This window comes from Pectobacterium araliae, assembly GCF_037076465.1.
Taxonomy (GTDB): Bacteria; Pseudomonadota; Gammaproteobacteria; order Enterobacterales; family Enterobacteriaceae; genus Pectobacterium; species Pectobacterium araliae.
On sequence record NZ_AP028908.1, the window covers coordinates 2,650,601 to 2,765,943 of the forward strand.

Consider the following 115,343-nt stretch of genomic DNA (forward strand, 5'->3'; position numbering starts at 1 on the left):
GTATTACGCTAATGATGTTGCCACGTCCGCCGACACCATCGAGTATCTCACTTGCTAATGCTTTGTATTCCATTGTCTATCCTTAATACTTAATGGACTTAAATATCAATAAGTTAAAATCGCCAGAGCTGTTTGAGACAAAAAAAAACCTAAATCGGTTTTCCCAATAACCATTGAGAAAACGATTTAGGTTTTGCCTGCCTGCTGAGATTAGTCTGACAGTAACAATCCTATTGGTTTGTCAGCACAGCCAATATGCTGACAATAAAATTTCACTTCATCTGATAATTTACTTTCCACATACTTTATTCTTTCACTTTCATCGAAATCAAGGCATTTATCTTACTATTTTGTGATAAAAAGAAAATTAGCAGAATTTATTCTCCATCACCAGGTTCCATCTTATCTTGCCCTTCCGTTCGCACACGCTCAATATGAATAGTTAAGAACATCAACTCTTCTTTCGTTAACGTGTACTGGTACTTTTGAATAATATGTGATTGTATTTTTTCCGCGCAGTGATAAGACAATTGGTATCTTTCTTTCACCACATCATGCAGTGATTCATCATCACTACATACGGTACTTTTTCCGATTAACCGCTGCGCAAAAAATTTCAAATGTGTCACAAAACGGTGGTAGCTTAACGCCTGCTCGTTATAATCCAGATTCAACTGATATTTTACAATATTCAGTATTTCCTGCATGATTTTAGTAATTTGCAACACTTCAGGCATTTCGCTATCAAGTTGCGCATTCACCAAATGCAGAGCAATAAATCCGGCCTCATCCTCCGGTAACCGTACAGCAAGACGCTGTTCAATAATATCCAGCGCTTCCAGACCGACAGCAAATTCCTTTGGATACAGGCGTTTTATTTCCCATAACAGCACATTGCGGATATCCACACCTTGTTTGTGGCGCTCTATCGCAAAGTGGCAGTGATCGGTTAACGAGATATAGACACTATTTTGCAGTTTCCCGGGCAAACGCGCTTTTGCCAGCAGAATGATCTTGTCTGCTGTGGTGATCACATCCAGCGGAATTTCTGACAACAGCTCCTGTAGGCGCGATGTCAGCTCCCCTGATTTCATCACAAATACACGCTCAATCAGCGTTTCGTCCAGCAGATCGCCAGAGTGCTTTTTGAAGCCCAGCCCGCGTCCCATCACAACCGACTCATTATTGCTTTCGTCGATTACGGTGACGACATTATTGTTGAGTATTTTGGCAATCTTCATTTTTCAAACCCTGGAAACAAAAAAACCAGACACCCGTAGCAAGAACGAGCATCTGGTTTTGCCTGCTTACGCAGTAACAATCCGCAATGGCTGGTAAACTACCATTTGCATTCATCTTCTCAAGGAGCATGACACAAAAACGTGATACTGATCGACAGAAAAGCATGTTGCTTACACGCATTTTCTTTATTTATTGTCAACTGTTACAAGAATCAACAACTTGCTATCACTCACCGCAATCGCGTATTTATACGGTGGATTTCTTAGGCAGTTGCGCAACAAAGTTAGGTAAAAACACCAAATCGCTCAGTTTTTTGCGTAAACGCACTGAAATATTCAATTTCTGACCTTTTACCACCTTGTTTCTCGTCGCTTAATAACTATAATACGGAACGTCGTTTCAATTGAATGGTTTCAGCTAAACAACGTGCCACTATCAATAACATTATTATCAACGGCATCGCCAACGCTAACCCCCGCGAATCCCATGCGACGAGCGGTTGCGCACTTCATCACCCATTCGCTACGACCTTCTATACTTACCTCTTTTACAGCGTTCCTTCATACATTCTTTCCAGCGGCTTGCCTCACACGGCCACTGGTTCACTCATTTTTTTATCCATCACAACTTGTAGAAACTATCGTATGAAAAAGACAAAAATTGTTTGTACCATCGGGCCGAAAACAGAGTCAGAAGAAGTACTTGGCAACCTGCTGTCTGCCGGCATGAATGTTATGCGCCTGAACTTCTCTCACGGGGATTATGCAGAACATGGCCAGCGCATCAAGAACCTGCGTGCCGTTATGGAAAAAACCGGTCAGAAAGCCGCTATCCTGCTTGACACCAAGGGCCCAGAAATTCGTACCATGAAGCTGGAAAACGGTGCGGACGTCACGCTGACCGCCGGTCAAACATTCACGTTCACCACCGATCAAAGCATCGTGGGTAACAAGGATCGCGTCGCAGTCACGTACGCTGGATTCACTGAAGACCTCAGCGTCGGTAACACCGTTCTGGTTGATGACGGCCTGATCGGTATGCAGGTTACGGCGATCAGCGGCAACGATGTCGTCTGTAAAGTGCTGAACAATGGCGATCTAGGCGAGAATAAAGGCGTTAACTTGCCAGGCGTTTCCATCCAGTTGCCTGCTCTGGCTGAAAAAGACAAACGCGACCTGATTTTCGGTTGCGAACAAGGCGTCGATTTCGTTGCTGCTTCTTTTATCCGTAAACGTTCCGACGTTGAAGAAATTCGCGCTCACCTGAAAGCACACGGTGGCGAGCACATCCAGATCATCTCCAAGATCGAAAACCAGGAAGGTCTGAACAACTTCGACGACATTCTGGAAGCCTCTGACGGCATCATGGTTGCTCGTGGCGATCTGGGCGTTGAAATCCCGGTTGAAGAAGTGATCTTCGCGCAGAAGATGATGATTGAAAAATGTAACCTGGCACGCAAAGTGGTTATCACCGCGACGCAAATGCTGGATTCCATGATCAAGAACCCACGCCCTACCCGCGCTGAAGCTGGCGACGTCGCTAACGCCATCATCGACGGCACCGATGCCGTTATGCTGTCTGGCGAAAGTGCGAAAGGTAAATATCCGCTGGAGTCCGTTACTATCATGGCAACGATCTGTCAGCGTACCGATTCCGTAATGAAAAGCCGTCTGGACACCATCAAGACACCTGGAATCCTGCGTATCACTGAAGCGGTCTGTCGCGGTGCAGTAGAAACCGCAGAAAAACTGGATGCACCGCTGATTGTGGTCGCAACCAGCGGCGGTAAATCTGCTAAATCTATCCGTAAATACTTCCCGAATGCTCGCATTCTGGCGCTGACGACGAACGACGTCACCGCGCGCCAGCTGCTGCTGAGCAAAGGCATTGATACGCTGCTGGTGAAGGAAATTGCCTCTACCGATGATTTCTACCGCATTGGTAAAGAAGCCGCGCTGAATAGTGGTTATGCGCAAGCTGGCGATGTCGTCGTGATGGTATCTGGTGCGCTGGTTTCTAGCGGCACAACCAATACCGTTTCCGTACATCGTATCTGATCCTAACAAGTAGATCGGTAAAAAGCGCCTTAATGGCGCTTTTTTTATATTCTGAAACGATTTTCTACAGCACGATAACCTAATTAATTCCTTTGCGTAACACGCCATTTTAATAGCTTTACGCTTCGGAGTTCTCTGACAAAAATAGCGCTGTTTTCCTTACTTTTTTAATGAATCGATAAAACTCGCTGTTTCTTTGAGCGAACGATCAAAATTAAGCATGTTCTCATCAAAAATTTATTCTCATTAGAAAATAGTTTGTGTAATACTTGTAACGCTACATGGAGATTAACTCAATCTAGAGGGTATTAATAATGAATCGTACTAAACTGGTACTGGGCGCGGTAATCCTGGGTTCTACTCTGCTTGCTGGTTGTTCAAGCAATGCTAAAATTGATCAGCTGTCTTCTGACGTTCAGACTCTGAACGCTAAAGTTGACCAACTGAGCAACGACGTGAACGCAATCCGCTCTGACGTACAAGCTGCTAAAGATGACGCAGCTCGTGCTAACCAGCGTCTGGACAACCAAGTTCGTACTTACAAAAAGTAATCGAGCTGGTTCAGTAATGGAAATGGCGCACACTGTGCGCCATTTTTTTGCCTTCGTTTTATTTCTCAATCTTTCTCTTCATCCCTTTTTCTTTCACGCTAGCGAGTATATTTCTTCCCCTTCCCAGTCATTGGAATTGCACAGATGCGTCTGAAACGCACCTGGCTGATTTATTTCATCATTACCGAGACGTAGTGCTAATGGCGCTAATAGGCGCAGCCTGATGTGTTTCAGGCGCTTCTGGAGCAGACTCTACGGGTGATTGGTAGGTATTAATATCTTGTCCCACGCTAACCACTATCGGCATACCGGAACGGCGTGCAATCGCATCAGCCACTGCTTGATTGTCCGTCTCTGCATCCTTCACAAATTTCTGCGTCTTTGCCGTCAGCGGAATTTTCATCGTTTGTGGATCGTCCTTATCGGTCTTTGATAAAGGCTGATGCACTTCAACGTAGCGTTTGCCATCCGGTTCAACGGAGGTTTTAATCGCATCGTTAACAATCTGCACGCGCGTACCGACTGGCACGTTATCGAACAACGCCTTGATGTCATCTGGACGCAGGCGGATACAGCCAGAGCTTACCCGCATGCCAATACCGAAGTCCGCGTTCGTGCCGTGCAGCAGATAAACACCACCATGCGCTGACAGACGCAGTGCATGTAATCCCATCGGGTTATCCGGGCCGGCTGGAACGACCGCAGGCAGCTTAATGCCCTGTTCTTCGAGATAATGCTTACGGATGTTTGCCGTTGGCGTCCAGGTCGGATTCTCGCGCTTCTCGCTTACGCTGGTGGTCATCAGTGGTGTATTGCGCCCCAGTTGGCCAATACCAATGGGATAAACGATGACGGTGTTTGTCCCTTTCGGGTAGTAGTAGAGACGCAGTTCCGCCAGATTAACCACAATGCCTTCACGCGGGGTATCCGGCAGCAGCATTTGCGACGGGATCGTGAGGGTAGAACCCGCTGTCGGCAGGTAAGGATCGGCTCCTGGATTCGCTTCCAGCATACCCAATAGGCCAATCTTGAAGCCCGCCGCGATAGCTTCCAGCGGGCGGCCATCATTGGGAACCGTATAAGCGATATTTTCACCAATAAGACGGCTGTTTGGTGGCGGTAGCGGGTATTCTGTCGCTCTGGCGGCGGTGCTGGCCAGGTATGCGGCGAAGGCCATACCAAGTAAAGTTAACGCGCGTTTCATAGTAAATTCCCTACAATCAATAACATCTGGTTGTGTACCCAGAATGCAGTATCCGGCTATATCTCTTGATCTGGTGTTTAAATACAGCCATTGCTGCGTCTTTCCACCGAACATGGGTATATATTAGCATTGTTGTAACAAAAGAATATTTGATTTAAAAATCAAAGCATTGATATTCAATTCTTTACAAAGCAGAGTCAGCATAAAATTTAACGGGAAATAAATATACGGGACGAATTCTGAAATATCAGCGAGTTAATAAATAAACGGGGAAACAATAATGTATCGTTGGTAAAAATCAGTAAATGCAAAAAACAAAAAAGCGCTGAACGTTTTTTCCGTCACCGCGCTTTTTTATACTCAACGAAAGCAGAGAAAAAAATTAAAGCAGTGCAGCAGCATGCGCACGAATCGCCCGTAGCATCGCCTCAAGTCCCTGAGAGCGGGATGGTGTCAGGTGTTGGTTCAACGCCAGCGATTCAAAGAACGGCCGCACATCCAGCTCAACAATTTCCTGCGCTGTTAGCCCCTGATACAGGCTGAAAACGACCGCGATCAGGCCTTTCACAATAGCCGCATCACTGTCGCCGTGCAGGGTGATCACCCCCTGCTCATCAGGCTGTGTCACAATCCACACCTGGCTCTGGCACCCCGAAATCAGGTTATCGGGATTACGCCACTCATCGGGTAGCGGGTCAAGACGCTCCCCTAACTCGATGACATACAGGTATTTTTCTTCCCAGTCATTACAGCGCGCAAAGTTGCGCGCCAGCTTCTGCGGTTCTGGCAGACTCGCCATGGTTTCCTCCCCGAACAGTACGCGCGCGGCGCTTAACTGCCCAGTAATCGATGGATACGTTGCAATCCGGCAACCAGCCGGTCAATTTCTTCGCGTGTAGTATAAACGGCCAACGAAGCGCGGCACATACTGGGAACACCATAGTGTTCCATCAGCGGCATCGCACAATGGTGGCCGGTGCGAATCGCAATACCGTACCGATCGAGGAAACTTCCGACATCATAGGCGTGGTGCTGCCCAAGGTTAAACGCAATCACACCGTGACGCTCCGCAGGGCCATATAGCGTCAGGTCGGGCACCTGCGTTAGCGCTTCCAGCGCGTACTGCATCAGTGAGGATTCATAACGCTGAATCTCTTCACGCCCCAGCGCCGTCACATAGTCCAATGCGGCACCTAAGCCCATGATCCCCCCCGTGTTGGGCGATCCCGCTTCGAAACGCCAGGGTGAATCGGCATACGTGGTGCCTGTACGCAGGCTGACCTGACGAATCATCGCCCCGCCGCCTTCCCACGGCGGCATGGCCTGAAGCAGATCGCGTTTGCCGTACAACACGCCAATGCCTGAAGGGCCGTAGATCTTATGCCCTGAAAAGACAAAGAAATCGCAGTCCAAATCCTGTACATCGACAGGCTGATGCATAATCGACTGTGCACCATCGACTAATACGACTGCACCTGCCGCTTTTGCCTGCGCGATCATCGCTTTCACCGGGTTCAACGTACCCAGCACGTTAGATATCTGTGTCACCGCCAGCAGACGAGTGCGTTCATCCAACAGCGCGGGAAGCTGTGCGACATCCAGCGAACCATCTTCAGCCAGAGGCAATACGCGAATCTCAATGCCACGCGCTTCCGCCAGCATCTGCCAGGGAACGATATTGGCGTGGTGCTCCATCTCGGTGATGATCAGGTTATCGCCAGGCTGGATGAAGGTGCGGCCGTAGCTGTTAGCCACCAGATTGATGGCCTCCGTCGTGCCGCGTACAAAGACAATCTCTTCCACTGAGGCGGCATTGATAAAGGATGCCACCTGCTCACGCACCGCTTCCATCGCACTGGTCGCCTGCGCGCTCAGCGTATGAATGCCGCGATGCACCGCTGCGTATTCATGGCGATAGAATTCGGCTTCGCGCTCGATAACCGACTGTGGCTTTTGCGCACTGGCCGCGCTATCAAGATAGGCTAACGGCTGGCCGTTAACTTCGCTTGCCAGCACCGGGAAATCGGCGCGAACCCGTTCAATAGGATAACTCATCATACCGCCTTGCCGGCATTCGCCAGCGCGTTGGGTAAACGCTGCGCGATACGTTCAAGAACCACATCTCGCAGAGACTCATTTTCAATCGCTTCTGTGACTTCCGCCGCGAAGGCGAAGATGATCATCTGTTGCGCATCCTGTTGCGTAATACCACGCGAACGCAGATAGAACAGCTGTTCTTCGTCCATACGGCCGATGGTTGCACCGTGGCTGCATTTCACGTCATCGGCGTAGATTTCCAACTGCGGCTTGGTGTCAACCTCAGCCAGTCTGCCCAGCAACAGGTTGTTGTTGGTCATCTGTCCGTCAGTTTTCAGCGCATGTGGTGCAACTTTGATCATGCCGTTAAACACCGCTCTGGCGCGATCGTTGACGATGACTTTATGCAGTTGGCGACTTTCGCCGTAGCCCTGATTGTGTTCCAGATACGTTCGCGTATCGCACACTTCGCTGCCGATCGGCAGAATCAGGCTATTCATGGACAGATTGGTACCTTCGCCGTTCAACTGAGCGCTGGTATGGTGACGTGTCAGACCCGCCCCCAGCAGGAAGCTGTGGCTACGAACCCGAGCATCACGCGCCAGAACCAGATCGTTATGCGCGAAGTGGTAGCTCGCCGCCGCTTCAAACGCCAGCTTATAGTGGCTAATCTGGCTATTTTCCGCCGCATTCACCGTCAGGCGTGCGCCGGTAAAGTGGGCATGCTCATCCAGACTGACGTAGTGCTCGATAATTTCCGCGCTGGCACCACGCTCAACGTTCAGATGATGACGATGGTGAGCCGTGTTCAACGCGGCTTCCTGGCTGCTGCTGATGTGCAACAGGTAAAGCGGTTTTTCCGCCAGTTGTCCGGCAGCCAGACGAATCAGCGTACTGGTGCTAGCCAAACTTTCGGTCAGATGCAGGAACACTTCTGACTGGATAGCCGCAGGCAGCGCGCCACGCGCATGCGACGCCTGTACGTCGACCTGATAAGGCCCCCACGCGCTGTCGCTGAATTCAGCATTAAATACACCATCGACAAACACCAAACGCCAGCTATCCACCGCCAATGCCAGTGCATTCACCGCTGCACGGTCGAGAGACGGTGCCTGCGGGGCGACAAATTCATTACTCAGCAAGCCATCCAGCGGCGTGTATTTCCAGTGCTCATGCTTACGATGTGGTAAGCCAAGACGTACCACGTCCTGCCAGTGTTGGTTTGCCTCTTCAGAACGACGTGATGCATCGCGTTCAAACAGGCCATGCCATTGTTGCAGCGCGTGTTCTTGCTTCTGTGCGATGCCGGTTTTACCCACGGCGTTATCACTCGTCACATTATTGTTCGTCGGTAAGCCAGCCATAGCCTTGCTCCTCCAACTGTTTCACCAGCGAGAAATCACCGGATTTCACAATGCGACCTTGATACAGAACATGGACGTGATCCGGTTTGATGTAATCAAGAATACGCTGGTAGTGCGTGACGATGATGAACGAACGCTTGCCGTCGCGCAGAGAGTTCACGCCGTTAGAGACGATTTTCAGTGCGTCAATATCCAGCCCGGAGTCCGTCTCATCCAGAATGCACAAATCCGGTTCCAGCGCCGCCATTTGCAGAATGTCGTTACGCTTCTTCTCGCCGCCGGAGAAGCCCACGTTGACCGAACGGGTCAACAAATCTTCAGGCATATTCAGTAGCTTGATTTTCTCTTCGATAAAGTCGGCGAAGTCAAAACGATCCAGAGGTTCCTGCTCACGGTATTTGCGCACCGCGTTCACAGAGGTTTGCAGGAAGAACTGGTTGCTGACGCCGGGGATCTCTACCGGATATTGAAACGCCATGAAGACGCCTTCACCCGCGCGGTCTTCTGGCGATAACTCCAGCAGATCTTTCCCTTTGAAGCTGACAGAGCCATCGGTCACTTCATATTCTTCACGTCCAGCCAGCGTCGCGGAGAGCGTACTTTTTCCTGAGCCATTCGGGCCCATAATCGCGTGGACTTCACCCGGCTTAATGGTGAGATTAAGCCCTTTGATGATCTCTTTGCCTTCAACGCTAACTTTTAAATTTTCGATGCTTAACATGCTTATTCCTTCCAACGCCCAATGTGACGGGCGTTCAATGAATTCCGGGACCGATGATTCTCATTATTAGTCTGTGAAAATCCCGGTAACCGCCGAATTAACCCACGCTGTGTTCCAGGCTAATCGCCAGTAACTTTTGTGCTTCCACCGCGAATTCCAGCGGTAACTCAGAGAAAACGTCCTTACAGAAACCGTTCACGATCATTGAGATAGCGTCATCTTCGCTGATACCGCGTTGCAGACAGTAGAACAGTTGGTCATCGCCGATTTTCGACGTGGTCGCTTCATGCTCCAGTTGTGCCGTATTGTTGCGCACTTCTACATACGGGAACGTGTGCGCACCGCATTCGCTGCCGATCAGCATCGAGTCACACTGGGTAAAGTTACGGGCATTCGCCGCACTCGGCATGATCTTCACCAGACCACGGTAGGTGTTCTCACTGCGCCCAGCGGAAATCCCTTTGGAGATGATGGTCGAACGGGTGTTTTTACCGATGTGAATCATCTTGGTGCCGGTATCCGCCTGCTGACGACCGTTGGTCAACGCAACAGAGAAGAATTCGCCAACGGAGTAGTCACCGCGCAGAATAACGCTTGGGTATTTCCAGGTGATCGCTGAACCCGTTTCCGATTGCGTCCATGACATTTTTGAATGCTCACCCGCACACAGCGCACGCTTGGTCACAAAGTTCAGAATCCCGCCTTCGGCGTCATCCTTACCGGAGAACCAGTTTTGCACCGTGGAGTATTTCACTTCGGCATTCTTGTTGATGATCACTTCTACTACCGCAGCGTGCAGCTGGTAGGTGTCACGAACCGGCGCGGAGCAGCCTTCAATATAGCTAACGTAGCTGTCGTCATCGGCGATCAAGATCGTGCGCTCGAACTGACCGGTTTTTGCCGCATTGATACGGAAATACGTTGACAGCTCCATCGGGCAGCGCACGCCTTTCGGGATGTACACAAACGTGCCGTCAGAAGCAACCGCCGAATTCAGCGCCGCAAAGAAGTTGTCGTTCGCTGGTACAACCGTGCCGAGATACTGGCGCACCAGATCGGGATGTTCCTGAATCGCCTCACTGAATGAGCAGAAAATAATGCCTTTTTCAGCCAGCTCATGTCGATACGTGGTCGCCACGGATACCGAGTCGAAAATGGCATCGACTGCGACTTTCTGGCCTTCACGGACAGGAACGCCCAACTGATTGAAGGCATTCTCCACTTCGCTGGTCAGGTAATTATTCACGTCCGTAATCCCAGATTGCTGCTTGGCGCCGGGCTCTGAGCCGCAGCTGTCATCGCAGTTACCGCAGGAAGGCGCGGAATAATAGCTATAGTCCTGATAATCGAGTTTCTCGTAATGGGCTTTTAGCCAATGCGGTTCTTCCATCTCCAGCCACGCTTTGTAAGCGTTAAGACGGAATTCCAGCATCCACTCAGGTTCATTACGCTTCGCCGAGATCGCCCGGACGACATCTTCATTGATGCCGTGCGCTAGTTCATCGGTTTCCAATTGCGTGAAGAAACCTTCTTTATATTTATAGCGTCCATCACCCATCCAGATCTGGACATCATCAGGTACATCTACCGTGCTACGTGCCATAATTTTTCATCACTTAAATGCCAAAGCTTTCGCCACATCCACAAGCATGCTGCGCTCTGGGATTATTAAACTTGAATATCTGATTCAGCCCTTCACGGACGAAATCAAGTTCTGTGCCGTCAATGAAAGGCATCGCTTTCAGTGGGACATACAGTTTTGCGCCATCGCGTTCGAAGACCAAATCGTCGGTTTCGAACTCCTGTACCAGATCCAGCACGTAGCCAAACCCCGCACAGCCTGATTGTTTAACGCCGAGCCGCAGTCCTTGCACCGCTTCATCCTGTTTCATCAGATTCTTAATCTGCTTCACGGCGCTATCGGTCAGCGTCAGTCCTTGCCAGACATTTTCATCCAGTGAAAACGTCCCTACATTTTCCGCTTGCATATGGAATACCTCATTGCGTGTGGTACCAGTTTTAGGCTGGTTTCCCCTAATGTTAGTGATAATGAAACTAGCTTCAACCTCTTGTTTTGCAGGGCTATTCGTAACATTTGGTTTTTTAGCCTGCCAAGCGTGCTATTTCTCATGTTTTAAATGCCCCAAATGGCACAGCAAAAAATCGATTAATACATTGATAATTAATGAATTAATGCCATCTTACTTAGCCCTCGAGGTCAGATAAAAATCATCATCTCGTTATCATTATTATAACATTTATCGGTGATACCTATTTATAAAACAGGGAAGGTATATGAAGATTTATGTGATTTCCGATCGTACTTTTGGCGTTAAAGCACGTTTTGCCCATTGATCATGGCCTTTTTTATCAATATGATAATGATTATCATTTAATATTCAGGATCGATAACCATGCTTTCCGTGACTGCCTGGCTGCACCACCAGATTGACGAATATAAATTTCAGATTCGCGATGCCACTGTTGATTTCTATATGGCGGAAGCTCGTCTGAACCGTCCGGGAAGCAATATTGATCATTTGCGTCGCTTTCATAACGCCTGCATGGATATGGTTGAGCTCTGTCTAAGAAATGGCGATGACGACAGTTATCTGCACGCGCTGGTCAAATTGCACAATCGGTTGATTAAAGAGATCAATAATGAAGGGCGCTGCCACCTCTTTCGCGTGCAAAGTTACTACTTTGCCCGTAACACGCTAAAGTCGATTTGCCATCAGTTAAGCATGCAAGGCTCATGGGATAAAGCGACCGCTTTTCAAACGGACTTCGTTAAGCGCGTACCTTTTTTGCCCTAAAAAAACGCTCTTCACAGAACAACGGAACCAGTCAGCAGTCTGGTTCCGTGTTTCATGTTTACGGCGTAATCACCGATGTCGTCAAACGCGAAATGCAGCACAGGCGCTGTTGATTATCAAAAATCTCAATCTGCCACACCTGGCTCCGGCGACCAACGTGAAGTGCACGACACACCCCCCGGACTTCCCCTTCGCGCACGGCACGCAGGTGGTTGGCATTGATTTCCAACCCCACCACTTGCTGATCGCCTTCGGAACATAAATAGCCCGCGACAGACCCCAGCGATTCGGCCAGTACAACAGACGCACCACCGTGCAGTAAACCAAACGGCTGACGTGTACGTGAATCCACTGGCATCACCGCTTCCAGAGAGTCATCCGCAAGATGGGTATAGCGAATACCGACATGGCCAACCATGCACGCTTGACTCTGTTGATTAAGCTGCTCCAGCGTAACCTGTCGTTTCCACAGCATCAGAGGATCTCCAATAGAGCCTGTAACGGATGGCGCAACGCGCTGCCTTCCATGCGCTTCACCTGACTGCGGCATGAATAGCCGGTGGTCAGACAGCGTTTCTGCGGTAGTTTCTGCAATACTTGCTGCCAGGACAGCGCATAAATTCCCTGCGATTTGGCGAGGTTTTTGGTTTCATGGCCGTAGGTTCCCGCCATGCCGCAGCATCCGACGCTGACATTCTCCAGTTTGGCACCAAAGCGCGAGAAAATGTCGGACCACTGTTTCGTGCTGATCGGCAGTGCCGTGGTTTCCGTGCAGTGCCCCAGCAGATACCAGGATTCGCCGGTAGCAGGCTGCGGTGTGCTGTCTGCCAAAGCCGTCACCAGCCATTCATGTACCAACTGCACCTGAAAATCGCCACGTTTCTCACCCAGAATTTCACGGTATTCGTCGCGATAGCACAGCACCAGCGCCGGATCGACCCCCACCATCGGCATCCCCAATTTGGCAACGCGATTCAGGAAATCTGCCGTCTTCGAGGCCGTTTTGGCAAAACGTTGCAAGAAACCTTTAATATGCTGCGCCTTCCCGTTCGGTGAGAACGGGAGCAGCACCGGTTTCAGCTTCAGCTTTTCGATCAAGTGGACGAAATCTGCCACCACCTGCGCATCGTAATAGCTGGTGAACGGGTCTTGTACGATTAACACATACTGCTGACGCGCCTGCTCCGGTAGCTGTTCCAACTGTTCCAGCGTGGTGTTAACTCCGCTATGCCCAGCAAACTGCTGGCGCAGTGACGGCGATGACAGCAAGGGCAAATCGACCATACCAATCTGGCTGCGACTCAGGTTATTCAGCAACGGCATTTTCAGGAAGAAGTTAAACGTCTTCGGGCTGCGCGCCATCAGCGGCGCGTAGCTTTCAACACCGGCGACCAAATAGTCACGAACCGGACGCAGGTAACGTGTGTGATAAAGTTGCAGGAAGCGGGAGCGGAATCCCGGCACATCGATCTTGATAGGACACTGCGTTGAACAGGCTTTACACGCCAGACAACCCGACATCGCCTCTTTGACTTCGTGCGAGAAATCGTAATCCCCTTGCTTCGCCTGCCAGGTATTGCGGGTTTTCTGAATAAAGGCGCGCAGGCTCAGCTTCTGCTGGGGTAAGGCATTCTCCAGCGCCACCGGGTCGACACCTTGCTCGGCCAGCAGGCGTAACCATTCACGTACCAGCGTCGCACGGCCTTTCGGTGAATGAATACGATTTCCGCTGATTTTCATCGACGGACACATGGGGCTGCGCGCATCAAAGTTAAAGCACAGCCCATTGCCGTTACATTCCATCGCACCACGGAACGCGGTACGCACCGTCAACGGGATCGTGCGGTCAAATGTGCCGCGTTTAACCGCATCGACTTTCATCATCGGCGCATCAACATCCAACGGCGCGCAAATCTTTCCGGGATTAAGCCGGTTATCAGGGTCGAACACCGCTTTGATACGGCGCAGTTCGGTATACAGTTCCGGTCCAAAAAATTCAGGGCTGTATTCGGCGCGGAATCCTTTACCGTGTTCGCCCCACAGCAGACCACCATATTTGGCCGTCAGCGCGACAATCTGGTCGGAAAGCTGTTTCATCAGCATTTCCTGCTGCGGGTCGCACATATCCAGCGCCGGGCGAACATGCAGCACCCCTGCATCCACATGGCCAAACATACCGTACGTCAGATTGTGGCTGTCCAGTAGCGCGCGGAACTCTTCGATGTAATCTGCCAGATGTTGTGGCGGCACGCAGGTATCTTCCGCAAACGGGATAGGTTTGGCCTGCCCTTTACTGTTGCCCAGTAGCCCGACGGCTTTCTTACGCATCGCGTAAATACGTTCGATTCCGGCCAGGTCGCTACAGGTTTGATAGCCAATCACCCCCCCCTCTCCGGTCGCCAGCAGCGTGTCCAGCCGCTGACAGAGCGCGTCAACCTGCCCATTAATCAGCGTTTCATCATCACCCGCGAATTCAACGATATTCAGGCCGAGCATTTCCTGATTAGGCACATCGGTAATCAGTTCACTGACGGAATGCCAGACGATATCTTCACGGGCCAGGTTTAAGACTTTGGAATCTACCGTTTCGACGGATAGCGCCTTTGCTTCCACCATGAACGGCGCATTGCGCAACGCTGAGTTGAAGGAATCATATTTGATATTCACCAAACGGCGACTCTTCGGCAACGGCGTGATATCGAGCTTCGCTTCGGTGATAAATGCCAGCGTCCCTTCGGCCCCGGTCAGAATGCGCGTCAGGTCAAAGGTACGTAGATCGTCGCTGAATACATGACGCAGGTCATAGCCAGTCAGGAAGCGGTTCAGCTTAGGGAATTTGTCGATAATCAACGCACGCTGTTCACGGCAGCGGTGCAGCACCGTATGGTAAATACGGCCGACAGCAGAATCTTCTTCAGCCAGTTGCTCCGCCAGATCTATCGGCATCGCTTGGGTATCCAGCATTTCGCCGCCCAGCAGTACTGCACGCAACCCCAGCACATGGTCTGAGGTTTTACCGTACGCCAGAGAACCTTGCCCTGATGCATCGGTATTGATCATACCGCCCAGCGTCGCCCGGTTACTGGTCGACAGTTCAGGTGCGAAGAAATAACCATAAGGTTTCAAGTACTGGTTGAGTTGATCTTTAATGACACCAGCTTCAACACGTACCCAGCCCTGCTCAGGGTTGATTTCTAAAATGCGGTTCATATAACGCGACATATCGACGACGATGCCGCGATTCAGCGCCTGCCCGTTCGTTCCTGTCCCGCCGCCGCGCGGGGTAAAGGTCAACCCTGAAAAACGCGCCTCACCTGCCAGTCGCGACAAGATCGCCACATCGGCAGTTGAACGGGGGAAGACCACCGCATCCGGCAAAAGCTGATAGATGCTGTTATCCGTTGCCATCGTCAGACGATCGGCGTAATTAGTCGCCGTATCGCCCGTGAATCCATTTTTCTTCAATGCTTCCAGAAAATTAAGCACCGGCTGCACTAGCCCGGGAGATTGCGTGATCTGTGGGATCATTATTTTTTGACCCTGTCCGTACATGATGTGTTTGCCAATATGTCGTGATATGCCTGGTATAGCCGCCCTTTCATCGGGGACATCACGTTTTATCACATTTCGCAATCGTGTGCGCTCCCAGAACGGCAAAAACATACAGCATGTTGGCTAACCGCGGTTTCGCCAACAAAATGTTCAACGGACTGTCAAAACACCCTGAAATATCTCATGATGACGTAGTGACTATGCCATGCCGCCTAAACTGCCCCACCTTCAGCCTTTTCTTTTGCTATTGAGGAACGATTCGTTGAGCAAATATTCTCAGCCACCACGATTTGATCTGGCCAGAAACCTGTTCAGTCTGGTGTTTATTACCATCATGATTATTGCCTGCTTTTGGGTGGTACAACCTTTTATTCTGGGATTTGCCTGGGCATGTATGGTGGTGATTGCCACCTGGCCGATGCTGATCAAATTTCAAGCGCTACTCTGGGGGCGACGCTCTCTGGCGGTGCTTGTCATGACGCTGCTACTCATCTTGCTATTTATTGTGCCGATTGCCGTTCTCGTCAGTAGCGTGGTGGATAATAGCTCGGCACTAATGAGCTGGGGAGCCAGGCAGGAAAACTTTTCGCCACCGACGCTGGAGTGGCTGACATCCATTCCTTTAGTGGGAGAGAAGTTATTCAACAGTTGGCAGACGCTGTTGCAAAGCGGCGGCAGCGGTTTGTTCGCCAAGGTGCAACCTTATTTTGGTAAAACCGCGACCTGGCTGGTGGCACAGGCTGCGCATATCGGCCGTTTTCTGATGCACTGCTCTCTGATGCTGATCTTCAGCGCCCTGCTCTATTACAAGGGTGAAGCCGTTGCGAAGGCTGTGCGACATTTCGCTATTCGGCTGGGACAAGAGCGCGGCGATGCCGCGGTGATCCTGGCAGCACAGTCAATTCGTGCCGTCGCACTGGGCGTGGTGGTAACGGCCATCGTGCAATCGGTGTTAGGCGGAGTCGGTCTGGGGCTATCCGGGCTCCCTTACACCACACTATTAACCGTTCTGATGTTTCTGTGTTGTCTGGCGCAGTTGGGGCCACTTCTGGTATTGATTCCTGCAATTATCTGGCTGTATTGGACGGGTGATACCACCTGTGGCACCATCCTGCTGGTATGGAGCTGTTTCGTTGGCACCATTGATAACATTATTCGCCCAGTATTAATCAGAATGGGGGCCGATCTTCCTATGTTGCTGATTCTTTCAGGCGTGATTGGCGGGTTGTTGGCCTTTGGCATGATTGGGATATTTATTGGTCCAGTCGTCCTCGCCGTTTCCTACCGTCTGTTGTTTGCCTGGATGCGCGAAATCCCCGAACCACAGGGAATCCTCTCCGTTAACACCATCAGTACATCGAATAAAGAGTCATCGCAGTAAGCACCGTATTTTCATCCCGTGGGTGGTGCTTACCACCCACCTGTTCCTCACGTTCAATCCTGCTTCGTCGTCGTCACGCCTTTATATCTTGTCCAATAGGTAAAAATAGCTAATGATTACCCCTCTATTCTTAGGGATTAATCCTAAAAATTTTGATATCATTCCTCTAATGCACCAGTATTATTGACAATGTAAAAACACTGAGAGGTCGATTCTTAAAAGATGATTAACTATTAGGATGATTCTTAATGACGAAATAAGGCATTATCCATAGGATAAATACCGGAGCTAGCATTAACCTACTGTTTGTCAATAAGGTTTCCTCCTCGTCAGAGCTAGTAACGAATTGCTGTGTGTAGTCTTTGCCCATCCCCTGAGATGGGCTTTTTTTTCCTTTCATTTATCTACCATTCCATTGCGCCTTATCCCTTTTTTGTTACTCTCCTGTCAGCAAACCCTCAGTTCCATTTTTCAGGAGTTTTTCATGATGCCTCTCGCCGCGAAGAGATTATTACTCTGTGGCTTATTCAGCCTTCTGGCAGCCTGCGATAATTCAACACCGACAGCAGAGCGTCCTTTATTAACCATTGAAGGTAAAACGATGGGGACGTTCTACAGCGTAAAAATTAGTGGCACTGTCAGCGAAGATAAGACACAACTGCAACGGGAAATTGATGCGCTGCTGGAGCAGGCTAATAACGAGATTTCCACCTACCGTAATGATTCCGTGCTGTCGCGTTTTAATCAGCACCGAGGGATGGATCTCCATCCCATCAGCAATGGCATGGCTGATATCATTCTGACCGCATTCCGTATCGGTAACGCCACGCACGGTGCAATGGACATCACCGTCGGCCCACTGGTTAACCTCTGGGGATTCGGCCCGCAGAAGCAGCCCACGCGAATTCCCAGCCAACAGCAGATCGATGTAGCACGGGAAAATATCGGGCTTAATCATCTGCACCTGCTCAGTACAGAACGAGGGGAATGGATTCAGAAAGATCTCCCGGATTTGTATATCGATCTCTCCACGCTGGGTGAAGGGTACGGTGCAGACATTCTCGCACAGCTTATGATGCGTAAAGGGATCACCAATTATCTGGTTTCTGTCGGCGGCGCAATTTCCAGCCGAGGGGTAAACGCAGAGGGAACACCGTGGCGCGTGGCGATCCAAAAGCCAACCGATCAGGAAAATGCAGCACAGGCGGCAGTGAATTTGCAGGGTTATGCGATCAGTACCTCCGGCAGCTATCGGAATTACTTTGAGGAAGACAGCAAGCGCTATTCTCACGTTATCGATCCCGAAACAGGAAGGCCGATTACTCATCAGCTGGTTTCTGCGACCGTGATTGCGCCAACCGCGCTGGAAGCCGATGGCTGGGATACGGGTTTAATGGTGTTGGGAACGGAGAAGGCGTTGAAGCTGGCGGAACAGCAGGGGTTGGCGGTTTATCTGATTACCAAAACGGATAAGGGCTTTAGCGCAGTGATGACGCCACAGTTCAAATCCTTCCTGATTGCGGCACAGTAAGAAACCCCAAGGCCAACGGCAGCCCCATCGTGATAAGAGCGAGATACACGGGGCGACCACGGAGTGAGGTATCCCTGCGGGAACCTCACTCCGTGTTTCCCCTAAAATCTGACATCGCTGGCGACCGTGACCGCTCGCTAACTACCGAGCGTCATGGCATCCACAGTACGGATTACTTGTGCTCAGCCAGATTCAGCCAGGTTTGCACCACGGTATCTGGGTTAAGCGACAGGCTATCGATGCCCTGCTCCATCAGCCAGATCGCAAAATCCTCGTGATCTGACGGGCCTTGACCGCAAATACCGACGTATTTACCCTGTTTCTTAGCCGCTTTAATCGCCATCGACAGCAGCGCCTTCACCGCATCGTTGCGTTCATCAAACAGTGACGATACCACGCCAGAGTCACGATCCAGACCCAGCGCTAACTGCGTCATGTCGTTTGAACCGATGGAGAAACCATCAAAGTGTTGCAGGAATTCATCGGCCAACAGCGCATTGGACGGAATCTCGCACATCATGATAATTTTCAGGCCGTCTTCGCCACGGCGCAGACCCTGACTTGCCAGCTCGGCAATCACCGCTTCCGCTTGCGCCACGGTACGAACAAACGGGATCATGATCTCGACGTTCTTCAGCCCCATCACGTTGCGCACGCGTTTGACCGCTTCACACTCCAGTGCAAAACAGGCTTTGAAGTCTGGCGATACGTAGCGGCCAGCACCGCGGAAGCCCAGCATCGGGTTTTCTTCCTCCGGCTCATAGCGCTCGCCGCCGACCAGATTGGCGTATTCGTTCGATTTAAAATCTGACAAACGGACGATGACACGCTTCGGCGAGAATGCCGCTGCCAGCGTCGCGATCCCTTCCACCAGACGACCTACGTAGAATTCCACCGGATCGTCATAACCCTGCATCAGCGCTTTAATTTCGCGTTGCAGTTCAGGAGTTTGCTGATCGAATTCCAGCAGCGCACGCGGGTGCACGCCAATCATGCGGTTGATGATGAATTCCAGACGCGCCAGACCGACGCCATCGTTTGGCAAGCAGGCGAAATCAAACGCGCGGTCGGGGTTACCCACGTTCATCATGATTTTCAGCGGCAATGCAGGCATTTCATCAATTTGTGAACTCTTCACAGAGAAGTCCAACAGATCCTGATACACATAACCGGTGTCGCCTTCCGCACAGGAGACCGTCACTTTCTGCCCTTTGCGCAAACGTTCGGTCGCATCGCCACAGCCCACGACAGCTGGGATGCCCAGCTCGCGTGCGATAATCGCCGCGTGACAGGTACGTCCGCCGCGATTGGTCACAATCGCCGCCGCTTTCTTCATGATCGGTTCCCAGTCTGGGTCGGTCATGTCCGTCACCAGCACGTCGCCCGCGTTGATCAGGTGCATCTCGCTGATGTCCTGAATCACTTTGACTTCACCCGCGCCGATACGGTGGCCGATCGCACGACCTTCTACCAGCACCGTGCCGCTCGCTGGCAGGTGATAACGCTCCATAACCTGACCGTTGGAGCGTACCGTTTCTGGACGTGCCTGCACGATATAGAGTTTGCCGGTGTGGCCATCTTTCGCCCACTCGATGTCCATCGGGCGCCCATAGTGTTTCTCAATCAGCAGTGCCTGACGCGCCAGCGCCTGCACTTCATCATCCGTCAGGCTAAAACGCGCCGTTTGTTCTGATGGCACATCTTCAATCCGTACCTGCTTGCCATGTTCATGACTCGCGGCATACACCATACGGATTTTTTTCGATCCCATGTTACGGCGCACGATAGCAGGCTTGTTGTTCTGTAAGGTCGGCTTATGAACATAGAATTCGTCGGGGTTCACCGCCCCTTGCACCACCATTTCACCCAAACCGTAAGCCGAGGTGATGAATACCACCTGATCAAAACCGGATTCGGTATCGATGGTGAACATCACGCCTGCGGAAGCCAGATCGGAACGCACCATACGCTGTACACCCGCCGACAGCGCCACACCACGGTGGTCATACCCCTGATGTACGCGATAGGAGATCGCGCGATCGTTAAACAGCGACGCAAATACGTGTTTCACCGCGACCATTACCGCGTCAATACCCTGCACGTTCAGGAAGGTTTCCTGCTGGCCTGCAAAGGACGCATCCGGCATATCTTCCGCCGTGGCAGAAGAACGCACCGCAAATGACGCCTCTTTTTCACCATCAGCCAGTTGCTGATAGGCATCACTGATTGCCTTCTCCAGCGCTGGCTGGAACGGCGTATCAATAATCCATTGGCGAATCTGCGCGCCCGCGCTGGCCAACTGGCTCAGGTCGTCAATATCGGTGCGATCGAGCAGCTCATAAATGCGCTGGTTGATCCCGCTTTGATTAAGAAAATCATTAAACGCCTGCGCCGTTGTCGCAAAACCGTTGGGAACGGCTACGCCCAAATCTGAAAGGTTGGTGATCATTTCACCCAAAGAGGCATTTTTGCCCCCTACCCTTTCAACATCGTGCATACCGAGCTGGTTATACCAAAGGACATTACGCAAATCAGGGCCGTTATTGGACATCGAAAATAATCCTTTCTGCATACAATTAGGGTATGAAAGAGTTCGGTTGAGAATCGCCTCAACGCAATCAGGTTAGCATAGCGTTTTGATGAACATGGACAGGTGAATCGATCAACCTATGAAAAAAAACTGATTTCATGGCGAATGATTGCCTAATGCGGTAAAAATCCAATATCGTAGAAGATTAGTATTCTTTATCATAAAGATAATGAAATGGCGTTTTAATAAAAGTATTCACAAAACACAATTTTTGACGAGATTAACGTGTTGAACTGTCGGAAATATCATCAGGAGGTTATGTGGAAAGAAGCGTATTTTATGTCTCGGACGGTACGGCGATTACGGCTGAAGTATTGGGTCATGCCGTCTTATCCCAATTCCCCGTCAACACGGTTAGCTATACCTTGCCCTTCGTTGAAAGTGAAGCCCGCGCTAAAGCGGTGTGCGAACAAATCAATACGTTGTATCAGCAAACCGGTGTTCGCCCACTGGTGTTTTATTCCATCGTCACCCCCACCGTTCGTAACATTATTACCAGCAGCGACGGGTTTTGTCAGGATATTGTACAAGCGCTGGTTGCGCCCTTGCAGGAAGAATTAAATATTCCTCCGACGCCCGTTGCTAACCGCACTCACGGTTTGACTGCCAATAATCTGGGCAAATACGACGCGCGTATCGCGGCTATCGACTACACGCTGGCACACGATGACGGTATTTCGCTGCGCAATCTCGATCAGGCTCAGGTTATTTTGCTCGGCGTGTCACGCTGCGGTAAAACACCGACTAGCCTGTATCTGGCGATGCAGTTCGGTATTCGTGCCGCTAACTATCCTTTTATTGCTGATGATATGGATAACTTACGCCTGCCTGACGCGTTGAAGCCTTTCCAGCACAAGCTATTTGGGCTCACCATTGATGCCGAACGGCTGGCAGCCATTCGGGAAGAGCGCCGGGGCAATAGCCGCTATGCGTCGTTGCGCCAGTGCCGCATGGAGCTCAGCGAAGTTGAAGCGCTATTTCGCAAGCATCAGATTAAATATCTCAATACCACCAATTATTCCGTTGAGGAAATTTCCGCCAAAATTATCGATATCCTCGGCATGAGCCGAAGAATGTACTAGTACATAATGGATTCTTTGGCCTAATATGGTTGTAATGTGTGCTATTTCGTTTATTGTGTGCACCATCACTTCCCGGCATTTCGCCGCTGCGAAGCAACCCATTTAGTCGGAAACATTGCCTGAAAATACCGCCATATCCACGTTTTTTCGATGACAACCAATTTTCGGCTTGACCGTATTTAGAGACAAAACATGCTACAAACAGATGAACTGCGGAGCGCGCGCATCGAGAGTCTGGTTACGCCCCAAACGTTACTTTCCAGACTCCCAATTTCCCCTGACGTTGCCGAAAATGTGTCCTCATCACGCAAAAAAATTGAAGCGATTCTCTCCGGCCACGATCCCCGTTTACTCGTCGTGATTGGCCCGTGTTCCATCCATGACACCGACAGCGCATTAGATTATGCACGCCGTCTGGCTGCGCTACGCACGCAGTATCAGGATCGGTTGGAAATCGTCATGCGCACCTACTTTGAAAAACCGCGCACGGTCGTAGGTTGGAAAGGGCTGATTTCCGATCCTGCGCTTAATGGCACGTTTCAGGTGAATGAAGGGCTGGAGATTGCGCGCCGCCTGCTGCTAGGCGTCAACCAGCTTGGATTGCCGACCGCCACAGAATTCCTCGATATGGTCACCGGTCAATATATTGCCGACCTGATTAGCTGGGGGGCGATTGGCGCAAGAACCACCGAAAGCCAGATCCACCGCGAAATGGCCTCTGCACTGTCTTGCCCTGTCGGCTTCAAAAACGGGACAGACGGCAATACGCGTATCGCTGTCGATGCGATCCGTGCCGCGCGTGCCCAGCACATGTTTCTCTCGCCGGATAAGCAGGGTTTCATGTCCGTCTACAAAACCCAGGGCAATCCGTTTGGCCACATTATTATGCGTGGCGGGAAAAAGCCGAATTATCATGCGGAAGATATCGCCGCCGCTTGTGCGCATCTCAGCGAATTTTCTCTGCCCGAGCATCTGGTGATCGATTTCAGCCATGCTAACTGTCAGAAACAACATCGCCGTCAGCTCGACGTTGCCGATAATATTTGCCAGCAAATTCGCGCGGGTTCACGCGCCATTGCGGGCATCATGGCGGAAAGTTTCTTAATCGAAGGCAACCAGTCAGCCATTAATCCTCTGGCATTGACGTATGGGCAATCCATTACCGATCCTTGCCTGAGCTGGCAGGATACCGAAACGCTGTTGGCGCGTTTGGCAAGCGCCGTCGACAGTCGTTTTTAACACAATACGCGCTGGCACATGCCTTCTCCGGTACGGTGCCAGCCGTTTTCCTTCTTTCCAGCCACCTTTCCCGCTATCTCGCCGCGCCTAAATTCCGATCTCGATTCCCCTTATTCCACTTATTAAGAAAACTTCACTTGAGGTTGCGTTTTTGTTACATGAAAATGATTCTCATTCATTGCTATAATTTCTACGACAACGATTAAGGGAACCCGATGCAGACGTCTATTTACCAACAATACCTCCAGGCTAAAGTTGAGCATCCGCGTAAATACGCGCGTGATTTGGCAGCGCTACTCGGCATCAGCGAAGCGGAGCTGACGCACGCCCGTGTTGAACACGATGCGCAGCGCCTACAGGGTGACGCCAAAGTGTGGCTCAGTGCACTGGAGCAGGTTGGTAATACCAAGTCGATCACCCGCAACGAGTACGCCGTGCATGAACATACCGGCTACTATCAAAATCAGACGCTGGATGGACATGCCGGTCTTATCCTCAACCCGCGCGAGTTGGATCTGCGTTTGTTCCTTTCTCAATGGGCTTCCGCCTTTGCGCTGCGTGAAAATACCGCACGCGGTGAGCGCCAGAGCATTCAATTTTTCGATCATCAAGGTGATGCCATTCTGAAGGTCTACACGACCGACACCACGGACATGAACGCCTGGCAGCTATTCGTTGAGAAATTTACCAGCAGCGACAACCCCGCGTTGGCACTTCGTCCGGCAGGCAACAACGCCGCAGCCGAGCAGGTCGTTGCCCATAATCCTCAGTTTGAAGCAGACTGGCGTGCGATGACGGACGTACATGACTTCTTCATCCTGCTCAAGCGTTACAATCTGACACGTCAGCAGGCATTTAACTCGGTCGCTGACGATTTGGCCTACCGTGTAGAAAACGATGCACTGTCACAGATTCTGTTTGCCGCACGTGAAGATCAGAACGAGATCATGGTATTTGTCGGTAACCGTGGCTGTGTGCAAATCTTCACCGGGACGCTTGAGCGTGTAGAGCGTATGGAGCAGCATGCGGAATGGATTAACATCTTTAATAAAGATTTCACCCTGCATCTGATTGAAGGCGCGATCGCAGAAAGTTGGATCACGCGTAAACCGACAGCCGACGGTATTGTGACCAGCCTCGAACTCTATGCCGCAGACGGCTCTCAAATTGCACAACTCTTTGGGCAACGTACCGAAGGCACGCCGGAACAACAGCAGTGGCGCGACCAGATCGATGCCCTGAAACCGCATAAGGATCTCGCCGCATGAAAAACTGGCTATTCCCCCTGTTATTGACACTCCCGCTGGGGGTGTCTGCTGCCGAACGTATCGTTTCTATCGGCGGCGACGTCACGGAAATCATCTATGCGCTGGGCGCGGAGAAAGATTTGGTTGCGCGCGACAGCACCAGCCTGCACCCGGAAGCGGTGAAGAAACTGCCTGATGTGGGCTACATGCGCCAGCTTAACACCGAAGGTATTCTGGCAATGAAACCGTCTCTGGTGGTCGCCAGCGATTTGTCCCAACCATCACTCATCTTGCAGCAGGTGGCGGACAGCGGTACCAAAGTGATTCACGTTCCTGCACAGCCTTCGCTGGACGTGGTGCCGCAGAAAATCGGGGTCATCGCACAGGCGCTGGGCAAAGACAGCGAAGGGAAAAAACTGACGGAAACCTATCAGCAGCAGTTGGCAGCAGTCAAAACGTCACCGCTGCCGGTTAACGTGCTGTTCGTTCTCAGCCACGGCGGCATGACCGCAATGGCCGCAGGCAAAAACACCCCAGCGGACACGATTATCCGCCATACCGGGTTGAAAAATGCCATGCAGAACGTTGAACGCTACCAGCCGCTGTCGCAGGAAGGCGTGATTGCCAGCGCACCGGATCTGATTCTGATCTCCAGTCAGGGGCTGAAAACGCTGGGCGGCGACGCACAAGTCTGGAAATTACCCGGTCTGGAACTGACGCCTGCTGGCAAGAACAAGCGTCTGTTAGTGGTCGATGATATGGCAATGCTGGGCTTTACGCTCGATACCCCGACTCTCATGGCGACGCTGCGTCAGACAGCTGAAGCGATAAAATGACACCACGGTTTCACCCGCGCACGTGGTTGATCGCGCTGCTGTTACTGATGGTGGCACTGATGGTGGGTGCCGCCAACATGGGCGCGCTAACCCTATCGCTCAAGATGTTATGGCAAACGCCGCTTGACGATCCGATCTGGCATATCTGGCTGAATATCCGCGTGCCCCGCGTGCTGCTGGCGATCCTCGTCGGTGGCGCGCTGGCCTGTTCTGGCGCGATTATGCAGGGGTTATTTCGTAATCCGCTGGCCGATCCTGGTCTACTTGGGATCAGCAGCGGTGCCGCGCTCTGCGTCGCGCTGACTATCGTGCTGCCGCTCGGCCTTCCCCCTCTGCTGGCGCTTTACGGCCCGATGTTCGCCGCTTTCGCGGGTAGTCTGGCGATTACAGCGATCATTTTCATCCTCAGCCGCTCCGAACAGGGTGGATTAACCCGGCTATTACTGGCAGGTATTGCGCTCAATGCACTGTGTATCGCGCTGATCGGTGTCCTGACCTACATCAGCACCGACCAACAGCTACGCCAGTTTTCACTCTGGGGTATGGGCAGCCTCGGGCAAGCACAGTGGCCAATGCTGCTGGTTGCCAGCACGCTGACCATCCCAGCCATGATCGCGACGCTGTACTATGCACGACGTCTGAACCTGTTACAGTTAGGGGATGAAGAAGCGCATTACCTTGGCGTCAACGTGAAGCGCACCAAGCACATTCTGCTGCTGCTCAGTTCGCTGCTGGTCGGCGTGGCGGTGGCGGTAAGCGGTGTGATCGGATTCGTCGGGCTAATCATTCCGCACCTGATACGTTTGCATCTGGGTGCCGATCATCGCTGGCTCATTCCCGGTTCCATCCTCGGCGGTGCCTGTCTGCTGTTGTTCGCCGATACGCTGGCACGCACGCTGCTTGCTCCGGCAGAAATGCCCGTTGGGCTGTTAAGCAGCCTAATTGGCGGGCCGTATTTCTTATGGCTGATCGTTCAGCATAAAGGGCGGGGCAATGACTGATTCAGCGCTCGACCGGACGTTAGTCGCACGTCATCTACGCTTTCAGACCAACGGACGCTACCTGACGGATGACGTCTCTCTGGAACTGCACAGTGGGGAAATCGTCGCGATTATCGGCCCTAACGGTGCGGGGAAATCCACCCTGCTCCGTTTACTAACCGGTTATTTGACGCCAGATGAAGGCGAGTGCCTGTTAGCCGGACAGCCTTTTTCGCACTGGCAGCCCGGCGCGCTGGCAAAAACGCGCGCGGTGATGCGTCAACATAGCGGCATGGCGTTTGCGTTTAGCGTGCGGGATGTCGTTGCGATGGGGCGTTCCCCTCATGGGCGCTACCCGAAAAATGATGATGTTATTCAGCAGGTCATGGCGCAAACGGGCTGTCTGGAACTGGCTACGCGCGACTATCGTCAGCTTTCCGGCGGAGAGCAGCAGCGGGTGCAACTGGCTCGCGTGCTGGCACAGCTGTGGCATCCAGAACCGACGCCAGGTTGGTTGTTTCTCGATGAACCGACTTCGGCGTTGGATCTGTACCATCAGCAGCACCTCTTACGGCTGCTCAAGCAGCTTACACGCGAACAGCCGTTATCCGTATGCTGCGTCCTGCATGACCTGAATCTGGCCGCGCTGTATGCCGATCGCATTCTGCTGCTGCACGAAGGAAAGCTGGTCGCACAAGGCACGCCTGCGCAAGTGCTACAGGCAGACACGCTGACCCACTGGTATCGCGCCGATCTCAGCGTCGGTTCACATCCTGACTACACCATTCCGCAGGTTTATCTGCGGCAATAGCCAAGTCCCCCCTGCTCCGGTTCAACTGGAGCAGGAAATCTCCAGATGCTTGCCCCACTCTGGCGGTAACGCCGCTAAATCGCTCTTCTCCGGCTGTTCATCAAACGGTTGGCATAGCGCCTGATGCAAACGCGCCAGCACACTGATGTCATCACTTTCCGCCCGTTCAATCGCCATCTGTGCCAGATAATTACGCAGAATATATTTTGGGTTCGTCGCATTCATCAACCGACGACGTTCCTCATCGCCCTGCTCTTCCTGCATCAGCCTCTGGCGATAGGTCGCAAACCAGCTATCGAACGCAGCCCTGTCGATGAATTCATCACGAAGCGGCGAGCGTGATGCCTGCTTCTCGCTGTCTGCCAGCAGGCGGAATGTGCGGGTGTAATCGCTGCCTTCCTGCTGCATCAAGCGTAACAGCCCAACCAATACGTCATTATCTTCAGCACTCGCGGTAAATAAGCCCAGCTTAGCGCGCATCAGCGTACCGTAGTGCTGCATCAACGTCGGTTCATAGCGGGCAAGCGCGCGCTCCAGCGTTTCAGTGTCCATCAGCCCCGACAGTGCCTGCGCCAGCCGATGCAAATTCCACAGTCCCACGGCGGGTTGATTGTCGAACGCATAGCGCCCACGGTGATCGGAGTGATTACAAATGAAATCGGGCTGATAAGCATCTAAAAAGCCGTAAGGGCCATAGTCGATGGTCAGCCCTAAAATCGACATGTTGTCCGTATTCATGACGCCGTGCGCAAATCCGACCGCTTGCCAATGCGTAATCAGCCGGGCAGTCCGTTCTACCACATCACCAAACCACAACGCATAACGCCGCTCGTCGTTTTCCCACTGCGGCCAGTGGCGGGCAATCACATACTCCACCAACTGACGCACTTTTTCTGGTTCACGGCGATAGTAGAAATGCTCGAAATGACCGAAGCGTACATGGCTTTCTGCCACGCGCAGCAGCATTGCCCCTTTTTCTTCCTGCTCACGCTGCACTGGATGTTCGCTGGTAACAATCGTCAGCGCCCGCGTGGTGGGAATTCCCAGATGGTGCATCGCTTCCGAGGCCAGAAATTCACGTATTGCTGAGCGCAGCACCGCACGACCGTCGCCCATGCGCGAATACGGCGTTAGCCCCGCACCTTTGAGGTGCCAGTCCACGCTACGGCCATCCGCTAGCTGTTGTTCCCCGAGTAAGATGCCGCGCCCGTCCCCCAACTGACCGGCCCACGCGCCAAACTGATGGCCGCTATAAACCTGCGCCAGCGGTGCCATTCCCGGCAACAAACGCTCGCCGCTCCAGATGGCATCCTGTTCTGACGTAAACCAGTCAGAAGATAAGCCAAGCTCCGTAGCCAGACCTTCGCTGTGATAAAGCAGACGAGCGCCATGCAGCGGCGTCGGCTGTAGCGCGGTGTAGAACCCCGGCAGTTGGTCAAAATAGTGATTTTTGAATAACGGTGTCTGCTGCATCCTGTCTCTCTAATACCACTCTATTCAGGTGAAGAGAGCCACGCGCTCACCACACAACAATTAACGGGTAGATAGAAAGTGTAGAGGGATGGCACTGAAATTAACACGGAGGAAACACAGGGGTATTATTTTCCTTACGTTTCTTTGTCATCGATTCGTTGAGAAAGACAGGACGTCTAGCGCAAACTTTGCGCCAGCCACTCAGCCAGTTCCTGCAAGTCGTTTTGCTGTTCGGGGAAAGCCGTAATCTGTGCCTGACACGCCGCCGCCAAGGCTTCCGGGCGATACGCCGTTCCCTGCAATGTGGAAGCGAGTGCTTCTAACGGCGCGGGATTCAGGCTATCGGTATAAATCTGCGCCCGAACGATCACGCCGCGCTCCACATCGAAATGTAATTCAACGCCGCCCCAGATAAAGCGGTTATCCAGTAAATGCGAGAAATCCGGTGCCTGACCGAAATTCCATTCCCAGCTGCTTTGACGCACAAACTGTTCGCTGAATCCCGGTAGATCAGGATAGGCGGAAGGCGAGATGATTTCCGGCTCACAGTGCTCGCCGAAATAATCAAAGAAGGCCTGCGTCACCGACTGACAAATCGCCTGATGATCGACAGAAGGCAGCAATTCCATCAGATTAGCGACGCGGGAACGCACGGACGTAATCCCTTTCGCCTGTAGCTTCTTACTATCTGGGTTTAAATAATCCGCTAAACGACTGAGATCCGCGTTCAGCAGTAGCGTACCGTGATGAAAACCGCGATCTTTGGTTTCACGATAGGCGGAGCCGGATACCTTACGCACGCCATCCGCGGTTTCCACCACCAGATCGTTACGCCCCGAGGCGCTGGCTTTTAACCCAAGCGCGCTGAGTGCATCCAGAACAATCTGCGTTGAGACGCTTTTATCGTATTCCGGCTTGCCCGCCATGAAGGTAAAGCAGGTATTACCGAGATCGTGAAAGACCGCCCCGCCGCCGCTGCTGCGCCGCGCCAGCTTGATGCCATCCTCTTCCATCCGTCGGGTATTACACTCTTTCCACGGGTTCTGAGCGCGGCCAATAACCACGGTTTCCGCATTCCTCCACAAAAACAGTACCCGCTGCGTGGTGGGCATCTGGCGAAAGATGCACTCTTCAACAGCCAAATTAAACCAGGGATCGTAAGAGTCGGAGATCAATAAACGCAGAGAGGACATGAGTGGATAGCTCCATGCTGTCAACAAAACAAAATAAGGAAGGAATTAGATGCGGCGAGCCTGCCAGTACGCCCGCTTCCAATATACGTTATCCAGCGACGATCGGATGACACCTTGGCTGGTGGACGCGTGAATAAACTGGTCATCTTTGTCATAAATGCCGACGTGCAGCCCACTGCTGCCGCTGCCCGTTTTGAAAAAGACCAAATCGCCTGGCAGCAGATTTTCACGGTCAATACGCTCACCCAGCTCGGTTTGCTCTTCCGTGGTACGCGGTAATTGCATACCAAACTTATCGCGAAACGTCAGGTAGACGAAACCAGAGCAATCGACGCCATTACGATCCAGACCACCATAGCGATAAGGCGTTCTGTACCATTGCCCCAGTTGATCGTTTAGCTGCACCATCACCATGATTGAATCGCTCAGACGCGCATTCGGCGGCGGATTATTATGTCGACTACTGCTACAGCCGACCAAAATCAGGCTGGCGAGGATCAAAGCATGTCGTAAACGTATCATCGCGATTACCATAAAACCGCCGAGGCCATAAACCTCTGGCGTTTGAAAATGCTAGGTATTGATTAATTTAGCGTTTAATCGGGGCCTCTGGCAAGTAAAGGCGATTTTTCCTATTTTCTAACGACGCGATCTCCTCGCGACAACAGTCAGGCACTGCGCGTGATGATCCAGTTTCTGCCATCCACCACGTGCCGCTGAAACGCGACCCCGAACACAGGAGACAGCACGTCCGGCAGCATGACATCCGCCGTTTCGCCCTGCGCCACCAGAGTCCCTGCCGACAGCAGCCACACGCGATCCGCATGGTGGGCGCTGTGGTTCAGATCGTGTGCGCAAACCACGACCGCCATCCCCAAACGACAGAGTTCGCTCAGTAACGCATCCAGTGCCACCTGCTGAGCCACATCCAGACTGTTGGTCGGCTCGTCCAGCAACAGCAGACGCGCATGCGGGTTGAGCGTCGGCCAAATCTGCAACAGCGCGGCCGCCAGCCGAACGCGCTGCCATTCACCGCCCGACAGTTGCGTGAGCGGACGCGCCAGTTTGTCGGTTAACATCAGGCGTTCCGCCAGAACGCGCACCACCTTTTCAACCGCATGTTCCTGAGCCAGCGGCGGTTGATGCCGTTGCCAATACTGAAATACCGGCATCAGCGCCAGCGGCGGTTGCTGCTGTGCCAGATAGGCGCGCCGCACGGCCAGATCCGCTGCCGTATAATCCGACAGCGGCGTGCCAGCAAGATAGACGTCACCTTCTCCCGCCAGCAAACCCGCCGCCCTTGCCAGCAAGGTGCTCTTTCCCGCACCGTTCGGGCCAATGATGTGCAGCAGCTCACCGCGATAAAATTCCGCCGTCGTTGACGACAAACGCGGCAAGACACTGGCCTGCCGCAACTGCAATACTGGGGAAGTCTGCTGCGTCAATTATTTTGCCAACGTATCTTCAATGGCTTTTACGATGGTGGCATGGTCAGGCGACATATCCGGCGCGAAACGCTCAATCACGCGACCTTCACGATCGACCAGGAATTTTTCGAAATTCCACAGGATATCTTCTGGATTCTTGGGTTTACGGCCTTTATTGACCAAGCGGGCAAAAAAGTCACTTTTCCAGGTTCCATTGGCTTCCGGTTGCTGACGAATCAATAACTGGTACAGCGGGTGACGGTTCTCGCCATTCACTTCAATTTTGCTGAACATCGGGAACTGAACACCAAACGTCCCACGGCAGAATTCCTGAATTTCTTCTTCCGAGCCCGGTTCCTGTCCTGCAAATTCATTGGAGGGGAATCCCAACACGACCAACCCTTTGTCGCGATAGGTTTCGTAGAGTTTTTCCAACGCGTCGTATTGTTTAGTCAAGCCGCATTGAGAGGCGACGTTGACGACTAAAGCCACCTGCCCTTTAAACGCCTCAAACGTTGTCGCTTTCCCATCGATGGTGGTCAGCGGAATGGCATAAATTTCAGTGCTCATCGTTTTGCTCCCTTCAGTGATAAACAAGAGTGGATAGAACAAGACATCTCGCTACAGTCGATTGCGTAATAGTAGCCAGATAAACCACGGCGATCCCAGCGTAGCGGTAACCACGCCTATCGGCAACTCGGCGGAGCGTAGCGCAACACGCGCGACCGTATCCGCCAGTAGCAGCAAGCCGCCGCCAGCCAACGCACATCCGGTCAATAAATAACGCTGATCGGTCAGTCCGTACAACCGTAACATGTGTGGGATCACCAATCCAATAAACGCGATGATACCGGCCAGTGCCACGCTCAGGCCAACCTGTACGCCCATCACCAACACGAGAATCGTCCGCCAGCGATAGACAGGGATACCTAACTGACGTGCCTGAATCTCACCCAGCGTCAGTCCATTCAACACCGCACCCTGACGACTCAGCCACAATAGCAGCGGTAATAGCGCCAACATCAGCCAACCATGTCGCCAGTCAATGCCGCTGAAACCGCCCATCATCCAGTACATCAGTTGGCGTAAATCGAGGCTGGTACTGAAATAGACCGCCCAGGTCATCACCGCGCTACAGATAATCCCGAGCGCAATGCCGATGAGTAACAAACGGGTATTGGAGATATGACGGCGGGCAAAATGGAGTAACAGAAAGGTGATCAGCAACGCACCAGCGATGGCACTCAGGCTTAACATCCAGACGGGGAGCAATCCCTGCCCCAACAGTACCGTCAGCACTAAAGCCACACCTGCGCCGTTTGCCACACCCAGCAGCCCCGGTTCCGCCAGCGGATTATCAAAGACAGCCTGCATCACGGTGCCCGACATCGCCAGACTGGCACCTACCAGCATCACGGCCAGCGTTCTGGGCAAACGCAGTTGCCAGACAAAGAGCTGCTGCGCGTCATCCAGCCAGGCCGTCGGCCAAATCCAGCGTTCCCCGGCGCACAGGCTGATAACCAACGTGAATGCAAGAAACGCCAACAGCAGAGCCAGACTCCGACGATCGCGTCTGCACTGCTGTTGTTTTAGCTGGCTGTAATGAGGTAACGGCATCGCGTGCTTTAGCGGGATATCACCCGGCGGTAATTAAGTATTGTCATGTATGTTAAACGATTTCGCCTGCCTTACACGCTTTTTCCTTATTACCGCTACGCAATCAGAATGGAGACGACGATTACTTGGTGCTGCATACCGCAATATAGTTAAGCTGCTTCCGATTACGGCGAAAAGTATGGAACATATTGAAGAACATGCTGCGGTTTTCTTTTTTCAGCGCATTTTTTACGATACGTGCCGCACCGGCTACCCCTTCATCATAAATCAGCCCTTGTGGCGTCAGCAGCGTCATCGCGCCGTTATCGTAGTTAACGTTGCTAAAACCACACGCCTGAAACAGCGTCACCCAGCGTTCACGCAGCATCGGCTGTGCATGGACGTTAATCGCTTTATGCATCTGTTCCACCGCTTGCAATGCCCCGGAATCTTTCTCGGAAAGCAGCATGATATCGTGCGTAATCAGGCGGCCGCCCGGTTTGAGCACGCGATAATATTCGGCAATAATGCGGCTCTTGGCCTTGTCAGCATACATCGTCAGCATCGCTTCATTAATCACCACGTCAAAGTGATTATCGGGAAACGGCAGCTCCAACGCATTGGCCTGCATAATCGTGACCTGCGAGGCTAACCCGTTCGCTACGACATTTTCCTGCGCTTTCTGTAGCGCGACTTTATCCATATCCGCGCCAATAACCTGACAGCCAAATCGACGCGCAATCTCCATCGCCGTAGTGCCCATATTGCAGGCGACTTCTAATACTACGCTGTCCTGCCGGAACCCCGCTTGACTGAGTAGCCACTCGGTTGCCTTTCTGCCGCCGGGGCGCAGACGTTTTTTCCCCAATCGGGCTAAAAATTTATGTCCAGCTTCATGATCGCTCATACTGCCACTCCTTCATTCTGTGTTATCGCATTCTCTATTTACTGCGTTTTCAGCATGGTCAGTAACATACGTGACGACTGCTGCGCATCAACGGCATGCGGGATATTGGCGGGCATACGTACCAACGTGCCAGGCTGTGCGATAACAGGCTCGCCACCGATCGTCAGCAATAATTCACCTTCAAGTACCATAACCAGTGCATCATAAGGCGCACTGTGTTCACTCAACCCCTGCCCCTGATCGAAGGCAAACAGCGTAACATTGCCGCCGTCGGTACGGGCCAACACGCGACTGGCGATACCGTGTTCAGTGGGGGTAATTAATTCATGGAGAACCAACGCCTGTGCCGCCGGGAGGGTATTATCTTTCATGGAAACGCTCCGCTATTTTCGATTCAGCACGCCGTGATTTTGCTTGCTGAATTCATGCAAGTGATTATTATTTTCATTTAACGACTTAATGGTAATACCCGCCTCTGGGAGGGCAAATGACATTTGTCAAAAAGGCGCTCTCGCCCGATGAATACGGCGAGGTGCTGTTTCAGCATGACTGGATGCGCGACGAACCCGGCGATGTAGTGTGTGAGCTATTGGCAAAAAGTGAACGCCTGTTTTTCCGGCAGGATGATGTCCTGTTTCGCGAAGGCGACAAAATGCAGCACTGTTTACTGGTTGAAACGGGAAAATTGCAGGCTTTTCGCCATACCTATGGCGGAGATGAGAAAATTTTCGGGCAGTTTGAACGTGGTGAGTTTGTCGCTATCGCCGCCGTCTTTATGGATCACGGTCGCTTCCCAATGAATATCCGCGCGCTGAGCGATGGCCATACACTGATGATTCCACGGCAGGATATTCACCAGTTTTGTTTGCAACGCCCGGAACTGGCACTGCGCTTGCTGAATTATCTGGGCAAGAAACTCTATTCGACCATCAACCAAATCGACTGGCTGACCTCCAGTTCCGCGCCACAGCGTCTGGCAGATTACCTACTGCGGCAGCATCACATTCAACAAACCCAGCATCTGACATTACCAGTGAGCCGAGGGCAGCTCGCCACGTCATTAGGGATGCGCGGTGAAACGCTGAGTCGATTGATATCCGACTGGAAGCGACAAGGCCACATTACCTATCGAGGCCATCAGGTGGAATTGTGCGATCTGAATTATCTGAAAGAACTGGCTGCCGAAGCTCGGCGCACATTCTGATTGTTCGAACTGATGAAGCCAAGGCTTTGTAAGATGAAGCATTGCGGCGCTATAGAACAATTTTGGATATAGATTTTGACAATTGTCATTCCCGCATCAGCGGATTATCGACTACGCTTAGCCTACATTGATGAGAATAACTCTCATTAATATATCTGTCTTTATAAGACGTTGTGAGGTAACGCTATGCTGGGCTTTTTCCGACGAACATTATCACTTCATAGAATACGGTCACGTCATGCACTATCACACCATGATAGCCAACAACCACCTTACCCACAGGCGGTTTCACCGACAGAAAGCGCTGCGTATGCTCGCTGTAGCGAAAGTGAATATTGTTTCTTTAACCACGCCGCCATGTTGCCTTTCGATCAGCTTGATGAATGCTGCGGCGGCAACGATCGGCAAGGTAAAACGCCATTCTCATACGATTCATGACGTTTTATCTTTCTGACGGCGCTTAGATGTTTAAAACTTGATGCTTTGACCACGCGTCAGCCAGGCACCGACAAACTCTGGCACGACCGTGCTGGCTGGGCCGTAAATTTTTTCATCAAACTGACTTTCTACCTGACTCGGCTCCAGATTCAGCTCCAGCGTGTAGGCACCGTGCGAATGAGCCTCATGGACAAAACCCGCAGCAGGATAAACATTCCCCGATGTGCCAATCGCAATAAAGTAATCTGCCTGCGACAGCGCATGGTAAATCTTGTCCATGTACAGCGGCATTTCACCAAACCACACCACATGCGGGCGTAACAGCGCAGGAAATTGACAGCAGTGGCAACGTTCGCCAGCGGCCAGATCGTCCGTCCACTCAAAAATCTGTCCACTTTGGCTACAGCGTATTTTCAGTAGCTCACCGTGCATATGAATGACGCGCTGGCTACCAGCACGCTCATGCAGATTATCGATGTTCTGTGTGATCAGTTGGAAATTGTCTTCCAACATCGCTTCCAGATTCGCCAACGCCAGATGCGCGGCATTAGGCACAATTTCCGGCTGCTGTAGCTGACGACGACGGGCGTTATAAAATTCCTGCACCAGTTCGGGATTACGCTGAAAGCCTTCAGGCGTCGCGACGTCCTCGACGCGGTGTTCTTCCCACAAGCCATCGGCTGCGCGAAAGGTACGAATGCCAGACTCTGCCGAAATACCTGCGCCCGTCAGTACCACCACGCGCGGCTTTTTCACTTCGATTGCGGCCAGATAATCACGATGGAAAATACGCGCCCGAAGACGCTGTTGCCGCAGTCGCTTTCCCTTGTGAAAACGCCCTAATCGTTGACGCGTATACATACTTACTCCAGCTAGTTATCCATTAAGTGTAGCAATGCCGCGCCACGTACGCCGCCCGCATCGCCATAACGCGCTTTCTCGATACGTGGCAGTTTCGCAATCGGTAACAGTCGCGCAGGAAGACGCGTCGGCAAAATTTGATAAATCTCATCAAAATTCGACAACCCGCCGCCCAATACCAGCAAATGCGGATCGAACAGGGTCAGTAGATTGCCCAGACAGACCGCCAGCAAATCCATAAAACGGTCGACAAACTCCAGCGCTTTTTCTTCTCCGCCACGATAGTGCCGGATAATCGTCACGGCAGGCAGCGCTTCGCCATACAGATGCTCGTAAAGCCATTCAAAACCACGGCCGGAAATATAATTCTCGATACAGCCGGATTGCCCACAGCCGCATTTCACACGGGGGATATCCACACCAATAACATCCAACGCATCGGATGGCAGGCGGAGGTGGCCGAACTCACCCGCGATGCCGTTGCGTCCGTCGACCGGACGCCCGTTAATCACCAAGCCACCACCCAGTCCTGTGCCCAAAATCAATCCTAACACGACAGGATAGGAACGAAATTCCGCGTCCCAAGCCTCAGACAGCACGAAGCAGTTGGCATCGTTACTAATGCGAACGTCACGCTGCAAGCGCTGTGACAAATCAATACGCAGCGGTTTTCCCATCGTCGCAGGCAGGTTGGCGGTGAATAACGCCCCGCTTTCATTCTGGATACCCGGTACGCCGATACCCACCTTCCCCTGCACGCCGACCTGTGCGTCGGCTTCCTGCACCAGATCGACCAGCGTCGTGAGCAGATCGTCATAATTATTGCGCGGGGTCGGCACCCGCTTTTGCCACACCTTGTTCAACTCCGCGTCGAACACGCCCAACTCGATTTTCGTGCCGCCCATGTCAAAACCGTAGTACATGACCGCTCCTTAGGGTGTGATCACCGTGCCACACGATAGGGACTATCCCCGTCATCTCTCAAGCCGCATGTGCGGGGGCTTGGCTTACTGTCCGCTCAACACGCGGGCAGGGTCAATTCGGCTGGCGCGCCGCGCCGGATACCAGCTGGCAATGAGACTCAACACCAGCGATGTACCCAATACGATAAACACATCCATCAGATGCAATTCCGACGGCAGGAAATCAATAAAATAGATGTCGCCGGACAGCAACTTATGGCCGATGAGTGCTTCAATCCCGCGAATAATCGGCGTCAATTGCAAGGTGGCGATCACACCGACCACCGCCCCGATCACACTGCCCAGCAGCCCGGCTAATAATCCGTACCAAATAAAGATAGCCCGAATCAGCCCATCTGACGCGCCCAGCGTACGCAGAACCGCGATATCGCTGCTTTTGTCTTTCACCGCCATTACCAGCGTTGAAACGATATTAAAACAGGCCACACCGATCACCAGGATCATCGCCAGATACATGATGGTTCTCACCATCTGAATGTCCCGGTACATATAACCATAGGTGCCAATCCAGCTGCGAATAGTGACATAAGCCTTCGTGACCATACCCGCATCGCGCACCAGTTTATTGGCGGAGAAGACATCTTTCGCCTTGATAGCGATCCCCGTTACGCTCTGCCCCATATCCAAATACTGCTGGGCATCGGTAAGCGGAATCAGCGCCAGACCGTGATCGAGCTGACCACTCAGTTGTAAAATACCGCTGACGTGCAGCCGGATGCGTTTAGGCTGCATCAGTTTCATTTCTGGATCGCTATTCGGGATCATCACCGTAACCCAATCCCCTTCTACCACATTCAATGTTTTCGCCACGCCTTGGCCGATGATGACTTGCTGTTCGCCCGCACGAAATCGCTGCCAGGCACCATTGAGAACGTAGTTAGGCAGCGCGCTAAGGCGTGTTTCCTGCTGCGGATCGACACCTTTTACCTGAATCGCCTGGAGCTTAGCGCCGTTTTCCAGCAGCCCGGTGAAATTGATGTAAGGCGCGGCGGCGGCAACGCCAGGAACCTGTTCGATTTGCGGCAGGATGTCCTGCCAGCCGTCAAAAGGCTGATTGACCGGCGCAATCTCGCCATGTGGCACCACAGCAAGAATGCGGTTGTTCAGTTCACGTTCAAAGCCATTCATCGCGCTCAGGCCGAGAATCAACACCGCCACGCCGAGGGCGATCCCCAACGTCGAAATGACCGAGATCAGCGAAACCATGCCGCCACGCCGACGGCCACGGCTAAAGCGCAGGCCAATCTGCAACGAGAGCGGAGGAAAGGTCATTGCCGCGCTCCCATCAGGGTCAGTTCCTGCTGCAATTGGCCATCGCGCATTTCCAGTTGGCGGTTCAGTCGACCAGCCAGTTGCAGATCATGTGTCACCACTAGAAAAGCCGTACCCTGTCGAACGTTTAGTTCTCCCAACAGTTCGAAAATGGTGTCAGCCGTGCGCTGATCGAGGTTACCGGTTGGTTCATCCGCCAGCACCAGTGAGGGACTGTTGACCAGCGCTCTGGCAATGGCGACACGCTGTCGCTCACCACCGGACAATTCCGACGAACGGTGGTGACTGCGCGATTCCAGCCCAACGGCGGCCAGCATTTCGCGTGCCTTATCTTGCGCCTGTGACGTCGGTACTTTACCAATCAGCAGCGGCATCGCCACGTTTTCCAATGCGGTAAAATCTGGCAGCAGGTGGTGAAATTGATAAATAAAACCCAGCTCACAATTACGCAAATCCGCTTTTGCCGCCGCCGAAAGCGTGCTCAGCGATTGGCCTTTGAAAATAACCTCGCCTGACGTTGGCGTATCTAATCCGCCCAGCATATGCAACAGCGTACTTTTACCTGATCCAGAACTCCCGACGATTGCCATCATCTCGCCACTGCTCATCTCAAAAGAGACGTCGCGCAGCACGTCGGTAGACAACTTGCCGTCCTGATAACGCTTGGACAGGTTAGTACACTGCAATAATGATAAATCATTCATAACGTAAAGCCTCAACGGGTTGAACGGTGGCAGCACGCCATGATGGGTAAAGTGTCGATAAGAGGGCAATCACCATCGCGGAAATCGCGATCGTCACCACCTGCACGGGATCAATATCTACTGGCAACGCGGCACCATCCAGTAATATGCCCAACACGGGCATCAACGTATTCAGTTGGCTAGCCAGTAGCGCCCCCAGCAATGCTCCTAACAACGCGCCAACAATGCCTGCGCTGCCCCCCTGCACCATAAATACCGCCATCACCTGACGTTGAGTCAGCCCCTGCGTTTGCAGAATGGCGACCTCTCCCTGTTTTTCCATCACCAGCAAACCCAGTGAGGTAATAATATTGAACGCGGCCACCGCGACGATCAGGCTGAGCAGCAGCCCCATCATGTTTTTCTCCATGCGCACGGCCTGAAACAATTCACCCTTGCGCTCACGCCAGTCTTTCCAGACCGTGCCTTCCGGCAGCGTTTGCGTGCTCAGCGTATCAACCGACAGCGGCTTTTCCAGCCACAAACGCCAACCGGTAATCTGGTTCGCCGGGTAGCGCATCAACCGTGAGGCATCCTGTTGGTTTACCAATAACTGGTAGCTATCCACTTCACTGTTGGCGGAAAAAGTTCCGGCAACAGTGAAAATACGTTGGCTGGGAATACGCCCCATCGGCGTCAGTTGGCTGGCGCTGGTCACCATCATGCGCACTTGATCGCCAATTTTCACCCCCAGTTGATCGGCCAACTTCTCACCCAAAATGGCTTGATATTGACCAGGTTGCAGTTGCTGCTGTTTGACGTTGACCAAATAGCGCGATAGCGGTTCTTGCTCGTCAGGGTCAATCCCTAACATCACGCCCACCGCGACGCTGCGGGCACTTTGCAGCACCACATCGCCCGTGGTCAGCGGTGCGATACGCGTCACACCGTCCAGCGAGTCTAAAGAAGAAACAGGAATTAACGCCGGATTCAGTGAACCTTGCGGCGTAGAGATCACCGCCTGAGGCATCACGCCGAGAATATTGTCTTCCAGCTCGCGCTCGAAGCCGTTCATCACGGAAAGCACGGTGACTAGCGCCATCACGCCTAGCGTGATGCCAATGGCGGATAACCAGGAGACAAACCGCCCAAAGCGGTCTGATGCACGCCCACGCATGTAGCGTAGGCCAATAAATAAAGCGACAGGTTGATACATGAAATCCGTCTGGATAAGGTTGCCAAAGCAAAGTGATCAAGGATAATAAAGGGTAGTACTGCTTTATGGAACCCTAACACCCTCACTCTACGGCTTTTTCTTGGTCGGATGCAGAGAGGCGAGACCCGATAATCAGATGATGCCTGAAAATTACCGTTATTCGCTGCCGCCCAAAGCGGGTGAGCAGCGCCTGCTGGGCGAGTTAACCGGCGCTGCCTGCGCCGTTGAATGTGCAGAGATCGTTGAACGCCACGCCGGACTGGTGGTACTTATCGCCCCCGATATGCAAAATGCCCTACGATTGCGTGACGAAATTCAGCAGTTTACCGACCAGCACGTCACCACGTTGCCTGATTGGGAAACGCTGCCCTACGATAGTTTTTCTCCGCATCAGGAAATTATTTCGACCCGCCTTTCTACGCTCTATCAATTGCCCAATATGACGCGCGGCGTGCTGATTCTGCCCGTCAACACGTTGATGCAACGCGTTTGCCCGCACAGTTTCCTGCATGGTCATGCGCTGGTGTTGAAAAAAGGCCAGCGTCTCTCGCGTGATAAACTGCGTTCACAGTTGGAGCAGGCGGGCTATCGCAGCGTCGATCAGGTGATGGAACACGGTGAATATGCCACGCGTGGCGCACTGCTAGATCTGTTCCCGATGGGGAGCGAAGAGCCCTATCGTATCGATTTCTTCGACGATGACATCGACAGCCTGCGTCTGTTCGATGTCGATACGCAGCGCACGCTGAATGAAGTACCACACATTAATCTGCTGCCCGCGCATGAATTCCCGACCGACAAAACCGCTATCGAGCTTTTCCGCAGCCAGTGGCGCGAACAATTTGAGGTACGACGCGATGCCGAGCACATTTATCAACAGGTCAGCAAAGGCGTTTGGCCCGCAGGGATCGAATACTGGCAACCGTTATTTTTCAGTGAACCGCTGCCGTCGCTGTTCAGCTACTTCCCGAGCAATACACTGATCGTTAACACGGGTAATATCGAACAGAGCGCTGAGCGTTTCTGGCAGGATATTCAGCAGCGTTTTGAAAGTCGTCGAGTCGATCCGATGCGCCCCCTGTTGTCATCGGATTCACTCTGGTTGCGCGTCGATAGCCTGTTCTCAGAGCTAAAAGCGTGGCCGCGCGTACAGTTAAAAACCGATACGCTGCCGGAAAAAGCCGCCAACGTGAATCTGGCCTATCTGCCGCTGCCGGATCTGGCGATTCAGCACCAGCAGAAATCGCCGCTGGATGCGCTACGCCGTTTTATCGAACCGTTCGACGGTCAGGTCATTTTTTCCGTCGAAAGCGAAGGTCGGCGCGAAACGCTGCAAGAGCTGTTGGCGCGTATCAAGCTGAACCCTAAGCTCATCAGTACGCTGGAACAGGCGCAGGGGCGTGGCGCTTATCTGATCATCGGTGCCAGCGAACATGGCTTTATCGACACCCTACGCCAGCGCGCCTTGATCTGCGAAAGCGATCTGCTGGGTGAACGTGTCAGCCGCCGCCGTCAGGATAACCGCCGCACGATTAATACCGATACGCTGATCCGCAATCTAGCGGAACTGCGGCTGGGGCAGCCCGTCGTCCACCTCGAACACGGTGTTGGCCGCTATGCCGGATTGATCACACTAGAAACGGGCGGCATTAAGGCCGAATACCTGATTTTGACCTATGCGGGTGAAGACAAGCTGTACGTTCCCGTTTCCTCGCTGCATTTGATCAGCCGCTATGCAGGGGGTGCCGATGAGAATGCGCCACTGCATAAACTGGGTGGCGATGCCTGGTCACGCGCGCGGCAAAAAGCGGCGGAAAGAGTGCGCGATGTCGCCGCCGAGCTGCTGGATATTTATGCTCAGCGTGCGGCGAAGAGCGGCTTTGCCTTTAAGCACGACAAAACACAGTACCAGTTGTTCTGCGAAAGTTTCCCTTTCGAGACCACGCCCGATCAGGCGCAGGCCATCAACGCCGTGCTGAGCGACATGTGCCAGCCGCTGGCGATGGATCGTCTGGTGTGTGGCGATGTCGGCTTTGGGAAAACCGAAGTGGCGATGCGCGCCGCGTTTTTAGCCGTTGAAAACCATAAGCAGGTTGCCGTTTTAGTGCCGACGACGCTGTTGGCGCAGCAGCATTTTGACAACTTCCGCGATCGCTTTGCCAACTGGCCGGTGAAGATTGAAATGATCTCACGCTTCCGCAGCGCGCGTGAACAAACTCAGGTGCTGAAGGAAACGCAGGAAGGCAAAGTCGATATTCTGATTGGCACCCATAAGCTGTTGCAGAGCGACGTGCACTGGCGTGATTTAGGGCTGCTAATTGTGGACGAAGAGCATCGCTTCGGCGTGCGTCACAAAGAGCGCATCAAAGCGATGCGAGCCGATGTCGATATCCTGACGCTGACCGCCACGCCGATTCCACGCACGCTCAACATGGCCATGAGCGGGATGCGCGATCTGTCGATCATCGCCACGCCCCCTGCCCGCCGTTTGGCAGTCAAAACATTCGTGCGCGAGTATGACAATCTGGTGGTGCGCGAAGCGATTCTGCGTGAGATTTTGCGCGGCGGACAGGTGTACTACCTGTATAACGATGTCGAAAATATTGAGAAAGCCACTCAACGATTGGCAGAACTGGTGCCGGAAGCACGTATCGCGATCGGTCACGGTCAGATGCGCGAACGCGAGCTGGAACGAGTGATGAACGACTTCCACCACCAGCGGTTTAACGTGCTGGTGTGTACCACCATCATCGAAACGGGGATCGATATACCGAGCGCCAACACCATTATCATTGAGCGTGCCGATCACTTCGGCCTGGCACAGTTACACCAGCTGCGTGGCCGCGTCGGGCGTTCCCACCATCAGGCTTACGCCTACCTGCTGACGCCGAATCCTAAAGCGATGAGCACTGATGCGCAAAAACGTCTGGAAGCGATCGCCTCATTGGAAGACCTCGGTGCCGGTTTTGCGCTGGCAACACACGATCTGGAAATTCGTGGGGCGGGTGAGCTTCTCGGGGACGATCAGAGCGGGCAGATGACCAGCGTCGGTTTCTCGCTGTATATGGAGTTGTTAGAAAGCGCGGTCGATGCTCTGAAAGCAGGCCGGGAGCCGTCGCTGGAAGATCTGATCAACAGCCAGACCGACGTCGAACTGCGCTTGCCTGCCCTGTTGCCCGACGATTTCATTCCCGACGTCAATACGCGCCTGTCGTTATACAAACGTATTGCCAGTGCGAAAACCCCCGCCGAGCTGGATGAGCTGAAGGTCGAACTGATCGATCGCTTCGGTCTGCTTCCCGATGCAAGCCGTTACCTGTTACAGATTGCCGCTCTACGTCAACAGGCACAGGCGCTGGGTATTCGCCGTATTGAAGGGAACGAGAAAGGCGGTTTTATCGAATTCAGCGAGCAAAACCGCGTCGATCCCTCCCACCTGATCGGCCTGTTACAGCGCGATCCGGGCACCTACCGTCTTGATGGTCCAACCCGCCTGAAATTCATGAAAGATTTGAGCGATCGTCCAAAACGCATTGAATTCATCGGTTCGCTACTGGGGAATATGGCGCAGCATACGCTGGCGGCGTAACTCACTTTCACCACACTAAACGGGAACCTGCGGGTTCCCGTTAAACGTTCCATTAGTAAACACCTTCCTTTTATCTCATCCGCCTTTACAAGCACCGTCGGAACACAGTAAAGTCGCCCCCCCCCTTTTTACGGTCGCCATCTTTGGCGGCACACTCTTCCGGGCCGCCGCGGGTGCGACGTTAAAAATTTTTCCCGGAAATTTTTCATGACATGGGCCTTACTATGTTTATCGGTTTTGACTACGGTACAGCCAACTGTTCAGTGGCGGTTATGGATGCAGGTACGCCACGGCTCCTGTCGCTGGAAAATGGCTCGCCTTATCTTTCTTCTCTGCTGTGCGCGCCCGTGCGCGAGGCGGTTAGCGAGTGGTTATGGCGGCACCATCAGGTCAACGCTGAGGGTGAGAACGGGCTACTGCTACAACGCGCGATTAGCTATAACCGCGAGGAAGATATTCGCGTGCAGCCTGATAGTGTGAAGTTCGGGCGCGATGCGTTACGCCACTATATGGAGGACCCGGAAGAGACGTGGTTCGTTAAATCGCCGAAGTCCTTTCTCGGTGCTGTCGGACTGAAAGCCCAGCAGATCGCGCTGTTTGAAGATCTGGTTTGCGCCATGATGCTCCATATACGCACGCAGGCAGAGACCCAGCTTGACCAACCTATTCGTCAGGCCGTCATCGGTCGTCCGATTAACTTTCAGAGTATCGGCGGCGAAGAAGCCAACCAACAGGCGCAAGGGATCTTAGATCGTGCGGCACACCGTGCTGGATTTGAAGATGTCGTCTTCCAGTTTGAACCCGTGGCCGCCGGACTGGACTTCGAATCCACCCTGACGAAAGAAACGCGTGTGTTAGTCGTGGATATCGGCGGCGGAACCACCGACTGCTCCATGCTGCTGATGGGACCGGAGTGGCATAAGCAGCACGAACGCGCACAAAGTTTGTTAGGGCACAGCGGCTGCCGCGTTGGCGGTAACGATCTGGACATCATGCTCGCGTTCAAACAGTTAATGCCTCTGCTTGGCATGAATAGCGAGTCGGAAAAAGGTATCGCCTTGCCGATCATGACCTGGTGGAATGCGGTTGCGATTAACGATATTCCGGCACAAAAAGAGTTTCATAGCACTGCCAGCCGCGCGTTAATCAACGAAATGATCCGTGATGCCCGCCAGCCCGAACGGGTGAAAAGATTGCTGACCGTCTGGCAACAGCGCCTGAGCTACCGTCTGATTCAACTGGCAGAAGAGAGCAAGATTGCGCTTTCCAACCAGTCGGAAACGGCAGCCGATTTACACTTTATCGAATCAGGTCTGGCAACGCGCATTCATGTTGATGAACTCAACGCCGCCATCGATAATCCGCTCATGCGTATTCAGCAGCAGGTAACACTGGCGTTAGAAACCAGCCAGACCCGACCGGAAGTGATCTACCTGACCGGCGGTAGCGCACATTCTCCCCTGCTGCGTCAGGCCATTCAGCAGTTGCTGCCTGATATTCCTATCGCCAGCGGCAACGATTTTGGTTCCGTTACCGCCGGATTAGCGCGCTGGGCAGAAGTCATCTTTCGTCGTTAAGTCAAAAACGGGACGCCAACCACGCGTCTCGTCAGGCTGTTGTTTGATTAACTGTTGTTTTATTAACTGTTGATCACTACCGTGGCTTGACTAATAGCCCACGCAGCAGCAATTCCAGCGCGGCAACGCCTTGTGCCAGCCGCGCATTCCCCTCCTCTCCGTCCGCAATCCAAAACGCCGCTTCGGCCAGACTGCCGTAGATTAACGATGCCAGCGCCTGTGAATCGACATCAGCTACCACGCCTTGTCGGATAAGGTTATCGATCAGCCGCTGCATCGACTCAACACAGTGGCGCTGCGAATCCGGCGATGCCCCCCCCAAAACCGCCCGTGCATCGCGCAGCACAATACGTTGAATTTCCGGCTCCCGCGCCATTTCCAGATAGGCGCGGCAGCGACGCCGAAAGCCTTCCCAGTCATCCTCAGCGGTGTCAGAGATGACTTGCAGTCGTGCATCCATCTCGGCATCGATCTGTTCCACCACGGCTGCCAATAATCCTTTCTTGTCACCGAAGTGGTGATAAAGCGCCCCACGGGTCAGGCTCGCCTGTGCGGTGAGATCGTCCATTGAGGTGTCAGCATAGCCGCGTTCGCTAAAGACCTGACGGGCGGTCGCCAGCAGCGTAGCGCGGGTTTCTTCCATTTCAGCACGGGTACGACGAACCATCGACACATCCTTACATACACACCGTATGATTATTTACATTCACTCCGTATGAATATATGCTTTTATTCATACGCTCTGTATGTATTGTCGCTGTGCCACGGTGCGGTGGCAAGTGGATTCACTTTGGAGAATGAGATGGTCAACCCTTATCGAGAACTTTTCACCGCATCCGGCACCAAGGGCTTTGCACTGGCTGGCCTGCTGGCGCGCATTCCGCTGCCCATGACGGGCATTGGCATTATCACCATGCTGTCGCAACTGCGCGGCAGCTATGCGCTGGCGGGTGTCGTATCCGCCACCTTTGTGCTGACTTACGCGCTGCTGTCACCGCAGACCTCCCGTCTGGTCGATCGCTACGGGCAAGGCCGTGTGCTACCGATTGCAACCACCGTCAGCGCGATCGGCATGCTGCTTCTGCTCGCCAGCACCTGGTGGCAAGCGCCTGACTGGAGCTTATTCATCGGAGCCTTACTGGCGGGTTTCATGCCCAGCATGTCAGCAATGGTAAGAGCACGCTGGACAGCAATCTATCGCGGCCAGCCTCGCTTGCAAACGGCTTACTCGCTGGAGACAGTGCTCGATGAAGTCACTTTTATCGCCGGGCCACCGCTGGCTGTCGGGCTGTCCGTCGCGATGTTTCCTCAGGCTGGCCCGCTGGCAGCGGCGCTCTTGCTGATTATTGGCGTGTTTGCTCTGGTGACACAACGCGGCACCGAACCGCCGGTAGAAGCGCAGGATGTCAGCACGGATCGTTCAGGGTCGGTGATCAAGCAGACGAACGTGCGTTTGCTGGCGCTGTTGATGGTCGCGATGGGCGTCATCGTAGGCACCGTGGATATCGTCAGCGTAGCCTTCGCCGAACAGCATGGTCAGCCTGCTGCGGCCAGTCTGGTGTTGTCGGCTTATGCGGTCGGTTCCTGTCTGGCTGGACTGGTGTTCGGCGCTCTCAAGATGCGAACCGCATTGCACCAGTTGCTGTTGCTGGGCAGCTTGGCAACGGCAGCAACCACGTTGCCTCTATTGCTGGTTAGCAGCATTCCGGCACTGGCTGCGGCCGTGTTGATCGCCGGGCTGTTCTTCGCCCCCACCATGATCGTGGCAATGTCGTTGGTCGAACGTCTGGTTCCCGAACATCGCCTGACCGAAGGCATGACCTGGCTGCTGGCAGGGTTGAATGTCGGCGTGGCGCTGGGCGCTGCGGTATCAGGCCACGTTGTCGATGACGACGGTGCTCGGGCCGGATTCGCCGTGGCGCTGTGCGCTGGCGTACTGGTGCTGCTGGTCGCGCTGTGGGGATACCAGCGCCTGCGGGCGCATACCTTCTCTTTTCCCCATGTCGCTTGACGGTTAAACCGCTTGTTCCCCCCTATTAAGGACTGAACCATGAATACGTCTTCCTCTATCCCTATAGGTGCAGCTTCACAGCATCTCTGGCTGGCCGTCGCCGCCGTTGGTCTTGCGACCTTCTCGGTAGTCACGACGGAAATGCTTCCGGTCGGCTTGCTAACCCCGATTGCCGATACGCTACAGACTTCTACCGGAACCGCTGGCCTGATGATTTCGCTGCCTGCACTGTTAGCCGCGTTATTCGCCCCACTCGTGGTAATCGCATCCGGCGGCATGGATAGACGCAGGATCCTATGCGGGCTGCTGACGCTGCTGGTTATCGCCAACATCGCCTCGGCACTGGCACCGAACATCGGCTGGCTGCTGGCTGCACGCGTGCTTGTCGGCTTCTGCATGGGCGGCATCTGGGCGATTGCCGGTGGTCTGGCGGCCCGACTCGTTCCCGAGCACACCATCGGCCTGGCGACATCTATCATCTTTGGCGGTGTCGCGGCGGCATCGGTGCTAGGTGTGCCGTTCGGCGCACTGATCGGCGATCTCGCCGGGTGGCGCTGGGCCTTCGGCTGTATGGCCGTCTTTAGCGGGCTGGTGCTAGTACTTCACCTCGCGGTTATTCCTGCCTTGCCCGTCACCCATTCCGTCACCCTGCGCCAGTTCGGCGAGCAGTTGAGCAACCGCAAGCTGCAAGTCGGGTTAATTCTGACGCTGTTGCTGGTAGCCGGACACTTCATGGCTTTTACCTTCGTGCGACCACTGCTGCTATCGGTGTCAGGGTTCGATGCGCGATGGATCGGCGCATTACTGTTCGCCTATGGTCTGGCAGGCATCATCGGCAATTTTCTGACGGGCATCATCGCAGCGCGGCGCACGGCGTTAACCTTGATGGCAATCGCGTTGGGACTGTTGTTGACCCCGATCCTGTTCCTGACCATCGGTGGTTCACATTTCGGCGGCGGTATAGCGCTGCTCGTCTGGGGATTAGCCTACGGCGGCGTATCCGTCGGTTTGATGACGTGGATGATGAAGGCCGCGCCGCGCACTGTGGAGATGGCCTCCGCGCTGTATGTTGGCGTGTTCAATGTTGGCATCGCGCTTGGATCATGGGTAGGCGGTCAGATAGTCGATAGTTCAGGCCTGCTTATGGCGCTTTGGCTGGCCGCTGGATTTGCGGCTGTCGCCTTACTGTTATCGTTGAGCATAAAACTGGCTGAGAGCAGGAAGATCGTATAATGAAAAAACCGCGAGCACCTTCTTCAGGTGTCTCGCGGTTCTTAGAGAGGGTGTCAGCGCAAAACGTAGACGTTGGGATCAATCAGCTCTGTTGATTCAAGACTAACTGACCGTTTCTGTCCACGGGAATTTGTGTACCCGGATCGCGATCCATGCGGATTTTGCCCTGCTGGTCGCCAATTTTATAGGTAACATCATAACCTAAAACTTTTTGTGATTTGTCGTACACCGTCTGACAACGCTGCTGCTGTGTCGTGTACGTATCATTTTCCTGCATGCCGCTTTGCACACGGTTACCCGCGTAACCGCCTGCCAGCGCCCCCGCTACCGTCGCGACATCTTTACCGCGTCCGCCACCGAACTGATGTCCCAGAACGCCACCCGCTACGGCACCCAGTACCGATCCAGCAATCTGGTTTTCATCCTGTACCGGACGACGATGCGTCACGCTGACATTGCGGCACTCTTGGCGAGGCGTTTTTACCGTTTCTTTAATCGGTGTTGCCGTTAGCACCTGTGCATACTGAGGTTTAGACGAAAAGACGTCCATACTCGCCACCGCCGCCACACCCAATGCAGCAGCCACACCAATACCTACACCCGCTAACATTGATTTGTTCACAGGATACCTCCCGAATCTATTCTCACGCATTCCCCATCTGCAACCCTGCCGTCATCTTGCCTTACGTCAGCTCGCGTTTAACGCGATGAATCCGATGGTTCCTCCTGAATAACAACATTCAGGATTTTCGGCGTGCATGCTACGCCATCTGTAAACAGTGGAAAGTTTGCACAATGTTTCACACTCTCGCAATAAGACTAACTAACCAAAAGTGTCAGATTCGTAACATAAAAGCGTCATTTGGGAATTATCTTAACTGGAATTACTAATAGAACGATATTTTATACTGTTATTTCAGGAGGAAACTTAATAGCATGACAAACAGAGGGATGAAGCTTGTTCATACGTTGGAGAAAAGGCAACTATTTCTAAACAATCAAGACCGGCGATGATAAAAAAGAATACGGGCGTGAAATGGCGTCCACGCCCGTATCAGAAAGTTTCAGTGGTGATGCATTAATGCAATTTAAGGCGCGGACGTATAACCCGGTTGATGCCACCCACCAGCATCATCAAGCCTGTTTTTACATAGCCGTGCAGGGCAACCTGGTGCATACGATAGAGGGAGATGTAAACGAAACGCGCAATCCGTCCCTCTACCATCACAGAACCCCGCATCAGGTTCCCCATCAGGCTGCCAACCGTACTGAATTTAGACAGCGAAACCAGCGAACCGTGATCTTTATAGACGTAAGGTTTCAGCGTTTGCCCGTTCAGCAGCGCGATGATATTGCTGTGGCAGCGTGATGCCATCTGGTGAGCCGCCTGCGCGCGCGGTGGCACAAACCCGCCGCCTTCCTGCGGGCAGGAAGCGCAGTCGCCAATGGCGAAAATGTTGGGATCGCGCGTCGTCTGCAACGTCGGTTCAACCACTAACTGATTAATCCGGTTGGTTTCCAGCCCTGCAATATCTTTCATTGCATCCGGTGCTTTGATCCCTGCCGCCCAAACCATCAGGTCGGCATCGATAAATTCACTGTCCTTGGTATTCAGACCGCCGCTGTCTGCGCTGGTTACCGTGGTGTTCGTCAGCACGCGGACGCCAATGTTGTTCAGTTCCTGATGTGCTGCCGCTGAAATACGCGGCGGCAGCGCTGGCAAAATACGTTCACCCGCTTCCACCAGCGTCACATTCAGCGTTTGGTTATCCAGCCCATCAAAGCCATAGCTGTGCAGCTGTTTCACCGCATTATGCAATTCCGCAGACAGCTCAACACCCGTTGCCCCACCGCCCACAATCGCAATATTTACACGCTCTTTTTCGTCCTGATTTGCGGTGAATTTCAGGAACAAATTCAGCATTTCATTATGGAAGCGACGAGCCTGTTTGGGGTTATCCAGGAAGATACAGTGATCTTTCACGCCCGGCGTACCAAAGTCATTTGAGGCACTGCCTAGTGCCACCACCAAAATGTCATACGGAATACGGCGTGCCGCTACCAGCACATCACCTTGCTCGTCACACACTTCAGCCAGTTGAATCTGCTGCTGTTCACGATCGATATCCGTCAACATGCCCAGTTGGAACTGGAAATGATGATTGCGAGCATGCGCCAGATAGCTCAACGCATCCATATCGTCGTCCAGCGAGCCGGTTGCCACTTCATGCAGCAGCGGTTTCCACAGGTGGCTGTGGTTGCGATCCACCAGCGTAATGTCCGCTTTTTTCTTGCGTCCTAACTTGTGGCCCAAACTCGTTGCGAGTTCAAGTCCGCCAGCTCCCCCGCCGACAATGACAATTTTTTTGGTTGGTGATGTCAAAATGACCCCCTAAAATGTGAACCAATCGTTAATAAAGAGTAAAAAATAATATCCTTATATAACATAGGGTTCGCGTAAGTTAAGCCTGATATCTGCTGCAAGAATAGCACGCTAGGTTATTTGGTCATACCAAAATTGATATATATCAATTTATTTTGCTATGCGGATTTTTACCACGAAAATTCCATCTTTATTTCAGTGAATTAGCGGAAGTCAGTGTGAAGGGAAAATGCTGAATCGTGCGCATATGCGCTTCGGTACGAACGAAGAAAAGTAAATAAACCGTGTCATTCCTTCTGATCCCCATAACAAGGGCATCAGAAGGAAAACCAGTCACGATTAACGGGCGACCACGAGCACAGGTTCAACCCAGCGTTTTGAAGGCTTTTACCCGCTGTAAATGAGGAGAGATACTTTTAAATTTATGTGTCTGGATGTCGTCCCAGACGATCTCATAATATTCTCCCAACGTTTGTGCACTGCGCTGGCTGTCGAGCATTTCATCCTGCCGAGAGAGCACCACCATGCAGCGATCGCGGTTCTTTTCACGAAAATTCGCCACGCACTTCGTCGCGATATCCAAATATTCTTCCGGCCGATCAATTTTCCCGCTCATGTTTTCCTGCGGGAAAAGGTTAGGATTGACGATGACTTGTCGTATATCACATAGAAATCCGACTCGTTCAGCCCAGAAGCCCCCCAATCCCACACCACAGATCAGCGGACGATCGTCATCAGACTGCTGAATCGTCTTATCCACCTGTTTTAGCAAGTGTTGCATGTCATGACGCGGATGCAATGTGCTGTAGCTAATCAGCCGTACATCTTCATCGATAAACTGAAGCTGCAAGACTTTTTCATGGTTGCCGGGGCTGGTCGAATCAAAACCATGTAAATAGATAATCATCTTTTATCCTCACCACTGACTAGATTGTCTATTTCTCGCCATTCTTATGCGCCTGCCAGCGCTCGCTGAGCGAGGTGAGTGCCTGATTTGCCTGCTTCCAGCGCGACGAATCCAGCAGTTCCCGGCGAGAAAATGAACCCTGATGATATAAGCGCGCCAGTTGCTCCGCTTTGACCGGGGACAGGTTATCCAGCACGCTGACCGCACCTTCGCGATGGTTACAGACCAGAATCATGTCACATCCTGCCTGCAACGCCGCCTGCGCCCGCTCAGGGTAGCTGCCCATCACGGCGGCACCTTCCATCGAGAGATCGTCAGAGAAAATGATGCCATCAAAACCCAACTCTTCACGCAGCACCGTTTTGAGCCAATAGGACGAACCACTGGCAGGACGCGGATCGGCCTCTGTGTAAATCACGTGGGCAGGCATGATCGCATCCAACTGCTGGCGCTGGATCAGTTCTTTAAAAATCATCATGTCGTGTGCGCGAATCTCCGCAAGCGGGCGCGGATCGCGCGGCGTTTCTTTATGTGAGTCGGCGCTGACCGCTCCGTGGCCGGGGAAATGCTTACCCGTGACCTTCATACCTGCGCTGTGCATGCCGCGAATAAAGCTTTGCGCCACCGCTAGCGCCGTCTCTGGATTGGCATGAAATGAACGCTCACCAATCGCCGCACTCTGGTGGCCGATATCCAGAACAGGCGCAAAGCTGATATCGATATCCATCGCGATCATTTCTGCTGCCATCAGCCAGCCACCCTCTTCCGCCAACCGCTGAGCTTCCGACAGGCTATTTAATGCTGCAAATGCCTGTGCCGCAGGCAGACGGGTAAATCCGTCACGAAAACGCTGAACGCGGCCGCCTTCCTGATCCACGGACACCACAAGGCGCTCACGCGATGCCGCGCGGATTTGGCGTACAAGTTCACGTAATTGCACCACATCATGAAAGTTACGGGTAAACAGAATCACGCCGCCAACCAGCGGATGTTCCAGCACTTCACGATCTTCTGCATCCAGCTCATAGCTGGCGACATCTAACATTACCGGACCCACAAAAACCTCATTCTTTAGAGTGTACTGCTTAATAAAATGATCTTTACCACAAAAGCCACACCGTCAGCCTAACTGTAGTCGATGATATAGCGCGGGAATATCCGCTAAAAACGCGGGGTTCTTTGTTTGCTGCCAGCGAATTTCAAACCACATCAATACCAGATAATCGACCCAGGGGAACCACCGCCTCATCTGTTGCTGAAGGCGGCTCACGGAAAATCCTCGCCGATGTTGCTGGTAGCGCTGTAGAAAATGCGTTTGCGCCGCGCTTTCCATCCGGCTGGCTCGTACAATGAACGCCAGTTCAAAGGCGATATCGCCATCTGAGGCATATTCCCAGTCAATGAGCATCGTGCCTTGCTGTGTAATCAGCAGATTCTCCGCATGCACATCCAGATGGAGGGGAGCCAGGGCCAACGGCGTGGGTGATGCAGCACGCTGAAAATAATGGTGGGCGCGCAACAACGCAGGCGAACGACGCCGTGGGTCCATCAACTGCCAATGTTGAGCAAATAACGTTTTGAGATCGAGAGGATGGCCGCTACACGGCAGACGATGAAGTTGAGACAATATTCGCGCCACTTCGCCATTCACCAGCATCATTAAAAACTCATCAGAGGTGGCAATGCGCCCCGGCACCCACTCGACAATGAGCCAGCCATCACGCCACAACAGCGGCCGTGGCGCGAGACCTATCGTCGACATCTGCCGCAGAAGAGCAAATTCGCGCTGGCGATCGACGCCCATTTTCCGCTCGGTTGGCGACTGTCGACGCGCAAGCCATTCGATGCCAGGGCCACGGATACGCCAGCTTTTACTACTCAAGCCATCAACCAGCTCAAAGCGAATATCATCCATCTCCACGGCGGGGAAATGTTTCTGGATCGCCGCAGTCAGCCGTTGCTGAATGCCTGCCTGCTTAATGCTGAACGGTGCCATTGCCTGACCACACAATTTCACCGGTCTGCACCAGCATCAGTTGCATGTCGAGCTGTGGCGATTTCACGTCGCCGCTGACGTCGCTGTACAGCACATACTGCGCACTGACATAACGCGCCAGACCAATTGCCTTGCTGCGCGACCCTAAGCTGTCGTCAACCGACAGACCCAGCGTTTGTTTCGCAGCGGCTAGCTGCTCACGCGGCACCAGCGTAAATGCCTTGCCGGAGGATAGCGCGCTGTACAACGCCCCTGTCGCTTTCGCTATCGACAGTGAGCCATTGGTGTTATTTTTCACGCTATCCACCAGCAGGATGCTACCTGGCGTGACGTCATCGGCTTTCAGCATCTGCGCCACCAGCGGATTAATACTGGCTTCCCAGTTCAACGTCTGGATTTTAGGCGGTTGCGGTACAGATTCCCCCGGCGGCGGCGTTGGCGTAGTCGGCACTTGAGGCTCAACCGGCTCAATAGTCGCAGGTGGTTCGGTGGGCTCCGGCGGACGGCTGGGGCAGCCAGTCAGTACCAATGCCGCCAGTATCACCCCTAGATACTTTTTCATATTTTCTCTCTCAGCACACCATTACAAAAACAGATGAAGACGAACCTGACGCGCATTGGGACTACTACGCGTTGAAAATACCGTCATTTCCGTCTGTGGCGAGATGTCAATAGACTGCACCTCTTCAAAAGGCAGCACGTCCAGCCCATTCTCATCATACCAATAGAAGCGGTAATGCACGGTCACCGCATGCGAAGCGTCGTTGCTGACGACGGAAGACGCGCGCAGTCGGCCATTTTCTGAACCCAGCGACGGGTTCCCCGCGGTAATCCCGGCCGATAGCACAGGTGCATCTAGTACCAGCGTTTGTCGCTCATTGATGGTCAGCACCTTTGACGCACTACAGCCCGCCAGTATTCCCATCATCAAACACGCAGACAGAAAAAGCATCGGGTTACGCATGGTTTACTCGCATGATGGTTTTCTCACCTGATTGTCTCACTTAATCCGCCAGCAAAGGCCCTAATGCACGACCGCCAACCAAATGCATATGGATGTGATAAACCTCTTGTCCGCCGTGCCGGTTGCAGTTAATGATCAGGCGATAGCCATCTTCTGCAATACCTTCCTGTTGTGCAATTTTACCCGCGACCGTTATCATCCGCCCAAGCGCAGCTTCATGCTCTGGGGCCGTATCGTTAACGGTAGGGATTAATACATTCGGGATAATCAGAATATGCGTTGGCGTGCGGGGCGCGATATCACGGAAGGCGGTGACCAGTTCATCCTGATACACGATATCGGCAGGAATTTCCCGGCGAATGATTTTACTAAAAATGGTTTCTTCAGCCATGATTGATTTCCTTGTTAAAGCAGGCGTTGAACGACGTCATGTAGGCAGTATGAGTGACATATTCCATTTCTTTCAACCTTCTTTATCTATTTCTGGCGCGGGTGGTCAAAATACGACTCTCAGGGAAAACCAGAAATACGCCTACCTTCTCCCGAAAACAGTGACGCTATCGCCGCTGCGGCAAAGATTTCGCACCGTCCATCGAAAATTTGTGTGTGCGCCGTCCGATCAACTGAATGACCTTTGCGTTCTTACCAGCATCAGCAACAGGATGCAGACCAGCAGAGCCGCGATCAGGTTGTAGAGCATTCCCGCCACAAAGGCTGCAACGTATTGGCTCGCTTGTGCCACCGCACCATCGCCTGTAGCCAGCGCAGCACCAAACAGGATACCCACCACGGCCACACCCAGTGCCGCCCCAACCTGCTGAACCGTCGAGATCACGCCTGATGCCATACCGGCTTGAACCTCATCAACAAAGCCCAGTACCAAATTCAACAGCGGTGTCATGATGAAGCCTTGACCCGCCCCGACCACCACCAGCACAGGGATCAACCATAAAGCCACCAGATCCGCCCCCGCAATCTGCACCTGCATAATCAACAGGCCGATCGAGACAGCATAAACCAACGCCCCTGCGACGATGGCAGGCGTGCCCCAGCGGGCAACCAGACGTGGTGCAGCCAGCGATGCCAGAACGAAGCCCATACTGCATGGCGCGAAAATACTGCCCGCGAGGAAAGGATCAAGCCCCAGCCCGGTTTGCACCAGTAGAGCAAAACACAGGAAAAATGAGCTGGATGTGGAATACACCAACAACACCAGCAACGCGCCCAGTAGGAAGCGGCGCTGTGCGAGCAGGCGCATATCCACCAGTGGAAGATGCCCCATCAGCTGTCGCCGTTCCTGCTGGCGATGAAAAACCGTCAACAAGATAGTGGCTGTGGCCAACATCCACAGGCTCCATGCGGGCCAGCCTTGCCCCGGGCCTTCGATCAGCGGCACCAATAGCAGCGTCAGCCCAACGCTGACTAACGCCACACCCGCCCAATCTAGCGAAGGGCGCTGCGGTGTGCGGGACTCAGGAATAAATCGCGCAGATGCGATAGCCAGCAGGCCAATGGGAACATTGATAAGAAAAATACTCCGCCAGCCCAGCCCGAACAGATTGGCATGCACCAGCCATCCCCCCAGTACCTGACCCGCGATAGCGGCAAGCCCCAGCGTCATGCCCAGCAAACCGAAGGCACGGCGGCTATCGTCACCGTCGAAATTGACGCGGATAGAGGCATAAACCTGTGGAAACAGTAAAGCGGCCGCAAGTCCCTGTAAGATACGCGCACCAATCAGAAACCCCGCGCTGGGTGCTAAGCCACACAGCGCAGAGGCAAGCGTAAATCCGGCCATGCCCACCACAAACAGGCGACGTCGGCCAAATACATCCCCCAGTCGCCCCCCCGTAATCAGCAATACGCCGAAGGCCAGTTCGTAACCCGCCACGATAAAGCCGATCTGTGCGAAGCTAGCACCCAGATCCGCTTGCATGCTAGGAATAGCGACATTGACCACGAACAGATCGAAGATCGTAACAAAACCGGCCATCAACAGCACAGAGAGGCCGAGCCACGGCGGACTATTGACAGCCGGCGTAGGCAGTGCCGACGCGCGATAATTTGAGTTCATCTTATGTATCCTTGCATATCGAGAGTTTGCGTATCGAAAGTGATGACGCCGTCATTCTCAAATCCTTTTTAAACAATTACAATTTAACTACTTATGCTATTACTAAAAGCAATGCGGTAAAACGATGCGAACATTGGAAAGAACTCGCCATGATCTGGCCGCCTTTTTGCGCGTGCGCCGTGAACAGATGTCCCCCGCCGACGTAGGCTTGCCCAGTGGAGTAAGACGGCGCACGCCGGGATTACGACGTGAGGAAGTGGCTGCGTTGGCTGGCGTGGGTCTGACGTGGTACACCTGGCTCGAACAGGGACGTGATATCGGTGTCTCGGCCGCATTTCTGGACAGTCTGGTACGGGTGTTCAAACTCGATGCCGCTGAACGTCGCCACCTGTTCCTGCTGGCGCATGAGCGACCACCTGCCGAACCGGGTAAGACGTGGTGCGTGGTGCCACCGCTAGTACGGCGTCTGATGCACGATCTGACTCCGCATCCTGCCTATATCCTCAACCTGCGCTGGGACGTTTTGGCTTTTAATGCACCAGCAAACCAGCTTTTCGGCTTCGACGCCCATCCTTCCGAGAGACGCAACCTGCTCTGGCTGTTGTTTACCGATCCGTTACTGCATGAGCGATTTGTCGGCTGGGAGGAACAAGCCCCGCAAATGCTGTCGAGTTTTCGTCGCGATTTCGCACGCGCAACGCAGGAGACCGATATTCATGAGCTGGTGGACGAACTGGAACAGGTATCGCCAGACTTCAAAACGTGGTGGCGTCAGCATGAGGTGCATGCTCCGTGCAGTGGGATGCGGCAACTGATGATCGACGGCAACGCTGAAGCCTTCGAGCATACATCGCTGATCATCGATGAAGATCGCCATCTGCGTTTGGTGGTGTATGCGCAGCAATCTCAGGGAGAGGAATGAGGTGGTGCTGACGCCATATCGGAGCAAGTCGCGCTATCTACTGACCATAAAAAAGGGGCTTTCGCCCCTTTTTGCAACTCCCCAACAACCCATCAGTGGTTACGGATGTAGTCGTCCATATCAGTTTTCAGGTTATCAGATTTTGTACCGAAAATGGCCTGAACGCCGGAACCTGCCACAACTACACCGGCTGCGCCCAGTTTTTTCAGGCCAGCCTGATCAACTTTAGCCACGTCGCCTACGCTAACGCGCAGACGGGTGATGCATGCATCCAGATTAGTGATGTTTTCTTTACCACCAAACGCGCTAACCAGAGCCGCAGCCATTTCAGTGCTGTCCTGAGACGTTTGCTCAGATGAGCTTTCTTCACGACCTGGCGTTTTCAGGTTCAGTTTAGCAATCAGAACGCGGAAGATGGTGTAGTAAATCAACGCATAGCACAGACCTACAATCGGGAACAGCCACAGGTTGCTACCGTTGCCACTCAGTACCACGAAGTCGATCAGACCGTGTGAGAAGCTAGTACCATCACGCATACCCAACAGGATACAGATTGGGAACGCCAGACCCGCCAGAATCGCATGGATCACATACAGGATCGGCGCAACAAACATGAAAGAGAACTCAATTGGCTCAGTGATACCCGTCAGGAACGAGGTCAGTGCCGCAGAGATCATGATACCGCCCACTTTCGCGCGGTTTTCTGGTTTAGCGGAATGCCAGATAGCAATGGCCGCAGCTGGCAGACCGTACATTTTAAACAGGAAACCACCGGACAATTTACCCGCAGTCGGGTCACCTGCAATGTAACGCGGGATATCGCCGTGGAAAACCTGACCAGCAGCATTGGTGAACTCACCCACTTGCATTTGGAAAGGGACGTTCCAGATGTGGTGCAAACCAAACGGCACCAGAGAACGTTCAACAACCCCATAGATGCCGAATGCTAACATCGGGTTCTCATTCGCAGCCCAATGTGAAAACGTTTGGATCGCGCTACCAACCGGTGGCCAGATGAAAGACAGCACCGCACCAGTAGCGATCGCCGTCAGACCCGAAATAATCGGCACAAAACGCTTACCAGCAAAGAAGCCCAGATACTCAGGCAGTTGAATGCGGTAGAAGCGATTAAACATATACGCGGCAATCGCACCGGCAATGATCCCGCCTAGAACACCAGTATCCGCCAGGTGCTTCGCAGCGATCTCAGCAGCCGGTAGATTAAGAACCAGCGGCGCGATCGCAGCCATGGTTTTCACCATGATGCCATAAGCCACCACCGCCGCCAGTGCGGAAACACCGTCGTTATTGGTGAAGCCCAGGGCAACACCAATAGCAAAAATCAGCGGCATGTTGGCAAATACCGAATCACCGGCCTGTGCCATGACGCTGGAGACAATTGTAGGCAACCAGCTAAAATTGGCCGAACCGACACCCAGCAGGATACCTGCGATAGGGAGTACGGATACGGGCAGCATTAGCGACTTACCTACTTTTTGCAGGTTTGCGAATGCATTCTTGAACATAATTGAGTGTGCTCCTGAGTAATAGTGCTGTTACTTCTGATACTTCATCTATAAGCAAAGGCGGGGAGGAAGGCCTTTGCGAGTTGGGGTGTCTTAGCCCCCTTTAATTTTTACGCAGAGTAAAATAAATAGCATTCACAATGTTTGATTGCTATCACGTTTCCACAAGCCAATAGGCTGAGAACGAACAGATATTGCACCTTTTTGTGATATATCGCTAAAAAGCACGTCCCCTTGAAGAGGAAAAACCTGATCAAGGGGATTATGAAGCGCTATTAATTACACGGATAAAAAAAACTCGGCTATTCTCAGCCACTATTGCGCAGCGGTCAACCGGGTCGGATCGATGTGAAACAGGCGGGAGAAATTCTCTGTGGTGGCAGCAGCGAGAGTTTCCAGCGATGTGCCTTTCACTACGGCAAGGTATTCCGCCACATCACGCACATACGCGGGCTGGTTTTCCTGGCCTCGGAATGGGACTGGCGCTAGCCAGGGAGAATCCGTCTCAATCAGCATCCGATCCAGCGGCACGTAGCGCGCGACACCACGCAATTCCTCCGCATTACGAAACGTCACGATCCCAGAAAATGAGATGTAGAATCCCATATCCAGCAAGGCTTTTGCCGTGACCAAATCTTCCGTAAAGCAGTGCAGAACGCCGCTACATTTTTCTGCGTGTTCGTCGCGCAGAATTGCCAGCGTATCTTCACGGGCAGCACGCGTATGCACGATGACTGGCTTGTTCAGGTCATTGCCAATACGAATATGTTCGCGAAACGATGCCTGCTGCTGGACTTTCGTCTCCTGTTGATAGAAGTAGTCGAGCCCCGTTTCGCCCATCGCCACCACACGACTGGCGCAGGCTAACTCACGTAGTTCGGCATAATCATAAGGAGCATCCTGATTCAGCGGATGAACGCCACAGGAAAAGGCTACATTATCGCGCTCGCCGATTAATTCGACCATCTCACGATAGCCGGGCAGCGTTGTCGCCACCGCCAGAAGGAAACCGACATCACGGCGTTTCGCTTTCTCCAGCACGTCGGAAACATCTTTATGCAATGACTGATAATCCAGACCGTCAAGATGACAGTGGGAATCGACTAACAACATGATATTTACTCGATAGTCATTAAATAGAAAAGGGATGGCTGTCACGCTTAACCGACGAAGCCAGCGTGCGTTCGCCATCAAGCAAGCGTTCCGTCAGCAATAACTCACGATTAACACCCGTAATAGTCAGCAATTTTTGTCGACACGCCAGCCACTGTTGCAGTTCATACTGCAAATGTGTGGAAGGTTCGCGCGCCAAACGCTCAATCAGCTCAATCTGATCCTGATTCACAAGATGTTCGCTAGCACCCTGCTGCCATTTCATGGCATCCAGCAGTAATGCGGCCAGCCAGTGAATACGTGTATCCGCGTCGTCATGATTCAGTTGCGGTATCAATGAAAGCAGATCCCGTGAAGTCAGTGCAGCAGAAAATGTCTGGCATAGCCCGCTACGCTGTTTCCAGCGCTCTGGCTGCAATAATGCTTCGGCAGCGAGCGGCGCACCCGATTGCAATCTCAATGCCGTGCGTAATGCCTTGCTATCATGGCGATGGCGCGCATTCAGCCACAGCACGCTCTGCGTCTCATTAGGGACATCCAGATAGTGGTACAAGCAACGGCTGCGTAAGGTTGCTAACAACCGCGCGGGTTCCCGGCAGCCAAATAAAAAGAAGGTATTTTGCGGCGGTTCTTCCAGCGTTTTCAGCAATGCGTTCGCTGCGGCTTCGGTCAGTTGCTCAGCGGAAGCCAGCCAGATCACTTTTGCTCCGCCTTGTCGGGAGTGTTGATACACTTTTTCCACGACGTCACGCACCGGATCGACCCCCAGACTGTGCTTGCCCTTCTCCGGGCTCAGCACATGCCAGTCCGGGTGCGTTCCCGCTGTCATCAGGTTACAAGAGTGGCACTGGCCGCAACTTTTCATGCCGTCAGGTCGCTGACAGATCAGCCAACGACTCAGCGCATAAGTCAGCGATTCATCACCCATGCCCGGCAGCGCATGCAGCAACACCGCATGGTGGCCTCTACCTGCCTGATATTGACCGATAAGCTGCCGATAAGAGGCATTCAGCCACGGATACCACTCCATTAGCCCAGCCCCTGCGCGACGGGCTGCAACCCTTGTTGCTGCAACCATTGCTGTAACGTAGCCTGAATATCCGCACTGACAGCATCAATGGATTGTGAGGCATCGATCGTCAGGATGCTGCCATCCTCCGCTGCCAGTTCCTGATAGCGGGAACGGGTGCGGTCAAAGAAAGCCAACGACTCTTGCTCGATTCTATCCAGTTCGCCGCGCTGACGCGCGCGCTGCAAGCCAATGGCTGGTGGCAAATCAAGATAAAGCGTTAGGTCGGGACGAAAATCACCGAGCACGGTATCACGCAGTGAGCGCAGCAGTTGCTGATCGATCCCCCGACCACCACCCTGATAAGCCTGTGACGAGAGATCGTGACGATCGCCGATGACCCATTGCCCGTTAGCCAACGCGGGTTTGATGACGTTATCCACCAGTTGCACTCTGGCCGCGTATAACATCAGGACTTCCGCTTTATCGGTAACCTTCTCATCGGCCATTCCTTGCTTAATGAGCTCCCGCAGCTTCTCTGCCAGCGGTGTGCCACCGGGCTCTCGCGTGAACACCACCTCTTTCACACCATGTGAACGCAGCGTTTCTACGACGATATTGCGCGCGGTGGTTTTTCCCGCGCCTTCCAGGCCTTCAATGACGATAAATTTACTGTTCATCCCGTTCCTTTAACGCTGAGCGGTATACCCTCACAGCACGATTATGGTCTGCAAGGTTAGTGGTAAAACTGTGTCCGCCTTTTCCATCGGCCACAAAATACAGATACGATGTTTTGGCTGGATGCGCAGCGGCATCCAATGACGCTTTCCCCGGCATCGCAATTGGCGTAGGCGGCAAGCCGGAAATGACATAAGTATTGTAAGGCGTCGGCGTATCTAATGCTTTACGGGTTATCACACCTTTATAGTCGTCGCCCATGCCATAAATGACCGTAGGATCGGTCTGCAATCGCATGCCAAGGCGTAAACGATTGATAAAAACAGAGGAAACCTGCGTACGTTCTTCATTGATCGCCGTTTCTTTTTCAATGATTGACGCCATCGTCAGCAATTCGTCGGGTGTCTTGTACGGTAAGCCTTCTTCGCGTCCTTTCCATACCTCATCCACCGTTTTTTTCATGCGCTGATGCGCACGCTGCAACAGGGCGATATCGCTCGTACCCGCCGTGTATGAATAGGTATCAGGGTAAAGCCAGCCTTCCGGGTTTGTCTTATCTTTGATGTCTAACTGAGCCGCGACGTCCTGTTCGGTTTTATCGACCAGCGAATGCCTGATGTAAGGTGCCTGTTGCAGCGTGCCTAGCCACTCTTTCAGACGTGAACCTTCAACAAAACGGATGGTAAATTGTGCTTCCTTTCCGCTGGACAGTAACGCCAGCATCTCGCGCACGCTCATTCCCGCCGTAAAACGATACGTACCCGCTTTGAATTTCGCCAATTCAGGCTCGATGCGCAGTAACCACGGAAAAAACGCGCCATCAGTAATAATTTTCTGATCGAGGAGCAGCGTTTCCAACCCTTCCCTTCCCGTACCGGCCGGAAGTGTGAAAATAGTTTCCTTTTCGATAGCCAATGGAGAACCAGCAAAACGCTGCATTTTCTGCCACGCAACCAGCAACATCAGCACAACAGCAGCGATAATTAACAAACCAATTTTCTTTTTCTTCATAAATCAACCATCTACTAGCAGTCAGAACTCAGGAATTGATAAAGCTCTCGGGAGTGGTAACGCCAGACATGCGCCTGATTCACGGGGACTAGCGGCATTAGTGCATTACAAATCAACACTTCATCCGCATCGGCCAATACGCCAATCGGTTCACTAACGATCTGTAACTCGAAGTCAGAGCCCGCCAGCAAGGCGATGATATGCTGCCGGGCAACGCCATCTACGCCTGACTGGGATAAATTAGGCGTATAAACGCTATGCCCTTTACGCCAGAATAAATTAGCGGCACAGCATTCCACTAGCGCACCGGAGGTGTCAAGCACGAGGGTCTCATCAGCTGAGGTCTGGTCAAGATACGCACGAATCAACACCTGTTCGAGCCGATTCAGATGTTTTATACCCGCCAACAGCGGATTTTTAGCTAGTGCCACAGGGCTTAAGTTCAGGCTAATTCCCTGTTCACGCCAGTCGGCATAATGTGCGGGATAGCCTGCCTGTATGACGATTCGAGTTGGTCGCATACAACCCTGAGGGCTATAACCACGTCCTCCAGCACCGCGCGTTAGCACCACTTTCACTACGCCATTTGCACGGCTCAGTGCGGCCTGCTTCATTTCCGCGATCAGGCTTTCCCAGTCAACAGGCGGGAATAACAAGCGCGCCGTGGCCTGTTGCAGCCGTACGATATGTCGATCGAGCCAAACAATCTCGCCAGCACGGACTCTGGCTGTCGTAAAACAACCGTCACCATACTGTGTAGCCCGATCGAGCACTGAAAGCTGTTCCTGTAACTGGCCGTTAATCCACAACATAATAAGCTCCGCATCATTCATCACCGTCAGCTTGCCAGTAAAGCGGCATTGCAGACAAGCAGGTGCGTCTGATTTTATACAGGCAAAAAAAAACCCGGAAACCGGGTTTTTTTAAGACGTAATCGCAATCAAACTTTACGGAAGATCAGCGAACCGTTGGTTCCACCGAAGCCGAAAGAGTTGCAGAGTACGTATTCCAGATTGCTGACCTGACGCGCCTCATGCGGCACAAAATCCAGATCGCAGCCTTCATCTGGGTTATCCAGATTGAGCGTTGGCGGAACCGCTTGATCGCGCAGAGCAAGAATACTGAAGATTGACTCTACTGCACCTGCTGCACCGAGCAAGTGACCCGTCATCGATTTTGTCGAACTGACCAGTACACGACTGGCGTCCGCACCAAATACGGATTTCACCGCCTGTGTTTCAGCTTTATCACCCGCCGGCGTAGAAGTTCCATGCGCGTTGATATAACCGATCTGGCTCGTTGATATACCTGCATCACGTAGTGCGTTTTCCATCGCTAGTGCTGCACCCGAACCGTTCTCCGGTGGGGATGTCATATGATACGCATCGCTGCTCATGCCAAATCCAACAATTTCTGCATAGATTTTCGCACCGCGCTTTTTCGCGTGTTCATACTCTTCCAGCACCATGAGGCCTGCGCCGTCGCCCAGCACAAAGCCATCACGATCTTTATCCCATGGACGGCTTGCCGCCTGAGGATCGTCATTGCGCGTAGACAACGCACGAGCAGCACCGAATCCACCAACGCCTAATGGCGTACTGGCTTTTTCTGCACCACCAGCCAACATCACATCCGCATCATTGTAGGCAATAATACGTGCTGCCTGACCAATATTATGCACGCCAGACGTACAGGCCGTAGCGATAGAGATACTTGGGCCACGTAGTCCGAATAGGATAGTCAGGTGCCCTGCCACCATATTAACGATGGTGGACGGCACAAAGAACGGGCTGATTTTACGCGGGCCACCGTTCACCAGCGAAGTGTGGTTCTCTTCAATAAGACCCAGACCGCCGATGCCGGAACCAATCGCCGCACCGATACGCGGGGCGTTTTCTTCCGTTACTTCCAAACCAGAGTCCCGCATGGCCTGAACGCCAGCAGCAACACCGTATTGAATAAAGGCATCCATTTTGCGTGCTTCTTTACGCGAAATGAATTCCTCAGAATTAAAATCCTTTACTAAGCCAGCAAAACGCGTTGCATAGGCACTAGTATCGAAATGGTCGATCAGGCTGATACCACTCTGACCGGCAAGAAGAGCACTCCAGGTAGACTCAACTGTATTGCCGACAGGAGATAACATGCCCAGTCCGGTCACAACTACTCGACGCTTAGACACGCTTATCCTCCAGGGAGGGAAAAAAAGACACTGCGGGACAAAAAAACTTAGGCGGTCGAATGACCGCCTAGATATGTTCGCTTACTGCTGGTTAGCCTGAATAAAATCAATGGCTGCCTGAACAGTCGTGATTTTTTCAGCTTCTTCGTCTGGAATCTCAGTATCAAATTCTTCTTCCAGAGCCATTACCAGCTCAACAGTGTCAAGAGAATCAGCGCCGAGGTCATCAACGAAAGAAGCATTGTTTACGACTTCTTCCTGCTTAACACCAAGCTGTTCAACGATGATTTTCTTAACGCGTTCTTCGATAGTGCTCATACTCTTAAATTTCCTATCAAAACTCGCTTTCGCGATGGTTTTCGTAGTGTATAAAATGTTTGAAAAGATGCAACAAAATCTCGGCTGGTCGAACCACGATTTTGTGCTATTTTGCGGTTATCACCGCAAATAATGCAAATAGTTTTCGAGCTTTTTAGATCATATACATGCCGCCGTTGACATGCAATGTTTCGCCAGTAATGTAAGCAGCCTCATCAGAGGCTAAAAATACAACAGCACTGGCGATTTCTTTAGCATCACCGAGTCGGTTAGCTGGAACCGACGTCAAAATGCCTGCTCGCTGTTCTTCTGTCAATGCCTGAGTCATATCTGTTTCGATAAAACCAGGTGCGACCACGTTGACCGTAATACCACGAGAAGCCACTTCACGCGCGAGGGATTTACTGAACCCAATCAGTCCCGCCTTCGCTGCCGCGTAGTTAGCTTGTCCTGCATTGCCCATCGTTCCCACAACGGAACCGATGGTAATGATCCGGCCAAAACGTTTCTTCATCATGGCACGCATCACTGCTTTAGACATGCGGAATACCGACGTGAGATTGGTATCCAGGATATCGTGCCATTCATCATCTTTCATACGCATCAGCAGGTTATCACGGGTGATACCCGCGTTATTGATAAGAATATCAACTTCTCCAAATTCTGCGCGAATTTCTGCCAATACGCTTTCTACTGATGCTGCATCGGCAACATTCAGCATATAACCTTTACCGTTCTCACCCAGCCAGCCGCTAATGGCTTCAGCACCTTTTTCGCTGGTTGCGGTACCAATGACTTTTGCCCCGCGGGCAACCAACGTCTCGGCGATGGCACGCCCAATACCACGGCTTGCACCAGTAACCAGTGCAATTTTCCCCTCAAAACTCATTGTCTTCTCCGTTCTTATTTCTCAATCGCCGCTGATAGAGAAGCAGGATCGTTCACCGCAGCTGCTGTCAGGGTATCGACGATTCGTTTGGTTAAGCCAGTCAATACTTTACCCGGCCCGACTTCTAGCAGCGACTCAATGCCCTGAGAAGCCATAAATTCAACACAATCAGTCCAGCGCACCGGGCAATGAAGCTGGCGCACCAGCGCATCGCGAATGGCTTCCGGCGTGGTTTCGATGCGTGCATCAACATTATTGACAACAGAGATGACCGGAGAATTAAACGTCACGGACTCAAGCGCAACAGCGAGCTTCTTCGCGGCAGGTTCCATCAACGCACAGTGTGACGGTACACTGACAGGCAACGGCAGCGCACGTTTAGCACCCGCCGCTTTACACGCGGCACCAGCACGCTCAACGGCATCTTTATTGCCCGCAATCACAACCTGACCCGGTGAATTGAAGTTTACCGGAGACACCACTTGCCCCTGAGCGGATTCTTCACACGCGTTGGCAATGGCTTCGTTATCAAGCCCAATAATGGCATACATCGCACCCGTGCCTTCTGGCACGGCTTCCTGCATCAATTTGCCACGCAGTTCAACCAAACGGACGGCCTGTTGGAAATCCAGAACGCCAGCACAAACCAGTGCAGAATATTCACCGAGGCTATGACCAGACATCAGAGCAGGCGTTTTTCCTCCCTGCTGCTGCCAGACACGCCAGATAGCAACAGAAGCGGTCAGTAGCGCAGGCTGAGTCTGCCAGGTTTTATTCAACTCTTCAGCCGGCCCTTGCTGGGTAAGCTGCCACAAGTCATAACCTAACGCTTCAGAAGCCTGAGCAAACGTTTCGGTGACGATCGGGTATTCTGCTGCAAGTTCAGCCAACATCCCTACCGTCTGCGATCCCTGACCGGGAAACACCATTGCAAATTGCGTCATATCACAATCCTGTTTAATTAAAAACGAACCAGCGCGGAACCCCAGGTAAAACCACCGCCAAAGGCTTCAAGCAGTACAAGTTGTCCTGGTTTAATACGCCCATCGCGCACGGCTTCATCTAGCGCTGAAGGCACAGAGGCTGCGGAGGTATTACCATGACGATCTAGCGTCACAACCACCTTATCCATCCCCATACCCAGCTTTTTCGCCGTGGCGCTGATAATACGCAGGTTAGCCTGATGAGGCACCAGCCAGTCTAATTCACTTTTGTCCAGTTGAGCCGCTTGCAGCGTTTCTTCAACAATATGTGCCAGTTCAGTCACTGCCACTTTAAAGACTTCATTACCCGCCATCGTCAGGTATGCAGGCGTCTCTGTGTGGTTACGATCCTGATGCGGTAACGCCAGCAACTCGCCATAACGACCATCGGCATGAAGGTGGGTGGAAAGAATACCCGGTTGCTCTGACGACGTTAACAGCACGGCACCCGCACCATCTCCGAACAGAATCAACGTGCCACGATCTTCAGGGTCCAATGTACGAGACAGCGTATCAGAGCCGAGCACCAGCGCGTATTTCACCGCACCACTTTTAACATATTGATCGGCAACGCTCAGCGCGTAGGTAAAACCTGCACATGCAGCAGCCAGATCGAAGGCAATCGTATCTTTGATCCCTAACAGTTGCTGAACCTGACAGGCGGAGCTAGGGAAAGCATGGCTTGATGATGTTGTGGCAACAATCAGAAGGCCGACTTCAGAAGGATCGACATTCGCCATTTCCAGCGCTTTCTGCGCGGCACGGTATCCCATGGTCGCCACGTTTTCATCCGGCGCAGCAATACGGCGCTCACGGATACCAGTACGTGTGACGATCCATTCGTCCGTCGTTTCCACCATTTTTTCTAAATCAGCGTTCGTCCTGATTTCTTCAGGCAGGTAGCTGCCCGTTCCGATTATTTTTGTATACATGTACGCTTAGTCACTCTTGGGTAATACCGCTTCTAGACGAGCGGCAATCCGCTCGGGAAGCTGCCGCCGTACCGTCTGCATTGCCTGTTCAATAGCAACAGCAAACGCTTTCTGGTTTGCTGCACCATGGCTTTTGATTACAGTTCCCCGTAATCCTAGTAGGCATGCGCCATTATATTGATCGGGGTTCAAATGACCGAAACGCTTTGATAAGCGTTTTTGTAACAAACGACCTAGCCATTTCAACCACCAGGATCGTTTTTGTTTTTGCTCCGGGCCTGAAGTGGGTGACTTCAGCAGTGACAGGAACATCCTTACCACGCCCTCTACCGTTTTCAATGTGACATTACCCACAAAGCCGTCACAGACCATCACATCCGTTTTCCCCGTCAGCAGATCGTTGCCTTCCAGATAACCGATATAATTTATTGATGGTGCCGCTTTTAACTGTGCCGCTGCTTCACGGATAGTGTTCAGCCCTTTGTTTTCTTCTTCACCGATATTCAACAACGCGACCCGAGGATTTGTCAGTCCCAGCACTTCTTCTGCCATCACTGACCCCATCACGGCAAACTGAACCAGCATCGTGCTGTCACAGTCAACATTCGCTCCCAGATCCAACACGACGGTTTTTCCGTGTTGCTGGTGAGGTAATACTGACACCAATGCAGGTCGCTCAATGCCTTCAAGCGGCTTAATCAGGAGCTTAGCCAGCCCCATAAGTGCCCCTGTGTTGCCAGCACTCACGCAGGCCTGTGCCCTACCGTCTTTAATCAATTCAAGCGCGATGCGCATTGAAGTACCGCGGCTTGCACGAATAGCCTGCGATGGCCTCGCATCACTAGCAATAACCGACTCCGCCGGAACAATTTCCAAGCGAGAGAGTAAATCAGAATCGATTTTGGCAAGTAATGGAGTAATCGCAGCAGGATCGCCGACTAATAATAAATTGAGAGCTGGATTAGAAGCCAGTGCCTGCAATGCAGCAGGCACTGTTACGCAGGGACCAAAATCCCCGCCCATCGCATCTAACGCCAGAGTTAGGCGTGTCAAGGTATTGCCTTGCAAATAATTCGCAAGAATTACTTGGCAATAACCTTGCGACCGCGGTAGTAACCATCCGCAGTGATGTGGTGACGCAGGTGAGTTTCGCCAGAAACTTTATCTACGGATACAGAAGAGGTAGTCAGCGCATCATGTGAACGACGCATACCACGTTTGGAACGGCTAGGTTTGTTTTGTTGTACGGCCATGGACCTTACTCCTTAATTACTTACGCTTTAAACTGGCTAATACGGCAAATGGATTCGGTTTTTCCGCCTCTGCAGGCAGTTGACCAAAAACCATGTCCGCTTCGGACACTTCACAGTGTTCAGAATCATGCACCGGAGCGATAGGCAACATCAGAATAATTTCATCTTCAATCATTGCCAGCAGATCGACTTCGCCAAATTCATCAACGCCGATCGGCTCATACGCTTCCGGTAACGCTTCGGCCTGTTCATCATTGACGACCGGGCTAAAACAGAATGTCGCATGGACTTGATGTTCAAACGGCTTTCCGCAACGTTGACACATCAGTGTGACGCTAACGTCAGCGTTACCGTCAATCACTGCCAGACGCTGATTATCAATATTGAAAGATAAAGAGGCCTGAACATCACTATCCACACTCACCACTGATTCGGCAACACGCTCTACTTGTTCAGCCGAATAGATACCAACGTAATCTAAACGCTTCTGAGCAGTGCGGACCGCATCAAGGGTTAAGGGTAATTTTACCTTTTGCATAGGGCGCGCATATTAACGTCGTAACGACATAGAGTCAAAGAAAAAGGCAGTGATGCACCACCTTTCACCAATATTCGCTTCCAGAGCGGCGCACAGTTTAAAATGCCTTTCACCATTACGCTACGGTTTATCAAAAAATTATGCAGCAGATCGTTCTTGCCTCAACCTCGCCTTATCGTCGAGCCTTATTGGAAAAGCTCGCGATCCCTTTTGTTTCTGCATCGCCAGACATCGATGAAACCCCTCGCCTCGGCGAAAACGCCGTCGAACTTGTGATCCGTCTTGCCGAAAGCAAAGCGCGGGCGCTGGCCACGCGCTACCCCAATCACCTGATTATCGGTTCCGATCAGGTTTGCGTATTAGGCAACACCATTACGGGAAAGCCACACAATAAGGTTAACGCAACACGGCAATTACAGCAGGCCAGCGGAAAATGTGTTTCTTTCTTTACTGGCCTCGCGCTTTTCAATAGCGCGACGCAGGAAGTACAACGCCTCGCAGAACCCTTTGACGTCCATTTCCGAACACTAACGAGCGCGGAAATTGACGGCTATCTGGAGAAAGAGCAGCCGTGGAACTGCGCGGGCAGCTTTAAAAGCGAAGGATTGGGCATTGCCCTCTTTGAACGATTGTCGGGGCGCGATCCTAATACGCTCATTGGATTACCGCTGATCGCGCTGATACAGATGCTACAAAAGGAAGGTGTAAATCCATTAGTGGCATAAAACGAATCGGGATAGCCCAACAGAAAGCTATCCCGATAGATGAAGATATCGCGAGTGGTTAGATTTTAGTCTTACGCAATACTTGTAAGCAATGGCGTAACCCACTATCCAGCGGTGCCTCAACTCTCAACGTTTCCCCCGTGTTCGGGTGTTCAAAACGCAGCGCCTGCGCATGCAAGAATAGGCGTTTTAAACCCGTACCGGTCAATTGCTGATCGAACTCACGATCGCCGTAACGGTCATCAAACGCGATGGGATGCCCGGCATACTGGGCGTGTACACGAATTTGATGTGTACGTCCGGTAACAGGACTCGCGCGCACCAGCGTCGCGTGCTCGAAACGTTCTTCTATTTTAAAGCGCGTTTCTGACGGTTTACCGTCGCTGTTTACCCGAACGATGCGTTCACCGCTTTGCAGGATATTTTTTAACAGTGGTGCTTGAACAACCTTGCAGTGAGATTGCCACTGACCGCGAACCAGCGCCAAATAGTCCTTTTGCATCCCTTTCAGTCGCAGTTGTTCATGCAGAGCACGCAAGGCCGAACGTTTTTTGGCTACCAGCAAAACGCCGGATGTATCGCGATCGAGACGGTGTACTAACTCCAGAAAACGCGCTTCTGGGCGTAGCGCACGCAGCCCTTCAATCACGCCGAAGCTCAAGCCACTGCCGCCATGCACCGCTGTACCTGAGGGCTTATTCAGCACTAGCAAGTAGTCATCTTCATAAATAATGCACTCGGCCAACACCGCTACTTTGCCAAGACTGGCAGAAACAGGGGTTTCATCGCGTTCTGCCTGTCGCACTGGCGGAATTCGAATGACATCACCGTCGAGCAATTTATACTCCGGCTTGACCCGTTTCTTATTTATCCTTACCTCACCTTTTCGCAAGATGCGGTAAACCATGCTTTTAGGCACACCCTTTAAGTGGGTATGCAAAAAATTATCGATACGCTGCCCCGCTTCATCTGCGGAGATCGTCACAAATTGTACTGAAGGATTATCTGTTTTCATGATGCGCGATTCTAAATAGAGCAACCCGATAGCGCCACTTCTTTTTCTGTGCTTAACTGTGTGTCTGACTTATGAAGATATTGTTGCACTGACGGATGCGTTGAGCTGTAGCATCAAACCCTGTCCGTTTTGGTGATCACAACAGAGTTATCTTTATACAGGCAGGCAAAGTCACCTTGCTATAACGGTATCAGCAGTGGAATAATGCTTTTGCGTTTCCCACGCGGATTTCCGATAGAACAAGGGGAAATTGCGAATTATTAAATTTGCCTGATGACGCACACACGCAGCAATGGCGTAAGACGTAATGCGAAATCAAGCAGTTAGCGGGCTGCGGATTGCAGCTTGGCCGGCAAATGGAATCAGATCTGGCGACATTATTCAGAAGCTGTTCCCTCAGTAAATGCGCTGTTTTCCATAAGGACACACAGGCTACCGAAACATGCGTCTCTATGCAGGCGACAACCGGGAGGTTGACGTCCCTGCGATAAGCCACGAGGCCATCGGTTCACTCCGGTCATGCGGTTCTTTTGTCCGCAGCTCTATCAATAATGCCAGTAAAAATAACGAGTAAGTTGAAGATGAAAAGAATGTTAATTAACGCAACTCAGCAGGAAGAGTTGCGTGTTGCCTTGGTTGATGGTCAACGGCTGTATGATTTGGATATTGAAAGCCCAGGTCATGAGCAGAAGAAAGCAAATATCTACAAAGGTAAAATCACTCGTATTGAACCCAGTCTTGAAGCGGCTTTTGTTGATTACGGCGCTGAAAGGCACGGTTTCCTCCCTCTTAAAGAAATCGCCCGCGAATACTTCCCCAGTAACTATGCTTCCCATGGCCGTCCGAATATCAAAGACGTGTTACGTGAAGGTCAGGAAGTTATTGTTCAGGTAGACAAAGAAGAGCGTGGCAACAAAGGTGCAGCACTGACCACCTTTATCAGCCTTGCGGGTAGTTATCTGGTCTTAATGCCGAATAACCCTCGCGCAGGCGGTATCTCACGCCGAATCGAAGGTGACGATCGTACCGAGCTCAAAGAAGCGCTGGGATCGCTACAACTGCCTGATGGCATGGGGCTTATTGTTCGTACGGCTGGTGTGGGTAAATCCGCTGAAGCACTGCAATGGGATCTGGCTTTCCGTCTGAAGCACTGGGACGCGATCAAAAAAGCCGCTGAAGGCCGCCAGGCACCGTTCCTGATTCATCAGGAAAGTAACGTGATCGTCCGTGCTTTCCGTGATTATCTGCGTCCAGACATTGGCGAGATTCTGATCGACAATCCAAAAATTCTCGATTTGGCGAAAGAACACATTTCTGCGCTGGGTCGCCCCGATTTCAGCAGTAAAATCAAATTGTACAGTGGTGAAATCCCACTTTTCAGCCATTATCAGATCGAATCGCAGATTGAATCGGCTTTCCAACGTGAAGTTCGCCTGCCGTCCGGTGGCTCTATCGTTATCGATACCACCGAAGCGCTGACGGCAATTGATATCAACTCCGCACGTGCAACACGCGGTGGTGATATTGAAGAAACCGCATTCAATACCAATCTTGAGGCCGCAGACGAAATTGCCCGCCAACTTCGCTTGCGTGACCTTGGCGGCCTGATCGTCATCGACTTCATCGATATGACACCGGTTCGCCACCAACGTGAAGTTGAAAACCGCCTACGCGATTCAGTACGCCAAGATCGTGCGCGTATTCAAATCGGCCGGATTTCCCGCTTCGGTCTGCTGGAAATGTCACGTCAGCGACTGAGCCCGTCACTGGGTGAATCCAGTCATCACGTTTGCCCACGCTGTAGCGGTACGGGCACCATTCGTGACAATGAATCACTTTCACTGTCGATTCTTCGTCTGATTGAAGAAGAAGCGCTGAAAGAAAACACCAAAGAAGTTCATGCCATTGTTCCAGTCCAGATTGCGTCTTATCTGCTGAACGAGAAGCGTGATGCCGTTAACGCTATCGAGACACGTCAGGGTGGCGTACGCGCTATCATCGTGCCACACGACGGTATGCAGACGCCGCACTATTCTGTGGTTCGCGTCCGTAAAGGCGAAGAAAAGCCGACGCTCAGCTATCTGCTGCCCCAGCTGTTAGAAACAGAAACGCAGCAACTGCAAGACGAACAAACGGTTGAACGCAAACAACCTGAGCAGCCAGCTTTAGCACCGTTTAGCCTCACTGAAATGCCAGAGGAAACCGCGCATCCTGTTGCCAAAGCCGCTCCGATTGTAGCAAAAGCCGCAGAAGAAGCTCAGCCGGGCCTCATTAGCCGTTTCTTCAGTGCCTTGAAAGGCGTCTTCGCTTCTGAACCTGTTGCAAAAACAGCGGATGCCGCTGACGAGAAGAACGCGGAAGAAGAGAAAGCCGGTGAAAGTCAGCGTTCTGAGCGTCGGAATTCACGCCGTCAGGGTAATAATCGCCGTGACCGTGGCTCTCGTGACAATCGTGAACAGCGTGATGATCAGCGCCGTAACAAGCGACAAAATGACGAAGCAGTTTCTGAAAACCGTGTTGCGGAAAATGTGGAAAAAGCGAGTCTGGAAGAACATCCGCGCCGTGAACCGCGTGCTGAACGTCAGCGTCGTCGTCAGGACGAGCGTCGCCCTGCTCAGATAGAGGAAAAAGTTCAACCAGCAGCAACTGCTGATTCCGATGACAATGCAGCCGATCAGGATAAACCAACTCAGGTTATGCCGCGTCGCCAACGTCGTCAGTTAACGCAGAAAGTACGTGTTCAGTCTGAAACGCAGCAGGATGCCCTCTCTGATAACGCGACACCGGTTGCCGGAGCATCTGAACTGGCTCAATCTTACATCAAGCCAAGCGATGCCGCTGTAGACACTAACGAGATCGATAACGAGCAAAACGATGCAAATCGTGCCAATGGCGAAAATGGTGGTATGCCGCGTCGTTCGCGTCGTTCGCCTCGCCACCTGCGCGTGAGTGGCCAGCGCCGCCGCCGTTATCGTGATGAGCGTTACCCGTCTCAGTCACCAATGCAGTTGGAGTTTGCCGCCTCATCACCGGAAATGGCATCAGGAAAAGTATGGGTTAGCTATCCTGTCGCACAGCCACAGCAAGCTGAAAGCCAACAGCAGGACGAGAACGTTGCAGCAATTGAAACCCCGCTGCTACCTGCCGTTGTTGAAACCGCTGTGACTGCACAAGCTGATACAGTGGAATTCAACACGGTTGAAAACGTTGCGATTACTGAAGCCGTGATTCACGAAGAAGCCGCTGTAACCGCAACAGCACAATCTGCCGACGTTATCCAAGATAGCAATGTAGTGGATGTCGAGGTGAGCAGCGCAGACGAAGAAACCGTCGTCGAGCCAGTTACCGAGAACACGGCTATCGATGATGCGATCGCTGCCGTTGCCGTGAATGCCGTTGAAGAAGCAAAAGCTGCTGATACCGTGGCAACTCAGGGCGCAGAAGAGACCGTTGACGCAGTCGCTTCTGAAAAGACAGTAGCTGAGCAGGTAGTGACTGAAGCAGCCGTAGAAGACAAGCAAACGGATAGCATCGTTGATGCTACTGAGAAAACAGATGATGTGGCAGAACCGGTTTCGACTCCTGCGGTTTCCGCAGCACAGGAAACCAGCCCACCAAAAAATGTTCAGGATGAGCCAGTATCCGCTATCAATTCACAACCGATTGTGGAATCTGAGTCTGTATCGAGCGTAACAAAAGCAGCAAGCCTTGCTGTGCAGCCTCGTTATAAGCTCCATGCGACAGCGCCGATGACTAAAGCACCAGCGCCGGCATACAACGCGGAACCTGCTCGACACAGTGATTGGGTACGTCCGGCCTATCCATTCTCAGGAAAAGGTTCGGCAGGCGGCCATAGCGCAGTTAACCAGTCAACTGCGCCAGCAACCAAGCCGACACCAGTCAGCGAGTAATCCTGATTACTATAGACAAACACCCGCCAATTGGCGGGTGTTTTTTTATGCACAACCTTTTGTTAGCCTAAAAAATTCAATGGTTTGATATCCACACTGTCCGTTTTGCCATTCAATTCAGCCAACAGACTTTTAAAGTGTGCACTTTGTTCATGTGATGCCAAAGCATCCCGATCTTTCCAGCGTTCGAAGAACACAAATGAACCGGGTTTATCCACGACTTCATGCAGATCATACTGCACGTTGCCCGCTTCGTGTCGGCTGGGCGATACCACGCGTTTTAGCGTTGCAGTAACATCGGCAATGAACTCAGCCTTTGCCTGAATAATGGCAACAATACGAATTTCCATATACATCCCTTATTTATCAATGAAAAGATAATGCTATCAAATGCCAATCCACGGTTAATTTCAAGCATTCTTCAACAAACGGATGCATTCAAATAGCTTTACGCTTATCCTTATGCCCCGCCGTATCAGTCCCAAAACCAACCGAAAGACGCTGTTTTTCTACTGACCGCCGGAGCGCAATTCCATGACCGCACAGCCCACTATTCTTAAAATCCGTCGCCCTGACGATTGGCACATTCACCTGCGTGACGATCGGATGCTGGAAACCGTTCTCCCCTATACCAGCCGTTTCTTTGGTCGTGCGATTGTTATGCCTAACCTGACGCCGCCGATTACCAGCGTAGCCAGTGCTATCGCGTATCGTCAGCGTATTTTAGCCGCGGTCCCACAGGGTGATAACTTTCATCCACTGATGACGTGCTACCTGACTGATGCTCTCGATGCCAATGAAATCGTGAGCGGCTTTGAGCAAGGCGTCTTTACTGCGGCCAAACTCTATCCAGCCAATGCCACAACGAACTCCAGCCATGGGGTCACCAGCGTCGCCAATATTGCTGGCATTCTGGAACAAATGCAGAAAATTGGCATGCCGTTACTCATCCACGGTGAAGTGACCGACTCTGCCGTTGATATTTTCGATCGGGAAGCGCGCTTCATCGAAACGGTACTGGAACCATTACGCCAACAGTTCCCTGAGCTGAAGGTCGTCCTTGAACATATTACGACGAAAGAAGCCGCACAGTATGTTGTTGAAGGTAATGATTACCTCGCAGCAACCATTACACCGCAGCACCTGATGTTTAACCGCAATCATATGCTGGTTGGTGGCGTTCGCCCTCACCTATATTGCCTGCCCATCTTAAAACGCAATATACATCAACAGGCGCTACGTGAAGCGGTCGCTGGCGACTGTGACCGACTTTTCCTTGGCACCGACTCCGCGCCCCATGCAAAACACAGAAAAGAGTCCAGTTGCGGCTGTGCTGGTGTGTTCAATGCTCAGGCGGCATTAAGTACCTACGCCACCGTTTTTGAAGAAATGAACGCGCTGGATAAACTCGAAGCATTCTGCTCCCTGAACGGCCCACGTTTTTATGGCCTGCCGGTGAACGACAGCTGGATTGAACTTCATCGAGAAACCGTCACATTCCCTGAAGAAATCGCTCTCGGCGACGAATCACTCATCCCTTTCCTGGCTGGGCAAAGCCTCAACTGGTCAGTCCGTTAATCGACAAGCCCATCCGCATTATGTCGATGGGCTAAATTTTATTGCGTGTCTTGCTCTCCATTTGCAATAACTGTATAAATAAACAGTTTAAAATTTGGAGGTCAGCATGCGCGTAGAAATCACTCTTGCAAAGACAACGCCTTTACCCGCTGGTGCAGTCAATGCACTCCAGCATGAGCTGGAAAAGCGGATTCACAAAATTTATCCCGACACGCCTATTCAAGTTCGTTATGCAGCCGCAAATAACCTGACCGTCATGGGAGCTGGCAAAGATGACAAAGATCGTATCTCTGAAATCTTGCAGGAAACGTGGGAAAGTGCCGATGACTGGTTTACCGCAGAGTAATCTAAAGCTTGAAAAATAACGAAGACATAGGCTGTAATGACCGTTTAAAGCGGCATTTCGCCATATGCTATGACCGAGGGTAACTGTTATGACGGTAGAAAAACCAGAAGAGGCAATGACATTCGGGGAACTGCTGGAGCTAATTAGCGAGCAACAACGTAAGATCGATGCTCTAGAGCTCGCTTTCTCGTCCCTGGCATTCTGCTTCGATGAAAAAGCAAACAAACTGATGATCCACAATCTGGCACTCGAATCTCAAAATGAAAATCGAGACCCTACTGTGAAGAAATACCTTGCCCGACTGGCTGCCGCATTGGAGAAAAATGCAGGGTCTAGCACGGAATAGTATTCTACCGCCCCAATAACTGAACCTTCGGGATGAAAATCTATTCATCCCGATATCTCATTGGGTACATGAGTTATCCCTTCATCATTTCTACAGATGTAATCTTTTTACAAAAAATTGCAAATATTTCCCATAAATTAAATAAGCAGCAGTATACTGATAAGGCTCGTTTAAGAATATGAGCCACCTGAAGCCTCGTTAGTCACTCATGTTAGTAACTAGTCAATAAGGGGTATTTATGGATAGAAAAAATGAAGTTATTCAGACACATCCTCTTGTAGGTTGGGACATCAGCACCGTTGACAGTTATGACGCCATGATGATCCGTTTACACTACTTATCCACCTCGGATCAAGCACCAGACGAAGCCCACGTTGATCGAACCCTTTGGCTAACGACCGATGTTGCCAGACAACTGATACATATACTCGAGGCTGGCATTGCAAAAATCGAATCAACAGACTGTGACGTCAGTGACTATCGAAAACATTAGTAATTGATAGCGTTATTAATATTATATTCAATATCCACTAACTTACATTAATACCATTTGCATTCATAACAATACCGCCATAATAGCGGTATTGTTATTTCAGAATATCGCATTTCCCTCATGTTTTAAGGCTAGCAGAATGAAGCACAGTCTGCCCCCATAATCGCGAGGCCGCAAATTGGTTTTGTTTACAATTACCGCAACTCTCCAACTAAAGTAAAGTGATGGTATTATCTCTTTGACTATCAAAAAAATTGAACCCATCTTCGTAATAAAATCAAAAAAATCGTTACATAATTTAGTCATGTGATAATCACAATATTATGTTGATTTTGTATTCACTTCTGTTTAGCTTTTGTTTAACAAAACGCACTCAACTTGAAGGAATCATAATATGACTTGGCGTAACTCCCCATCCCGTTACGGTCATATCAGCATTTTTCTGCACTGGATTGCAGCGTTAACCGTTTATGGCATGTTCGCCTCAGGACTCTGGATGGTGACACTTAACTATTATAGTGCGTGGTATCACCGTGCCCCTGAAATTCACAAAGCGATTGGTGTACTGCTTTTTGCCGTCATGATTTTTCGCGTTATATGGCGCTTTATTTCTCCACCACCGCCACCACTGAAAAGTTACTCTACCGTCACTCACGTGAGCGCCACACTCGCTCATATCGCACTGTACGTTATTTTGTTCTCCATTCTGATTAGTGGATATCTCATTTCCACTGCCGAAGGGCATTCCATCTCAGTTTTTGGCTGGTTTTTTATTCCGGCCATTATCAGCGACTTGACGGATCAGGCCGATATAGCAGGCGACGTGCATCTTTATCTCGCATGGGCGGTGGTTGCCTTATCAGCGCTGCACGGTTTAGCCGCATTAAAACACCACTTTATCGATGGTGATAACACGTTGAAACGAATGCTGGGTCGCAATATTCATTAACCTTATGTATTTTATGGAGAAACTCCAATGTTGAAGAAAACACTACTGAGCCTGACTATCCTATCTATGCTTGCTTCTGCCGGTTCTGCACTGGCGGCAGAGTACAAGTTCGATAAAGAAGGCCAGCACGCGTTTATTGAATTCCGCATTAAACACCTCGGTTATAGCTGGCTTTACGGCAGCTTTAATGACTTCGACGGCGCTTTTACCTTTGATGAGAAAAACCCATCTGTGGATAAAGTGAATGTCACCATTAACACGAACAGCGTTGATACTAACCACGCTGAACGTGACAAGCATCTGCGTAGTGCAGAGTTTTTAAACGTATCCAAGCATCCGCAAGCAACGTTTACCTCAACAGAGGTGAAAAAAGACGGTGAAGATTACGATATTGTCGGCAATCTGACCTTAAATGGCGTCACCAAACCCGTTAAGCTGGATGCCAAACTCATCGGTCAGGGGGATGACCCATGGGGTAACTACCGTGCAGGGTTTCAGGCAGAAGGTACGATCAAGCTGAAAGACTTCAACATTACGACAGATTTGGGTCCTGCTTCACAGGATGTAGAGCTGATTATTGCCGTTGAAGGTGTTCGCCAAAAATAAGGGCCACCACGTAACTGACAACAAAAAGCCCTTTCTTTTTTGAAAGGGTTTTTATATTAATGGCCGAACCGTTAGCTATTCCGATTTGTCTTTTGCTACAGGCGCAGGAATATGCAACGTTGACCGCAATAATCCTTTAGATTTATTGAAAATCTTCATTCCATTTTCACGACCGCTGCGTATTGCTCTTTGTTCTTCCAGCGGAAGTTTCATTTCATCCTGACACTGTGTGCTACAGCAGCCGTCATACTTCGCAGCGCAGCTCGGACATTGAATAAACAGAAGATGACACCCTTCATTACGGCAATTAGTGTGGCTATCACACGAAGTACCGCACTGATGACAATGCGCAATAACGTCATCAGATATACGCTCTCCCATACGTTCATCAAACACGAAATTTTTTCCGATAAACTTCAACGGTAATCCTTTCGCCTTAGCTTGACGCGCATACTCAATAATACCGCCTTCTACGTGATACACATTCTTAAAGCCATGGTGCAACATATAGGCGCTGGCTTTTTCACAACGAATCCCACCCGTACAGTACATGACAATATTTTTATCACGCGCAGCATCAAGCATATCTACTGCCATCGGCAACTGCTCACGAAATGTATCCGATGGCACTTCCAATGCATTCTCGAAATGCCCAACTTCATATTCGTAGTGATTACGCATATCAACGAATACGGTATCAGGATCGTCGGCCATCGCGTTAACCTGATCGGCTTTCAGATATTGCCCGACATTCGCTGGGTTAAATGTAGGATCATCGATCCCATCAGCAACAATCCGTTCGCGTACTTTCATACGCAATACCCAGAAGGATTTTCCATCGTCTTCCAGAGCGACATTTAAGCGAATTTGATCGAGTGCCGGATGTGCACTGAATAAGGTCGCTTTAAAGGCATCGAACTGACTATTCGGTACGCTGATTTGTGCATTAATGCCTTCAGTTGCAATATATATGCGCCCAAAGACGTTATGCAGTTCAAGCTGGACATACAGACGATCGCGAAACGCTTTTGGATCATCCACCGTAAAATATTTATAGAAGGAAACTGTGGTACGCGGCTCGGTTTCCGCAAGCATACGCGCCTTCAGTTCCTCATTGGAAACCCGGTTATGTAACACTGGCATGGTGTACGTTCCTGTCTTCATTGAGGGTAGTGAGTAACATTTATAGCCGAGCTGTAGCCTGGCATAGTGAATCGCCCGGCATCATACCTGATAGCGCCAAGGTTGTCAGGGCATGAAATGCATAACGAAACGCTAAAGAGTGATCTACCGTAAATAGATTACCCTTGGGTTCACTTGCGCTTTCATAAAGTATCTTCAGAGAAGGATCTGTCATTATGAGTCAGCTTTTCTCCCCTGTATCGCTTGGCCAACTCAAACTGCCCAACCGAATCATCATTGCACCAATGTGTCAGTATTCGGCTGAGGACGGCAAGGCGACAGCTTGGCATACCATGCACTTAGGTAATCTTTCACATTCTGGGGCGGGACTGCTCATTATTGAGGCCACGGCGATCTCACCAGAAGGCAGAATTTCCCCGCATGACCTTGGATTGTGGGATGATGCGACTGAACACGCACTTGCTGGCGTGATCCGCTCCGTCAAAACCTATTCTGCTATGCCTCTCGGCATACAGTTGGGACACGCAGGTCGTAAAGCGTCAACGGGCGTCCCGTGGAGTGGACGAGCATTCCTGCCTCCGGAACAAGGCGGCTGGCAGACTCTCGCGCCCTCTGCCCTTCCTTATAATGCGAGTGATGCGACACCACAGGCCATGTCAGAACCGCAAATTCGTGCGCTAATTGACTCGTTCGTTGACTCTGCTAAACGCGCGGACCGTCTGGGCTTTGATTTGATAGAGATTCATGCCGCTCACGGTTATTTACTGCACCAATTCCTTTCACCACTGACAAATCAGCGCACGGATGGCTATGGCGGCTCGCTTCAACATCGGATGCGTCTGGTCATTGAAATTTACCGTGCAGTACGTGACGTTTTCCCTGCGCATAAAGCCGTCGGCGTGCGCATCTCTGCAACTGATGGGGTTGAAGACGGTTGGGATCTGGAGCAATCCATACAGCTGAGTAAAGCACTACATGAAGTAGGCTGCGATTTCATCCATGTATCCAGCGGCGGACTCTCACCGTTACAACAGATTCATCCGGCACCTAATTATCAGGTGCCCTATGCGCAACGAATCAAACAAGAAGTTGGCATCACCACTATCGCCGTGGGGTTGATCACCGAGCCGGAACAAGCGGAAGCCATCGTTACAACCGGTGAGGCAGACGCAATCGGACTGGCTCGCGCGATACTTTTCGACCCTCGCTGGCCGTGGCATGCTGCCGCCAGACTAGGCGCACAGGTTTCCGCCCCTGCACAGTACTGGCGTAGTGAACCACGCTACGCCAGAGGCATTTTCAAACAATAACGATAAAAAGCGATCCTATCAGGGTCGCTTTTGTCCCGCTCACTACGCATATGCTACTAAAGCCCGAAAAAACACGTTCTGGATAGAATGCAATTAACGCTGCATCTAGAATAGAAAGCAGTTAATAATAGGGTAATAATTTGTTTTATTGGCGGATAACCGTAATAATCCATCTTGCAGTTAACCATTAACTCGATCCTTTTTAACGGTTCGCGTGCTGACCAGCACCAAAATGTTGATACTGAGACTATGACACAAATCCCTTCTTTTAATCGTTCATTGCTACATCCGCGCTACTGGCTCACCTGGTTAGGAATCGGTATCCTTTACCTTATCGTCTTACTGCCCTACCCCGTACTTTATCGTATCGGTGCCACACTCGGCTATCTGGCAATGCACCTGCTGCCGCAACGAGTCAAGATCGCCGCCCGCAACCTTGAATTGTGTTTCCCAGAGATGCCGCAAATTGAACGGGATGCATTAGTCAGGAAAAATTTCGAATCTGTCGGCATGGGTGTGGTTGAAACGGGTATGGCCTGGTTTTGGCCGAATTGGCGTCTTGAACGCTGGTTTACGGTCACAGGACTTGAGCATATACGGCCAGAGAATGAACGAGAGCAGGGTGTATTACTCATCGGGCTGCATTTTTTAACGTTGGAGCTCGGGGCGCGAGTCTTTGGTATGCACAATCCGGGGATCGGTGTGTATCGTCCAAACGATAACAAGTTGATTGACTGGTTACAGACCTGGGGCAGACTGCGCTCTAACAAATCCATGCTCGACCGGAAAGATCTTAAGGGCATGATACGTGCCCTCAAACAGGGTGACATCATCTGGTATGCTCCAGATCATGACTATGGCCCACGCAGCAGCGTGTTCGCGCCTCTGTTTGCGGTAGACACCGCGGCCACAACCCGCGGTAGCTATATGCTGATCAAAACGGCACATCCGGCAATCATTCCTTTTGTACCGCGCCGATTACCTGACGGAAAAGGTTACGAACTGCGAATCCAACCTGCTGAGCAAGGCGCACCGGTAGACAGAGAAACCGCGACCGCAGCGTGGATGAACAAAGTTGTTGAAAAAAATATTCTGCTCGCGCCGGATCAATACATGTGGTTGCATCGCCGTTTCAAAACCCGCCCAGAAGGCGAACCGTCCTTTTATTAATCCATACGTTCTTATTACTTCTTTCAGGAACAGCAACTCCTTGTAAGGGGTAAAAAAAAGCAACGGCGACTGCCGTTGCTTCAGATTGATGACAAAGTCCTGGCCGTGAAGCCAGGATTTTGATCTAATAAGGTTAGTGCAAAAAACGGACTGACCGCCATGCTCAGAGAACCCTCCCCGCAGCAGTACCAGTTTGAAACCATCACCCTCGACGAACTTGTCCCAGAAGACCATCTGGTCCGTAAAATCGATGCTGCCATCAATTTTGAATTTATCCGCGATGCCGTTTCCCACCTCTATTGCCCCGATAACGGCAGGCCTGCTATCGACCCCGTTCGCCTGATTAAAATGATGCGGTTGGGCTACCTCTTCGGTGTCCCCTCTGAACGCCGTCTGGTCAAGGAAATCCAGGTCAATGTCGCTTACCGCTGGTTCCTGCGCATGGGCTTGACCGAGAAGGTCCCGGACGCCTCTACCCTTAGCCAGAACCGTATCCGTCGATTTAACGGCAGCGATGTCTTCCAGCAGATTTTTGACCATATCGTGTTACAGGCCCTGAGTCAGGGTATGGCAAACGGTCGTGTGCTCTACACCGACAGCACCCACCTGAAAGCCGATGCCAACCCGCGCAAAGCCGTGAATGAACTGCGCCCTGAAGGGGTCAGTGAATACTTCACGCAACTGAATGACGCGGTGGAGGCCGACAGGAAACAACGCGAAAAAAAGCCGCTGCCCGCCGCAAGAAAAGCAACCCAAAACGACGCCGTTAAAAACACCAAAGTGAGCACCACCGACCCGGAAAGCGGCTTTATGCACCGGGACAACAAGCCGAAAGGCTTCTTCTATCTGGACCACCGCACAGTAGACGGAAAGCATGGCATCATCATGGATACCCATGTGACACCAGGCAATGTGCACGACAGCCAGCCCTTTATCGGGCGACTCGAGCGGCAGGTAGAACGCTTCGGTCTGGAGCCGGTGGCGGTGGGCGTGGACGCGGGTTACTTCACGGCGGCGGTGTGCCAGCTCACTCAGGAGATGGGTATCGCGTTGGTTCCGGGCTATCGCCGGCCACACAAGGGTCAGAACGCGTTCCAGAAGAAGCACTTCAGGTACGATGAGGAGCGCGATGTGTATGTGTGCCCGGCAGAGGAGTTACTGAACTACAGCACGACAGACCGTAACGGCTATCAACATTACCGTTCAGACCCGACAGTGTGCCAACGGTGTGAGCAGAGACGGCAGTGTACGCAGAACAGCAAAGCGCAGAAAACGCTAACCCGGCACGTCTGGGAAGCATCGAAAGAGGAAGCCAACAGGTTACGGCTGACGAAATGGGGCAAAAAGATATACGCCCGGCGTAAAGAAACGGTGGAGAGAAGCTTCGCGGATGCGAAACAGCACCATGGTCATCGATATGCCCGGTTCCGTGGACTGTCGAAAGTACAGATGCAGTGCCTGCTTGCGGCCACAGCGCAAAATATGAAGAAGATGGCGCTGCTGGCGCTTCTTTATTGTCTTTATGTGTGGCTGAAAAGGTCTTGTGAAGGTCAATACGCCGCCTTGGGCAAGCAGAAAGCTCAAATGACGAGGTTGTGGAAAAATATCGCGATCGCGACCTGCGGTCGCTAAAAAAGAAGAACCCCACCTGAAAAAGTGGGGTTAGTCAGCAGTCTGAAGCAACGGCGACTGCCGTTGCTTTTTTTCATGCTACCACTCTTTCACACCACAAACTGTTAGCTTTTGATATGAGGTGCGGGTAGTTTTTGGTAAGACACAACCCACGCCGCATAGGCTTCCGGTTTTTGCCATACATGGTAGTGCAAGCGCGAGATCGTAACGGGATCGCTAAGCAACGCCAGACGCTGATTATTAGTCACTTCTTCCGGTTTTCGATTCAAAGCATCACGTACATTCTGCTCGCGCACGTCCTCAATCGCCCGACTAAAACGGTGACGTGCCGTCGCCATTGCGCTGGCAAGAGCATTAACGGACGGATCGAAGACAGCCTGCATAAACCCGTCATCGAGCCTACGCTGGTGGTTCAATCGGCAATATTCATCCGTAGCAACCAATTCACGCGGCGGGTTGAACTCTTCCGGTATCAGTAGCAGCTTCGCACGCTTACAACCCAATCCCAATGCTGCACGGCTTGAATAAACCGACACAAACGGTGACAGAATCAGTGAGAAGACAATCGGCGACAGCCACCACAAGAAACGCAAATCCAACCATGCCATGCCAATCGCCCAGACCAGCCCCAGAACCAGTTGGGATCCGTGGCGTACAAACGCTTCACTCCACGGCGTCGCATCATCATCACGCTGCGGAGAATTCCACTGCACTGACCAGCCGAGGAACGCGCTAACCACAAATACCGTGTGGAATAACATACGAACCGGAGCCAGCAGAACTGAAAACAGCATCTCCAGCAACAGGGAAAAGAACACGCGGAAAGCACCGCCGTACTCTTTAGCCCCTTTCGCCCACACCAGAATCACGCTCAGCAGTTTTGGCAAAAACAGCAACACAAGTGTCGTGGAGAAGAGTGCGATAGCCAGTTCTGGTCGCCACTGTGGCCAGACGGGGAACAACTGTCTGGGCTGTAAGAAATACTGAGGTTCCATCAGCGTATGCACGACCTGCAAGGCCGTCGAGAGCACCAGAAACATAAACCATAGCGGTGCAGACAGGTAAGACATCACGCCAGTCAGGAAAACTGCACGGTGAACGGGATGCATACCTTTAACCAAGAACAACCGGAAATTCATCAGGTTGCCATGGCACCAACGGCGGTCACGCTTCAGTTCATCCAACAAGTTAGGTGGCAGCTCTTCATAACTTCCTGGCAGGTCGTAGGCGATCCACACACCCCATCCGGCACGACGCATGAGCGCCGCTTCAACGAAGTCGTGAGAAAGAATCGCACCAGCGAACGAGCCTTCACCCGGCAGTGGTGCTAACGCACAGTGCTCGATGAACGGTTTCACGCGGATAATCGCGTTATGTCCCCAGTAATGCGACTCACCGAGTTGCCAAAAATGCAGGCCAGCGGTAAACAGTGGCCCATAAACACGCGTCGCAAACTGCTGGCAGCGTGCATACAGTGTATCCATGCCGGAGGCTTTCGGCGAAGACTGGATAATACCCGCATTCGGATTCGCTTCCATCAGTCTGACCAGCGACGTCAGACATTCACCGCTCATGACGCTATCGGCATCCAGAATCACCATGTAGCTATACTGGTTACCCCAGCGACGGCAGAAGTCATCGATATTGCCGCTTTTACGTTTAACACGACGACGACGACGACGATAGAAAATTCGCCCAGCTCCCCCAACATCACGACATAGCTCCATCCAGGCTTTTTGCTCTGCCACACAGATATCGGGATCGTTACTGTCACTCAGGACATAAATATCAAAATGCTCAAGGTTGCCCGTCGCTTCAACCGATTCATACGTCGCGCGTAGCCCCGCAAACACACGTTCTACGTCTTCGTTACAAATCGGCATGATCAATGCTGTGCGATGCTCAGGGTTCAGTGCCTCATTACCCACCGTCGTGGAAGAGATACTGTATTTATCTCGCCCAATCAGCAGTTGCAGAAATCCCATCAGCGCCGTCCAGAAACCAGCCGATACCCAACAGAACAGCACTGCAAATAGAACGAGTATGCCGCTTTGCAACACGTAAGGCAGCAGTTGCATCAGTGAGCGCGTCCAAGGCTGACCCGCCATTTCAAACGGATCGATCAACGCCCAGCCCTGATAAGGCAGTATCGTTTTCATGTACCAGGTTGCAATGGCAGTCTGGAACAGCGTCAGCACCAGCAGGATATAGCGGCGAATAGTTCCCACCAGACGCCAGCGATTTTCGGAAATTTTCTCTTCCGGGCTGTAATGAGGACGAGGTGGCACAGTCCGACCGAGTAGACTTTCCCACCAGCGAACCAGCGGGTTAGTCCGCCAGACGTCGGGAAACATCGAAGCGCGGGTAATGACTGGCATCGCTTTTAATGCCGTCCGCCCTTCTCTGTCTGTGCCGAGTTGCTTACCATTATCTAAACCATCAGACCAAGCCATGTCTAAACGTGCCTGCACAGAATGCAGCGCAACATCCTCCTCGGCCTGAACATTAATCTGATTACCTTCAGACTGGTTACCTTCAGATAAGGCCTGATGCAAAACGGCCTGATCGTTCCAGGCCGCTTGCGGTAATTTTTCGCGAAGAACCTCTGCCTGCTCAGCAGGCAGAGGGAGTTTCTCAATATAATCGAGAGAAGAAGTTGACTTATTCATTAGCAGGCAGCTGATTGCTCCAGGTTTCAGTCAGTGTCGTCTCGCCATTAACCAACGCAGCTCTCATTTCAGTCGGCTGTTTCGCATCTTTCACACGCAAACGCAGCGTCAGACGCCAGCCATGAGTTACTGGGTTATAGCGAACATTATTTTCTACAATTTCGCCGTTATCGCCAATGCTGACCTGAGAGGCTACCGGAGCGTTCTCATCCAGCTCTTTTAAATTCGGCCCAATGAAGTCCACAATATAAGCGATCGTGCCGTCAGGCTGGCGGATCAGGTTAGATTGTTTGACATCACCGGCAGAACGGCGAGTCTGCTGAACGTAGGCAACGTTCGGGGAATGCAGCTGATCTTCATCGCGCGTAAAGTGCAGACGATATTTAATATCCAGCGGTTTACCCGTTTCTGGCAACACATCCGGCGTCCAGAAGGCAACGATGTTGTCATTGGTTTCATCCGCAGTAGGGATTTCAACCAGCTCAACTTTCCCTTTGCCCCACTCGCCTTTCGGCTCAACCCAACCGCTTGGACGTAAATCGTAGCGGTCATCAAGATCTTCATAGGCTGTGAAATCGCGGCCACGTTGCAGCAGTCCAAATCCTTTCGGGTTCTCTACTGCATAGGTACTCACTGACAGGTGCTTCGGATTATTCAGCGGACGCCAAATCCATTCACCGTTACCGGCATGAATTGACAAACCGTTGGAGTCGTTCAGCGCAGGGCGATAGTTTAGCGTCGGCGACGGCTGGTTCGGCCCAAACAGATACATACTGGTCAGCGGAGCAATTCCCAGCTTGTCCACTTTATCACGCAGGAAGACTTTAGCCTGAACATCTACGACGCCGTCACGCCCTGGATACACGGTAAAGCGGTAAGCCCCTGCGGCACGCGGTGAATCCAGCAGCGCATAAATCACCAAGTGTTTATCATTTGGTTTTGGACGTTCAATCCAGAATTCACGGAAACGCGGGAACTCTTCACCAGAAGGCAATGCGGTATCAATAGCCAGACCACGGGCGGATAAGCCATAAATCTGGCCTTTACCTACCACACGGAAATAGCTGGCACCCAGCATGCTGACGATTTCATCGTTCTTATCTGCTTTATTGATCGGATAGAGAACTTTAAAACCGGCAAAGCCGAGGTTTTTAACAGCCTCAGGATCGTGATTGACGGAACCAAAATCAAAATACTCAGGTGAGTATTTAATCTCATCAACCGTTGTCGCCGTGACTTCATTAATTTTCACCGGAGTATCAAAATACATCCCCTGATGGTAAAACTGTAACTTGAAGGGTGTCTGTACATTATTCCAGTATGATTTATCGTTATTGAAACGAATTTGCTGGTAGTCCGCAAATTTCATATCGCGGAATTGCGCAGGAAGATTACTTTTCTGCGCTTCAAAACCCTTTTGTGCCAGCTTTTCAGCCTGCTGTGCCACATCATCAATAGAAAATGCCCAAGCAGGCACTGCGCTTACAGACAGCATAATGGCGGCGGACAGCCAGCGAAGGCTAACAACCCGCTGTTTAAACCCAAATTTATTATCCAGCACAGCTCCCCCTGTTGGTGTGCTTCAATCAACTAAAATCCATATTAATGGATAAGTTAGCTTTCCGACAACTTGATAAAGATATTGTTCATAATAATAGGTTAGCGTTTAAACAAAGAGAACGCTAAAGCATGATAAATCGGGTTGTAAAAATGGAAAACAGCCACGGACTATAGCGAATATCGATCTAGACGGGCGTAGGATTACTCCGTTTACGTCTGCAACCCTTCTATGACTCCACCGATAAAAATCGGAACGTGTAGCTACGCTAACACACAGATGGCCTAAAGCAGGGTCGGCATAAACATTTGTGTAACAAAGCAAGGACAAGTAAAGTATCCTCCTTGGCTGAACCCGGTATGATTGAATTAAGACTGCTATGCTTTTGTCCGCACTACGACGGCGAAGTTTCCCAGCCTGGGTCGGCATCTTCGCTATTTTGACCATATTCATTGCGCCAGTGATTTCACAGACACTGGTGCCTCGTGATCATGGGCTTTATGACGATGGCACAACCGCACATCACACTACCACGCACAATAGTACGACCTCTCATAGTAGAAACGTACATGATATAACCGAGCCCGCCAGTAACAGCAACGATATCGCTGAGCAGCATCACAATCATACTGGACACGCGATGTCTGGGCATCACGCGACGCAATCACACCATTTGCACGCATCGCCATCTATGATGATGGATCATGCTGCTTGTGGTTATTGTGTCCTTTTTGCGTATACGCCAGCGCTGTTCGCAACAGGTTCTCCTAATCCCATATTGACAGCGTCTTTATCTGAAACGCTAGCCATACATTTTATTTCCCGGATTGCTCTTCCCGAGCGTTACACCTCTCCTGTGGTGCGTGCACCACCGCTCTGAACGCTGCACGATCATGCCTGCGGGCATTTATAACGCATCCGCTATACCCCTTCAGGTATGGTGTTTGAGCCTTTTTTGCTAAAGAATTTCAGAGGGGTCTATGTCACACCCTAATCAGGCATCGGTCACGGCTGCCGCAATCGTTGCCCTGCTCATCCGGCTTCACTTTTATATTGGTATTTTTGTCGGTCCTTTTATTTTCATCGCAGCCCTGACAGGAACGCTGTATGTCCTAACGCCGCAGATTGAAAACCGATTGTATTCACACCAGCTTTTCACTGAAAGCCAGGGCGCGCCACATTCGCTAGCAGAACAAATCCATGTTGCGCAGGCTGGGCTCGCTCACCGTCAGGATGCAAAATTACTTGCGATACGCCCTGCACCTGCCGCGGGAGAAACGACCCGGATCATGTTTGCCCTACCGGAGTTGGAACCATCGGAAAGCCGTGCTGTTTTCATTGACCCCATCTCACTGGAAAATCGCGGCAGTGAGATTGTCTATGGCACCAGTGGCATTCTGCCATTTCGTACCTGGCTTGATTATCTGCATCGCGGGCTGCTATTAGGCGACGTCGGGCGTAATTACAGCGAACTGGCAGCATCCTGGCTATGGATTGCTGCCTTGGGCGGCATTGTCATCTGGTGGTCAACCCGGCAGATGTCATCAGCAACCAAACGGCGGAAATTAAAAAATAGTCAGACGACGGCAGCGAAAACGCAACGCCTACGCCATTGGCATGCCACGACGGGACTCAGCCTCGTACTTGGTTTGCTCTTTTTCTCCGCAACAGGGTTAACCTGGTCGCAGTGGGCTGGGGGCAATATCTCTGTCGCACGTACCGCTTTAGGGTGGCAAACCCCATCGGTAAAAACCCAGTTGTCCGCACCGATGTCTCATCATGACATGATGCACGGCCACGATATGGCGATGACAACAGACGAACATGCGGAGCACCATGCGTCAATGCCGATGGAAAATGTCGAAGCCTATTCACTCGCGCTATTTGATGACGTACTGGCCACCGCACGTGATGCCAGGATTGATGCCAATAAAATCGAAATTCGTCCTGCAACCAAACCACACCGAGCCTGGACCGTCAGTGAGATCGATCATTCTTGGCCAACGCAGGTTGATGCCGTGTCGATTAACCCTGATACGTTGGAGATTGTAGACAAAACCGATTTCAACACCTTCCCACTTGCCGCCAAACTCACCCGTTGGGGAGTGGATGCGCACATGGGCGTGTTATTCGGTTTACCAAATCAGTTGATTCTTGCGGCATTTGGCCTTGGGCTTTGCGCGATGATCGTGTGGGGCTACCGGATGTGGTGGATACGTCGTCCCAAATATCGTCATGGCGCGAATCCAGTCAACACGCTGACAGCGGCACTATTGCACGTGCCAGTTTTTCACCGGGTATTGATTGCGCTCATTACGCTGATGCTGGCGCTGAGTTTGCCCGTTATGGGAGTCAGCCTACTCGTCTTCCTACTGATTGACGTTGTTCGATGGTATATAAGCTATCCCAAACGGGCTATTGTCAAAAACTGATTTCTTCACGGTTATCATCACTTGACTCAGCAATAGAAAAAAACCGCCATTGTGTAACACAATTTGTGCAATACAATGGCGGTCAATCAGTAAGAGTCGATTAGCAACAAGGAATTAGAATGTGGTCCAGTCCGCCAATTCACCTTTGCCAGACGTTTTTTCCGTTCGGGCACTGTTAGGTGCAGCCAGCGCAGGCGTTTCTGCTTTTCTCGTTAACGCAGCACTTTTATAAGATGCACCGAGGTTGAATACGCTGACCGTACGCGCGAGGCTATTTGCCTGATCCTGTAAAGAGAGAGCCGCAGCAGCAGATTCTTCAACCAATGCCGCATTTTGTTGGGTTGTGGTATCAATCTGCCCCACGGCCAGATTGATTTGATTGATGCCATCACTTTGCTCACGACTGGCCTGCGCAATTTCGCTGATGATTCCTGTTACGCCCTGCACATTCGTCACCAGTGAATTCATCGTGATGCCAGTTTCTTCCACCAGTCCCATGCCATCCTGCACTTTCTTAAACGAATCATCGATAAGTTCTTTGATTTCTTTTGCCGCCGTAGCGCTTCGCTGAGCCAGCGCACGAACTTCACTGGCGACAACGGCAAACCCTCGCCCCTGTTCACCCGCACGCGCGGCCTCGACGGCCGCATTGAGCGCCAGAATATTGGTTTGGAAAGCAATGCCATCAATTACACCGATAATTTCCGCCATACGCTGTGACGAATCGCGAATACCACGCATCTCCTGCGTTACTGTTTCCATCATCGCGCCACTTTTCTTCACGGTTGCAGAAGCGCTGGCCGCAAGATCTGTCGCCTGCGCCGTATTATCCGCAGTATTTCTTATCGTCGACGTCAACTGTTCCATTGATGACGCGGTTTCTTCCAGCGAACTTGCCTGCTCTTCCGTTCTGGCGGATAAATCCTGATTCCCCGCAGCAATTTGCGATGCGGCGCTGGAGATCGTTTCTGCGCCGTCACGCACCTGACTGACAATCTGCCTCAAACTACCGTTCATGTTATTCAGGGCGGATAACAGCTGACCCGTCTCATCTTTACGGTCGGTATAAACCTCAGAGGTCAAATCACCTTTTGCGACATTTTCGGCAACAACGAGAGCCTCCTGTAGCGGTTGCGTTACGCTGCGGGTAATCAATGAAGCAATAATTAGTCCCGCCAGTGCACTAATTATAATGATGGTAGCGAGGACCATCAGCGCATTTTTATAGCTTTCACCAACTTCTAGCGCTGAAGATGACATCTTATCATCCTGTATATCGATGAACGCCTTTACTTTGCTAGTGTATTTCTCTTGAGTAACACGTGTGACATTGAAATATTCTTCAGCCGCCGCATTCGTATTCCCTGCCAAGACCAGTGAAGAAAGTTTGTTCGCTGAACCAAGAAAATCGCGTCGGATATCGCCAATATCGCGCAGTACTGCAATCGATTTATCATCATTAACGGATTGATTCAAATATTCCATGAGTTCAGATATCTTTCCTGAACGCGCTTTGTTCAACGACAACTGTTTATTGATTTCACTTTCTGATTTAAGTAATAACAACAGTTGCTGATTGTTGAGGTAGCCATTTAGCTCATCAATGAGTTTATTGCTCTTGACGGTTAATGGGTAGTTTTGAGAAACAATATCATCCATTTTCTCATGAAAATCACTTAGCTTTGAAATTGCAACGCTGCCAATTATCAGAAGCATTAGCATCAGAAAAGAAAACCCTGCTCCCAATCGATATCCTATACGCCAGTTAGACAAACCCATTAACATCTCCTTAATTAACATTCTCTATCTGTATAAAAATACGTAATTTAAAAAATTAATATTTATTAATAAATGCAGATAGCTCCAATATTCTTTTTCATAACAAAAAATACACATCCCTGAGCAAATCGTTTATAGGCTTTTAAACAATATGCAAGTAGATATGCTCATCAAACCACACGCTTCGTGGCGCAGTTACCTGACTTTACATACTAACATCCCATAAAATTTGGGAGGATCACCATGGCTAAAATTAGGATTGAATAGCAACGACAAATACCAATACACGTCAGAGCAAATTTTCCTTACGCCAACGTCGGTATCGGCCTTTTGTAGATAATCTTTATATTTTCTAACTTATGGTATTCATATCTACTTAATCGATCATTTTACAACAATCTATCTACTTATAAGATATATGCATTTTCAATAAACATAAAAATTGCATTTAAGATATAACAATAAACCCAAAAATAAATAATAACAATTTGTCATAATTTTAAATAAAAATATGTTGATTGATATTATGTCGTGCACAGGGAATAGGGATATATATAAATAAACGAATAGTATGAGAAAACCTTCATTCCAATGATTTTCACTTTCTATACGAACATCATGCCCCAGGCAAAAAAAGACTCACCCAGCCACTTTTTTATCAAGATGGCTGAGTGATTTAATGTTTTTATTTATTTCTACACTGTTCAGAGATCCGAGTCATATTTCAGTATTACTTTTTCTTAGACGTTACTTTGGATTTACCTTTCAGTAATTCCCGAAGTTTTTTGAGTTCTTTTTGCGTCAATGGCGCTTCTGTACCTACCTCTTCAGTTCCCTGGCTATCCACCGATTCAGAAGACGGATCAGAGATTAGATGGCTTTCATCAAAGCTCCGCAGTAACCGGGCACTGACTTCTGCACTGATTGATACTTCGTTTTCCAGGGCTGCAGCTTTGATTTTTTCTTTCAGCTCAGGGGAAATTTTCAGGGACAGGCTAGATATCTCACTCATTTTATTACCTTTCTCATGGGGTAAAAGAGTAACCTATGACACCGAGTCAGCAATGTCTATAGTGAAATAAAAATTTAATATTTCTGTCATAAAAATGACGCCATTATTTTCTTAGCTCGGAGATTATTATTTCACTATTTTTATTTCTTCAATATGCGCTATTTATTTCCGTTTTTCATTTTCCAGTCGTCAATCATTTTTCTGCTCACATCACCTTTGTAACAAATTGGCGAATAGCCCCCTGCCCGACTCCATGCACTACGCTTACCACACTGACTACCATTACGTGCTGAATTATAAGGACAAGGACAATTTCCTGAATAGGCAGAAATCGATGCCTGGATGATCTTTTCTTTGATCTGCTCGTCAGAAATCCGAGAATTTTTCGCCATACTGGGTGTAGAAAAGGAAAGCAAGGTCACAGCAAAAACCATCGCAACAGCCTGCGTTATTTTCATACCGAAGGTCTCACTTTACGCAGAGGTTGTTAACTGTAGTACAAAATAAGTACTACCGAACAGGGTCTTACCTAACTACTCATTATGGGTTAAAAAATTGATCATAAAATATTAACGACATAAAATGCAGGCGCTTCGAGGATAAAAGGAAACAAACGTGCCACATCACTCCCTATGGGAACTCATTAAACTTACCTACACGATCGGTTTTATCGTTTCCTTGATCGTTACTTTCTTGTTAAGTAAAGATAAATCCCTATTCATTCGCTTTTTTGCGTCGTTAATGGTGGCTCTAACCTGGCCGTTGAGCTTTCCTGTTGTTTTGTTGTTCTCAATTTTTTAATGTGGTGTTTATCTTCCTGACAGGCTTGATGACTCAATGCCGTAACACCGATGCTCACCTTCTAGAGAGAATGCCCCGCGATGAGTAACATTCTGATCAGTGCTTGCCTATCAGGTTTCCCCGTGCGCTATAACGGCACTGAAAAAAAATCTGTCAGCGACTATCTTGCTCAGTGGCGACAACAGGCACGGTTGGTCACATTTTGCCCGGAACTGGCTGCCGGTTTCTCAACCCCCAGACCTTCAGCGGAGATTATTCCGGCCTCTGGTGACAGTTCAGTTATCAAGGCGGGTGCCAGAGTTGTCGAAGCAACCGGCAGCGATGTGACCGCGCGTTATATTCTGGGAGCGTGGTTAACACTACAAATGGCACAACAGCATAACTGCCGCTTTGCTCTCCTTACGGAAGGGAGCCCATCCTGTGGCAGCAATATTATATACAGCGGACGATTTGATGGCTCACAAATGAAAGGCAGCGGTGTTACCGCCGAATTGTTACGTCACCATGGTATCGACGTATTTTCCGATTGTGAGATCGAACGGTTAATCGAACGTGTTGAATATTGCGATCGTCATACTAAGGCATAGCAACGCTGCTGATGATACCAACCCCAAATGAGCAGCAGCGTTAGACAAAGAATTAACGAACCACTAATACGGACATCTTTGCATGGCGAACGATGGCGGCAGCATTTGAGCCGAGTAAATAGGTTTTCACATCCGGCCGTCGCGAACCAATTACAATTAAATCCGCATTAATTTCCTCTGCCAACGATAGTACTTCGTCTCTGGCCGAGCCAAAACTAACACTACATGACACACGCGATGCAGGAAGCTCGATCGTTTTCATCAGTAATTTAAGCTTGTCATTCGCCTTCACCACGGCTTCATTCTCAAACTCTTTTATTCCAAAAGAATAAGCGGATAAAAATGCCGAGGCATCAGGAAGGGCATGAAAGAGGTGTATTGCAGCACCTGACATTTTAGCCAACCTGACTGCATGCGTAAGCGCATGTTTGGTGAGTTCATCTTCTTCTATATCTACTGGCACCAGGATGCTTGTGTACATAATCACCTCTCCCTACGTGGATAACTGATTATCTGTCAGTATGTAAGAAGCGTAGTCTGCTCGTCGTCAGCAGAATATGATCCCGTTCACTTTTACGCATGTTGCCCGCAATTTTTAACCTAATGGGTACTAAATAGCTTTGCAAAATAGTAGATCATATATGGACGTCCCGTGGCGTACAAGTACTGACGTGATACGGTTTGCTGTCATATATCCGGCGTCTTTTTGGGAAAATTTTCCCGCGCCATGATGTCATCCGCACCCTGTTTCCTTATCACTTGACCGGTATTTTCTACCTGGATCTACTTCAGGTTATTACAGGGTTGGTTTACCGTTTTCTCATCAGTGCCTGCAAACTCAGGAAATCTTTTACTTTGTGCCGAACTAAATCATTACTTCATCGCAAATGCCTTATCCATATTGAAATCAACCGGTTCAGACAGCAACCGCCAGACAATACGTGTTAACTTATTTGCCAGCGCCACGGTGGCTTTCATTTTTCCCCGTCGCTCAGTGACATGATTAAGCCATCTTCCAAGACGGTCATCCCGCTTTTGGGCACAGCGCATGACCGCTCTGGCTCCATGAATGATGAGTGTCCGAAGGTCGCAGTTACCATTTTTAGTCATCGAAGTGAGGATGTGTTTCCCGCCGGAACTATGTTGCCGGGGAACCAGACCACACCAGGCGGAAAGTTGTCTTCCGTTAGCAAATTGTTCTGCATCAACCTCACTTAAAAAAGCGGCGGCGATGAGCGGGCCAACACCCGGTATAGTCATCAGTGCTCGATACCGGGGTTGCTGTTGACACAATGCTGCGATTTCATATTCTGTTGAACGAATATATTCATTCAGTGTGTGGATGTTTTCCAATAAAGTGGAAAGCAAATGGCGTAATACCGGAGACACAGGCTTTTCCGCATCTTCAATCAAATCGGGTAATCGCTGTTGCAAAGTGTGTATCCCAACCGGGAACTCGAAGCCCTGCTCAGCGGCCAGAGCACGAATTTGATTGGCGGCGGCGGTGCGCTGTTCGACCATCAACTGACGGGCACAACGCAGCGCTTTGATATCTTGCTGCTCAAGAGTTTTTACAGCAACAAAGTGAATCCCCGGACGAAATGCCGTCTCACATATTGCTAGAGCATCATTGGCATCATTTTTCTGATGACGAGTTAACGCCTTTACATGTTGGGTTGGAATGAGCCGGATGGCGTATCCCATGGATTGGAAAGTCCGCCCCCAGTAATGCGAGGTTGCACAAGCTTCCATTGCGATAAGTGTATCCGGCGGGAATTGACGAACAGTATCTAACAGCTTGCTGCGAGAAACTTTTCGATTCCAGGCAACGGTCCCATCATTCATCCAGACACAAAGCTGAAAAACGGATTTAGCCAGATCGATACCGACGACTTTTATCGTGTTCATGATGTTGTTCCTCTATAAATGGGACGGCTCAACATAAGTGTGGCAGGATTATGTTGAGGAGGGACGTCCATCACATCACTCGAAGGGAACTCAGTCCGATTTAAGCGATCTGATCAATCGCCAAATATCCCACATCACTAACCGGACTGAGTTATGCCGATCATAGCATTTATCCCTGATGAAGAACGACGTCTTATGAAAAGAGAAGCTCAACAAACTCATGATAAAAACCACGCTCGCCGACTGATGGCGATGCTCATGTTGCATCAAGGAATGACCGTTACTGAGGTCGCCAGAATATTGTGTGCGGCTCGTTCCTCGGTAGGTCGGTGGATTAATTTGTTTACTTTATATGGTGTTAATGGATTAAAAAGTCTCAAGCCCGGTCGTGAGCCACAGTGGCCGGTTGATGATATCTTGCGCATTCTGCCGCTTCTTGTGCAGCGTTCACCACAGGATTTCGGCTGGCTGCGCTCCCGCTGGAGTACCGAACTTTTGGCGCTTGTCGTTAATCGGCTTTTTGATATCTCGCTTCATCCCGTCACATTGCACCGCTACCTGCGACAGGCTGGCCTTGTCTGGCGCAGAGCCGCGCCGACACTGAAGATAAAAGACCCTCAATATGAGGAAAAACGGACAGCCATCGAGCAAGCTCTGGTGCAAAACTCGGTTGATAATCCGGTGTTTTATCAAGATGAAGTCGATATCGATTTAAACCCGAAAATTGGCTCGGACTGGTGTCTAAAAGGACAGCAAAAACGCATCGCCACGCCGGGGATAAATCAAAAACATTACCTGGCGGGCGCGCTGCATGCAGGGACAGGACAAGTCCATTATGTCAGCGGCAGCAGTAAGAACTCTGACTTATTTATCAATCTGTTAGTAATATTGAAACGAACATATCGGCGGGCCAGAACGATAACGTTGGTGGTTGACAATTATATCATTCACAAAAGCCGCAAGGTCGAACGATGGTTAGCAGGTAATAAAAAGTTCAGGATACTGTTTTTGCCAATCTATTCTCCGTGGCTAAACCCGATAGAGCGGCTATGGTTGTCGTTACATGAAACGGTAACGCGTAATCATCAATGTCGGTATATGTGGCAATTACTCAACCGTGTTACTCAGTTTATGAAGGCCGCCTCACCGTTTCCGGGTAATCAGCACGGACTGACCAAAGTGGAGCGGTAATATGCAAAGCTATTTAGCACTCACCACAGTCTGGAAGCGGATTACTCTTTGCGAGCAGGAAGTTGCCAGTTGGAGGGCATCGCATGCCGGATGAGATCGACCGCGATCAGGCCTTCAATGAGCAACGATTGGAAGAGATGATTGAACAGAGCCGTTTCAGACCGGGGGGAATGCCCTCGCTGCTCCATTGTCGTTTGTGTGGTAAAACCATTCCGGAAAAAAGGCGTCAGACACTGCCGGGTATAACGACCTGTACGGAATGTCAGGAAAAACTTGAACGCCGCCGACGTTAATTTAATCGGTAAGACGTGGGGAGATTTCTCTCCACGTCTTTATATATACTTTAAAATACATATAAAGCTTTATATTTTATTCTGCAACCCTCCCCCCAGCATTCATAATCACCCCCATAAACTCTTTTATTTTAATTTTTAATTTCCTGTTCAAAAATAAATTCTTATCATTCATCCTTAATACACCACTCTTAACAACTGAACTTATGGACGTTAACTCGTCCGGGCTGGGGATTGCTCTTTAAAAATATGGGACGGGCTGTCACACAACCACAATTCAGGTTGCCGCTGAATGTTCTCGCTGACCCGTTAAAACCGGAATGCAGAACCGGGATGTGATGAAAGAACGTATTTTTAACTGTCTTATTAAAAGGGCTCATCATGAGAAAACCCGATTATTACGCCTATGTTGTCCAGGAAAGTCAGCCGGACACTCAGGGCGAGAAAAATACATACTGGACAAAAGTCGGCGTTGCCTTTGCTCACCACGGTAAAGCCGGTCTGAATATTGTCCTTACACCCGGTATTGCCATCTACGGCAAACTGATCCTGCTAGAACCCAGCGAGGAAAACAATCCGCCGCAGAGCACGGCTTCTGTTGAAACCGCACAGTAATTCCCCTTAATTCTGACTCCACAGCATGCAGCGTCAACTGACCCTGCATGCTGTCTGCTTTCTGAGGCCATCATGCTTTCCACCACTGCCTTTCTGGCGGCGGCCATGCAATGCGCCGCCAGCATTCATCCGTCCACGGCACTCGACGTGGCACGGGTGGAATCCGGTTTTAACCCGTACGCCATCGCCGAGATAGTCCCGAAATCCGAAACATCTTACGGCAATAAACACGTTATTTCTCACCAGCCAATCAGGCGGGGAGAGGCAGAGCATATTCTCCGCCGCCTGATGGCTCAGGGCCGCCGTTACTCTGTGGGACTGATGCAAATAACCAGTTCCAATTTTCGTCACTATGATGTGAACGCCCGCGATCTGCTCGATCCCTGCGTCAATCTTTCCGTCTTTGAACGCATACTTACTGACTGTTACCAACGCGGTGGCACCCTGAAACGAGCGCTAAGTTGCTATTACTCCGGCAACTTTGAAACTGGCTTGCGATCAGAATCTGCCTTTGACCAGACCAGCTATGTGCAGCGCATTGGTTATGCCGTTCCGTCCACACAGGAAGACCGCCCGCGTGCTCCTGATAGAAACGCGCCACCACCTGTTCATTACCCTGCCGTTGTACTGCGCGGGGAGCCTGCCGATGTCTCCAGGGCGGTTCTGACTTCTCTGCATTATCCCAAAACCGTCATTCGCGGCACCGTTCCTGTTGCCATTCATGAGGAAAAATAATCATGCGCAAATGCAATACAACAGTTACTTCCTTACTGCTGTCCACTCCGGCGCTAGCGGTAGATGGCGGATTTAACAAGGCGAATGAAACACTGAGCAACACCTCAACCGGTCTCCTGGGACTGGCAGCTGTCACTATCACGCTGGCGACCATGTGGGTGGGCTACAAGGTGCTGTTCGACGGCAAGAGCCTGCACGACATGCGTAACGTCATCATCGGCGCGATCCTGATTGTCGGCGCGTCCGGCTTCGGTGCCTACTGGGCGTCATAAGAGAGGCAACGATGGCTACGCTGAATAAAGCACTAACGCGGCCTGCCGCCATTATGGGTATTCCTCTGGTGCCGTTCGTTCTCGTCAGCGGGGCCATCGTCCTGCTGGCGGTCTATTTCAGCTATTACCTGGCACTGTTGCTGCTCCCGGCCTGGGCGGAAATGAAAAATAAAGCCCGAAAGGACACTCATTATTTCAGTCTGCTCTGGCTGGCGTTTAAAACCCGTGGACGACTTTTCACCAATACCCATTTTGGCGCGAATGCCTTTCTGGCAAACCAGTACGATAACGTTGATGTCTCGGAGTTTATTCAGAAGATGAAATTAAACGAGCGTATTACGCTGGATAAATATATTCCGTACTCCTCCCATATTCACCCTTACGTCATCAGAAACCATCACCGTGATTTTGTTGCCACCTGGGAGCTGGGCGGCACAGTCTTTGAATGTGAAGACGAACATCATCTGACTCTGATGGCTACACACCTGAATAACGTTATTCGTTCATATGAGGGTCTGCCGGTAACATTCTATATTCACCGGCTTCGTGAAAAATACCATGATGCTTTTGAAGCCTGTTCGGGTATTCCCTTTTCCGATGACGTGACCCGGCGATATTACCAGCCGGTAAAAGAAAAACCGTTCTGGCGGCACCGGCTGTTTTTCACCGTCTGCTACGCGCCGTTCTCTCAAATTGAGAAGAAAGCAATGAAAGCGCAACCGCACGGTAAACGCCGGGCGGCGCTGGATGACGCGCTCAAAATCATGCTGGAATACCGCAAATCTCTGGAATCTTCATTATCCCGCTATATGGCAACGCCGCTGGGGGTATATGAAGAAAACGGGCGGGTATATTCCTCGCAACTGGCGTTCTTCCACCGCCTGATCACCGGACAGTGGCAGAAAGTGGCCGTAACGCGCTCGCCGTTTTATGAAACATTAAGCACGCCGGACGTCTTTTTCACCACCGACACCGGTGAATGCCAGACGGTCAGCGGTTCCCGCTTCTTCCGCAGCCTGGAGATTAAGGATTATTCCCCGGAAACCCATACCGGTATGCTTTACGCTGAAAGCGAGTATGTTCTGACGCAGTCCTTTACCTGTATGGCACGGGATGAGGCGCAGAATCATATCCGGCTGGCGGAAAAACGGCTGAATTCGGCAGACGATGACGCGATTTCCCAGCGTGAAGAGCTGATTGTCCTGCGCGATCTGCTTCAGTCCGGACATGTGTCGTGCGGTAAATTCCACTTTTCCCTTCTGGTCTCCTCAGACAGTGCCCTCCAGGTGGTAAAAGACACTAACGCGCTGGCTCAGCCCTTCACCGATCTTGGCATTATGACGACGCTCTCCACCCTGTCACTCCCCGCCGCGTATCTGGCGCAACTGCCGGGCGTCTATACGCTGCGCCCCCGGCTGGTGGCCGTCAGCAGCCAGAATTTTGCCGATATGGCCTGCCTGCATAACTTCCATCCCCACAAACGCAGCGGTAATCCGTGGGGGGAAGCCATCGCCCTCCTCACATCTCCCGGCGGTGGCGGGTATTACCTCAACCTGCATGACAGCCAGGCCGGGCGGGATGACACCGGTGAGAAAACGCCGGGGAATACGGCGATTATCGGGAAAACCGGCTCCGGTAAAACCCTGCTGATGACCGTCATGCAACAACTGATGCAGAAGTACCGTAACCCGGTGTCGTTTGCACCTTCTGTGCCCCTCAAACGGCTGACCACGGTGTATTTCGATAAGGACCGGGCGGCGGAGATGGCGATCCGCCAGGCGGGCGGCCGTTATTTCCGTATCCGTACCGGTGAGCCCACCGGCTTCAACCCGTTTGCGCTGGAGCCAACCCGCCGGAACATCATTTTTATCAAACGGCTGGTGCGCATACTGTGCCGCCGCAACGGTAAGCCGCTCGATCCGCGCGATGAGGAGCGGATCAGTGCCGCCGTGGACACCATCATGCTGGACTATCCGCCTGAGTACCGTCGATTCGGGATATCCCGGCTGCTGGAAGTGCTGCCGGAGCCGCCGACCACAGATGCCCGCACCAACGGGCTGCGTATTCGCCTGAAACAGTGGGCGCAGGGGGGCGAGTTCGGCTGGGTGTTTGATAACGAGGCTGATACTTTCACCATCAGCGATGTTGATAACTTTGGTATCGACGGCACTGAATTTCTGGATGATGACGATATTCGCGGCCCCGTGACCTTTTACCTGCTGTACCGTGTGACCAGTCTTCTGGACGGTCGCCGCCTGGTGATGTTTATGGATGAGTTCTGGCGCTGGCTGGCCGATGTCGAATTTTCCCGCTTCTCGCTCAATATGCTGAAAGTCATCCGCAAGCTGAACGGTATCTTCGTTCCGGCAACACAGTCACCGGATGAGATCGTCAGACACCCCATCGCCCCGGCGATTATTGAGCAATGCGGTACCCAGATTTTCCTCGCCAATCCGAAAGCCAGCTATGCGGATTACGTGGAGAAAATGAAAGTACCGGACAGCGTTTATGACACGGTCAGAAACCTGGATCCGGGCGAGCATTATATGGTCATCCTGAAAACCCCGCTGCGGGCCGGGGAAACCCGCCCGTTTGTGGCGATGGCAAAAATGGATCTGTCCGGACTGGGTAAACTCACCCGGCTTCTCAGCGGCAGTGAGGACAACCTGAAAATATTCGATGCCATTTATCAGGACGGTATGCGACCTGATGAATGGAAAGACGCTTTCCTTGAGCGGGCAATCTGAAAGCCATCCGGAGGTAATATCAATGCGTTCCAGGAATCACTTTCTGGCATTATCTTTATTTTTCTCGACGCAGGCGTTCAGCGCCGGAATACCGGTTTTCGACGCCGTGCAGAATACCGAATCCATTAATCAGTGGATGCAGAAACTACAGCAATGGGAAGATACGGCTACCCATTATAAATGTGAACTTGATGCATATAAGAAGCAACTGGCTACCGCAACCGGCGTGCGGGATATTCAGGGTTTTCTCAGCGATGCCCGAAGTCTGAAAACCGATATTGATAATCTCCGTAAGAGCGGTATTTCACTGGATGCTCTGCTGACCACGCAAAACAGTTCATATTCTTCTGAACTGCAAAACCTTTACAATAAATACAAATCATTCAGCGTATGCAGCGAGGAACAGGAAGGAATAAAATCTCAGGCCCTGGCCGACAGTTGTAAACAGATGATCCTCAATCAGGCAATGGCGATTGAGAATACCACTGACGTTGAAAACAGGATCAACAGCACACTCAGCGACATATCAGACTTATCTGATCGTATATCGAATGCGCAGGACTCGAAAGAGTCTCAGGATCTGGCTAACGCCATCGCGGCGAAAAGCGTACAGTTAAATGCGCTGACGAATCAGTGGGAGATGTCTGTCAGACAGGCTGAACAGCGAACGACATTGCTGGAACAGCAAAGACAGAAAGCCTTTCAACAGCAGCAGTTAACGGCACCTGTTGCTGACCTTAATAATTTATAAGGAGGTTATCCGTGCTCAGATCTTTATTCACCTTATGCACACTCTCAGGCGTGATATTACTGTCCGGCTGCAAGGAAACCAAATCCGAAGCCTGGTATAAGCAGCATCCTGACGAAACTTATGCGGTTTATACACAATGCCTGAAGGATGGCGAGGCAAGCGATAACTGTGAGTTTGCTCAACGGGCTGCCATTATGTTTGCTCAAATTGGCAAGGCCGGAATAAAAGAAAAATTTGAGACACTCTTTCAGCAGGAAGCCGAAAAGAGAAAATCCGTCACCCGGTAATATCTCCTTCAGCAAAACAGGGAATTCTCCCTGTTTTTTATTTCCTTTCTTTATATATCAGGTGAGGCACCATGTCCGGTGGTATTTTTGTTGGTATGGACAAAAACATCATGGATGGACTTAATACCGTACTGGAAGGTCAGTCTTCCACTTACGGCACGATGATCAGCGTCATCATCACCAGCTCTTTTACCCTGTTTATACTGTTTCGCGGTTACCAGACGCTGGCTGGCAAACTCCGGACCCCGGTTGAAGATGTCGTCTGGGATGTGGGGCGAATGTTGCTGATCACCACCTTTGCGTTAAACCGGGATGGCTGGCTGGATATGGCGGTAGCGGCTATCCAGGGATTCAAAGACGGTGTCAGCGGCGATGATAACGTCTGGGCGCTGCTTGATACCGTCTGGGAAAAGGCGCAGACACTGGGGCAGACGCTGTTCAGTATGGACACCTCGACTTACGTCAAACTGAATGGCGGCTTTGCAGAAGTGCTGGTATGGGGCGGCGCGATCGTTCTGTTACTGGCTGCCACCTTTGTCAACCTGCTCGCCGAAATCACCCTCCTGTTAATGACGACCACCGCGCCGCTCTTTATTTTCTGCCTGCTGTACGGTTTTCTTAAGCCGATGTTTGATAACTGGCTGAAAACGATTTTCGCGGCAATATTAACGATCATGTTTTCCGCCTTATCAATCCGTATCGCCATCAATTACCTGAATAAAATCCTTGATGCAGCGACCCGGACATCCAATGTCAGCAACATGGTTACGCTGGCAGCACAGTGCCTGCTGGCCGGGATAGCGGCGGGTGTGGTGGTCTGGTTCTCCGCGAAGCTCGCCAGCGCACTCAGCGGGGCCGCCGTACAGGCGGTGCTGCAGGGTGCAGCCATGAGTGGCCTGAGCGGACTGGCAAAGAAATCCGCCGACCTCACCGGGCCGGGGGTAAAGGGCGGAGCCCGCCTGGCTGCGAAAGGCGGCATGGCTGTCGCCGCGGCGACCGGCAGGCTCACCGGCGCAGGCGCGGGTAAAACCGTGAGCGCCTGGCAGAAACGCGCCGCCGCCATCGAAAGTATGAAACGCCTGAACCGGCAGCGTCACCGTTAATCCTCCCGATCCTTAATTTCCTTTCCCCGTCACGCTGTGGCCTGCGCCACCGGTGCGGCATTCCTGCATCCATACGATAAGGGGCTTCCATGAAATTCAGCATCTTCTTTCTGATGCTGTGCGCGCTCACGGGCTGCGCACGGCATCAAGGCGACCTCCCGCCGGTATCCGGCGAACCCGAGCCGGTGAATTCCCCCGCCATCATTCAGGAGCTGACTCACCATGTCTGATATTCAGAACATTGTTAATGTTTCCCGCTCTTTTGAATCCATCCTGCTGGAAAAGGAAGAACGTTCCCGAAAAACCGCCTGGCGGGTGGCCGCTGCCGGACTGATTCTTGCCGCAATGGCGATTGCGGCCATGATTATTCTGTTGCCGCTGAAAACCACCAACACTGAATTATGGTCAGTGGATAAACAGACCGGGCGCTATGAATATATGACCCGCGTGAAGGAGCGGGATATTTCGTCTGAAAAGGCACTGGCGCATTCACTGGCAGCACACTATGTCAGACTCCGCGAGGGATATAATTATTTTTCCCTCCAGCGTGATTATGACGACGTGCAGTTATTTAACAGCGACAGCGTGAACCGGGACTATCTGGACGGGTTTAACGGCGACCAGGCACCGGACGTGATTTTTAACAGGGCGGAATATGTCGTTTATATCGACATTATTTCCAATGTGCATGCGCCCGCCACCGGGCCGGATAATCTGGCGACCCTGCGTATTAAACGCACCATCCGCCGCATTGCCGATAATTCCGTGAAAACGGATGTCTGGAATATCCGTCTCACTTACCGCTACGTTCCGCACCGGCAACTGACCGACAGCCAGCGTGAAGTGAATCCGCTGGGCTTCATCGTCACCAGCTACCAGCGCGATAAAGAGCTGAGGGGGGAATGATGCTGAAACACATTCTGCTCCTCACGGGGTTACTGGTGTCATGCGTGTCATGGAGCGCGGCGACACCACGCGGCAGCACGTATGACAGCCGGATGCAGAACGTCACGTACAATAGCCAGAATGCCACGGTCGTCCGTACCCGCCCCGGCTACGTCACCATGCTGGTGTTTGACGATGATGAAACCGTTATCGATGCGCAGGCGGGTTTTCCCAGAGGCTGGACCGTGACGAAAAGCGATAACCGGGTGGGCGTCAGCCCGAACCCGATTACCCAGCCGGTCACGGACGCCAGCGGTAACAACGTCAGCCAGGTGTTTCTGCCGACAGAGAAAGACTGGAAAACCAATCTGTTCGTGGTGACCTCGAAGCGCGATTACAGCCTGGAGCTGAACGTGCTGGACCGCGACTCGCCCGCTCAGGCCTTTGTCATCCGCTACCACTATCCCGATGAGCAGCGGAAAAAGTCAGCGGCCACCAGCGCCACCCTCCAGCAACGACAGCAGGAAACACTGGACCGGCAGCGGATAGCGGCGGCATTCGGGCAGACAACCACGCCGCGCAACTGGCGCTATACAAAACGGGTGGCCGCCGGTTCCGCCGCCATCGCCCCGGACTTTACCTGGGATGACGGTCGTTTTGCGTATATCGGTTTTTCTCCTGCGAAAACCCTGCCTTCCGTTTTCCGGGTGGTTAACGGCCAGAAGCAGGCGGTCACGCCCGGAACGGTTAAACGGGGCAACTACACCGTGATGGTGGTTCCGGCATCGCCGCAACTGGTTCTGCGTTACGGCAGCTCGGTGGTGGGGATCGAAAACGACGGATTCGGGCGTATCCCGCTGACCAACAGTGACACCGTTTCGCCGTCCGTTACGCTGGAGGAAAAATGACCGACAAATCTTTCCCGGACGAACCGGAAAAAACCACCGCAGAACGGGAAGCAGAAGCCCGCGAACGCGCCCGCGCGGCAATGGCATATCAGGAACCGGAGCAGAAAACGCCGCCCGGTCAGCCGAAAGTGACCCGCTTTCGTAAAGCTTCTGGTCGCCGCACGCTGATCGTCAGCCTGCTGAGTCTGGTACTGGTCATCGCGCTGGCATCCGGTGGCGATCGTCTTCTCAGCGCCCTGAAAAGGGGTGCTGAGAAAGAATCTGACACCGCGCCGCCCTCCTCCGGGGCAGTGCTGCAGGAGCGTAAGAATCTGGGCATGGACAGTAACCCGTTTGGCCTGTTCGGGCCAGGGAGGCAGGAAAGCGCAGGCCCTGCCAGTCAGAGCGCCCCGGCCACTCCAGCTCTGCCGCCCGGGCAGCCCGCCCTGAACAAGGCGGCAGCACTGGCAGACGGGCTGAACAGCGGCAGTACAGGGTCAGGGGACAATACACGCACGTCCCGAAGCGGAGTGCGCAGCAACACGGAAACGTCGGGCAGACCGTCAGCCTCCACGGCGTACACATCCTGTCAGTCTGTACTGGTCAGTGGCGAAGATGGACGCCTGCGCTGCCCGGATACGACAGCACCGGCAGGCAGCAATAACAACGACGATCCGGGCGTTGCCCGCGTCACCGGTGTCAGGCGGCTGGGCCTCGATCCCGATCTCTATATCCCGGTGGATCGTTATATTCCGTGTTCGATGATGCGGCGCTTCGTATCCGATGTTGGCGGTCATATCTCCTGCCTGATCAGTGAGAATGTCTGGAGCGCCAGTAACCATGTGAAGCTGATCCCGGCAGGAACGGTCGCCCGTGGCGTCTACCGCACCGGCGCACTGCAACACGGGCGCAGCCGGATGTTTGTGCTGTGGACGGAGCTGCGCACACCGGAGCCCGGCAGCCTGCAAATCCCTCTCACTGATACGCAGGCCACTGGCCCGCTCGGTGAAGCAGGGATCGCAGGCTGGATCGACAGCCATTTCTGGGAGCGTTTCGGCAACGCCCTGATGCTCAGTACCGTGCAGGACGTGGCGGCAGCGGCATCAGATGCTGCGCCGGGTAAAGACCGCAATACCGACTATACCGAAAACACCCGCGCCGCCACGGCGGAAATGGCGAAAACGACGCTGGAAAACAGCATCAGTATCCCGCCCACGATGTACCTGAACCAGGGCGATGTGATCGGCATCATGACCGGCACGGATATTGATTTTTCCTCTGTTTATCAACTACAGCTAAAAAAGAAATGGTATGAGCGCTGAAAACCTGTCACTGGATTTTATGAAAAATCAGCTGTTCGGTGATTATCTGCCAGTCGAAGGGCTGACCGAAATCGCGATTAACCGACCGGGGGAACTGCACACCAAAATAAAGGGGGCATGGCAGCAGCGTGAATCCCCGATCACGCTGCGTCAGTGTTACGCCTTTGCCAGAGCACTGGCGTCCTGGCATGACGATAATATTGACGATACGTCACCGATACTGTCGGCCACGCTCGAATCCGGCGAGCGTATTCAGACGATTATTCCCCCCGCCTGTGAGCGTAATACGGTATCCATTACGTTACGCAAGCCCTCGTTTGAACAGAAAACACATCAGTCATGGATTGATGCGGGATTTTATCAGCGCGTGGCCGGTCAGGAAAATACGAAAAGTCAGGATAATGCACTGATCCGGTTATACCACAGCGGGGATATTCCCCGCTTTATGGAAAAGGCGGTGGAATACGGCAAAACAATTTTTATTGTGGGTGAAACCGGCTCCGGTAAAACCACCTATATGAAAACGCTGCTGCATTATATTCCGCTGCATCTCCGGCTGGTAACGATTGAAGATAATCCTGAAATCCGCTTTTATCACCATGCCAATTATGTTCATCTTTTTTACCCGGCGGATGCCGGGGATAACGCCATTGTCACACCCGGCAGGCTGATCCGGGCTAATTATCGTATGAACCCTGACCGGATATTACTGGCAGAAATTCGTGGGCGTGAAGCGTGGGACGGGCTGAAAATTGTCGGCTCCGGGCATGAGGGGTTAATCACCTCCCTGCATGCGGGCAGCCCGGAAGAATGTATTGAAGGGATCATTGACCGCTGCTATGAAAACCCCGACTGCCGAAATATTCCTTTTGATGTGCTGTTACGCAAGGTACTTAAAAGCATTGATGTCATCGTCAGTATTGATATAAACGGCGATGTTCGCCGGATGCATGATATTTACTTTAAACCAGTTCATTTAAATAGCATGAAAGAGGCATTCAGAAAATAACTCCGGCAAATAAAATCACCCAAGATACGTAACCTTTCATTAATCATAACGGTGACTGAAATGAAGAAAGTCATACTGTCCGTATTATTTCTTGGCGTTATGGCGTCATATTCAACATCCGCAATGGCTGCGAATGCCTGCGAAGTGGTGTTATGTATGTACGGTAAAGCAACCGGAAATAGCGGCGGCAGTGAATGTCACACCGCTGAACGGGCATTTTTTAATATCGTAAAAAAGAACAGGCATGGTTTTCTGCCTGACCATACGGCTGATGCCAGAAAATCGTTTTTACTTGAATGTGATTCGGCAGACCCGGCGGCTATCGGTCAGATCATCAGTAAATATGGCCGCGTTCGCGGTTAATACTGGCGAGACGGGCACAGAGCATGACGGTTTTCAGGTTTTTACGGCTTCTGTATTTCGCGGATTAAGGAGCGAAGAAACAGGGGCCGTAAAAATGAGGCAGCGGACAGAAATATTTTCGCGGGTTAAGGAGCGAAAATAATTCAGGCACCGCGCCTCACCTGCAAACAGCCGCGCCCACGCGGATTTTGCAGGCCGGGGGGAGCCGGATAAATTTCGCCGCCCCGGCGCGCGAAAAGCTGTCGCCCACGACAGCGGTTTACCCGGGGGGCACAGCACCGCACGCCGTCGCGGCTAAGTCTCCGGCCCAAAGCCGGTAGCGTGGCGCGACCACCCTCTTTAAAGGTCAGCTTCCCTTTTATTCCCGCTGCGAGGAACGAGCAAAGGGAATAAAAAGGCGAAAGCGACCGTCTTAAAGGGGGTGGTCGCGCGTAGCGCGTGACGGTGTGCCGCCTTTGACCCTGGGGGTTTTGGAGTGGCGTCCAGCCACGACATTACCCCCATGCGACAGGCAATAAGGGCGTCCAGCCCGCATGTACTGGCGCACGCCGTTTCGTACCGGGAAGCATGCTTTCCGGCACATGGTCGCACAGCGGCCACCTTCTTTACCCCATGACATCGCCCCGCCTTTTCGCCCGACACCGTGGGGCGAATTGACGGGGCGATGTCATGGGGCGAATAGCTGACGAAGGAGGCACGATGATTTTAAATAAGCTTGCCGCTTCACTGTCGCCGATAGTGAACGGGATGCTGGCGCTGCTCGCTTTTGTACAACAGCAACAACTGATGCTGGCGTTATTCGCGGGGCTGACGATGCCGTTTTTTGCGTCGATGAAAAGCGATGAACGGCAGAAAGCGCCGCTCTGGAAAAAGCTGATTATTGCTTTTTCCCTGCTGTGTTTTCTCTCTGGCACACTGGCCCCGATAGTTATCGGATCCTTTCAGTGGCTGTATAAAATAAAACTCACCAGTGATAATACAGTACTGGCCTGGTCAGTACGGATTGTATTCACTGTAACCGGGATTATTTTTCATATTATGCTTCGTCGTGTATTCACGCCGGAACTGGATAGAATTAAGAAACGCCTTGTTAAAAAGACCACCCTTGAACGGGAATTACGTACTGATGTCCGCACCGTGAAATCCCTGCTACCGGAAACTCTGCATTATAACCCGCTGGATTATATCGACCTGAATAAAGGAATCTTTACTGGCATGGACAGGGAGAATGAACCGATGTATCTCCCGTTAAAGGACTGGCAGAAACAACACGCGGACATTATTGGCACCACCGGAGCCGGTAAAGGGGTCGCAGCCGGGATATTGCTCTACCAGAGCATTCTGGCCGGTGAAGGTGTCTTTGTTATGGACCCCAAGGATGATGAATGGGCTCCACACCTTTACCGCAAAGCCTGTGAGGATGCAGGCAAGCCTTTTGCCTTAATTGACCTGCGAAAACAGCAATACCAGTTAAACCTGATTGAAGATATTACGCCCGATGAACTGGAAGAACTGTTTGTTGCAGGGTTCAGCCTTGCGGAAAAAGGACAGGAATCTGACTTTTATCGCATTGATGACCGAAAAGCCGCGCGTATCGCCGCGCAATTTGTCAGCGATAATCCATCGGCAACACTCCGGGATGTTTATAACGGTGATTATGTTCAGGGTATTGCTGAAAGAATCAAAGCATTTTTCGGCAAGATTGAGGAACTGGCATTACTCAATGCCGTTAATTCACCGAAAGGTTTTTCACTCAGGAAAATATTTGATGAAGGTGGTTGCTGTTATGTTGTCGGTTCCATGCGAAACAGCAAAATTATAACCGCACAGCGGATGCTGCTGGTTCGCCTTTACCAGTTAGCAGAAAGGCGCGACCGTGTAACAGACGTCCCCCGCCCCATTGCTATTTATCTTTCCGAACTTAAATACCATTTATCCAGGCCAGCGCTGGAAGGTTTAGGCGCGGCACGGGATAAAGGCGTCCATATTATTATGGACCACCAGTCCATTGGCGATTTAAAAGACTGCCCGGCAGATTTGAAAGGCGACGCCGTTGTCGGCGCAGTCGTTGAAAATGCCAAATTCAAACTGGTTTATCGGGTTATGGACCCGGACACGGCGGAATGGGTGGCGAGAATGTCAGGCACTATTCTGGTGGATGACGAACTCCGTAAGGCTAAGACGGATAATATGCTGACTGAAACCATCGACAGTGAGCGCACAATACGCCAGGCCGAACGTTTCTTTATTGACAGTAATATGATCCTGAACCTGCCTGATTTTGTCAGCTTTATCTTTACGACAAAAACGCTACCTTCTGCTTCACTGATTTCACCGATAAAGGTCAAAAAGCGTCAGCTAAAAATCTTCTCGGTTTCCCCTGATATTGCCGCAACGGCGGCACCGGTGAAAATCACACTGGACTTTAGCGAGGATGATAAACCAGCCATGCCGGATGTGATGACAACACACCCGGCTCTTTTCTTCGACGAAAACGAAGTAAAACCGTTAAAGCCGAAACCTGATGATGAAGAACACATGTCCCCGCTGGATTTATAAGGAGCGCTTATGCTGATTTCGTCCTTTCACGAGCGCCAGACGCGTAACAGCGAAAAAATAAAACAACTGCTGAACTTCCTGAAAGAAGAAACCTACAGTGATTTTAAAACGCTGATGCTGCTATTTGGTTTCCGGGATCATAAGTCGCTTTATTCGCTACTGGCAAAAACGGAGCGAATGGGGCTAATTCAGAAGCATATGCTTGAATCACGGACAATGAAGATTTCATTATGGGGGATCACCAGCGACGGCCTGGCGGTGGTGTTAACCCCGAATGATAAAATCTTTCCTGCGCGGTTTGAACCATCAAAAATCAGCGGCTGGACGCTGGAGCACCATCTTGATAATCAGGCCGCCAGGCTTATTCTGGAGAAGAAAGGCGCTTCGGGATGGATTAACGGCGACCGGACCACTTTTATCAGCCAGTATCAGGTGAAACATCGCCCGGACGGGTTACTGACCCTGCCTAACGGTAACGTAATTGCCATTGAAACCGAGCGCCGCCTGAAAACCCGAGCCCGTTATCAGTCGATCATTGCCAGTCACTTACTGGCCCGGACCCGCAAGCAGTGGATTTACGTTTTTTATGTTGTGCCCGATCGACAGAAGAAGCTTGCGCTTGAACTGCTGTTTGACAGCATCATGCATGTCATCATCAACCATCAGCACATCCCGCTGGAAGAACGTCACCGCAGGGTGTTTCGCATTTATACCCTTGATGAACTGAAGCGCCTGTCATTAGACAGTTATACGTAAGCTTTGACTCAGGCCATCGTGATGGCCTCACCGGGCTGGCGGCGATACCGCCAGCCCGGAATATTTTTGTATTTCACTGCGAGGCGCAGACTGTCCGGTACTCGCTGTGCTGCGTTCCGCCTCAGTCTGCGCCTTGCAGCGTTGCCGGTTAAAAAACATGTAACCGCATTCCCTTGCGGTTGTCCGGCTCCGGCCTCAGAGTTTATCCATCAGATAACGATGCGCTTTAGAGGCGACGCTGGCCGCTTTGAAAATATAACGCTTGTCGTTTTTCAGTGCTTTCAGCCAGGAAGCAATATAGCTTTCATGTTGTACCTCTCCCTCAATCCCCAGATCAGCCATCAGAAAGGCACTTCCCAGCTCCGCCACCAGTTTTTCCTCTGCATAATCCGCACTGCCAAACTTCCCTTTCATTTCACGGTTCAGGCGTTTTTTACCCCCACTCCAGTGGACAAGTTCATGCAGGCCGGTAGCGTAGAAATTCGCCGCATCTGAAAACAGATGGCGCTCCGGTAGCCAGACTTCATCTGTTGATGGGCTGAAAAAGGCGTTTTGTCCTTTCTCGATGATGTTTGCACCGCTCTTCCTGAACAGGTTTTCAGCCTCGGGCAACGAGTCAAAAGTTGCTTCCGGACTGACCGTTTCTGTGGTCAGAGTTAAACCGTCGATTTGCTGAACGTTAAACACGGTGAAAGTTTTCAGCATCGGGATATGGTCGATTTCTCCGGCGTCGTTTTCCTTCTCCAGGGTGGTGTAGAAAATGGCTGTTGTTCCATGCTCACCCTTGCGAACCTGTCCACCTGCTGCCTGTGCCTGTTTGTAGGTCAACCAGCGTGAATCGCTGAACCCCTGTTTCGATGCACTGCTCCACAGCAACATGATATTCATGCCGCTGTAGGCTACGCCGGTGGCGTAATTGGATGGCAAACCAGACATGCCAGATACACGCTGCCACGGGCAGGACCACGGTTTTACACCGGCTTCCAGCGCTGCAATGATGTTGTCGGTTACGGTCT

Annotated in this window: 110 protein-coding genes and 1 other RNA gene (2 of these 111 running past the window's edge); 50 read left to right on the plus strand and 61 right to left on the minus strand. The window is 51.6% G+C overall.

What is annotated here, in order from left to right:
- Nucleotides 1-73 carry the 5' end (the start) of a PTS beta-glucoside transporter subunit IIABC gene (bglF, locus tag AACH44_RS11955; protein ID WP_261848403.1) on the minus strand. It extends 1,829 nt beyond the left edge of the window, so the window shows 73 of its 1,902 coding nt (coding positions 1-73); the start codon lies at nucleotides 71-73; its stop codon lies off the left edge, out of view.
- 304 nt (nucleotides 74-377) lie between these two features.
- The gene (gene licT / locus AACH44_RS11960; RefSeq protein WP_261848404.1) at nucleotides 378-1,241 is read right to left on the minus strand and encodes a BglG family transcription antiterminator LicT; all 864 of its coding nucleotides are present in this window, start codon (nucleotides 1,239-1,241) and stop codon (nucleotides 378-380) included.
- Nucleotides 1,242-1,886: 645 nt separating this feature from the next.
- Between licT and pykF the strand changes: the two genes are divergently transcribed.
- Together pykF and AACH44_RS11970 are read left to right on the plus strand one after the other, a co-directional pair.
- Complete coding sequence (pykF, locus tag AACH44_RS11965; RefSeq protein WP_039478700.1) at nucleotides 1,887-3,299, plus strand: pyruvate kinase PykF; 1,413 nt, start codon at nucleotides 1,887-1,889, stop codon at nucleotides 3,297-3,299.
- Nucleotides 3,300-3,613: 314 nt separating this feature from the next.
- Nucleotides 3,614-3,850 (plus strand): major outer membrane lipoprotein, encoded by a 237-nt coding sequence (locus tag AACH44_RS11970; RefSeq protein ID WP_005970385.1) that lies wholly within the window; start codon nucleotides 3,614-3,616, stop codon nucleotides 3,848-3,850.
- A 181-nt stretch (nucleotides 3,851-4,031) separates the two neighbouring features.
- On the opposite strand, the gene AACH44_RS11975 is transcribed toward AACH44_RS11970, so the two are convergent.
- The 7 genes from AACH44_RS11975 to sufA form a co-directional block, all read right to left on the minus strand.
- Nucleotides 4,032-5,054 carry a L,D-transpeptidase family protein gene (locus tag AACH44_RS11975; protein ID WP_261848405.1) on the minus strand — a complete coding sequence of 341 codons (1,023 nt, stop codon included), beginning with the start codon at nucleotides 5,052-5,054 and terminating at the stop codon, nucleotides 4,032-4,034.
- A 382-nt stretch (nucleotides 5,055-5,436) separates the two neighbouring features.
- Nucleotides 5,437-5,853 (minus strand): cysteine desulfuration protein SufE, encoded by a 417-nt coding sequence (sufE, locus tag AACH44_RS11980; protein ID WP_039481183.1) that lies wholly within the window; start codon nucleotides 5,851-5,853, stop codon nucleotides 5,437-5,439.
- 32 nt (nucleotides 5,854-5,885) lie between these two features.
- Nucleotides 5,886-7,109, minus strand: a complete 1,224-nt coding sequence (gene sufS, locus AACH44_RS11985) for a cysteine desulfurase SufS (RefSeq protein WP_261848466.1) — start codon at nucleotides 7,107-7,109, stop codon at nucleotides 5,886-5,888.
- On the minus strand, nucleotides 7,109-8,455 hold the full coding sequence (gene sufD / locus AACH44_RS11990) for a Fe-S cluster assembly protein SufD (RefSeq protein WP_261848406.1): 1,347 nt from the start codon (nucleotides 8,453-8,455) through the stop codon (nucleotides 7,109-7,111). Before sufD ends, sufS begins: the two co-directional genes overlap by 1 nt.
- On the minus strand, nucleotides 8,430-9,176 hold the full coding sequence (sufC, locus tag AACH44_RS11995) for a Fe-S cluster assembly ATPase SufC (RefSeq protein ID WP_005970394.1): 747 nt from the start codon (nucleotides 9,174-9,176) through the stop codon (nucleotides 8,430-8,432). The genes sufD and sufC overlap by 26 nt, the downstream gene beginning before the upstream one ends.
- Nucleotides 9,177-9,273: 97 nt before the next feature.
- On the minus strand, nucleotides 9,274-10,779 hold the full coding sequence (sufB, locus tag AACH44_RS12000) for a Fe-S cluster assembly protein SufB (protein WP_261848407.1): 1,506 nt from the start codon (nucleotides 10,777-10,779) through the stop codon (nucleotides 9,274-9,276).
- A 13-nt stretch (nucleotides 10,780-10,792) separates the two neighbouring features.
- Nucleotides 10,793-11,164 (minus strand): Fe-S cluster assembly scaffold SufA, encoded by a 372-nt coding sequence (sufA, locus tag AACH44_RS12005; protein WP_005970398.1) that lies wholly within the window; start codon nucleotides 11,162-11,164, stop codon nucleotides 10,793-10,795.
- A gap of 426 nt (nucleotides 11,165-11,590) precedes the next feature.
- On the opposite strand from sufA, the gene AACH44_RS12010 reads away from it, so the two are divergent.
- Nucleotides 11,591-11,992 carry a hypothetical protein gene (locus AACH44_RS12010; RefSeq protein ID WP_261848408.1) on the plus strand — a complete coding sequence of 134 codons (402 nt, stop codon included), beginning with the start codon at nucleotides 11,591-11,593 and terminating at the stop codon, nucleotides 11,990-11,992.
- Between the two features lie 58 nt (nucleotides 11,993-12,050).
- On the opposite strand, the gene menI is transcribed toward AACH44_RS12010, so the two are convergent.
- Nucleotides 12,051-12,467 carry a 1,4-dihydroxy-2-naphthoyl-CoA hydrolase gene (menI, locus tag AACH44_RS12015; RefSeq protein ID WP_261848409.1) on the minus strand — a complete coding sequence of 139 codons (417 nt, stop codon included), beginning with the start codon at nucleotides 12,465-12,467 and terminating at the stop codon, nucleotides 12,051-12,053.
- Complete coding sequence (gene ydiJ, locus AACH44_RS12020) at nucleotides 12,467-15,520, minus strand: D-2-hydroxyglutarate dehydrogenase YdiJ (protein WP_338659249.1); 3,054 nt, start codon at nucleotides 15,518-15,520, stop codon at nucleotides 12,467-12,469. The genes menI and ydiJ overlap by 1 nt, the downstream gene beginning before the upstream one ends.
- 286 nt (nucleotides 15,521-15,806) lie before the next feature.
- Here ydiJ and ydiK point away from each other — a divergent pair, with 286 nt between their 5' ends.
- The 3 genes from ydiK (at nucleotide 15,807) to apbE (ending at nucleotide 18,456) form a co-directional block, all read left to right on the plus strand.
- Nucleotides 15,807-16,925 carry an AI-2E family transporter YdiK gene (gene ydiK, locus AACH44_RS12025; protein WP_338659250.1) on the plus strand — a complete coding sequence of 373 codons (1,119 nt, stop codon included), beginning with the start codon at nucleotides 15,807-15,809 and terminating at the stop codon, nucleotides 16,923-16,925.
- A 282-nt stretch (nucleotides 16,926-17,207) separates the two neighbouring features.
- An RNA gene (gene rprA, locus AACH44_RS12030) (antisense sRNA RprA) lies at nucleotides 17,208-17,319 on the plus strand.
- Between the two features lie 90 nt (nucleotides 17,320-17,409).
- Nucleotides 17,410-18,456 (plus strand): FAD:protein FMN transferase ApbE, encoded by a 1,047-nt coding sequence (gene apbE / locus AACH44_RS12035; protein WP_261848412.1) that lies wholly within the window; start codon nucleotides 17,410-17,412, stop codon nucleotides 18,454-18,456.
- Nucleotides 18,457-18,628: 172 nt separating this feature from the next.
- Here the strand turns inward: apbE and ppsA are convergent, their stop codons facing one another.
- Complete coding sequence (gene ppsA, locus AACH44_RS12040) at nucleotides 18,629-21,007, minus strand: phosphoenolpyruvate synthase (RefSeq protein WP_338659251.1); 2,379 nt, start codon at nucleotides 21,005-21,007, stop codon at nucleotides 18,629-18,631.
- Nucleotides 21,008-21,306: 299 nt separating this feature from the next.
- Here ppsA and ppsR point away from each other — a divergent pair, with 299 nt between their 5' ends.
- The 6 genes from ppsR to AACH44_RS12070 all read left to right on the plus strand — a co-directional run bounded on the left by ppsR (nucleotide 21,307) and on the right by AACH44_RS12070 (nucleotide 27,241).
- Complete coding sequence (gene ppsR / locus AACH44_RS12045; protein WP_014700375.1) at nucleotides 21,307-22,128, plus strand: posphoenolpyruvate synthetase regulatory kinase/phosphorylase PpsR; 822 nt, start codon at nucleotides 21,307-21,309, stop codon at nucleotides 22,126-22,128.
- Between the two features lie 192 nt (nucleotides 22,129-22,320).
- On the plus strand, nucleotides 22,321-23,367 hold the full coding sequence (locus AACH44_RS12050; protein ID WP_338659252.1) for a 3-deoxy-7-phosphoheptulonate synthase: 1,047 nt from the start codon (nucleotides 22,321-22,323) through the stop codon (nucleotides 23,365-23,367).
- Nucleotides 23,368-23,582: 215 nt separating this feature from the next.
- Complete coding sequence (locus AACH44_RS12055; protein ID WP_338659253.1) at nucleotides 23,583-24,635, plus strand: hemin-degrading factor; 1,053 nt, start codon at nucleotides 23,583-23,585, stop codon at nucleotides 24,633-24,635.
- Nucleotides 24,632-25,450 (plus strand): heme/hemin ABC transporter substrate-binding protein, encoded by an 819-nt coding sequence (locus AACH44_RS12060; protein WP_261848416.1) that lies wholly within the window; start codon nucleotides 24,632-24,634, stop codon nucleotides 25,448-25,450. The genes AACH44_RS12055 and AACH44_RS12060 overlap by 4 nt, the downstream gene beginning before the upstream one ends.
- Nucleotides 25,447-26,451 (plus strand): FecCD family ABC transporter permease, encoded by a 1,005-nt coding sequence (locus tag AACH44_RS12065; RefSeq protein WP_261848417.1) that lies wholly within the window; start codon nucleotides 25,447-25,449, stop codon nucleotides 26,449-26,451. The genes AACH44_RS12060 and AACH44_RS12065 overlap by 4 nt, the downstream gene beginning before the upstream one ends.
- Nucleotides 26,444-27,241 (plus strand): heme ABC transporter ATP-binding protein, encoded by a 798-nt coding sequence (locus AACH44_RS12070; RefSeq protein WP_211024134.1) that lies wholly within the window; start codon nucleotides 26,444-26,446, stop codon nucleotides 27,239-27,241. The genes AACH44_RS12065 and AACH44_RS12070 overlap by 8 nt, the downstream gene beginning before the upstream one ends.
- Before the next feature lie 21 nt (nucleotides 27,242-27,262).
- Here AACH44_RS12070 and AACH44_RS12075 read toward each other — a convergent pair whose 3' ends face one another.
- The 8 genes from AACH44_RS12075 to AACH44_RS12110 form a co-directional block, all read right to left on the minus strand.
- Nucleotides 27,263-28,714, minus strand: a complete 1,452-nt coding sequence (locus AACH44_RS12075) for a protein adenylyltransferase SelO (protein WP_261848418.1) — start codon at nucleotides 28,712-28,714, stop codon at nucleotides 27,263-27,265.
- A gap of 176 nt (nucleotides 28,715-28,890) precedes the next feature.
- Nucleotides 28,891-29,907 (minus strand): lipoate--protein ligase A, encoded by a 1,017-nt coding sequence (locus AACH44_RS12080; RefSeq protein WP_261848419.1) that lies wholly within the window; start codon nucleotides 29,905-29,907, stop codon nucleotides 28,891-28,893.
- Nucleotides 29,908-29,952: 45 nt separating this feature from the next.
- Nucleotides 29,953-30,429 carry an NlpC/P60 family protein gene (locus AACH44_RS12085; protein ID WP_219607087.1) on the minus strand — a complete coding sequence of 159 codons (477 nt, stop codon included), beginning with the start codon at nucleotides 30,427-30,429 and terminating at the stop codon, nucleotides 29,953-29,955.
- 146 nt (nucleotides 30,430-30,575) lie between these two features.
- Complete coding sequence (gene btuD, locus AACH44_RS12090) at nucleotides 30,576-31,352, minus strand: vitamin B12 ABC transporter ATP-binding protein BtuD (RefSeq protein WP_261848420.1); 777 nt, start codon at nucleotides 31,350-31,352, stop codon at nucleotides 30,576-30,578.
- Nucleotides 31,353-31,904, minus strand: a complete 552-nt coding sequence (locus AACH44_RS12095) for a glutathione peroxidase (protein WP_261848421.1) — start codon at nucleotides 31,902-31,904, stop codon at nucleotides 31,353-31,355. It abuts the gene before it with no gap.
- 51 nt (nucleotides 31,905-31,955) lie between these two features.
- Nucleotides 31,956-32,951, minus strand: a complete 996-nt coding sequence (gene btuC / locus AACH44_RS12100; RefSeq protein ID WP_261848422.1) for a vitamin B12 ABC transporter permease BtuC — start codon at nucleotides 32,949-32,951, stop codon at nucleotides 31,956-31,958.
- 121 nt (nucleotides 32,952-33,072) lie between these two features.
- Complete coding sequence (locus tag AACH44_RS12105) at nucleotides 33,073-33,837, minus strand: class I SAM-dependent methyltransferase (RefSeq protein ID WP_261848423.1); 765 nt, start codon at nucleotides 33,835-33,837, stop codon at nucleotides 33,073-33,075.
- A gap of 38 nt (nucleotides 33,838-33,875) precedes the next feature.
- Nucleotides 33,876-34,208: a cupin domain-containing protein gene (locus AACH44_RS12110; protein WP_261848424.1), complete on the minus strand. Its 333-nt coding sequence runs from the start codon at nucleotides 34,206-34,208 to the stop codon at nucleotides 33,876-33,878.
- Between the two features lie 116 nt (nucleotides 34,209-34,324).
- Here AACH44_RS12110 and AACH44_RS12115 point away from each other — a divergent pair, with 116 nt between their 5' ends.
- On the plus strand, nucleotides 34,325-35,041 hold the full coding sequence (locus AACH44_RS12115; RefSeq protein ID WP_261848425.1) for a Crp/Fnr family transcriptional regulator: 717 nt from the start codon (nucleotides 34,325-34,327) through the stop codon (nucleotides 35,039-35,041).
- A 468-nt stretch (nucleotides 35,042-35,509) separates the two neighbouring features.
- On the opposite strand, the gene cobB is transcribed toward AACH44_RS12115, so the two are convergent.
- The 5 genes from cobB to lolC all read right to left on the minus strand — a co-directional run bounded on the left by cobB (nucleotide 35,510) and on the right by lolC (nucleotide 40,494).
- Nucleotides 35,510-36,340 (minus strand): Sir2 family NAD+-dependent deacetylase, encoded by an 831-nt coding sequence (cobB, locus tag AACH44_RS12120; protein ID WP_261848426.1) that lies wholly within the window; start codon nucleotides 36,338-36,340, stop codon nucleotides 35,510-35,512.
- 11 nt (nucleotides 36,341-36,351) lie between these two features.
- Nucleotides 36,352-37,263, minus strand: coding sequence for an N-acetylglucosamine kinase (gene nagK, locus AACH44_RS12125; RefSeq protein ID WP_261848427.1), 912 nt, complete (start codon nucleotides 37,261-37,263; stop codon nucleotides 36,352-36,354).
- Nucleotides 37,264-37,347: 84 nt separating this feature from the next.
- Entirely contained in the window at nucleotides 37,348-38,595 is a 1,248-nt protein-coding gene (lolE, locus tag AACH44_RS12130; RefSeq protein ID WP_261848428.1) for a lipoprotein-releasing ABC transporter permease subunit LolE, read from the minus strand.
- Entirely contained in the window at nucleotides 38,592-39,299 is a 708-nt protein-coding gene (gene lolD, locus AACH44_RS12135) for a lipoprotein-releasing ABC transporter ATP-binding protein LolD (protein WP_261848429.1), read from the minus strand. The genes lolE and lolD overlap by 4 nt, the downstream gene beginning before the upstream one ends.
- Nucleotides 39,292-40,494: a lipoprotein-releasing ABC transporter permease subunit LolC gene (gene lolC, locus AACH44_RS12140; RefSeq protein WP_261848430.1), complete on the minus strand. Its 1,203-nt coding sequence runs from the start codon at nucleotides 40,492-40,494 to the stop codon at nucleotides 39,292-39,294. The genes lolD and lolC overlap by 8 nt, the downstream gene beginning before the upstream one ends.
- A gap of 136 nt (nucleotides 40,495-40,630) precedes the next feature.
- Between lolC and mfd the strand changes: the two genes are divergently transcribed.
- Nucleotides 40,631-44,083, plus strand: coding sequence for a transcription-repair coupling factor (gene mfd / locus AACH44_RS12145; RefSeq protein WP_261848431.1), 3,453 nt, complete (start codon nucleotides 40,631-40,633; stop codon nucleotides 44,081-44,083).
- 224 nt (nucleotides 44,084-44,307) lie between these two features.
- The gene (gene yegD / locus AACH44_RS12150) at nucleotides 44,308-45,660 is read left to right on the plus strand and encodes a molecular chaperone (RefSeq protein ID WP_261848467.1); all 1,353 of its coding nucleotides are present in this window, start codon (nucleotides 44,308-44,310) and stop codon (nucleotides 45,658-45,660) included.
- Between the two features lie 76 nt (nucleotides 45,661-45,736).
- Here yegD and AACH44_RS12155 read toward each other — a convergent pair whose 3' ends face one another.
- Nucleotides 45,737-46,327, minus strand: a complete 591-nt coding sequence (locus AACH44_RS12155; protein ID WP_261848432.1) for a TetR/AcrR family transcriptional regulator — start codon at nucleotides 46,325-46,327, stop codon at nucleotides 45,737-45,739.
- Between the two features lie 135 nt (nucleotides 46,328-46,462).
- Between AACH44_RS12155 and AACH44_RS12160 the strand changes: the two genes are divergently transcribed.
- Together AACH44_RS12160 and AACH44_RS12165 are read left to right on the plus strand one after the other, a co-directional pair.
- The gene (locus AACH44_RS12160; protein ID WP_261848433.1) at nucleotides 46,463-47,671 is read left to right on the plus strand and encodes an MFS transporter; all 1,209 of its coding nucleotides are present in this window, start codon (nucleotides 46,463-46,465) and stop codon (nucleotides 47,669-47,671) included.
- A gap of 39 nt (nucleotides 47,672-47,710) precedes the next feature.
- On the plus strand, nucleotides 47,711-48,904 hold the full coding sequence (locus tag AACH44_RS12165; RefSeq protein ID WP_261848434.1) for an MFS transporter: 1,194 nt from the start codon (nucleotides 47,711-47,713) through the stop codon (nucleotides 48,902-48,904).
- An 82-nt stretch (nucleotides 48,905-48,986) separates the two neighbouring features.
- Here AACH44_RS12165 and AACH44_RS12170 read toward each other — a convergent pair whose 3' ends face one another.
- The 9 genes from AACH44_RS12170 to AACH44_RS12210 all read right to left on the minus strand — a co-directional run bounded on the left by AACH44_RS12170 (nucleotide 48,987) and on the right by AACH44_RS12210 (nucleotide 57,228).
- Nucleotides 48,987-49,526, minus strand: a complete 540-nt coding sequence (locus AACH44_RS12170; protein WP_107167686.1) for a glycine zipper 2TM domain-containing protein — start codon at nucleotides 49,524-49,526, stop codon at nucleotides 48,987-48,989.
- Between the two features lie 456 nt (nucleotides 49,527-49,982).
- Nucleotides 49,983-51,287, minus strand: a complete 1,305-nt coding sequence (locus AACH44_RS12175; RefSeq protein WP_261848435.1) for an NAD(P)/FAD-dependent oxidoreductase — start codon at nucleotides 51,285-51,287, stop codon at nucleotides 49,983-49,985.
- A gap of 364 nt (nucleotides 51,288-51,651) precedes the next feature.
- Entirely contained in the window at nucleotides 51,652-52,194 is a 543-nt protein-coding gene (gene ycfP / locus AACH44_RS12180) for an alpha/beta hydrolase YcfP (RefSeq protein WP_261848436.1), read from the minus strand.
- Nucleotides 52,195-52,222: 28 nt separating this feature from the next.
- Nucleotides 52,223-53,251 carry a beta-N-acetylhexosaminidase gene (gene nagZ, locus AACH44_RS12185; protein ID WP_261848437.1) on the minus strand — a complete coding sequence of 343 codons (1,029 nt, stop codon included), beginning with the start codon at nucleotides 53,249-53,251 and terminating at the stop codon, nucleotides 52,223-52,225.
- Nucleotides 53,252-53,314: 63 nt separating this feature from the next.
- Nucleotides 53,315-54,190, minus strand: a complete 876-nt coding sequence (thiK, locus tag AACH44_RS12190) for a thiamine kinase (protein WP_261848468.1) — start codon at nucleotides 54,188-54,190, stop codon at nucleotides 53,315-53,317.
- Nucleotides 54,171-54,752 (minus strand): penicillin-binding protein activator LpoB, encoded by a 582-nt coding sequence (gene lpoB, locus AACH44_RS12195; RefSeq protein ID WP_261848438.1) that lies wholly within the window; start codon nucleotides 54,750-54,752, stop codon nucleotides 54,171-54,173. The genes thiK and lpoB overlap by 20 nt, the downstream gene beginning before the upstream one ends.
- Nucleotides 54,753-54,773: 21 nt before the next feature.
- Nucleotides 54,774-55,154, minus strand: coding sequence for a YcfL family protein (locus AACH44_RS12200; RefSeq protein WP_261848439.1), 381 nt, complete (start codon nucleotides 55,152-55,154; stop codon nucleotides 54,774-54,776).
- 40 nt (nucleotides 55,155-55,194) lie between these two features.
- Nucleotides 55,195-55,545: a purine nucleoside phosphoramidase gene (gene hinT / locus AACH44_RS12205; RefSeq protein WP_005970489.1), complete on the minus strand. Its 351-nt coding sequence runs from the start codon at nucleotides 55,543-55,545 to the stop codon at nucleotides 55,195-55,197.
- A gap of 228 nt (nucleotides 55,546-55,773) precedes the next feature.
- Nucleotides 55,774-57,228 carry an MFS transporter gene (locus AACH44_RS12210; protein ID WP_261848440.1) on the minus strand — a complete coding sequence of 485 codons (1,455 nt, stop codon included), beginning with the start codon at nucleotides 57,226-57,228 and terminating at the stop codon, nucleotides 55,774-55,776.
- A 124-nt stretch (nucleotides 57,229-57,352) separates the two neighbouring features.
- Between AACH44_RS12210 and AACH44_RS12215 the strand changes: the two genes are divergently transcribed.
- Nucleotides 57,353-58,150, plus strand: coding sequence for a helix-turn-helix transcriptional regulator (locus tag AACH44_RS12215; protein ID WP_261848441.1), 798 nt, complete (start codon nucleotides 57,353-57,355; stop codon nucleotides 58,148-58,150).
- Between the two features lie 92 nt (nucleotides 58,151-58,242).
- On the opposite strand, the gene ptsG is transcribed toward AACH44_RS12215, so the two are convergent.
- From ptsG to yceD, 14 genes are all read right to left on the minus strand, one after another.
- On the minus strand, nucleotides 58,243-59,676 hold the full coding sequence (ptsG, locus tag AACH44_RS12220; RefSeq protein WP_261848442.1) for a PTS glucose transporter subunit IIBC: 1,434 nt from the start codon (nucleotides 59,674-59,676) through the stop codon (nucleotides 58,243-58,245).
- Between the two features lie 315 nt (nucleotides 59,677-59,991).
- Entirely contained in the window at nucleotides 59,992-60,789 is a 798-nt protein-coding gene (locus AACH44_RS12225; protein WP_261848443.1) for a metal-dependent hydrolase, read from the minus strand.
- A gap of 19 nt (nucleotides 60,790-60,808) precedes the next feature.
- Nucleotides 60,809-61,819 (minus strand): DNA polymerase III subunit delta', encoded by a 1,011-nt coding sequence (gene holB, locus AACH44_RS12230; RefSeq protein ID WP_261848444.1) that lies wholly within the window; start codon nucleotides 61,817-61,819, stop codon nucleotides 60,809-60,811.
- Nucleotides 61,819-62,478, minus strand: a complete 660-nt coding sequence (tmk, locus tag AACH44_RS12235; RefSeq protein WP_261848445.1) for a dTMP kinase — start codon at nucleotides 62,476-62,478, stop codon at nucleotides 61,819-61,821. The genes holB and tmk overlap by 1 nt, the downstream gene beginning before the upstream one ends.
- Nucleotides 62,468-63,487, minus strand: coding sequence for an endolytic transglycosylase MltG (gene mltG / locus AACH44_RS12240; RefSeq protein ID WP_261848446.1), 1,020 nt, complete (start codon nucleotides 63,485-63,487; stop codon nucleotides 62,468-62,470). Before mltG ends, tmk begins: the two co-directional genes overlap by 11 nt.
- Before the next feature lie 14 nt (nucleotides 63,488-63,501).
- The gene (pabC, locus tag AACH44_RS12245; RefSeq protein WP_261848447.1) at nucleotides 63,502-64,299 is read right to left on the minus strand and encodes an aminodeoxychorismate lyase; all 798 of its coding nucleotides are present in this window, start codon (nucleotides 64,297-64,299) and stop codon (nucleotides 63,502-63,504) included.
- A gap of 128 nt (nucleotides 64,300-64,427) precedes the next feature.
- On the minus strand, nucleotides 64,428-65,669 hold the full coding sequence (gene fabF, locus AACH44_RS12250) for a beta-ketoacyl-ACP synthase II (RefSeq protein ID WP_261848448.1): 1,242 nt from the start codon (nucleotides 65,667-65,669) through the stop codon (nucleotides 64,428-64,430).
- A gap of 81 nt (nucleotides 65,670-65,750) precedes the next feature.
- Nucleotides 65,751-65,987 carry an acyl carrier protein gene (gene acpP, locus AACH44_RS12255; protein WP_005970506.1) on the minus strand — a complete coding sequence of 79 codons (237 nt, stop codon included), beginning with the start codon at nucleotides 65,985-65,987 and terminating at the stop codon, nucleotides 65,751-65,753.
- A gap of 154 nt (nucleotides 65,988-66,141) precedes the next feature.
- Nucleotides 66,142-66,876 carry a 3-oxoacyl-ACP reductase FabG gene (gene fabG / locus AACH44_RS12260; RefSeq protein ID WP_010297224.1) on the minus strand — a complete coding sequence of 245 codons (735 nt, stop codon included), beginning with the start codon at nucleotides 66,874-66,876 and terminating at the stop codon, nucleotides 66,142-66,144.
- Nucleotides 66,877-66,890: 14 nt separating this feature from the next.
- Nucleotides 66,891-67,820 (minus strand): ACP S-malonyltransferase, encoded by a 930-nt coding sequence (gene fabD / locus AACH44_RS12265; protein ID WP_261848449.1) that lies wholly within the window; start codon nucleotides 67,818-67,820, stop codon nucleotides 66,891-66,893.
- A 17-nt stretch (nucleotides 67,821-67,837) separates the two neighbouring features.
- Nucleotides 67,838-68,791, minus strand: coding sequence for a beta-ketoacyl-ACP synthase III (locus tag AACH44_RS12270; protein WP_261848450.1), 954 nt, complete (start codon nucleotides 68,789-68,791; stop codon nucleotides 67,838-67,840).
- 6 nt (nucleotides 68,792-68,797) lie between these two features.
- Nucleotides 68,798-69,844 (minus strand): phosphate acyltransferase PlsX, encoded by a 1,047-nt coding sequence (gene plsX / locus AACH44_RS12275; protein WP_261848451.1) that lies wholly within the window; start codon nucleotides 69,842-69,844, stop codon nucleotides 68,798-68,800.
- A 29-nt stretch (nucleotides 69,845-69,873) separates the two neighbouring features.
- Nucleotides 69,874-70,044 carry a 50S ribosomal protein L32 gene (rpmF, locus tag AACH44_RS12280; protein ID WP_011093369.1) on the minus strand — a complete coding sequence of 57 codons (171 nt, stop codon included), beginning with the start codon at nucleotides 70,042-70,044 and terminating at the stop codon, nucleotides 69,874-69,876.
- 16 nt (nucleotides 70,045-70,060) lie between these two features.
- Entirely contained in the window at nucleotides 70,061-70,582 is a 522-nt protein-coding gene (yceD, locus tag AACH44_RS12285) for a 23S rRNA accumulation protein YceD (protein WP_261848452.1), read from the minus strand.
- A gap of 140 nt (nucleotides 70,583-70,722) precedes the next feature.
- On the opposite strand from yceD, the gene AACH44_RS12290 reads away from it, so the two are divergent.
- Entirely contained in the window at nucleotides 70,723-71,307 is a 585-nt protein-coding gene (locus AACH44_RS12290) for a Maf family protein (protein WP_261848453.1), read from the plus strand.
- Between the two features lie 58 nt (nucleotides 71,308-71,365).
- Here the strand turns inward: AACH44_RS12290 and rluC are convergent, their stop codons facing one another.
- Complete coding sequence (gene rluC, locus AACH44_RS12295; RefSeq protein ID WP_261848454.1) at nucleotides 71,366-72,322, minus strand: 23S rRNA pseudouridine(955/2504/2580) synthase RluC; 957 nt, start codon at nucleotides 72,320-72,322, stop codon at nucleotides 71,366-71,368.
- A 581-nt stretch (nucleotides 72,323-72,903) separates the two neighbouring features.
- On the opposite strand from rluC, the gene rne reads away from it, so the two are divergent.
- Entirely contained in the window at nucleotides 72,904-76,233 is a 3,330-nt protein-coding gene (gene rne / locus AACH44_RS12300) for a ribonuclease E (RefSeq protein ID WP_261848455.1), read from the plus strand.
- 62 nt (nucleotides 76,234-76,295) lie between these two features.
- Here the strand turns inward: rne and AACH44_RS12305 are convergent, their stop codons facing one another.
- Entirely contained in the window at nucleotides 76,296-76,583 is a 288-nt protein-coding gene (locus tag AACH44_RS12305) for a putative quinol monooxygenase (protein WP_261848456.1), read from the minus strand.
- Nucleotides 76,584-76,767: 184 nt separating this feature from the next.
- On the opposite strand from AACH44_RS12305, the gene pyrC reads away from it, so the two are divergent.
- From pyrC to AACH44_RS12335, 6 genes are all read left to right on the plus strand, one after another.
- A complete protein-coding gene (gene pyrC / locus AACH44_RS12310; RefSeq protein WP_261848457.1) occupies nucleotides 76,768-77,811 on the plus strand; it encodes a dihydroorotase in 1,044 nt (347 codons plus the stop codon).
- A gap of 106 nt (nucleotides 77,812-77,917) precedes the next feature.
- Nucleotides 77,918-78,157, plus strand: a complete 240-nt coding sequence (dinI, locus tag AACH44_RS12315; protein WP_261848458.1) for a DNA damage-inducible protein I — start codon at nucleotides 77,918-77,920, stop codon at nucleotides 78,155-78,157.
- 88 nt (nucleotides 78,158-78,245) lie between these two features.
- Nucleotides 78,246-78,503 (plus strand): hypothetical protein, encoded by a 258-nt coding sequence (locus tag AACH44_RS12320; protein ID WP_261848459.1) that lies wholly within the window; start codon nucleotides 78,246-78,248, stop codon nucleotides 78,501-78,503.
- Between the two features lie 238 nt (nucleotides 78,504-78,741).
- Nucleotides 78,742-78,996: a biofilm formation regulator BssS gene (bssS, locus tag AACH44_RS12325; RefSeq protein WP_005970542.1), complete on the plus strand. Its 255-nt coding sequence runs from the start codon at nucleotides 78,742-78,744 to the stop codon at nucleotides 78,994-78,996.
- Nucleotides 78,997-79,390: 394 nt separating this feature from the next.
- Nucleotides 79,391-79,945, plus strand: a complete 555-nt coding sequence (locus AACH44_RS12330) for a cytochrome b (protein ID WP_338659254.1) — start codon at nucleotides 79,391-79,393, stop codon at nucleotides 79,943-79,945.
- Between the two features lie 30 nt (nucleotides 79,946-79,975).
- Nucleotides 79,976-80,551 (plus strand): YceI family protein, encoded by a 576-nt coding sequence (locus AACH44_RS12335; RefSeq protein ID WP_261848469.1) that lies wholly within the window; start codon nucleotides 79,976-79,978, stop codon nucleotides 80,549-80,551.
- Between the two features lie 75 nt (nucleotides 80,552-80,626).
- Here AACH44_RS12335 and AACH44_RS12340 read toward each other — a convergent pair whose 3' ends face one another.
- Nucleotides 80,627-81,694, minus strand: coding sequence for a rhodanese-related sulfurtransferase (locus tag AACH44_RS12340; protein ID WP_261848461.1), 1,068 nt, complete (start codon nucleotides 81,692-81,694; stop codon nucleotides 80,627-80,629).
- A gap of 215 nt (nucleotides 81,695-81,909) precedes the next feature.
- On the opposite strand from AACH44_RS12340, the gene AACH44_RS12345 reads away from it, so the two are divergent.
- The 3 genes from AACH44_RS12345 (at nucleotide 81,910) to AACH44_RS12355 (ending at nucleotide 85,806) form a co-directional block, all read left to right on the plus strand.
- Nucleotides 81,910-83,004 (plus strand): NADH:flavin oxidoreductase/NADH oxidase, encoded by a 1,095-nt coding sequence (locus AACH44_RS12345; protein ID WP_261848462.1) that lies wholly within the window; start codon nucleotides 81,910-81,912, stop codon nucleotides 83,002-83,004.
- A gap of 249 nt (nucleotides 83,005-83,253) precedes the next feature.
- Nucleotides 83,254-84,174: a Kdo(2)-lipid IV(A) acyltransferase gene (locus AACH44_RS12350; protein ID WP_261848463.1), complete on the plus strand. Its 921-nt coding sequence runs from the start codon at nucleotides 83,254-83,256 to the stop codon at nucleotides 84,172-84,174.
- Nucleotides 84,175-84,333: 159 nt separating this feature from the next.
- On the plus strand, nucleotides 84,334-85,806 hold the full coding sequence (locus AACH44_RS12355) for an IS1182 family transposase (RefSeq protein ID WP_338659255.1): 1,473 nt from the start codon (nucleotides 84,334-84,336) through the stop codon (nucleotides 85,804-85,806).
- Between the two features lie 104 nt (nucleotides 85,807-85,910).
- Here the strand turns inward: AACH44_RS12355 and mdoH are convergent, their stop codons facing one another.
- Together mdoH and AACH44_RS12365 are read right to left on the minus strand one after the other, a co-directional pair.
- On the minus strand, nucleotides 85,911-88,475 hold the full coding sequence (gene mdoH, locus AACH44_RS12360; protein WP_261850169.1) for a glucans biosynthesis glucosyltransferase MdoH: 2,565 nt from the start codon (nucleotides 88,473-88,475) through the stop codon (nucleotides 85,911-85,913).
- Nucleotides 88,468-89,970 carry a glucan biosynthesis protein G gene (locus AACH44_RS12365; RefSeq protein WP_261850170.1) on the minus strand — a complete coding sequence of 501 codons (1,503 nt, stop codon included), beginning with the start codon at nucleotides 89,968-89,970 and terminating at the stop codon, nucleotides 88,468-88,470. The genes mdoH and AACH44_RS12365 overlap by 8 nt, the downstream gene beginning before the upstream one ends.
- A gap of 442 nt (nucleotides 89,971-90,412) precedes the next feature.
- Between AACH44_RS12365 and AACH44_RS12370 the strand changes: the two genes are divergently transcribed.
- Together AACH44_RS12370 and AACH44_RS12375 are read left to right on the plus strand one after the other, a co-directional pair.
- Entirely contained in the window at nucleotides 90,413-90,913 is a 501-nt protein-coding gene (locus AACH44_RS12370) for a DUF2946 domain-containing protein (protein WP_261850168.1), read from the plus strand.
- 100 nt (nucleotides 90,914-91,013) lie between these two features.
- On the plus strand, nucleotides 91,014-92,465 hold the full coding sequence (locus AACH44_RS12375; RefSeq protein ID WP_338659256.1) for a PepSY-associated TM helix domain-containing protein: 1,452 nt from the start codon (nucleotides 91,014-91,016) through the stop codon (nucleotides 92,463-92,465).
- A gap of 114 nt (nucleotides 92,466-92,579) precedes the next feature.
- Here the strand turns inward: AACH44_RS12375 and AACH44_RS12380 are convergent, their stop codons facing one another.
- The 3 genes from AACH44_RS12380 to AACH44_RS12390 all read right to left on the minus strand — a co-directional run bounded on the left by AACH44_RS12380 (nucleotide 92,580) and on the right by AACH44_RS12390 (nucleotide 95,714).
- Nucleotides 92,580-94,244 (minus strand): methyl-accepting chemotaxis protein, encoded by a 1,665-nt coding sequence (locus AACH44_RS12380; RefSeq protein WP_261850166.1) that lies wholly within the window; start codon nucleotides 94,242-94,244, stop codon nucleotides 92,580-92,582.
- Nucleotides 94,245-94,974: 730 nt separating this feature from the next.
- Nucleotides 94,975-95,256 carry a hypothetical protein gene (locus tag AACH44_RS12385; RefSeq protein ID WP_261850165.1) on the minus strand — a complete coding sequence of 94 codons (282 nt, stop codon included), beginning with the start codon at nucleotides 95,254-95,256 and terminating at the stop codon, nucleotides 94,975-94,977.
- Nucleotides 95,257-95,414: 158 nt separating this feature from the next.
- Nucleotides 95,415-95,714 (minus strand): hypothetical protein, encoded by a 300-nt coding sequence (locus tag AACH44_RS12390; RefSeq protein WP_261850164.1) that lies wholly within the window; start codon nucleotides 95,712-95,714, stop codon nucleotides 95,415-95,417.
- 157 nt (nucleotides 95,715-95,871) lie between these two features.
- Between AACH44_RS12390 and AACH44_RS12395 the strand changes: the two genes are divergently transcribed.
- Nucleotides 95,872-96,057 (plus strand): GhoT/OrtT family toxin, encoded by a 186-nt coding sequence (locus tag AACH44_RS12395; protein WP_261850163.1) that lies wholly within the window; start codon nucleotides 95,872-95,874, stop codon nucleotides 96,055-96,057.
- 80 nt (nucleotides 96,058-96,137) lie between these two features.
- Nucleotides 96,138-96,644 (plus strand): DUF523 domain-containing protein, encoded by a 507-nt coding sequence (locus AACH44_RS12400; protein ID WP_261850162.1) that lies wholly within the window; start codon nucleotides 96,138-96,140, stop codon nucleotides 96,642-96,644.
- A 52-nt stretch (nucleotides 96,645-96,696) separates the two neighbouring features.
- On the opposite strand, the gene AACH44_RS12405 is transcribed toward AACH44_RS12400, so the two are convergent.
- Both AACH44_RS12405 and AACH44_RS12410 read right to left on the minus strand, forming a co-directional pair.
- On the minus strand, nucleotides 96,697-97,125 hold the full coding sequence (locus AACH44_RS12405) for a universal stress protein (RefSeq protein ID WP_261850161.1): 429 nt from the start codon (nucleotides 97,123-97,125) through the stop codon (nucleotides 96,697-96,699).
- A 392-nt stretch (nucleotides 97,126-97,517) separates the two neighbouring features.
- A complete protein-coding gene (locus AACH44_RS12410) occupies nucleotides 97,518-98,552 on the minus strand; it encodes an IS110 family transposase (protein WP_261850241.1) in 1,035 nt (344 codons plus the stop codon).
- A gap of 153 nt (nucleotides 98,553-98,705) precedes the next feature.
- Between AACH44_RS12410 and AACH44_RS12415 the strand changes: the two genes are divergently transcribed.
- The 15 genes from AACH44_RS12415 (at nucleotide 98,706) to AACH44_RS12485 (ending at nucleotide 111,012) form a co-directional block, all read left to right on the plus strand.
- On the plus strand, nucleotides 98,706-99,743 hold the full coding sequence (locus AACH44_RS12415) for an IS630 family transposase (RefSeq protein ID WP_338659257.1): 1,038 nt from the start codon (nucleotides 98,706-98,708) through the stop codon (nucleotides 99,741-99,743).
- An 83-nt stretch (nucleotides 99,744-99,826) separates the two neighbouring features.
- A complete protein-coding gene (locus AACH44_RS12420; RefSeq protein ID WP_261848512.1) occupies nucleotides 99,827-100,036 on the plus strand; it encodes a TraR/DksA family transcriptional regulator in 210 nt (69 codons plus the stop codon).
- Nucleotides 100,037-100,417: 381 nt separating this feature from the next.
- Nucleotides 100,418-100,651 (plus strand): hypothetical protein, encoded by a 234-nt coding sequence (locus AACH44_RS12425; RefSeq protein WP_261848511.1) that lies wholly within the window; start codon nucleotides 100,418-100,420, stop codon nucleotides 100,649-100,651.
- 72 nt (nucleotides 100,652-100,723) lie between these two features.
- Nucleotides 100,724-101,386, plus strand: coding sequence for a lytic transglycosylase domain-containing protein (locus tag AACH44_RS12430; RefSeq protein ID WP_261848510.1), 663 nt, complete (start codon nucleotides 100,724-100,726; stop codon nucleotides 101,384-101,386).
- 2 nt (nucleotides 101,387-101,388) lie between these two features.
- Nucleotides 101,389-101,658, plus strand: coding sequence for a TrbC/VirB2 family protein (locus AACH44_RS12435; RefSeq protein WP_025760057.1), 270 nt, complete (start codon nucleotides 101,389-101,391; stop codon nucleotides 101,656-101,658).
- Nucleotides 101,659-101,669: 11 nt separating this feature from the next.
- Complete coding sequence (locus AACH44_RS12440) at nucleotides 101,670-104,405, plus strand: VirB3 family type IV secretion system protein (protein WP_261848509.1); 2,736 nt, start codon at nucleotides 101,670-101,672, stop codon at nucleotides 104,403-104,405.
- 22 nt (nucleotides 104,406-104,427) lie between these two features.
- Nucleotides 104,428-105,156 (plus strand): type IV secretion system protein, encoded by a 729-nt coding sequence (locus AACH44_RS12445; protein WP_261848508.1) that lies wholly within the window; start codon nucleotides 104,428-104,430, stop codon nucleotides 105,154-105,156.
- Nucleotides 105,157-105,167: 11 nt separating this feature from the next.
- A complete protein-coding gene (locus tag AACH44_RS12450; protein ID WP_095101046.1) occupies nucleotides 105,168-105,443 on the plus strand; it encodes an EexN family lipoprotein in 276 nt (91 codons plus the stop codon).
- Between the two features lie 71 nt (nucleotides 105,444-105,514).
- The gene (locus tag AACH44_RS12455; RefSeq protein ID WP_261848507.1) at nucleotides 105,515-106,546 is read left to right on the plus strand and encodes a type IV secretion system protein; all 1,032 of its coding nucleotides are present in this window, start codon (nucleotides 105,515-105,517) and stop codon (nucleotides 106,544-106,546) included.
- Between the two features lie 89 nt (nucleotides 106,547-106,635).
- Nucleotides 106,636-106,776 carry a hypothetical protein gene (locus tag AACH44_RS12460; protein ID WP_049156886.1) on the plus strand — a complete coding sequence of 47 codons (141 nt, stop codon included), beginning with the start codon at nucleotides 106,636-106,638 and terminating at the stop codon, nucleotides 106,774-106,776.
- Nucleotides 106,769-107,452 (plus strand): virB8 family protein, encoded by a 684-nt coding sequence (locus AACH44_RS12465; protein WP_261848506.1) that lies wholly within the window; start codon nucleotides 106,769-106,771, stop codon nucleotides 107,450-107,452. The genes AACH44_RS12460 and AACH44_RS12465 overlap by 8 nt, the downstream gene beginning before the upstream one ends.
- Nucleotides 107,449-108,339, plus strand: a complete 891-nt coding sequence (gene virB9, locus AACH44_RS12470) for a P-type conjugative transfer protein VirB9 (RefSeq protein WP_261848505.1) — start codon at nucleotides 107,449-107,451, stop codon at nucleotides 108,337-108,339. The genes AACH44_RS12465 and virB9 overlap by 4 nt, the downstream gene beginning before the upstream one ends.
- Nucleotides 108,336-109,640, plus strand: coding sequence for a VirB10/TraB/TrbI family type IV secretion system protein (gene virB10 / locus AACH44_RS12475; RefSeq protein WP_261848504.1), 1,305 nt, complete (start codon nucleotides 108,336-108,338; stop codon nucleotides 109,638-109,640). Before virB9 ends, virB10 begins: the two co-directional genes overlap by 4 nt.
- Nucleotides 109,630-110,649, plus strand: a complete 1,020-nt coding sequence (gene virB11 / locus AACH44_RS12480) for a P-type DNA transfer ATPase VirB11 (RefSeq protein WP_261848503.1) — start codon at nucleotides 109,630-109,632, stop codon at nucleotides 110,647-110,649. Before virB10 ends, virB11 begins: the two co-directional genes overlap by 11 nt.
- A gap of 60 nt (nucleotides 110,650-110,709) precedes the next feature.
- Nucleotides 110,710-111,012, plus strand: a complete 303-nt coding sequence (locus AACH44_RS12485; RefSeq protein WP_261848502.1) for a TrbM/KikA/MpfK family conjugal transfer protein — start codon at nucleotides 110,710-110,712, stop codon at nucleotides 111,010-111,012.
- Between the two features lie 412 nt (nucleotides 111,013-111,424).
- Here AACH44_RS12485 and AACH44_RS12490 read toward each other — a convergent pair whose 3' ends face one another.
- Nucleotides 111,425-111,631, minus strand: a complete 207-nt coding sequence (locus tag AACH44_RS12490) for a hypothetical protein (protein ID WP_261848501.1) — start codon at nucleotides 111,629-111,631, stop codon at nucleotides 111,425-111,427.
- 80 nt (nucleotides 111,632-111,711) lie between these two features.
- Between AACH44_RS12490 and AACH44_RS12495 the strand changes: the two genes are divergently transcribed.
- Together AACH44_RS12495 and mobC are read left to right on the plus strand one after the other, a co-directional pair.
- Entirely contained in the window at nucleotides 111,712-113,571 is a 1,860-nt protein-coding gene (locus AACH44_RS12495; RefSeq protein ID WP_261848500.1) for a type IV secretory system conjugative DNA transfer family protein, read from the plus strand.
- Nucleotides 113,572-113,580: 9 nt separating this feature from the next.
- A complete protein-coding gene (gene mobC, locus AACH44_RS12500) occupies nucleotides 113,581-114,327 on the plus strand; it encodes a MobC family replication-relaxation protein (RefSeq protein ID WP_261848499.1) in 747 nt (248 codons plus the stop codon).
- Between the two features lie 195 nt (nucleotides 114,328-114,522).
- Here mobC and AACH44_RS12505 read toward each other — a convergent pair whose 3' ends face one another.
- A protein-coding gene (locus AACH44_RS12505; protein WP_261848498.1) for an ArdC family protein crosses the window boundary here: on the minus strand, nucleotides 114,523-115,343 show its 3' portion. It continues 127 nt past the right edge of the window; the window shows 821 of its 948 coding nt (coding positions 128-948); the start codon falls outside the window, past its right edge; it ends in the stop codon at nucleotides 114,523-114,525.

Excerpts from the sequence above, each read along its gene's own strand:
- licT (WP_261848404.1), bottom strand. The coding sequence starts at position 1,241 with ATGAAGATTGCCAAAATACTCAACAATAATGTCGTCACCGTAATCGAC.
- pykF (WP_039478700.1), top strand. The coding sequence starts at position 1,887 with ATGAAAAAGACAAAAATTGTTTGTACCATCGGGCCGAAAACAGAGTCA.
- AACH44_RS11970 (WP_005970385.1), top strand. The coding sequence starts at position 3,614 with ATGAATCGTACTAAACTGGTACTGGGCGCGGTAATCCTGGGTTCTACT.
- AACH44_RS11975 (WP_261848405.1), bottom strand. The coding sequence starts at position 5,054 with ATGAAACGCGCGTTAACTTTACTTGGTATGGCCTTCGCCGCATACCTG.
- sufE (WP_039481183.1), bottom strand. The coding sequence starts at position 5,853 with ATGGCGAGTCTGCCAGAACCGCAGAAGCTGGCGCGCAACTTTGCGCGC.
- sufS (WP_261848466.1), bottom strand. The coding sequence starts at position 7,109 with ATGAGTTATCCTATTGAACGGGTTCGCGCCGATTTCCCGGTGCTGGCA.
- sufD (WP_261848406.1), bottom strand. The coding sequence starts at position 8,455 with ATGGCTGGCTTACCGACGAACAATAATGTGACGAGTGATAACGCCGTG.
- sufC (WP_005970394.1), bottom strand. The coding sequence starts at position 9,176 with ATGTTAAGCATCGAAAATTTAAAAGTTAGCGTTGAAGGCAAAGAGATC.
- sufB (WP_261848407.1), bottom strand. The coding sequence starts at position 10,779 with ATGGCACGTAGCACGGTAGATGTACCTGATGATGTCCAGATCTGGATG.
- sufA (WP_005970398.1), bottom strand. The coding sequence starts at position 11,164 with ATGCAAGCGGAAAATGTAGGGACGTTTTCACTGGATGAAAATGTCTGG.
- AACH44_RS12010 (WP_261848408.1), top strand. The coding sequence starts at position 11,591 with ATGCTTTCCGTGACTGCCTGGCTGCACCACCAGATTGACGAATATAAA.
- menI (WP_261848409.1), bottom strand. The coding sequence starts at position 12,467 with ATGCTGTGGAAACGACAGGTTACGCTGGAGCAGCTTAATCAACAGAGT.
- ydiJ (WP_338659249.1), bottom strand. The coding sequence starts at position 15,520 with ATGATCCCACAGATCACGCAATCTCCCGGGCTAGTGCAGCCGGTGCTT.
- apbE (WP_261848412.1), top strand. The coding sequence starts at position 17,410 with ATGATGCCTCTCGCCGCGAAGAGATTATTACTCTGTGGCTTATTCAGC.
- ppsA (WP_338659251.1), bottom strand. The coding sequence starts at position 21,007 with ATGTCCAATAACGGCCCTGATTTGCGTAATGTCCTTTGGTATAACCAG.
- AACH44_RS12050 (WP_338659252.1), top strand. The coding sequence starts at position 22,321 with ATGCTACAAACAGATGAACTGCGGAGCGCGCGCATCGAGAGTCTGGTT.
- AACH44_RS12055 (WP_338659253.1), top strand. The coding sequence starts at position 23,583 with ATGCAGACGTCTATTTACCAACAATACCTCCAGGCTAAAGTTGAGCAT.
- AACH44_RS12060 (WP_261848416.1), top strand. The coding sequence starts at position 24,632 with ATGAAAAACTGGCTATTCCCCCTGTTATTGACACTCCCGCTGGGGGTG.
- AACH44_RS12065 (WP_261848417.1), top strand. The coding sequence starts at position 25,447 with ATGACACCACGGTTTCACCCGCGCACGTGGTTGATCGCGCTGCTGTTA.
- AACH44_RS12070 (WP_211024134.1), top strand. The coding sequence starts at position 26,444 with ATGACTGATTCAGCGCTCGACCGGACGTTAGTCGCACGTCATCTACGC.
- AACH44_RS12075 (WP_261848418.1), bottom strand. The coding sequence starts at position 28,714 with ATGCAGCAGACACCGTTATTCAAAAATCACTATTTTGACCAACTGCCG.
- AACH44_RS12080 (WP_261848419.1), bottom strand. The coding sequence starts at position 29,907 with ATGTCCTCTCTGCGTTTATTGATCTCCGACTCTTACGATCCCTGGTTT.
- AACH44_RS12085 (WP_219607087.1), bottom strand. The coding sequence starts at position 30,429 with ATGATACGTTTACGACATGCTTTGATCCTCGCCAGCCTGATTTTGGTC.
- AACH44_RS12095 (WP_261848421.1), bottom strand. The coding sequence starts at position 31,904 with ATGAGCACTGAAATTTATGCCATTCCGCTGACCACCATCGATGGGAAA.
- btuC (WP_261848422.1), bottom strand. The coding sequence starts at position 32,951 with ATGCCGTTACCTCATTACAGCCAGCTAAAACAACAGCAGTGCAGACGC.
- AACH44_RS12105 (WP_261848423.1), bottom strand. The coding sequence starts at position 33,837 with ATGAGCGATCATGAAGCTGGACATAAATTTTTAGCCCGATTGGGGAAA.
- AACH44_RS12110 (WP_261848424.1), bottom strand. The coding sequence starts at position 34,208 with ATGAAAGATAATACCCTCCCGGCGGCACAGGCGTTGGTTCTCCATGAA.
- AACH44_RS12115 (WP_261848425.1), top strand. The coding sequence starts at position 34,325 with ATGACATTTGTCAAAAAGGCGCTCTCGCCCGATGAATACGGCGAGGTG.
- cobB (WP_261848426.1), bottom strand. The coding sequence starts at position 36,340 with ATGTATACGCGTCAACGATTAGGGCGTTTTCACAAGGGAAAGCGACTG.
- nagK (WP_261848427.1), bottom strand. The coding sequence starts at position 37,263 with ATGTACTACGGTTTTGACATGGGCGGCACGAAAATCGAGTTGGGCGTG.
- lolE (WP_261848428.1), bottom strand. The coding sequence starts at position 38,595 with ATGACCTTTCCTCCGCTCTCGTTGCAGATTGGCCTGCGCTTTAGCCGT.
- lolD (WP_261848429.1), bottom strand. The coding sequence starts at position 39,299 with ATGAATGATTTATCATTATTGCAGTGTACTAACCTGTCCAAGCGTTAT.
- lolC (WP_261848430.1), bottom strand. The coding sequence starts at position 40,494 with ATGTATCAACCTGTCGCTTTATTTATTGGCCTACGCTACATGCGTGGG.
- mfd (WP_261848431.1), top strand. The coding sequence starts at position 40,631 with ATGATGCCTGAAAATTACCGTTATTCGCTGCCGCCCAAAGCGGGTGAG.
- yegD (WP_261848467.1), top strand. The coding sequence starts at position 44,308 with ATGTTTATCGGTTTTGACTACGGTACAGCCAACTGTTCAGTGGCGGTT.
- AACH44_RS12155 (WP_261848432.1), bottom strand. The coding sequence starts at position 46,327 with ATGGTTCGTCGTACCCGTGCTGAAATGGAAGAAACCCGCGCTACGCTG.
- AACH44_RS12160 (WP_261848433.1), top strand. The coding sequence starts at position 46,463 with ATGGTCAACCCTTATCGAGAACTTTTCACCGCATCCGGCACCAAGGGC.
- AACH44_RS12165 (WP_261848434.1), top strand. The coding sequence starts at position 47,711 with ATGAATACGTCTTCCTCTATCCCTATAGGTGCAGCTTCACAGCATCTC.
- ycfP (WP_261848436.1), bottom strand. The coding sequence starts at position 52,194 with ATGATTATCTATTTACATGGTTTTGATTCGACCAGCCCCGGCAACCAT.
- thiK (WP_261848468.1), bottom strand. The coding sequence starts at position 54,190 with ATGGCACCGTTCAGCATTAAGCAGGCAGGCATTCAGCAACGGCTGACT.
- lpoB (WP_261848438.1), bottom strand. The coding sequence starts at position 54,752 with ATGAAAAAGTATCTAGGGGTGATACTGGCGGCATTGGTACTGACTGGC.
- AACH44_RS12200 (WP_261848439.1), bottom strand. The coding sequence starts at position 55,154 with ATGCGTAACCCGATGCTTTTTCTGTCTGCGTGTTTGATGATGGGAATA.
- hinT (WP_005970489.1), bottom strand. The coding sequence starts at position 55,545 with ATGGCTGAAGAAACCATTTTTAGTAAAATCATTCGCCGGGAAATTCCT.
- AACH44_RS12210 (WP_261848440.1), bottom strand. The coding sequence starts at position 57,228 with ATGAACTCAAATTATCGCGCGTCGGCACTGCCTACGCCGGCTGTCAAT.
- AACH44_RS12215 (WP_261848441.1), top strand. The coding sequence starts at position 57,353 with ATGCGAACATTGGAAAGAACTCGCCATGATCTGGCCGCCTTTTTGCGC.
- ptsG (WP_261848442.1), bottom strand. The coding sequence starts at position 59,676 with ATGTTCAAGAATGCATTCGCAAACCTGCAAAAAGTAGGTAAGTCGCTA.
- AACH44_RS12225 (WP_261848443.1), bottom strand. The coding sequence starts at position 60,789 with ATGTTGTTAGTCGATTCCCACTGTCATCTTGACGGTCTGGATTATCAG.
- holB (WP_261848444.1), bottom strand. The coding sequence starts at position 61,819 with ATGGAGTGGTATCCGTGGCTGAATGCCTCTTATCGGCAGCTTATCGGT.
- tmk (WP_261848445.1), bottom strand. The coding sequence starts at position 62,478 with ATGAACAGTAAATTTATCGTCATTGAAGGCCTGGAAGGCGCGGGAAAA.
- mltG (WP_261848446.1), bottom strand. The coding sequence starts at position 63,487 with ATGAAGAAAAAGAAAATTGGTTTGTTAATTATCGCTGCTGTTGTGCTG.
- pabC (WP_261848447.1), bottom strand. The coding sequence starts at position 64,299 with ATGTTGTGGATTAACGGCCAGTTACAGGAACAGCTTTCAGTGCTCGAT.
- acpP (WP_005970506.1), bottom strand. The coding sequence starts at position 65,987 with ATGAGCACTATCGAAGAACGCGTTAAGAAAATCATCGTTGAACAGCTT.
- fabG (WP_010297224.1), bottom strand. The coding sequence starts at position 66,876 with ATGAGTTTTGAGGGGAAAATTGCACTGGTTACTGGTGCAAGCCGTGGT.
- fabD (WP_261848449.1), bottom strand. The coding sequence starts at position 67,820 with ATGACGCAATTTGCAATGGTGTTTCCCGGTCAGGGATCGCAGACGGTA.
- AACH44_RS12270 (WP_261848450.1), bottom strand. The coding sequence starts at position 68,791 with ATGTATACAAAAATAATCGGAACGGGCAGCTACCTGCCTGAAGAAATC.
- rpmF (WP_011093369.1), bottom strand. The coding sequence starts at position 70,044 with ATGGCCGTACAACAAAACAAACCTAGCCGTTCCAAACGTGGTATGCGT.
- yceD (WP_261848452.1), bottom strand. The coding sequence starts at position 70,582 with ATGCAAAAGGTAAAATTACCCTTAACCCTTGATGCGGTCCGCACTGCT.
- AACH44_RS12290 (WP_261848453.1), top strand. The coding sequence starts at position 70,723 with ATGCAGCAGATCGTTCTTGCCTCAACCTCGCCTTATCGTCGAGCCTTA.
- rluC (WP_261848454.1), bottom strand. The coding sequence starts at position 72,322 with ATGAAAACAGATAATCCTTCAGTACAATTTGTGACGATCTCCGCAGAT.
- rne (WP_261848455.1), top strand. The coding sequence starts at position 72,904 with ATGAAAAGAATGTTAATTAACGCAACTCAGCAGGAAGAGTTGCGTGTT.
- AACH44_RS12305 (WP_261848456.1), bottom strand. The coding sequence starts at position 76,583 with ATGGAAATTCGTATTGTTGCCATTATTCAGGCAAAGGCTGAGTTCATT.
- pyrC (WP_261848457.1), top strand. The coding sequence starts at position 76,768 with ATGACCGCACAGCCCACTATTCTTAAAATCCGTCGCCCTGACGATTGG.
- dinI (WP_261848458.1), top strand. The coding sequence starts at position 77,918 with ATGCGCGTAGAAATCACTCTTGCAAAGACAACGCCTTTACCCGCTGGT.
- AACH44_RS12320 (WP_261848459.1), top strand. The coding sequence starts at position 78,246 with ATGACGGTAGAAAAACCAGAAGAGGCAATGACATTCGGGGAACTGCTG.
- bssS (WP_005970542.1), top strand. The coding sequence starts at position 78,742 with ATGGATAGAAAAAATGAAGTTATTCAGACACATCCTCTTGTAGGTTGG.
- AACH44_RS12330 (WP_338659254.1), top strand. The coding sequence starts at position 79,391 with ATGACTTGGCGTAACTCCCCATCCCGTTACGGTCATATCAGCATTTTT.
- AACH44_RS12340 (WP_261848461.1), bottom strand. The coding sequence starts at position 81,694 with ATGCCAGTGTTACATAACCGGGTTTCCAATGAGGAACTGAAGGCGCGT.
- AACH44_RS12345 (WP_261848462.1), top strand. The coding sequence starts at position 81,910 with ATGAGTCAGCTTTTCTCCCCTGTATCGCTTGGCCAACTCAAACTGCCC.
- AACH44_RS12350 (WP_261848463.1), top strand. The coding sequence starts at position 83,254 with ATGACACAAATCCCTTCTTTTAATCGTTCATTGCTACATCCGCGCTAC.
- AACH44_RS12355 (WP_338659255.1), top strand. The coding sequence starts at position 84,334 with ATGCTCAGAGAACCCTCCCCGCAGCAGTACCAGTTTGAAACCATCACC.
- mdoH (WP_261850169.1), bottom strand. The coding sequence starts at position 88,475 with ATGAATAAGTCAACTTCTTCTCTCGATTATATTGAGAAACTCCCTCTG.
- AACH44_RS12365 (WP_261850170.1), bottom strand. The coding sequence starts at position 89,970 with ATGCTGTCTGTAAGCGCAGTGCCTGCTTGGGCATTTTCTATTGATGAT.
- AACH44_RS12370 (WP_261850168.1), top strand. The coding sequence starts at position 90,413 with ATGCTTTTGTCCGCACTACGACGGCGAAGTTTCCCAGCCTGGGTCGGC.
- AACH44_RS12375 (WP_338659256.1), top strand. The coding sequence starts at position 91,014 with ATGTCACACCCTAATCAGGCATCGGTCACGGCTGCCGCAATCGTTGCC.
- AACH44_RS12380 (WP_261850166.1), bottom strand. The coding sequence starts at position 94,244 with ATGGGTTTGTCTAACTGGCGTATAGGATATCGATTGGGAGCAGGGTTT.
- AACH44_RS12385 (WP_261850165.1), bottom strand. The coding sequence starts at position 95,256 with ATGAGTGAGATATCTAGCCTGTCCCTGAAAATTTCCCCTGAGCTGAAA.
- AACH44_RS12390 (WP_261850164.1), bottom strand. The coding sequence starts at position 95,714 with ATGAAAATAACGCAGGCTGTTGCGATGGTTTTTGCTGTGACCTTGCTT.
- AACH44_RS12400 (WP_261850162.1), top strand. The coding sequence starts at position 96,138 with ATGAGTAACATTCTGATCAGTGCTTGCCTATCAGGTTTCCCCGTGCGC.
- AACH44_RS12405 (WP_261850161.1), bottom strand. The coding sequence starts at position 97,125 with ATGTACACAAGCATCCTGGTGCCAGTAGATATAGAAGAAGATGAACTC.
- AACH44_RS12410 (WP_261850241.1), bottom strand. The coding sequence starts at position 98,552 with ATGAACACGATAAAAGTCGTCGGTATCGATCTGGCTAAATCCGTTTTT.
- AACH44_RS12415 (WP_338659257.1), top strand. The coding sequence starts at position 98,706 with ATGCCGATCATAGCATTTATCCCTGATGAAGAACGACGTCTTATGAAA.
- AACH44_RS12420 (WP_261848512.1), top strand. The coding sequence starts at position 99,827 with ATGCCGGATGAGATCGACCGCGATCAGGCCTTCAATGAGCAACGATTG.
- AACH44_RS12425 (WP_261848511.1), top strand. The coding sequence starts at position 100,418 with ATGAGAAAACCCGATTATTACGCCTATGTTGTCCAGGAAAGTCAGCCG.
- AACH44_RS12430 (WP_261848510.1), top strand. The coding sequence starts at position 100,724 with ATGCTTTCCACCACTGCCTTTCTGGCGGCGGCCATGCAATGCGCCGCC.
- AACH44_RS12435 (WP_025760057.1), top strand. The coding sequence starts at position 101,389 with ATGCGCAAATGCAATACAACAGTTACTTCCTTACTGCTGTCCACTCCG.
- AACH44_RS12440 (WP_261848509.1), top strand. The coding sequence starts at position 101,670 with ATGGCTACGCTGAATAAAGCACTAACGCGGCCTGCCGCCATTATGGGT.
- AACH44_RS12445 (WP_261848508.1), top strand. The coding sequence starts at position 104,428 with ATGCGTTCCAGGAATCACTTTCTGGCATTATCTTTATTTTTCTCGACG.
- AACH44_RS12455 (WP_261848507.1), top strand. The coding sequence starts at position 105,515 with ATGTCCGGTGGTATTTTTGTTGGTATGGACAAAAACATCATGGATGGA.
- AACH44_RS12460 (WP_049156886.1), top strand. The coding sequence starts at position 106,636 with ATGAAATTCAGCATCTTCTTTCTGATGCTGTGCGCGCTCACGGGCTGC.
- AACH44_RS12465 (WP_261848506.1), top strand. The coding sequence starts at position 106,769 with ATGTCTGATATTCAGAACATTGTTAATGTTTCCCGCTCTTTTGAATCC.
- virB9 (WP_261848505.1), top strand. The coding sequence starts at position 107,449 with ATGATGCTGAAACACATTCTGCTCCTCACGGGGTTACTGGTGTCATGC.
- virB10 (WP_261848504.1), top strand. The coding sequence starts at position 108,336 with ATGACCGACAAATCTTTCCCGGACGAACCGGAAAAAACCACCGCAGAA.
- virB11 (WP_261848503.1), top strand. The coding sequence starts at position 109,630 with ATGAGCGCTGAAAACCTGTCACTGGATTTTATGAAAAATCAGCTGTTC.
- AACH44_RS12485 (WP_261848502.1), top strand. The coding sequence starts at position 110,710 with ATGAAGAAAGTCATACTGTCCGTATTATTTCTTGGCGTTATGGCGTCA.
- AACH44_RS12490 (WP_261848501.1), bottom strand. The coding sequence starts at position 111,631 with ATGTCATGGGGTAAAGAAGGTGGCCGCTGTGCGACCATGTGCCGGAAA.
- AACH44_RS12495 (WP_261848500.1), top strand. The coding sequence starts at position 111,712 with ATGATTTTAAATAAGCTTGCCGCTTCACTGTCGCCGATAGTGAACGGG.
- mobC (WP_261848499.1), top strand. The coding sequence starts at position 113,581 with ATGCTGATTTCGTCCTTTCACGAGCGCCAGACGCGTAACAGCGAAAAA.